Origin of the sequence: Salegentibacter sp. T436 (assembly GCF_001932675.1) — a bacterium.
In the GTDB taxonomy this organism is placed as follows: Bacteria; Bacteroidota; Bacteroidia; order Flavobacteriales; family Flavobacteriaceae; genus Salegentibacter; species Salegentibacter agarivorans.
In genome coordinates this window covers 3,861,175-3,976,517 of the sequence record NZ_CP012872.1, presented here as the reverse complement: position 1 = coordinate 3,976,517, position 115,343 = coordinate 3,861,175, and the positions used below count along the sequence as shown (strand labels likewise).

Genomic DNA, 115,343 nt, shown 5'->3' with positions numbered 1-115,343 from the left:
TTAAAAGCCCAATGTTATTATGGTTTTTACTGATGATATGGGTTGGTCTGGCCTTTCCAGTTTTGGAAATACGGATACATATCTAATGTCGATTTAGCCTTATAAGGTATAGGTTTTAAGGTAAGAATTTTGAAAATTACGTAAAAATTTAACGGGAGCTGTTCCCTGTAATAATTATCTAATTATAGTATTGTGGTTACGGTCTGGCCATTACAAAATCCATATATAATAGATGTTTGGAAACAAAAAATATGATTAAATATGATTTTCTTTTTCAATAAAATCGGAGGCTGTCATTTTAAATTGTTTCTGGAAACTCCTTCCAAAACTACTTTGAGATTTGAATCCTACTTTTTCAGAAACTTCATAAATTTTTAAATTTGAAGTTTTAAGCAGGTAGGCTGCTTTCTTTAATCTGCTTTCATTAATTAATTCATTAGGTGATAAGTTTGAAATATCTTTGATTTTACGGTAAAGTGTCGAACGGCTCATATTCATATGCCTGGCAAGCATTTCAACGTTTAAATTCGGATCTTTTAAATTCTCATCAATCTTTTGATCCAACTTGGAGATAAAAGTTTTGTCCCCTGTAGCCAGTGAAAGGGATTTAAGATGGGCAAGTGGTGAACTATTATAATGGCCAATTATAGATTTCCTGTTCTGCAGTAAATTAGAAATTTGTACCTGGAGATGATTTAACGAAAATGGCTTAGAGATATAAGCGTCCGCCCCTGATTCTAATCCTTCTATTTTTGCATTCAGGGCACTTTTTGCTGTTAGAAGGATGACTGGAATATGACTTTTATCTATATCTTCTTTGATCTCTTTACATAATTCAATTCCACTTTTAAAAGGCATCATAACATCGGAAAGTACTATATCGACTTCATAGGTACATATAGCTTTCCAGGCTTCCTTGCCATTGGAAGCAACGATCACATTATAATTTTCCGATAACTCGTTAAAGATGAAATCCGCCAATTCAGCATTATCTTCAGCTACAAGTATTAATGAAGAATCCTTATCAAATTTTCTAACGATTTCTTCCGATTCTATAACTTCCTTAGGTTTATTTTTAAAAGCTTTAAATTCATTATCCTGGTGTAGTGGGATTTGTAAAACAAATTCATTTAAAGAAATGTTATTGCTATTGATGAACAATTTACCATGGTGAAGTTCAGCAAGTGAATGTGCCAGTGAAAGACCTATTCCTGTCCCAGATTTTTTAGTTTCCCCGGGAACCCTGAAGAATGGCTCAAAAATACGTTGCTTTAATTCCAATGGAATTTTATCTCCATCATTTTTTACAATGATTTTAAAGTGATCTTCTGTTTTCTCCAGGTGGACCTGTACTTGATATTCACAATACTTTATGGCATTACTAAAAAGGTTACTGAGGATTTTTCTTGTGGCCTCTTCATCTACGAAGGCATAAATATCTTCCTGTTTTGTAATACTAAATTGTATGTTTTTTTCCTTAATTAATTGGCTAAAACGTATAAACGTTTCCTCAATGAGCTGGGATATATTCACTTCCACAAAACTCAATTTCACATGTTTCATTTCTGTCTTTCTGAAATCTAAGAGCTCGTTTACAAGGTCCAAAAGCCTTGAAGTATTTCTTTCCATGATCCCAAGGTTTTTTGGTACCTCCAAGGATTTATATTTTAAATTCAGCAGCTTTTCAAGCGGGCTTTTGATTAGGGTTAAAGGGGTCCTGATTTCATGGGCTATATTGGTGAAAAACTCTATTTTTGCCTGATATATTTCTTTTTCCTTATCGTTTTCAAGTTGTTGTATTCTACTGTTATTCTTATCACGGTTATACCGGTGATAGTACCGTAGAAGGTAGAATATGATCAAAATTAGGAGAAGAATGTAAATAGCATATGCAAAGTTGCTGGTTAAGAAAGGAGGAAGGATCTCAATCTCTAAACTACTATTCTCACTACTCCAAACACCATGACTATTTAGCGCCTTAACTTTAAAGGTGTAATCACCTGCCGGTAGTTCATTAAAGCTGACCTGGTGATTTTTTCCAATTGGAATCCAATCATCATTAAGGCCTTCAAGCTTATACCAGTATGTTGTCATCTCCGGAGCCGTATAGCTTAAGGAAGCGAATTCCAGGGTAAACGTGGACTGTTGGTTATTCAGTTTGATATTATCAGAAAAGGTAATTGAAGTTTTTAAAGGAGAATTTTCTTTTTTCACGGAAACATCCTGGTTATTTATTTGAATGTTTGTAATGTAAATAGGAGGCTGATAATAATTCTGAATAAACTTGTCAGGATTAAAACTAATTAAGCCATTTACACTTCCGAAATACATCTTTCCGTTTTTATCTTTGAATGCAGAACTGTAATTAAACTGATCACTTAATAAACCATTGGATTTTGTGAATATATCAAACTCCTGTTTGTTTGGGTTGAACTCGACCAAACCATTGGAAGTACTAATCCAAAGATTTGAATCATAGTCTTCCAAAATAGAGTAGGTTACATTACTTGGTAACCCGTTCTCTGTGGTGTATCGTTGGAAATTATTTTCGTTTTGGTTAAATAGATTTAATCCATTTTCAGTCGTAACCCAAAGATTATTTTTAGAATCTTCAAATAAACCGTTTATCACATTAGAACTTAAACTTGACTTTTTGTTTCTGTCAAAGCGGTAAAATCCTTTATCATTTGTTTTGGGATTATAATAGAACAATCCATCCCAATAGGTCCCTGCCCATAACACTCCTTGGTGATCTTCAATGAAAGTAGTATAATGGTAAATTTCTGGAAAGCCCTCAAAAGGTTCAAAGCTTTTAGTTTCCTCTTTATACCGGTGTATTCCGGATGAAGTCAACACATAAACATCTTTATTCCGGGTTTCATAGATATAGAGAATGAAATCACTTCTTAATCCACCATCTTCGGGTCCGGTACCAAAATGGTATTTAATTTCCCCCGTCTGGATATCCATTATATCCAGCCCATGTTCAAAGGTACCTATCCATAATTCATCTTGTCTAGGTAGTAAGCCATGGATATTATAATGAGAAAGTATGCCGTCATTACGAACAGACGAATAGTTTTGAAACTTACCCGTTTCAGGATCCAATTTATTTAAACCGGCATCCTCAGTTCCAATCCAGATATTTCCGAAGCTATCCTTTTTTATTTCCCTAATGGCATTGCCACTAATTGAATTTTCTCCCACACGCGGAAAATAGCGCTCTATGGGCGTATATTGTTTCGGGTAGTAATTAACCCCACCAAAATAGGTTCCAATCCAAACTCCATCTTCCCTGTCCAGTACTAATGAATAGATTGCATTATCGGAAAGGGAATATGGGTTATTGTAATTTTTTTTATAGTTCTGGTAAGTGCCGTTCCCTAAATTATATATGAAGATTCCCGATTCACTGGCTATCCATAGTTCTTTACTGTTTTTCATTAAAAATTCCCTTACGAAAAGAGGATTTTCATTTTCATTTAAAAGTGGTGTAATTGTACTTGTTTTTCTATTATATAGAAGGGCTCCCTTATTTTTAGTGCCTATGAAAATGGAATCTTTACTATGGGCATTAATAGTGGTAATTATCAAATCTTTTATCCCTTTTTCATTTTCTTCCAGCTCAATTTTTTTAAATGAATTATTCTGGGGAATATATTGGTAGAAAAGATCTGAAGAAGATACGAAAACCTCCCCCTCCTTATTGGTTGTGATAAAAGAGGTGTAGAACTGGTCAAAAACCTCCTCTTTGGGGTTCTTTTGCGATAGAGCTATTTTATGAAGTTTTCCCGAAGCTATAAACCATAAATTACCATTTGCATCCCCTTTAATATCTAATACCGGCTGATCCTTTGTACTCCCTATTAATTTAAAGGATTCCGTTTTGTCGTTGTATCGAAATAGACCTGTATCGGTGCCAACCCATAGATGATCGTCAAATTGATAAAGACATCGTATAAAGTTACTGCCAAGGCTGTTCTCATTATCCGGTTCATTTCGGAAAACCTTAAAATTATACCCGTCATATCGATTTAAACCATCTTTGGTGCCGAACCATAGAAAACCGTTATCATCCTGTAACATACTTATCACTGAATTGTGGGATAATCCATCTTCAACCTTAAGCTGTTTAAAAGAACGGTTTTGCGCCCCGCATATCGCAAACGAGAGGATAAAAATCAGAAATATTAGATAGGTCCGCATATATATACAAATGAAGTCAAATTCCTTAAAACCAGTTGAACATATTGTTTCAAAATTATACGATATAGATCAAAAAACGTTTTATGTTAAATTAAAATTAAATATGATCAGAAATGTTGAAATATTGGAACAGCCTTTTTGCAAATTTTAAAATTAAATTAACCTACTTTGAAAAAGCGTTATTCATAATAAATGTATTTCGTAATTATACTTTTAGTAAATATTAAGGAGTAAAAATACATTATTAATAAATGAGTTAACAATGAGGTTGAATTGAATTTTTCTTTTATATCTAAAACTTTGTTAATGAAATGTATAATTATCTTCAATTTGTTTCAAATGAATTAAAACTAACTAAATGAAATTCTATGAGAACTATTTTACCCTTTAAACTAATGTTCATTTTGGGTTTCCTGATTTTTCCATTGCTCTGTTTAGAAGCGCAAAACGCTTCACAGGTTACGGGGAAAGTGACTGACCAAAATGGCGAAGCTATTCCATTTGTTAATGTCATTGTCAAGGGAACTTCAGTAGGGACTTCAGCTGACATTGATGGAAATTACACTATTGAAGCTAGCCCGGATCAAACCCTTGTATTCAGTTATATTGGTTTTGATTCCAGAGAGGTAGCTGTGGGTGATCAATCTGTTATTAATATCCAATTACAAGAAGATGTTGCGGCACTTGACGAAATCGTTGTCGTGGGATATGGCACACAGGAAAGAAAAGACCTGACCAGTGCTATTTCGGTAGTCAGCTCCGATCAAATACAAAAAAGACAAACTACGACAGTCGCGGAAAGCTTACAAGGTCTTGCTGCGGGGGTGAATGTAAGGGGAGGAGGACAACCTGGACAGGAAGCCAGAATCGAGATTCGAGGGCTGAAGAACCTTCAAAATGCTAACCCCTTATATGTAATTGATGGTATGGTGACCACCGCAAATAGGGATTTCAACCCCAATGATATAGCATCAATTCAAATCCTTAAGGATGCCGCTGCAGCTGCCATCTATGGATCTAGAGCTGCAAATGGTGTGGTTATTATTACTACTAAAAAAGGAAAAAAGGGACCTTTACAGGTTAATGTAAGCTCCAAATTAAGCATTACAGAAGTACCTCGCTATGACCTGGCGGGCCAGGAAGAATTTGTTAGGTTGAATAATATGGCATATGATAATGCCGGAATTCCCAGACAGGATCTTAACCTGGATGTTAATACCGACTGGCAGGAGGAAGTATTCCGTACCGGCATGATACAGGATCAGAACGTGAGTTTCTCCGGTGGTAGTGAGAATACTTCTTATTTTATGTCCGGAAATTATTTCGGTAATAAAGGTACCGTGATCGATACCAAATTTGATCGCGTATCTTTTCGAGTAAATAGTAGCGGTAGCAAAGGAATTTTTAGCGTAGGAGAAAATCTGGCCATCTCAAATTCCAAGAACAATGAAATTGGTGGTCCGGAAGCCTTACGGGGAAATCCTTTTATTGATGTTGTTAGAATGTTCCCGACTATACCCGTACGTGATGAAAGTAATCCTGGGGGGTATGGTTACGGTAAATCCGGGGTGGCAAACACCTTTGGGGCAAATCCGATTGCCATTTCCAACCTTATAGATCAGACTATAGAAAACTTGCGAATTAGGGGAAATGTATGGGCTGAAATTGATCCATTTCCATGGTTGAAATACCGGGTTAGTTACGGTTATGAAACCAGCTTTGACAATTTTAAATATTTACGTAGGGAAGGAAGTTGGACTTTAAATCAACCCCAGGACCCCTCTTTTACAGATCAAAATAGGGCCCAATCACAAACGCATCTTTTGGAAAACACATTAACTTTTGATAAGGAGTTTGGTAAGCACGATGTTTCCCTTGTTGTTGGTACAACTTATCAGAAGGATTCTTACGAACAAATCAATGGTTTAAAGCGGAATCTCCTTGTAAATCCTAACACTGGCGAATATTTTGATGTTTTGGATCTAGGAGATCAGGCACAGGTGGGAGGATTTAGGAATGAAGCTACGCTTCTTTCTTACCTAGGTCGACTTGAATATAATTTTGATGATCGGTATATCTTGAACGCCGTATTTAGAAGGGATGGCTCATCCAGATTTAGTGATGAGAATAAATGGTCTAATTTTCCTTCATTATCAGCAGCCTGGAGATTGAGCAATGAATCATTTTTCGATGTTGATAATATAAGTGACCTTAAACTAAGAGCGAGTTATGGGGAGCTGGGTAGTGGAAACATCGGAAATTACGAATATCAGGGTTTTATAAATACATTCGGAGCAATTGTATTGGGCAATGGACAAAATTTATATCCATCTGCAACCCAGGTTAGACTTGCAAATTCGCGATTAAGATGGGAAACCCTCAAACAGACTAATATTGGTTTGGATCTTAGCATGTTTAAAAATAAGTTACAGCTTACTGCAGATTATTTTGTAGCAAGAACCGAAGATGTATTGTTTGGTTTCCCTATTCTTCTGACTACTGGTAATGATGGAGGAAACCCTATTTCCAATGCTGCAACTGTTGAAAATAAAGGTTTTGAGTTTAATTTATCCTATAATAAAGTTGTCAATAATGATTTAAGTTTTAATGCCTCTGTCAACTTCACAAAGCTCAACAACGAACTTATAAAATTAGGTAACGGCCTAAATGAAAGTATCCAGGGGAATACGATTACCCGTTCTGGAGGTCCGGTTGGGATGTGGTATGTTCTTCAAACGGATGGATTATTCCAAAGCCAGGAAGAAATTGATAACTATACAAATTCAGAAGGTAATGTGATCCAACCCGGAGCGCTCCCAGGCGATATCCGTTTTAAGGATATTAATGACGATGGCGAGATTACCAATGAAGATAAGGAAGTAGTAGGAAGTCCTTGGCCTGATTTTGAAATGGGCCTTAATGCAGGACTTAACTATAGGAATTTTGATTTCTCAATGAACTGGATAGGATCCTTTGGTGCTACAGTATATAACGGTTATAGAAGTACCGTAGATCGATTTGATGACGATACTAATTATAGATCAGGAATCCAACCCTGGACCCCGGAAAATCCCAATACGGATTTTCCAAGAGTGGTTAAAGGCACTACCCTTAACTCAAGAGGGGATAGTGACAGATGGTTGGAAGATGGCAGTTTTGCTCGGTTAAAATATATTGGGCTTGGTTATAACATTCCAGCCAATGCCCTGGAAAAAATAGGGTTTTCCAGAGCGCGTGTAAGCCTCTCCGCACAAAATATAATTACCATCACCGACTACCAGGGGCTTGATCCGGAATTTAGCAATAGCAATATTTTCCAAAGAGGAGTGGATTTGGGATCATTCCCAAATGTTCAAACGTATTCATTAGGCGTAGAATTTGGTTTCTAAAAAAAATATCAACGATGAAGAAATTACTATTAATATTTACAGTTATCTGTTCTCTTTTGGCGGTAGTGTCCTGCCAGGAAGAAGAACTTGATCTTAAGAACCCCAATGCTTTAACAACCGATCAATTCTGGGTGACACCGAATGATGCCGAGTTAGGGGTTAATTCAATTTATGCCATGTTTTATAAAGATGGGTTATGGGCGCGTTGGATGTATTTCAGGTTGGATTTAACTTCAGATGAAGGGTTTAGTACCAGTCCCTGGATAGAACTTGCCGATTGGACCCGCTTCAATTATATAAACTATAATTTTTGGGAAGGTAATGCTGTTACCTGGAGGGATTCCTATAAAGCAATTTTTAGGGCTAACCAGGTTCTGGCAAATGTACCGGAAATTGAATTTGAGGATGAAGCTCGAAAACAATCAATCATTGCTGAAGCTAAATTTTTAAGGGCATTACATTATTACTATGCCGGCTTACTTTGGGAAAATATTCCAATGGTTCTGGAACCTTCCACTCCGGATGCGCTTCCACAACAAGTTTCCCAAGAAGAAGTTTTTGCTCAGGTGGAACAGGATTTAAATGATGCATTTACAGATTTGCCTATGCAATGGGATGCTGAAAATGTTGGAAGGCCTACTAAAGGAGCTGTAAAGGCTATGCTGGCAAAGGTTTATATGCAACAACACAGATGGTCTGAAGCAAAGACGGCCCTTGATTTTCTTGTAATAGGTGAGGGTGCAAATTATTCGCTTGTCGATAATTATAAAGACAATTTTACTGATATCAATGAGAATAATTCCGAGTCTGTATTCGAAATTCAATTTGGCGATCAGCGCCGTGGAGGTACAGGAGAAGGTCAGGATGCTTCTGTATCCAATACAAGGGCACAATTTTTTGCTCCTAGAGGTATTGGATGGTCTGATGGACAGGCGAGATTCTGGCTTGTTAATGCCTTTAAACAAGAGGAAACCGTGACGGGGGGTATTGATCCACGTTTACAACACTCATTATTCTACCCAAGCCTTTTTGAAGATTTTGGAGATAGAACTTACGGAAGAGAATGGGAATGGGGTGAAGATGAAGCCTGGTTTAGAAAAGGTGCCAGGGATTATAAACGTGATAATGAAGATTATTTTTCTGGTGTAAATTGGAGACTTATTCGTTATGCAGATATTTTACTTCGTTATGCTGAAGTTTTAAACGAATTGGATATGACCTCTGAAGCTTATCAATATGTAGATATGGTAAGAGAAAGAGCAAATATGCCCCCCTTAGCAGAAGCTTATCCGGAAATTGGCAATGACCAGGATAGATTCCTTGACCGGCTTAAAATAGAGAGGGTTCTGGAACTATCGGGAGAGAGTGTAAGATGGGAAGACTTGAAACGATGGGGTGATCTTGATGACCAGGCTTCTGTAGATGAAATCGCAGAAAGAGATCCTGATTTTAATAACTTTGAGATAGGTAAGAATATTAGAATGCCTATCCCCCAGGTTGAAGTTGAAAACAATCCCAATTTAGAACAAAATCCCCAATATTAATTAATAATTAATCCCTGGAGCTTTGAATTAGCTGCTTCAGGGATTTTTCTTTAAAATAAATTTATGAAGAAGATATATTTCCTGTTGCTATTATTAATATCCAGTGTACTTTTTTCATGTAAAGAAACGCAGAAAAAGGAAGAAACTTTAGCGGTCAGTAATTCGGAAGAAAGTGCCTTAGAACCCCGGTCAATTTGGAGTAAGGAAAAAGCAAATGAATGGTATGATGAAAACCCCTGGTTGGTAGGTGCAAATTTTAATCCCAGCACTGCTATCAATCAGCTTGAAATGTGGCAGCAGGAAACTTTTGATCCTGAAACCATCGATAAGGAATTGGGGTGGGCCGAGGCTATAGGAATGAACACTATGCGTGTGTACCTTCATGATCTTTTGCACAAAAATGATCCGGAAGGATTGTATGAGAGAATGGACGAATTCCTAAAAATTGCAGATGGCCATGGAATGAAAATATTGTTTGTTTTATTTGATTCCTGTTGGGACCCATTTCCTAAAGCCGGGGAACAAAGAGCGCCAAAACCTCATGTCCATAATTCTGGTTGGGTACAAAGCCCGGGCCAGGAAGTATTGCAGGATAGTTCACAATATGATAGGCTTGAAAAGTATGTAAAGGAAACAATTGGCGAGTTCAAAAATGATGAACGAATTCTTGGATGGGATATATGGAATGAACCTGATAATATGACGGGGCCTTCCTATGAAGATGTGGAAATACCTAATAAAGTGGATCTGGTTTTACCACTTTTAAAGGATGCCTTTGAATGGGCGCGTTCAGTAAACCCTTCCCAACCCTTAACTTCCGGAGTGTGGATTGGTGATTGGAGTGATCCGGAAAACATGAAACCAATGCATAAAATGCAGTTGGAACAATCAGATATAATAACCTTTCATAATTATGATTCGCCCGCTGATTTTGAAAAAAAGATCAAAGATCTACAAAGGTATGAAAAACCAATTCTTTGTACGGAATATATGGCTCGTCCCAATGGAAGTACCTTCCAGGGATTTCTTCCCATAGCCAAAGAATATAACGTAGGAATGTATAACTGGGGCTTTGTAGATGGTAAAACCCAAACTAAGTATCCCTGGGATAGCTGGACCAAAACGTATACTTCAGAACCGGATGTGTGGTTTCATGAAGTTTTCAGGAATAATGGAGAGCCTTATGATGAAGAAGAAACACAGTTGATTAAAGAACTTACCGCAGAGGTGAATACTCCATAGAATACTGAGCTTAAAGTTAACACTCAACCCTCAACTTATGAAACATTTTAAATTTATTTTCATCTTACTGGGACTTTCCAGTGTACTTGCTCAGCAACCGGATCCGCCCGGCCAAGTAGATTCAGGGGAAAAAGCGGTAAATGAAGCTTATCTATTTGCCCATATGACTCATAAGGATTACGGAAGGTTGTACTATTCTGTGAGTAAAGATGGTTTGCATTGGCAAAATTTGAATGATGGTGAGCGGGTTTTTGATAACTATCAGGGACATCCGGATATTGTAAAGGGACCAAAAGGGAATTATTATATCGCGGGGAATACAAGCGATTCATCTCCAGATATTAATATCTGGAGTTCTGATGATTTGATAACCTGGGAAAAACATGCCGTATATACTCCTGATTTAACTGCTACTCCCGGTTATGAAAATGCTTTGCAGAGAATTGGTGCTCCAAAACTCTTTTATGATAAGGCTTCATCCCAATTTATTATGACTTGGCATACTCCACATAAGGAAGGAACCAAAGAGGATCCCGAAAGATACTGGGCAAGCCAGCGTACCTTATATGTGCTCTCTGATGATCTTAAAGAGTTTAAAGGTCCGCCTAAGAAGCTGTTTGATTGGAACATTGGAACTATAGATGTTATAATCAGGAAGGTTGATCACAACTATTATGCAATCATAAAGGATGAGACTTATCCAACCCTTTATTGGCCAACTGGAAAAACCATTAGAATAGCAAAATCAAATTCCCTTCTTGGTCCGTACTCCCTACCACAGGATCCAATTAGCCCCAATTTCAGGGAAGCCCCAAGTTTGATCCCCTCCCCAAATGGAGAAGCTTGGTACCTCTATTATGAACAGTATCCAGGTGTTTCATACGGGCTTTCAATTTCGGACAATCTCAATGGGCCATGGTACCAGGCATCGGGTTATACTTTTTTTAGCGATTGGGATAAATATAGCCTACCTGAGAAAGTAAGACATGGCTCAATGATTACTATTTCGGATAAAGAATATGATGAGTTGATTCGTGAATTTGGAATTTCCACCAAAGAAAACAAAGAAGAATAAGATATGATATTATTTAAAAAATTATTCCTGGCGGTTTCCTTAATGGGGGTATTAAGTTGTTCTGGTGATGATCCCCAACCTCAAAAGGATGAGATTGAAGATGAGCCCGTTGCCGACATAGAGGCCAGAGAGCCGATCACAGGCTCCAGGATTGCCTGGGATTTTAACACAAAAACTTTAATATCCGAAGAAAATGACCCGGGCTATAATGGGTACCCCAGGTTAATACAGCTCGAAGATGAATCCCTTTTGGTTGTATATGAATCCAAAGGAAATGTTTTAGTAAAAAAGAGTAATTCCGGGGAGGACTGGTCTGATCCAATAACTGTGGTCGAAGGTAGCAATGGAGTTAATATGGCTACACCTGATGTTATACAACTGCAAAACGGAACTATTTTATTAATGTATAATCCACGTCCCGGAGAAACCGCTGACCCTTCTAATAAATTTTTAATCAAAACGATCTTAAGTTATGATAATGGGGAGAGTTGGAAAAATGACCAAATAGTTTATGAAGGAGATACAGAGTTTGAAAATGGGGTGTGGGAACCTACTGCATTGCAACTTTCAGGTGGTGAAATTCAATTGTTTTTTTCAAATGAAAGTATATACCCGAATTCCAATGAACAAAATATCTCGTTACTGCGCTCAGTAGACGATGGATTGACATGGACTGATGAACCGGAGATTGTGAGCTTTAGGGCAGGTAGCAGGGATGGAATGCCATCTCCCTTGTATTTAGAAAATCAAAATGAAATTATTATTTCTATTGAAGATAATGGTGAAAATAATCAATTCAAGCCCTATATAATCAGAAATGCTGTTTCTGAAAACTGGGAGCAAACTATTGGTGGTAGTAGTGAGAAAAGAAATTATGCACTGTATGAGGAATTGGAAAATTCTGAATATGCCGGAGCACCATATTTAAGTCAACTGGAAACGGGAGAAATATTACTTTCTTACCAGGGAACTGATGCTCGGAGCGGTAATGATTTGAATAATGCCGATATGAAATTAGCAATAGGAGATGAGAAAGGAAAAGACTTCAATAGGATTTCTACACCCTTCCTGATCCCTGAAGGAAAATCAGCCTTATGGAACAGTATTGAGGTATTAAATGACAATTCTGTGATCGCACTTACTACCACAAATGCTTTTTCCCCGATTAACGCTTCAGAAGTTTGGATGATTAAAGGTCGGGTAATTCCTGATTTGAAAGCAGGAAATACTTCCCTGCAAATTGATGGAGAAACTACAGAAGGAGTTTGGCAACAGGATTTTCCGGTTTTTATTGGTCATAAAAGTTCCACGCAACTTCAGGCTAATGTCTTTTTTGATAACGAGAATCTTTATATAGCCTCAAAGGTATCGGATGCAAAAACCTCAACCGGAAATCAAAATGTTGCCAATAATGACGGAATGGTCATTTATTTAGACCCTTCCAATAAAAGCCTTGAAGCACCCGGCCCGCAGATTTATAAGATAATTATTTCTGCTTCTAACCAGCTAAAGGCTTATGAAGGAAAAGATTCCCAATGGAAGGAGATTGAGTTGTCGAAAATAACTACTGAGTCCATGAGTAATGAAGAAGGTTATAATCTGGAAATTGCCCTACCCTGGACTGCCATCGGCGGAAAACCTGCTTCCAATACCCGAATTGGTTTCAATATTGAACTCATTGAAAGAGGTGATTCGAATTATGTGGAAACAATCTCAGCTACTAAAACAGATGCTCCTTATACCTGGTTAAGTTTAAAGTTATAATCCATGAAAATAGACCATAAGTATTTAATAAGCTTTCTTTTAATGCTAATGATTGCAAACGGGTTTTCTCAATCCGGAACCTTTACAAATCCTATTTTATCATCGGGTGCAGATCCTTATAGTACTTATCATAATGGATACTACTATTATACCCACACCCTTCAGAACAAGCTAGTATTATGGAAGACTAAAAGCCTTGCAAATATTGCGGAGGCGGAAAGTAAAACTATTTGGATGCCTCCCGAAGGAACCATGTATTCTAAGGATATCTGGGCTCCGGAATTTCATATCATAGATGGTAAATGGTATGTATATTTTGCTGCAGACGATGGAAACAATGAAAACCATCGAATGTATGTACTTGAAAATGATAATGAAGATCCTTTTCAAGGAGAGTGGGAATTTAAAGGTAAAGTAGCTGCCTGGCCGGATCGCTGGGCTATTGACGGCAATGTGTTTACTTATGAAGATGAACGCTACATGATTTGGTCAGGTTGGGAAGGACATACCAACGGCCAGCAGAACATCTATATTGCAAAAATGAAAAATCCCTGGACGATCGATGGCAAACGTGTGCTGATTTCTGAACCTACCTATGTTTGGGAAAAACAAGGTGATTTGGATGACGAGGAGAACCCACCACACGTTAATGTCAATGAAGGACCTCAAAACTTAGAACATAACGATGAAATTTTCATTGTTTATTCAGCAAATGGGTGCTGGACCGATTACTATTCTTTGGGTTTGATAAGTTTTAAGGGCGAGGATATTCTCGATCCGGCTTCCTGGATAAAACATGATAAGCCGATTTTTAAAAAATCCGAAGAAAATTCTGTTTATGCGCCCGGGCATAATTCCTTTTTTAAATCACCCGACGGTTCTGAAGATTGGATTCTTTATCACGCTAATTCACACCCAGGGGAAGGTTGTGGTACAAAAAGGTCTCCCAGGATGCAAAAAATAGAATGGAATGAAGACGGTACACCAAATCTAGGAACACCGGTTTCAGCAGAAACTATATTAGAAATACCAACGCAAAAATAATTTAATTATGAAAAAAAATATCCTTACAACAATTTTAGTAGTCATTGCTTTAGGTAGTTTAAACGCTCAGGAAAGATGGAGCCGAGAAAAGGCCCAGGAATGGTATAGTCAACATGATTGGATAACGGGCGCAAATTTTAACCCAAGTACAGCCATTAATCAGTTGGAAATGTGGCAGGAAGAAACCTTTGATCCGGAAACCATCGACAGGGAGTTGGGTTATGCTGCCCAAATAGGATTTAATACGATGAGGGTTTATTTGCACAGCCTTGCCTATAAAGCCGATAAAGAAGGTTTTAAATCCAGAATGGAAGAATATCTGAAAATTGCAGACTCCCACGATATCAAAACCATGTTTGTGATATTTGATGATGTTTGGGATGCTAATCCTAAAATAGGAAAGCAGCCAGAGCCTAAACCCGGCACACATAATTCCGGATGGGTACAGGATCCCGGCTATCCTGAATCTGTAGAGATGGCGGATTCAGAAGCTTTACAAGCATACGTCAAGGATATCCTGAGCACCTTTGGAGATGATAAACGGGTGTTGCTTTGGGATCTTTACAATGAACCAGGGAACAATGATAAAGGGAATGAATCTATGCCTTTATTAAAAAATGTTTTCAAATGGGCTCGAGAGGCAAATCCCTCACAACCTTTATCTGTGGGACTATGGAAATGGGACTTAAAAGATCTCAACACCTTTCAGGCTTTAAATTCCGATATCATAACTTATCACAGCTACGATGAACCCGAAAAACATAGTCGTATTATTGAATTACTAAAAACCCATGGACGTCCTATGATATGTACGGAGTATATGGCACGAACCAGAAACAATACATTTAATAATACCCTACCGATGCTCAACGAAGAAAATATCGGTGCTATTAATTGGGGTTTGGTTAACGGAAAATCCAATACCATTTATGCCTGGAATACACCCATAGAAAGTGGGGAGGAACCTGTGGAATGGTTCCATGATGTCTTTAGAAAAGACGGTACACCTTACCGCCAGGATGAAGTAGACCTGATTAAAAAATTAAATGCAGAGACGAAATAGTGATCGTACATAATTCATTAAAATGTCCTGACAATATTTTCAGAAAAAATTAGAAGAAAGAGATTTCACCTTATAAAGTAATATGAAAAAATACTTTTTAAAAATGCTCATGTTTATTATTGGTATGCTAAGCATCTCATGTACCGATGGAAAAGGTAATTCCAGTTCGGAAAATACTATTCCACAGAATACTGAAAATGAAGCGAACGCTAAACAAATTGAACTTGCTGATCCTACAATTTTCTACCATAATGACACCTATTATTTATACGGAACCTCACAGGGAAGCCTTACTGAGAAAGGTTTAGGTTTTTTAGTGTTTACTTCGGATGATATGCAAAATTGGGAGGGTCCGGTAGGGAAGTCAAATGGCTTTGCGTTAGCCGAAACCGAAGCTTACGGAAATCAAGGTTTTTGGGCACCTCAGGTTTTTGAATATAAGAATACCTTTTATATGGCATACACTGCCAATGAGAATATAGCTATTGCAACAAGCGATAGCCCCTTGGGGCCATTTGTCAATACAGGGGAAGCCTTATATGCTGAAACTAAACAAATTGATCCATTCGTTTTTTTTGACAACGGAAAAGCTTATTTATATCATGTGAGGCTTGAAGATGGAAACAGAATATTTGTAGCCGAAATGGAAGAAGACCTTGAAAGTATCAAACCTGAAACTCTTCAAGAGTGCCTATCGGCTACAAAACCATGGGAAAATACAGCTTCCGCGGCATGGCCGGTGGCCGAGGGGCCAACTGTTTTAAAACATAATGAACTTTACTATTTGATTTACTCCGCCAATGATTTTAGAAACCCTGACTATGCGGTGGGATACGCAACGGCGGATAGTCCTTTGGGACCCTGGGAAAAGTCTGGTGATAATCCGATTATTAACAGGGAAATGGTAGGGGAGAATGGCTCGGGACACGGTGATATTGTAATAGGAGAAAATGATGAGATGCACTATGTGCTACACACCCATTTTTCCAATGCGTCGGTACATCCAAGAAAAACAGCCATAATTAAGCTTAATTTCAATGAAGATGCGGACGGGGATTTGTCCTTAACTGCAGAGGAAGAGAGCTTTAATTTTTTAAAATCAAATTAGAATTTATGAATTACAAACCTTTATTACTTCTTTTTGTTTTCTACGTGACCTTAGGGTGTAATCAATCAGATAATGAACCATCTTCGAATGATGATGACGATGATTCAGTAGTAGAGGAGGAAAACACGTTTAAAAATCCATTATTATCGTCTGGGGCCGATCCCTGGGTGATAAAAAGAAATGATACTTATTATTATACCCATACCACAGGAAACAAGCTGCAAATATGGGAGACCAAGAATATGGAAGACCTTAGCAGTGAAAGCCCTAAAACTATTTGGACTCCACCTTTGGGCGAGGAATATTCTACTCAAATCTGGGCCCCTGAATTACATTATGTAAACGACGCATGGTATATGTATTTTGCCGCTACTTCCAATAATAGCGACAAAGACAGGAGAATGTTTGTGTTGGAAAACACTGCTGAATCTCCCATGGAAGGAACTTGGGAATTTAAGGGCAAAATAACCGACGAAACTGATCAGTGGGCTATCGACGGTACTGTTATAAAAATAGACAATGAAAATTATTTTGTATGGTCGGGTTGGAGAACGGAAAATCCGGAAATTAATTCAGGCAGACAGCAACTTTATATCGCCAGGATGGAGAACCCATGGAGTCTGGAGGGGGTCAGAGTCATGATTTCTGAACCTGATTATGAATGGGAAAAAAACGGCTTGGTAAATGAGGGACCGGTAGCCTGGGAAAATCCGGATGGTGAATTGTTTATATTTTATTCAGGCTCCGGTTGCTGGACCGATGACTATAAAATAGGGGTACTTTCTTTTGAAGGAGAAGATCCTCTCGACCCTGATTCTTGGAAGAAGCATCCGGAACCTGTGTTTGAAAAAAGTGAAATCAACAATGTGTATGGTCCAGGTCATAACAGCTTTTTTAAATCTCCGGACGGATCGGAGGACTGGATTTTATACCATGCTAATGATCATTCAGGGGATGGATGTACTGACAAAAGAAAACCACGCGTGCAACAAGTTAATTGGGATGAGCATGGGTTTCCTGATTTCGGAACACCGGCTGGCAGGAATGACCAATTAACACCACCATCTTCCTAATAATAAAACCAGATTCAAATGCAAAAATATTTTAAATTCCAATATCTTCTTTTTATAAGTCTATCACTTTTCTCTTTATCCTGCAAACAGGGAGGTGATAAAAATGACAACAATAAAGAAGATCCTTCCCAGGTCAAAACATATTCTAATCCCCTGGATGTGGAATTCGGAGATCCCTATATCTTAAATGATGGTGATGGGAAGTTTTATATGTATGGCACTGGCGGCGGGGCTAAGGACGGTTTTGCTACCTATTCTTCTAATGATTTGGTGAACTGGGAGTTTGAAGGCCAGGTTTACAAAGGAAATGAAGAAGATTCCTGGGCAATAGGCAGTTTCTGGGCTCCTGAAGTTTATAAATTCAACAATAAATATTATATGTTTTTTAGTGCTCAATGGAGAAAGAATCCCAGTGATGAACTGGAAAACTTTAAAATAGGGGTGGCGGTTGCTGATCAACCAACTGGTCCATTTAAGGAAGTAAGTGATGAGCCGCTTTTTGATCCCGGTTACCCGGTGATAGATGCGAATGTATTCCAGGATGACGATGGGAAGTTTTACCTCTATTATTCAAGGGTAGCCTATAAGCACCCGGTAGAAACAGAAATTTCTGAATGGGCCAGGGAGAAAGGTTGGTTTGATGAGATTGAAGAAAGTTGGGTGTATGGTATAGAATTGAAACCAGACTTTAGCGGAGTAATAGGAGAACCTCAATTATTGCTTCGTCCGCCAGAGAAGATGGATGAAGATAATGCAGAATGGGAAAGTCGTTCTGTTACCTCTAAGGAAGTTAATCGTAGATGGACAGAGGGATCTTTTACCTTTAAACATAACGGGATTTACTATATGATGTATTCTGCTAATTTTTATGGAGGTCCAAATTATGCCGTTGGATATGCCACTGCATCATCACCTTTGGGCCCTTACCAAAAAGCGGATAATAATCCTATTCTTGAGAAAAATATTGAAAAGGGAGGTGATGTTACCGGAACGGGTCATAATAGCCTGGTGTTTTCAAAGGATAGCACTAAAATCTATACGGTGTATCACGGGAGAACGAAACCTACGGGAGATGAGCGTGTAGTTTTTATTGACAGATTAAGAATTCTTGAAAATGGAAAGCTTCAGGCAGAAGGGCCTACAACCACAGATCAACCACTTCCATTTCTAACTAACGAAACTGAATAACCTAATAACATACCTATGAAACAAATATATTTCTTAATGATTATAAGTTGTCTGAGTACAGTTTTCTATTCCTGTAAAGAGGAAACTAAATCAACAAAAGGATTAGCTTCAAAAGAATCACAAGCAGTGAAAAATAACCCGGAAAAGTTTCTTAAAGCCGAAAATTTCGATACTATAATTGATAATAAAAAGGTCAGGTTATACTGGTTAGAGAATGACAGGATTAAAGCGGCTTTTACAAATTATGGAGGAAGGCTTATTGGTTTATGGGTTCCAAATCGCAAAGGTGAAATGACCGATGTAGTGGTAGGAATGAACAGTGTAAAAGGATTTGTAGACTCTACAGAACCCTATTTTGGAGCAACCATAGGGCGGGTGGGTAATAGAATCGCTGATGGTAAATTTCAGTTAGAAGATAAAGAATATAACATTCCCAAAAACAATGGTGAGAATAGTTTACACGGTGGGAATAAGGGATTTCAATATGTGGTTTGGGATGCTACCCAGCCTGAAAAAAATAAACTGGTACTGGAATACCAATCTCCTGATATGGAAGAAGGTTTTCCAGGTAATCTTGATGTTAAAGTAACCTATTCCCTCACCGATGACCAGGAAATTGTAATGGAATACGAAGCTACCACCGATAAAGCTACGCCTGTAAACCTAACCAATCACGCATTTTTTAATTTGAATGGAGAGGGCAGTGGAGAAATTTTGGATCATCAACTTCAACTTCATGCGCATAAATTTACTCCGGTGGATAGCGGATTAATACCCACAGGGGAATTACGCGAAGTGCAAGGAACGCCTTTTGACTTCAGAGAATTTCATAGAATAGGAGAACGTATAGAAGAGAATAATAAGCAATTAACTTATGGGAAAGGTTATGATCATAATTTTGTGCTCCATCAAGGGGAATCGAAATTTCAGGATCTGAACCACGCAGCAAGTGTTATTGGTGATCAATCCGGTATTAAGATGGATGTGTTCACTGAAGAACCCGGAATTCAATTTTATAGCGGTAATTTTATGGCGGGGAAGAATAAATTCAAATCCGGAGCAGCTGATGAATTCAGGACAGCTTTTGCCTTGGAAACGCAGCATTTCCCTGATGCTCCTAACCAGGATGATTTTCCCTCGATTATACTGGAGCCTGGAGAGAAATATCAGACTCTTTCAAAATATAAATTTTCGGTAAAAGAGTAACAAAATCATGAGACAGGTTTTTTATGTAATCATCTTTTTATTTACCTACGGTTCATATGCCCAGGTCAAAAATTATAAGAATCCAGTAGTAGATTTTAATTTCCCCGATCCCACTGTAATCCACGCAGCAGACGATAATTATTATGCCTATGCTACAAATACCGAAAGGAATGGGGAGGTAATAAATATCCAGGTATTGAAATCTGACAATTTAGTATTATGGGAGGAACTGGGTGATGCGTTGCCGGAGAACCCAAATTGGGCATCTTCTGATTTTTGGGCACCCCATGTGGTTTATAATCAAAAAGACACAAAATATTACCTGTATTATTCCGGAGAATCAAATGATAAAACAATAGGTAAATGCCTCGGCATTGCAATTTCTGATTCACCGGAGGGACCTTATATAGATAAAGGAGAACCATTATTATGTGGAGATAATTTTGTTAATATTGATCCAATGATTTATCAGGATGAGAAGTCAGGGAGGAATTATCTGTATTGGGGTTCGGCTCATGAAAGTATCAAAATGTGCGAACTATCTGAAGACCTTTTAAATTTCAAAAAAGGTTCAGAAGTTAAAGAAATAATTCACCCAGTAGAAAATTCAGAAATTGAGAATTATGAAAATTTAATTGAAGGGGTATGGTTATCTAAGCATAAAGATTTCTTTTATCTGTATTACTCCGGTGATAATTGTTGTGGTGATGAGGCCCATTATGCTGTAATGGTTGCCCGCTCTAAAAGTCCTGAGGGTCCTTTTGAAAAATACAAGAACCGTGATGGAACACCGGTTATTTTAAGTAAGAATAAAGACTGGTTAGCTCCGGGGCATAATTCTATAATTACGGACAAAAATGAGAATGATTGGTTAATGTATCACGCGATTGATCCTAAAGATAAACAAAAAGGGAGAGTTTTGTTAATGGATAGAATAAATTATAAAAATGACTGGCCGGTCATTAAGAAAGGATCACCTTCGAGGAAAAATCTACAGGCACCTCAAACCAATTAGTAATTAGACCTGGAATGTCAAAAAACTTTAATTTTAAGCGTGAAAAACTTAAAATGATAATATAGAACCTTACATCTTATGAGTTTCTACCATTACAACGAAGAGAGTGTATTTTTCGGGTAAACTTTCTTATATTCCAGTTTGCAAAAAAAATAATATTTTTCAGTAGTAGTTTTTTTTATTCATTAAGAGTGTTAGTTAGTTTGAACGCCGTCTTCGATTTATCGGGGCGGTGTTCTTTTGAGAACTTCCTGATGGAGTTTCCCACCCATATCTGCAATCTTTAGAGGAATATATAAATTTCCTTAAAATAACTTTGTCCTCTTTAAATATAATATATCGTATATTTGAACATGACGATTGTTAAACGATTAAAATGAAAAAAAAAGTATCACTTAAAGATATTGCTAAAAAAGTTGGTGTTTCTGCAGCTACAGTATCCTATGTGCTATCAAAGGATAAAGAGAGCAAAGTTAGCGTTGAAGTAGCAGAAAAGGTAAAGAAAGCAGCTAAGGAATTGAACTACCAACCTAACCAAATCGCAAAAAGTTTAAAAATGGGAAAAACTTTTACAATTGGTTTAATAGTTGCCGACATTTCAAACCCATTTTTTTCCCATATTGCTCGAATAATTGAGGATGAAGCCACCAAATTAAATTATACCGTAATATTTGGAAGCTCAGATGAAAGACCTGATAAATCGTGGGACTTACTAAATTTTTTGGCTAATCGGCAAGTAGATGGATTTATATTAGCACCTACAGAGGGCTCTGAACATCAAATTAAATACCTTAAAGAACAGAATATCCCTTTTGTACTAATTGATCGTTACTTTCCTGATCTCGATACCAATTATGTTGTTATCGATAATTATCAAGCAGCCTTCGATGCAGTAATTCGTTTAATTGATACAGGACATAAGAGAATTGGAATGTTAGCTTATTTAAACTCTCTACATCATATGGGCGATAGGGTAAAAGGGTATGAAAAAGCGATGAAAAAGCATAAACTTAGGCTTGATTCAAATTGGCTTCAAGAAATAAATTTTTTTGATATGGAATTAGAAGTAAAATCAGCAATTGATAAAATGCTTGGAGGGGATACTCCAATCGATGCTTTATTTTTTGCAACCAATACACTTGCAATTATTGGTTTGAAATACTTAAACTCTTTGAATTACAGGATTCCAAGTGATTTAGCAATAATAAGTTTTGACCAAGGAGAGGCATTCGATTTTTATTATTGTCCCTTAACTTATATTAAACAGCCTTTAGATGAATTAGCCAGGAATGCTGTAAAAATCCTAACGCAGCAAATAGAAAGCCCAGCAAAAGCTACAAAAAAAGTTTGTTTACCTGCTCAATTGGTTATTAGAAATTCATGTTCGAAATAAGTCACTGAATCTTTTCGTTTTTTAGCCTTTTCAGTTCTAATTCCCCATTTACTTATAATTTTATTTTTTTATTTAATCGATTAAATATATATTTGAAAATCTTATTTAACTTTTTATTTAATCGATTAATCTAATTATTATGAAAAATTTATTTGCTCTTCTCTTTTCAGTATTGTTAGCCTCTACGTTAACCTCCCAAGAGGAGTTTAATGGTTTGGAGCTAAATCTGGGAAATATTTATAGGGTTTCAGATGCCGAAACGCGATCAATAAGTCCGGAAAATTTTACCGGTGAACCAGGGAAAGCTGGAATGGCAACAGAAGGCACAGGAAGTGAACCGGCGCGAGAATTAGGTCAGGGATGGAAAGTAAGCCCTTCTGTAAAAATTGGTCCAGGTGAAACTTTTACTATGGCCGAGGTTAATGATCAGGGTGTCATCCAACATATGTGGATGACTCCAACAGGAAATTGGCGTCATACTATAATGAGGATTTACTGGGATGGGGAAGAAGAACCCTCTGTGGAAGTTCCTGTTGGTGATTTCTTTGGAATGGGCTGGGGAGAATATGCGCCTTTGAATTCACAACCAATCACTGTTAATCCAGGTAGTGCTTTTAACTCTTTTTGGCCAATGCCATTCAGAAAGAAATTTAAGATCACTATGGAAAATATGAGTGAACAAGAAATGTATTTATATTATCAAATTGACTATGCTTTAACAAATGTTCCTGAGGACGCCGCATATTTTCATGCTCAATTTAGAAGGAGTAACCCTACAGAAGGGGCAATTCATACTTTAGTTGATGGAATTAAAGGTAAAGGTCATTATGTTGGTACATATATGGCTTGGCAGGTAAATAACCGCGGCTGGTGGGGAGAGGGAGAAATTAAATTTTATATGGATGGCGATAAAAAATTTCCGACTATTGCCGGTACCGGTACCGAGGATTATTTTTTAGGTTCTTATAATTTCGAAAATAAAAAAACCAACGAGTATGAAAGATATTCAACTCCTTATGCAGGCCTTCATCAAATAATAAGGCCTGATGGATTATATAACTCCCAACAACGTTTTGGATTATATCGTTGGCATATTCAGGATCCTATTAGATTTCAAAAAGATCTTAAAATCACTATTCAAGATTTGGGTTGGAGAAGTGGACATCGGTATTTACAGCAGAAATCAGATATAAGTTCAGTCGTATATTGGTATCAATTGGAGCCTCACGCCTCATTTCCGGATCTTCCTTCCAAAGATAATCTTGAAGTGAATTAACACCAAATTTATGAAAACACCAATTTTAGCAATGATAATTCTTGTCTTTCTAAGCTCTTGTACCGATAAAAAGAAAGATAAAAGACAAAAAGAAATGGAAGAAAAAACTTTTCAGGAAGGAAGCTTCGGTTTTGATGCCGAATTTTTAAAAGAAAGAGATACAAGCCTTTTAACACTTACCGCGAATAATAGTCGCATATTAATTTCTCCAAAATATCAGGCCAAGGTATTTACCTCTTCTTCTTCAGGTGATAACGGCAGAAGTTATGGTTGGATTAATTACGATGCCTTTGATAAAGAAGATGAACATATGAATGCCTATGGTGGGGAAAACCGTTTTTGGTTAGGCCCAGAGGGGAGTAAATTTTCGCTTTTTTTTAAACCGAATTCTGAAATGATCTTTGAGAACTGGAAAACTCCGCCTTCAATAGATATTGAAAGTTGGGAAGTAGAGGATTACTCAGATAAAAAGGTAACGCTGGTCAAGGAAATGACATTACTAAATTATGCTGACAGTCGTTTGGAAATTGATGTAAAAAGGGAAATTGAGATTTTAGAAAAAACCGAGATTGAAGCGCTCTTAAATATTGAACTGGATAGTATCGAATCCGTTGGTTTTAGTACTAATAATACAATTAAAAATGTTGGTGATTTTGCCTGGACAGAAGAAACCGGAGCACCCTGTATATGGATTTTAGATATGTTTACCCCATCTGATGAAACAGTGATTTTCATTCCTTATAAAGATGATCTAGAAGGGCGAATCGCAACTACCGACTATTTTGGTGAAATTTCGGAGGACCGGATTAATTATGAAGATGGAGAACTTTTTTTTAAGGCTGATGGAAAATCCCGGGGAAAATTGGGAATTGCTCCGGAAAGAGCAACAACAGTAGCAGGGAGTTATGATGCGAAAAATAAAGTTTTAACTATTACCACATTTGATGTGGATAATGATGCCATTTATCTGAATCAGGAATGGACATCGAAGAAGGATCCCTTAAAAGGAGATGCAGTAAATGCTTATAATGATGGTCCTTTGGAGGATGGCTCGCAAATGGGGCCGTTTTATGAAATAGAAAGTGTATCTCCTGCTGCATTTTTAGAACCTTCAGAGAAAATAAATCATAACCATAATGTTTTTCATTTTACTGGAGACGAAAAAGTATTAGACGAGATATCACAACAAGTTTTAGGAGTTTCTCTGAATAAAATAAGCTCCGCTTTTAAAAATAATTAATAACTGAAAATATTATCATGTTGAAAATCACTAAATATCCTAAAATAGGAATTCGCCCCATTATAGATGGCCGTTTAGGCGGTGTAAGAGAATCTTTGGAAGAGAAAACCATGGAAATGGCTAAAACAGTGGCATCTTTATATGAAAAGCAGTTGCGATATCCCGATGGCGAGCCAGTAAAATGCGTTATTGCCAATACCTGTATCGGCGGGATAAAAGAAGCCGTTAGCTGCGATGAAAACTTTAAATCTGAAAACGTCGGAGTTTCCCTTTCGGTTACTCCTTGTTGGGCTTACGGAATCGAAACAATGGATTTTGATCCTCATATCCCAAAAGCCATTTGGGGGTATAATGGTACCGAAAGACCCGGGGGTGTATATCTTGCTGCTACCCTTGCTGCACATAACCAAAAGGGTTTACCTGCGTTCGGAATTTACGGAAACGATGTACAGGATTTATCCGATAACGGTATTCCAGAAGATGTAGAGGCTAAATTACTCACCTTTGCCAAAGCTGGTTTAGCAGTCTCCCTTATGCGCAATAAATCCTATCTAGCAATTGGAAGTGTCTCTATGGGAATAGCCGCTTCGGCTGTAGATCCTGATTTTTTTCAGGAATTTCTGGGGATGCGTAATGAATATGTGGATTCTTCTGAAGTTTTGCGAAGGATAGAACAAGAGATTTATGATAAAGAAGAATTCAAAAAGGCGCTTGCCTGGACTAAAGAACATTGCAAAGAGGGGGAAGATTATAACGAAAAAGAAAAGCAGCGTTCTCGTGACCAAAAGGATGATGATTGGGAATTCGTTGTAAAAATGACCTTGATTATTCGTGATTTGATGCAAGGTAATCCTAAGCTTAAGGATCTTGGTTACGGGGAAGAAGCCCAGGGGCATGAAGCAATTGTTTCTGGTTTTCAGGGTCAACGGCAATGGACTGATTTTCTTCCCAATGGTGATTTTGCCGAAGCGATATTGAATTCATCTTTCGACTGGAATGGAATCCGTTCACCTTATATGGTGGCCACCGAAAATGATGCCTTAAATGGGGTTTCCATGTTATTCAATTATCTTCTTACCAACCGGGCGCAAATTTTTGCTGATGTTCGTACCTATTGGAGTCCTGATGCTGTAGAGCGGGTTACGGGCTGGAAACCGGAAGGTACCGCTGAAAATGGGTTTATTCATCTAATCAATTCCGGTTCGGCTACTCTGGATGGTTCCGGCCGACAAACAGAAAACGGGAAGCCGGTAATGAAACCTTATTGGGAGATTTCAGAAAAAGAAATGCAGGATTGTTTGGAGGCTACGATCTGGTACCCGGCAAGTTTGGGTTATTTTAGAGGTGGTGGTTTTTCTTCAAATTTTCTTACAAAAGGGAAAATGCCGGTTACCATGTCGCGTATTAATTTAATCAAAGGAATTGGTCCTGCCTTGCAAATTGCAGAAGGTTACACTATAGATCTACCGGAAAATGTTCATCAAAAGCTTGATGAACGCACAGACCGTACATGGCCTACTACCTGGTTCGTACCAAAACTTACTGATAAAGTTGCATTTTCCAAGGTATATGAAGTAATGAATAATTGGGGTTCTAACCACGGAGCGATTTCTTATGGGCATATAGGGAAGGATTTGATAGCATTAGCATCAATGCTTCGCATTCCGGTGTGTATGCATAACGTGGAAGATAATAAGATATTCAGGCCGACTGCCTGGAACTCTTTCGGTATGGATAAGGAAGGCGCCGATTATAGAGCCTGCAAAAATTATGGACCACTTTATAAATAGTCAGAAATGGGAGGCAAAGATTCGAAAATATCATTAATCAGGCCTGGGAATGCATGGCCATTTATCTTGGTGACGAGCCTCTTCTTTTTATGGGGGCTGGCCAATAATATGACAGACACACTTTTGGCTGCATTCAAAAGGATTATGAGCATGTCTGATTTTCAGACTTCCTGGATTCAAATGGCTTTTTACGGTTCTTATTTTTTGCTCGCCTTACCAGCCGCGATTCTGATTAAAAAATATACTTATAAATCGGGAGTACTGGTAGGGCTCGGATTTTTTATTATTGGAGCCTTACTCTTCTATCCGGCCAGTATTACTATGGTTTATGGGCACTTTCTGGCAGCACTTTTTATTCTGGCCGGAGGTCTGTCAATATTAGAGACTGCAGCCAATCCTTATATTATCGCTATGGGGCCGGAGGAAACAGGAACAAGAAGATTAAACCTTGCTCAGTCATTTAACCCTATCGGGTCGATTACGGGAGTTTTATTGAGTAAATTCTTTATCCTTTCCCATCTTAATTTATCCAGTGCTGAAGAACGCTCCGGAATGGAAGCAGCAGAATTACAGGCTATCCAGTCGGCGGAACTAACTTCGGTGATGGGCACATACGTTGGTGTAGCCTTTTTTCTACTGTTAGTTTGGATATTGGTAAAATTCACTAAAATGCCCAAGGCTTCAGATGAAGACAATAACCTACAAATAAAAGCAAGTTTGAAGCGGTTATGGCAAAATAAAAATTACCGATGGTCGGTTATCACCCAATTCTTTTATATGGGTGCTCAAATTGGCGTATGGTCTTATACCATTAGATATGTAATGCAGGAACTTGGTCTAAACGAAGATGATTCCTCTACCTATTATCTTGGCTCGCTCATATTATTTTCCGGGTCCCGATTTATTTTCACAGGATTAATGAAATATTTTAGCCCCCGGGTATTGTTACTCGCCAGTGCTATTGGAGGTGGAATTAGCACCCTGTTAGTAATTTCCACCGGCGGAATAACCGGAGTAATTGCTTTAGTGGCTATTTCTGGGTTTATGTCTTTAATGTTTCCCACAATTTACGGTTTGGGAATGACCAAATTGGGAAAGGATACGAAAATTGGAGGTTCCGGCCTTATTATGGCCATTCTTGGTGGTGCTGTACTTACTGCAGTGCAAGGACAGATTTCGGATATGACGGGAAGTATTCACCTTTCTTTTTATATGCCTCTTTTCTGTTTTGCAGTGGTTGCTTTATATGCAATTATTCAAAATAAAATTCAACCTTCCGGTCTCAAACCTGGAAAAACCTTTGAAGAATAATAAAATGAATACTGAGGAAAAATATGTTATAGGCGTAGATTTTGGAACAAGTTCCGTACGTGCTTTATTGATTAATGCCGATAACGGAGAGGAAAAATCGGTTTCGGAATTTTTCTATCCCCGGTGGAACCAGGGGTTATTTTGTGACCCTTCCCGAAACCAATTTCGTCAGCATCCGTTGGATTATATCGAGGGGATCGAATTTGTAATTAAGGATTTAATAGAAAAAGCTGGAGAAAACGTTAGGGAAAACGTGAAAGCGATTTCTATAGACACTACCGGTTCTACGCCTGTAGCCGTTGATGAAAAAGGTGTTCCGCTTGCCTTGAATCCGGAATTTAAAGAAAATCCAAATGCCATGTTTTTTCTTTGGAAAGACCATACTGCAGTGCAGGAAGCAGAGGAAATCAATAATTATGCGAGTGAATTTGAGACAAATTATTTAAAATATGTGGGTGGAATTTATTCTTCGGAATGGTTTTGGGCCAAGTTGCTCTATGCTTTACGAAAAGATGCTGCTGTTAAAAAAGCCTGTTTTTCCTGGGTTGAACATTGCGATTGGATGCCATTTTTACTTACTGGTGGCAAAAATGCATTAGCTATTAAAAGGGGAACTTGTGCAGCGGGACATAAGGGATTATGGGCAGAAGAATTTGTAGGTTTCCCTCCTGAAGAATTCTTTTCCGGACTGGATACGTCACTGAAAAATATTAGAAAAAATCTTCCTGATAAAACTTATTCTGCTGATAAAGTCGCTGGAACCTTATCGGCCGAATGGGCAAACAAATTTGGACTTTCTACCAATGTTTTGATAGGAGTTGGAGCCCTTGATGCGCACATGGGGGCTGTAGGCGGACAGATTGAGCCTTATTTTCTGAGCAAAGTAATGGGGACTTCAACTTGTGATATGATGGTTGCCCCGGGAGAAGAGATGAAAGAAACCCTGGTTCGTGGTATTTGTGGACAGGTACAGAGTTCAGTGGTTCCCGGGATGCAGGGGATGGAAGCTGGCCAGTCTGCTTTTGGAGATATTTATGCCTGGTTCCGAGAACTGTTGTTTTGGCCGGTAAAGAATATGCTTTCTGAATCTGAATTAATCAATAAGGAAACGGCTGAAAAACTTCAGCAGGAAATAAAAAACAATATTTTAAAGAAATTAAATTCTGAAGCGTCAAAAATTCCACTTTCCAAAGACCTTGAATTAGCTGTTGATTGGTTAAACGGGCGGAGAACGCCCGATGCCAATCAATTATTGAAAGGAGCCATTACAAATCTAAGCTTGGGTAGCGATGCTCCTAAAATATACAGAAGCTTTGTTGAAGCTACCTGTTTTGGTTCCCGTAAAATTGTAGAGCGATTTAAAGAAGAAGGAATTCCGGTAAAGGGAATAATCGGAGTGGGCGGGGTTGCCAAAAAATCACCATTTATTATGCAAATGATGGCCGATGTATTGGGAATGCCTATTAAAGTCCATAAATCGGAACAAACCTGTGCCTCGGGCGCTGCGATGTTTGCTGCAACGATAGCGGGAATTTATCCAAATGTTGAAGTTGCCATGCATAAATTAGGACAAGGTTTCGAGGAAGAATATCAACCTGATTTAGACAAGCATGAAATTTATATCCTTAGGTATGAAGAGTATAAATCGGTTTGTGGATTTCTAGAAAAATAATATGATGAAAAAGAATTGTGTAACGATTTTAATAGTTCTGATTTTCGGATCAAACCTTTACGCTCAAAAGAAAACTGTAACGGTAGCTTCAGAATTAAAAAAACTTCATCAGGTGGAGGAGCTGCCAGGTTATATAGAACAAACGAAACTTTTGCAGGTTTCTTCTTATGACACCACAGGTGGGAATGATGATGGCTTTAGTGGTGATTATTCATTTATTAGGAAAAACCCTGATAGCAGTTTAGTGATATTTGAGGCAGAAGGAAATGGGGTCATTAACCGGATTTGGACCCCAACGCCTACTGAAGACACACTTGATTTTTATTTCGGAAATGAGAAATCTCCTTCATATTCTGTTAAATTTTCTGATTTGTTTTCCGGAGAAGTAGCTCCTTTTGAAGAGCCGCTGGCAGGAAACGAAATAGGAGGATTTTATAATTATTTTCCTATTCCCTTTAAAGATGGTTGTAAGATTGTTATTCGGGGTAAGAAACTTGAGTTTTATCAAATTCAGTACAGGACTTATCCTGAAGAATATGAGATGGAAATTTTTTCAGGAGAAATATCAACAGAGGCTAAAAATGAATTGGAAAGACTTAAGAGAGCTTGGAATAACATAGCAGATATAGAATCAGAAATAGATAAGACAACAGATACAATCCTGAAACCGGGCGAAAACCTTACTCTAGCCCAATTTTTTGATAAAGGTGGTCGAATTTTGGGCATAACACTGGAAAATGCGAAAGCTTTCGAAGGGGTAAATAAACAGGTAGATATTAAAATTACATGGGATAATGAAGATAAGCCTGCAGTATATATGCCGGTAGCCGATTTCTTTGGGTATGCTTTTGGCGAAGTTTCCATGCAAAGCCTTTTGCTGGGGTCTAGAAATAATATAAATTATTGTTACTATCCAATGCCTTTTGATAATAGTGCAAAAATAGAATTGATTTATCGTCCTTCCGAAAAACCTAAAAATGACGATCCTATTCAAATAAAATCAGAAGTATGGGCTTCAAAAAAAATGAGAAATCCTGAGGAAGAAGGTAAATTCTATACGTATTGGAATAAAAATATAAATGCCCCGTTAGGGGAGCCTCACACTTTTCTGAAGGGTGAAGGGAAGGGCCATTATGTAGGTACTATTTTGCAAACGCAAGGCTTGGAACCCGGAATGACCTTGTTTTTTGAAGGTGATGACGTGACGACTATAGATGGGGAGATGCGAGTGCATGGTACCGGTTCTGAAGATTATTTTAATGGAGGTTGGTATGCACTTTTGAATCGATGGGATCGTAAGATTAGTCTTCCGCTTCACGGAGCACTAGATTATTCTTTGCCATATTCCCGAACCGGGGGTTATCGATTATTTATATCAGATAAAATGCCCTTTGATGAAAGTATTGAACACACCATTGAACACGGTCCCGAAGAAAACAATAAACCGGTAGATTATACATCGGCCGCATTTTATTACGCGGGGTCACCAGTGCATAAAGACCAGCCTGAACCAGCTAATGAACTCACTGGAACTTATATTCCCGATACTTTTGTCTTATACCCACAACTTTTAAAATATAGTATAGCCGGAAAAGTAAGCGTAGAAGGAGAAATACTTTCTTCCCCAACCGGAGGACAGGTAAGGATAATTTTAAGTGAAGTGCCAAAAGGTGATTATAAATTGTACGCCGATATTGAAAAATGGTATGAAGGTGCTGAAATAAGTGTTTGGCAACGTCAAAAGGAAGTTGCGGAATCGGTTTCTTTTTATTCCGAAGAAAACCGTGATGAAAACGAGGTGTATTTTAGTGATATTGAATTAGATGATTTTAGGAAAACTATAACCATTAAATTTAAAGAAGATGAAGAACGATCGAAAATCATGGTAAAACGTTGGATTTTAAAACGTCAGCAATAAATTAAGTCAGAACCAATAACTAAAATTAATTTTATGAAAAAAGCATTCTATTTACCGATTTTTCTGTTGCTAACAGGGGGGCTGTTTGCTCAAAACCCTACAGAAAAAGAAATTTGGGAATTACGAGATTATTCGTCTGAACGTATTTCCAGTTATGACCGAAGTGGTGCCAATGACGACGGCAATTGGGCCAATAAAATTGAACCGGGAGAAACCCGAACTATTGGTGATATTGAAGGCCCTGGGATTATAAAACATTTTTGGACCACTATCGCTACCGGAGAGCCCAATCATTTAAAGAAAATTGTTTTGCGAATGTATTGGGATGGAGAAGAATCCCCCAGCGTAGAGGCGCCGATTGGTGATTTCTTTGGCCTCGGACTTGGAAGGTATTTTATGTATGAATCCAAGTTTCTTTCAGTGGGTTCTCAAAAGGCCTTAAATGCCAACTTTCCAATGCCATTTAAAGAATCGGCAAAAATTACCGTGTCCAATGAGGGGGATAATCCTATTGATGCTTATTATTATAATATTGATTGGGAAAAACATGAATCACTTCCTGAAGATATCGGGTATTTTCACGCCCAATACCGTCAGGCCGAGCCTACCGATGGATGGACTGAAGATTGGGAGGCAAACGGACAACCAAAAATCAACAATCATAAAAATGCTGATGGAGAAGGAAATTATGTGATTATGGAAGCTGAGGGCAAAGGCCATTTCATTGGAGTAACCCATAGTCTTATTCAAAACCAGGGCGACTGGTGGGGCGAAGGTGACGAAATGATCTATATCGATGGCGAGGAAGAACCTACTATTCAAGGGACCGGCGCAGAAGATTATTATCTTGGTGCATGGTGTTACGGAGGTTGTGGTATTAATCCTTTTGGCCACGAGAAACCCACTTTTGCTTATTCGGAATATGGCAACCCTTTAAATGGAGGCGATGATCGTGGGGCAGAATGGATGGTCTATCGGTTTCATTCAGAATCACCGGTCGTTTTTAATGAATCGATTAAAATGACCATTGAACACGGGCATGCTAATCACCGGTCTGACAATTATTACACAGTTGGATATTGGTACCAAAACGAACCTCACGCAGAATTCCCGGAATTACCCCCGGTAGAAGACAGAATTCCTGAAATGCAGGATACCGACGGACCTAAAAGAGGAAAAAATTAATTTATGAAAATCATTCTGAAGCATTTCATTATAATCATCGCTCTCATAGTTTTTAATGGCAGCAACTTTTTTGCTCAGAAGCAGGGGAGTGACATTAAATGGATTAGACCAAATGATAATTTTGATGAAGCGGTTTGGGGAATTGAAGGTGGTATCGTTATAGGTCTCTGGCCTTCACCAATTGAAATAGGCAAAAATTCCACCGGTGGTCCACGAGGACTTTTTAGAATAGGCTACCAGGCGGGAGGTAAGGTACATCATATTAATTATATAGCGGTAGAACCTGTGGTGGATGGGGAAATGGAGTTTAGTGAGATTTCCCCATCACGGGTGGATGAAACATGGGGAAAAATGATGTGGGCTTCTGAAAATGAAAATCCTGGAAGTTTTTCGCCGGCAGCAAGAACCCGTGGTGAAATATCTAATCCGGATTCGGAAAATCCTGAAGTTGAAGAATTGTCTTTCTATGTGTTTATGGAGAAATTTAAAAATGGCGCCCACCCATACTTTAGAGTAAGTATAAGGAGTGATAAACCTGAAGAAATTGGTTTTGAAATTTTTCACCAGGATAATAGCGCTGAAATGGAGCGATGTGTGCTTACTGCAACTATGGGGAACTATGCCAGGGCCCGTAATCTTTATTTAAAAGATGAAATAGTAAATTCCAAAGAGTTATATACGGGATATGAAGAAATCGATTTTATTGAGAAAGAAGAATATGGAAAGGATCGGATTATTAAAAATAAAGGGGGCGAATTCATCGCCATTATAGAAAGTGATGAAGATTTTGCAGAACTAGCCGCTTGGCCACAAGAAAAAAAATATTTTCAAAATCAGAACTGGCGATACCGTCCATTTTTTAAAGTGGTGCAGTACTGGAAAAAGGATTCACAGGAAGCCGATAATTCCTTACGGATAAGGGTTAATGGCAGGGCGACATATTGGGCCGGGGGCAGCAGCGATGAGTCGAATTATATCGCAATCCCCCGTGGTCCGGCTTTTGAAAATTTTGAACTAAGAGAAGATTATGAAGAAGGGCAACAGTTTTATTTCGGGATTTCTAGAAAGAATGTGGAAGAGCTTATTGCCAGGTAATTTTTATCAATTAACGAAAACGTTTGAACTTAAATATAAAGGATGATGAGGAAATTAAAGGAATACAATATTATCGGATTATTTTTGATTTTAAGTGTGTCTTTTTTTAGTTGTTCCAATGATGATGATGAAGTACCACCGGATGAAAAGGTAGAAAATGTTTCCCCAGAAACTCTTGAAGTAATCCCGGCCGATGTTGCTATTACGCAAAAAGCAATAAAAATAGAACAATTGGTGGGCCAGACTGATAGAGAAAGGGATGAGCCAACCCGAAACCGTACTTATTCGCGATATGGACTACAGGCAACCGATTTAGGAGTTCCTTTTCAGAAAGGAGATACCACTTTTGTTTTGTTTGGTGACACTTGGGGAGATCGCGGGGGTTTGCCTAACACTGTGGCTTATACTCTTGATAAAAATCCTGAGAATGGACTAGAACTTGATTTTGTGGTTGACGAGAGTGGAAGCTATTATCCCTTAACGGTTTCTCAAATTAGCCAGAATGAGTTTGAGGTTCCTACGGAAGGAATTATGATAGGCGACCAGATGTATATTTATCACACCACAGATCATAGCGCACAAGTAACTATGGGGCGATCCATACTGGCTAAATCTAATAATGATGGGGCACGTACTTTTGAATACTTGTATGATTTTTCAACCACGAAGTTTATTAATGTCTCGGTAGTTCAGGCGGCGTCTTCCTCTTGGGAGGGTTTGCCATCCGAAGAAAATGAAGAAAGTTTAATAACATTTGGATCCGGGGCATACAGGCAAAGCGAAGTATTTTTAGGTTATCAGCCAGCCCTGGAAATTGAGAATCCTCAAGCACGAAGTTATTTCGCCGGGGTAAATGAAAATGAAGAACCGGTATGGGAAGATAGTGAAATAGATGCCCTACCTATTTTTGATATGGATGTTGATTGTGTAGGTGAGTTTTCGGTTTCTTATAATGAATTTATTAAAAAATGGATATTGCTTTATAATTGTGAGAACCCACGGGGAATCAACTTGCGTACGGCAGATAATCCCTGGGGTCCCTGGACTGAGCCGCAAGTTGTTTTTGAACCCTGGGAAGATGAAGGTTATTGTAATTTTATCCACGTGAACTGGCTGGATCAAAATTGCGACGAGCTTCACGATCCCGGAAGAGAGAATGAGTGGGGGGGTGAGTATGGACCTTATCAGTTTGAGCATTTTGCCACAGGTGATGAGCAATCCACTACGATATATTTTACTATGTCTACGTGGAATCCTTATACGGTGGTCTTAATGAAAACAGAAATTTCACTGTAGGTGAAATAAATAGGCTTCAAGAGGAATGAGTATGCGAATACTGGAGGTAAATATTATTTAGTTAAGTCTAGCTCCCTGGGGAGCTAGACTATAAATCCGCCATATTAAATTTTATTTACTATTTTGAGGCCTACAGTTAGATAATGAATAAAATAATGTAAAAATAAAATTAACTTAGTATTTTTAATCGATTAAATTTGTGGATATTTAAAACTTAATTATATTAGTAAATGTTAATAATCAGTTAATAGCGAAATTAATTTAATCGATTAATTATTAAAATTTGGTTAATCGATTAACAAACTTTATTATGATGAAAAACAACCATTACAAATTAAATTGTCGCTTAGTAAATCGGGCTTTTGCAATTTTGCTTTTTGTATTAATTTCTCAAGCAGGATTTGCAAAAATACAGCAAACCGTTAATGGAACAGTAGTAGATGATTCGGGAATACCATTGCCGGGAGTAACTGTCCAAGTAGAAGGGACTGCAAGAGGAGTCACTACTAATATGGATGGTAATTTCTCAATTGAGGCATCTTCGGGTGAAGTTTTACTACTTTCTTTTTTGGGTTATAACTCTCAGGAAATCGTAGTGGATGGAGAGGAAGATTTGGAAATTATTCTTACTGAGAATATTGGTGAATTAAATGAGGTTGTTGTAGTTGGCTATGGTCAACAGCAAAAGGTAGATTTGATTGCGCCCATTCAAGTAGTAGATGATGAAGAGCTAAAAAGAATTCCCACTGCTTCTCCTACTGAGGCTTTACAGGGGCTAGTTTCTGGAGTAACAGTTTCGAACAATGGTGCTCCTGGTGCAACACCTAGTATACAGATAAGAGGGTTAGGCTCAGTTAGAGGGGACTTTTCACCACTATATGTGGTAGATGGAGTCGTTACAAAGGATATAGGTTTTTTGGATATGAACAGCATAGAAAGTATGTCTGTCTTAAAGGATGCTTCCTCTGCTGCTATATATGGAGTTCGAGCAGCTAATGGGGTGATAATAATAGAAACTAAAAGAGGAAAAAAAGGAAAACCAAGTATATCCTACGAAGGCTATGCAGGAATCCAAAAGGTCACTCCTGGGAACTTTTCCTTATTAAATAATGAAGATTATATCGATTTCACTAATAATAAGCTTGAAGCAAATGCAGCCAGGAATAATTCAACTTTCACACCATTTGATCCTAATGATTATCCTGACAATACGAACTGGTTCGATGAGATCCTAAGAACTGCGTTTACTCAAAAACATAGTTTAAATATCTCCGGGGGTTCAGAAAACAACAGGTACTTTGTCGGATTAAACTACTTTGAACAGGAAGGTGTAGTGAAGAAGAATAGTTATGAGAGGGTTAATGTCAGAATCACAGACGATATTGATTTTAGTGATTATTTCAGAGCCGGAATAAGTACCGATATGTCGATAACAAAAATTGATCATCTTGCTGGTGGCTTATTAGGACAGGCCTATCGTAATCCTCCAGTATATTCACCCAGAAATGAAGATGGGGAGTTTACAAATCCGGACAATTTAGGACTTGGACAATATGCTAACCCGGCTGCAACCTTAGATCGATGGAATAATGTTGAACCTTTTACCACTCGAAATATATCCAATATATATTTTGAACTTATGCCTATCGAAGGTTTAACCTTAAAAACCAGTTTTTCTGCGGATATAAGTAATTATAGCACCAGGAATTATGCAAGGGCCTGGAATGTATCTATTATCCAAACAGATGATTCGAATGCTTTGACCCGACAATATGGAAGACAATTCAATTATGTTTGGGATAACACTATTACATACAAACAGGAAATAGATAAGCACCGGTTTACGGTGTTAGCAGGATCTGCCTATACCTCATATTTCAGTCAGTTTTTAAATGGTTTTAATACTGGTGTAGAATATTTTTCAGATGCTTCATTGTATTTGGTGAATGGGGATGAAACTACAGAACAACAAGCTTCTGACGGTGGATCAAAAAGGGTGAATCAATCTTATTTTGGTAGGTTATCCTATACTTTCGATGACAAATACATGCTAAATGCTACTTTACGAACTGATGGTTCATCCTCATTTCCTGAAAATAATCGTTGGGGGACTTTCCCCTCCCTTGGTTTGGGTTGGGTAGCTTCTGAAGAAAGTTTCTTTAATGAATCTGAGATACTTGACTATTTAAAAATAAGAGCTAGTTATGGAATGTTGGGAAACAGCGATATTCCTCAGGGAACTTATATTTTGCCGGTTGATAATCGTCCTTACCTTTCAGCAGTTTTTGGTCCTTATGATAGTACTAATATTAGTCAAGGCGCAACAATAACTACTGCGGTACAACCCGATTTAACTTGGGAGGTAGTTGAGGAATATAATTTTGGTTTCGATTCAAACTGGTTTGACAATCAATTATCTATAGAGATGGATTATTTTTATAGAACTACTCGCGATGCTATTTTTCCGGTTATTCTCAGCGCCACATCAGGAGTGTCTACTCCCAGTGGCGGAAATGATAGGGCATATTTAGATAACAATGCTAACATATTAAATAGTGGATTAGAATTTTTGACGAGCTGGAACAAACAGGTTAATGAAGATTTTACCTATAATATAAGCGCAAATGCAACTTTTCAAAAGAATGAAATATCAGAATTGCAGACAGGCACAATTGCTTTATATAATGGCTACAGGAGTTCTTCTATCAGTCAGGTAGGTCGTCCAGTTGGTGAATTTTATGTGTATGAAGTGGAAGGCATTTTTCAGGACCAAGCAGAGGTAAACAATTATGTAGATGAAGATGGCGATTTAATTATGCCAAATGCGGTTCCGGGAGATTTCAAATATGCTGATAACAATGGAGACGGTCGTCTTGATGACCAAGATAAAATTTCAGCCGGGAATTATCTACCTTCTTTTCTTTATGGAATAAATTTCAATATGGAGTATAAAAATATTGACTTTTCTATCCAAGGTCAGGGAGTTGAAGGTGTTAGTGTATTTAATGTGAAACGAATTGATAGAAGTGGTAACCAGAACATTGATCAGGATTTTTATGATAATATGTGGCGGGGGCCAGGCACTTCAAATACCTATCCTGCTGGAGACGTATTAGGTGGTAGAAATCCAGACCCCAATTCCTTTAATGTGGAATCCGGTGATTATTTTAGGATAAGAAATATAACCTTAGGTTATACCTTTAGTGAGAATTCTTTTTTCGGAAATGCTTTATCCCGGTTCAGGATTTATGCTTCCGCTACTAACCCTGTGACTTTCCATAGGTATAACGGCTTTACGCCAGAAATATCAGGAGGTAACCCTACCAATAGAGGATACGATAATGGGGTTTATCCAATATCGGCTACTTACCTGGTAGGACTAAATATCAATTTATAATCTTTAAAACCTTTAGTTATGAAAAAAAATATTTTAGTAATTTTTCTTTCTGTTATAATTCTTGGCTGCAGCGAGGATATGGATTTCCCTACAGAAGCCTCAATGCCGGCAGAAGAGTTTTTTGAAACTGCAGAGGATGCAGTGCAAGCTTCTACAGCTATTTATGCAGAGATGCGTGTATGGGTCCATGTGGAGTCACCATTGATCGCTACCGGAGAGTTAGCATCCGATAATCTTGAAAAAGGCTCGTGTGTAGGGTGCTTTACAGAATGGTTTAATTATAAAAATTTCACTGTTTCTCCTGATGATGGCCTTTTGGATGCTCACTGGAGGGCTTGTTATTGGGCAATAAATATGTGCAATCAGGTAACCACAAATGTACCTGATATCGATATGGATCCTACACTTAGGAATAGGGTAATAGGAGAGGCCAAAGTCTGGCGAGCCTGGAATTATTTTGATTTATATCGAATTTGGGGAGGGGTTCCCATCGTAAACCAAATTCCTGTAGGGCCGGAAGCTAATATTAGAACTACAAAAGAAGAAACACTGGAGTTTGTAATCCAGGATTTGAGGGAAGCTGCAGATTTATTACCTGATTTTCACGACACAGCAAATTTAGGACGTGTAACGAAGTGGAGTGCAATGGGATTATTAGCTAAAGCGCTAATGTACCAGGAAAATTGGGAGGAAGCCAAAGCTGTGACTGATGAAATAATAAATAAGGGTGTGAGTATGAAGGGGGTGCCTCTTGATCTACATCCGAATTTTTATGAACAATTCAAGGAAGAACAGGAATATAATGAAGAATCATTACTGGAAGTACCTGCTTCTGCAATCCCAAATAACCCAGATATCTCTAATAATTTTTCCTCTAACCTGCAAGGAGTGTTAGACCAATGGGGGCAGGGAGCAATGGTGCCTTCAGATAATTTGGCAAATGCTTTTGATGAAGCGGGTGATTCCATTCGAAAAGCGGTTACTATTATTTACAGGGGGGAGGTAACCCCAGATGGGGATACAGTACAAGGAGCTGAAAGGCTAGATGGTATTGATGGTACACCACGATATAATGGAAAAGCTTATGTGCCAACTCCTAACAGGTTTGACGGATTAGGAAATTTTGGTCCTCAACGAAATATAAGGTTGCTGAGATTTGCAGAAATTTTACTTATAAATGCCGAAGCTGCTTTACACGTGGGTGGAGACGCTGCTACACCCTTAAATAGAGTTAGGGAAAGGGTAGATCTTCCACCAATAGAAAATCCCACTTTTGAGGATATTTGGTTTGAAAGACGTTTGGAACTTGCAGGAGAGCAAGATAGGTTCTATGATTTGGTGAGAACTGGTCGAGCCAATGAAGTGCTTGCTCCCCAAGGTTTTGAAGCTGGTAAAAATGAATTATATCCAATTCCGGCTGAACAAATCCGGCAAACCGATTATGAAATGGAACAAAATCCAGGCTACTAAGTTTGTTTGAAGAAAGGGTTTTGCTTTTTATGGCAAGGCCCTTTTATATTATTCATAAAAAAATTAGCAATAGTGAAAATTTTAAAAACATATTTTATTTTTCTTTCCCTTCTTTTTGCCTTTGGCTGTAACAAGAATGAGACTGACCAAGAGAAAGATGAAAAAGATACCACAACACCACCAGACCCGATAGCGGAAAATTCACCTATAGAAAGCAGTTTTTTTGCAACTGCCTATATTGAACAAAAGGCTACTTATGATCCTGCGAGTGATGGAGATCTATGGCCTTCTGCCTGGGCAAATGATGATATTTTATATTCGGCCAATGGTGATGGTAAAGGATTTAATTTAAATGCAGAGTGGTCTGATATTGTTTTTAACAAAATTAGCGGTAATCCTGAAAATGAAAATATTATAGGAGAAAGAATAGCAAGTGGTAATCAATTAGGACAGGTATGGAGCGATCCTGCTTTTTTTAACCGAAAACCTACAGGTCTTACCGCTGTGGATGGAACCCTTTATATGGCTGTTCAGGATTTAGTGAGTGAAGGCCCTAATATATTTAATGAAGTTCCATCTGCGACAATTCTAAAGTCAGATGATAAAGGTGAAACCTGGGAATGGGACCAAAATAGACCAATGTTTACTAATCATAATTTTACCACCATTTTCTTCTTAGATTATGGAAAAGGAGGGGGTGACAATATTTTTGATGAATATGTTTATGCCTATGGAATGGATAATAACTGGCGCGATTCATTTAGCGATGTAGTTCCAGATCCTACTGAACTTTATTTAGCACGTATTCCAAATGATGAAGTGTTGGATATATCCAAATGGGAATTTTATACGGGTAATTTAGATGGTTCAGATTCGTGGTCAGCGCCAGGAATGCTGGAAGAACGTCAACCTGTACTGGTAGATGAGGAAAGACGCTATAGCAATTCGAATAACTTTAGTGTAATTTCACAGGGTAGTGTTGTTTATAATAAGGCAGTAGATAGGTATATTTATACTTCCTGGACTGAATATACTTTCGAATTTTATGAAGCTCCAAAACCATGGGGCCCATGGAAATTATTTTTATCTAAAGATTTCGGACCTTACCCCTGGACGGATACCAATTTTGGGGGGTATGCAACCACAATTCCCTCTAAATTTATTTCAAACGATGGAAAAAAAATGTGGGTTTCTTCAAGTACATTCACCGGAGGAGTAGAGTATTATAATATGTCATTTAGAAAATTATGGGTGAGTCTACATGATGAAAACCAATCTCCTGAAAATAATAAAAACAATCAGAATCTGGCTTTCTCTCCAGATCTAACAGAGGTTGCTCCTATTACTGCTGGGGGAGTAGAAAATTCCGATCTGACAATCATTAACGATAATGAACTGGACCAAGAAATCTGCAGTAAAAGAGCAGATAATCGGGTTAATAATTTTTGGGGTTACACTTTTGCAAAGCCATATAAATTTAACGAGGTAACTTACCATACCGGAGAAATTTCATCTAATGGCGGGTGGTTTAAAAATTTAAGGGTTCAGGTAAGGCAGGATTTTGAATGGGTTGATGTGGAAAACACACAAATCTCTCCCGACTATTCATATGATATGGAAGTTGAAAGCGATGCAGAATATCAATTAAAGTTTGATGAAATTTGGGGCGATGGAATAAGAATTATTGGTATTCCAGGAGGATCTACATCGTTTACTTCAATTAGAGAATTAGAAGTATTTTATAAATAAAGTCAGTATGAAAAAGTATTTCAAATTAACTTTAATAAGCACCTTCATAGCTGTTTTAAGCTTCTTTGATTACTTGTATTCCAAGCAAGGGAATCCACCTAACGTAATAATCATTTTTACTGATGATTTAGGATATGGGGATTTAGGTATTCAAGGGCATCCAAGTATAAAAACACCAAATATCGATCAAATGGCCAGGGAGGGGCAAAGATGGACCAACTTTTATGTAGCGGCAAATGTATGCACACCATCCCGGGCTGCTTTGTTGACAGGAAGATTACCTATTAGAAGTGGTACTGATACTAATGAGGGAGCCCGTGTATTTTTCCCAAATTCAGCTGGAGGCTTACCTCCTGAAGAAATTACCATTGCAGAAATGTTAAAAAAGAAAGGATATAAAACTACCGTAATTGGAAAATGGCACCTTGGACATTTACCAGAGTTTTTACCTACAAATCAGGGCTTTGACTCTTATTTTGGAATACCGTATAGCAATGATATGGATCCTACCACAGATCTTACCCACGCGGAGGCCAATAAAAATCCCAAAATAGAATATTTTAATGTTCCGCTTATGAGAGATGAAAAAATTATTGAAAGGCCAGCTCAACAACATACCATTACAAGACGATATACTGGAGAAGCTCAGAAATTTATAACTAAAAATAGAGACGAACCTTTCTTCCTGTACCTTGCCCACAGCATGCCACACGTTCCCTTATTCGCTTCAGATGATTTTTCAGGAACCAGTAAACGTGGGTTATATGGGGATGTGATTGAAGAATTGGATTGGAGCACTGGAGAAATTTTAAATACCCTGAAAGAGGAGGAAATAGATGACAATACCCTGGTTGTATTCACTTCGGATAATGGACCCTGGACAGTGTTGAATATAAATGCAGGAAGTGCTGGACCATTATATGGAGCAAAAGCTACTTCTTACGAAGGTGGAATGCGCGTGCCTGCTATTTTTTGGTGGCCCGGAAAAATAGCGCCGAATGTAATTATGGATATTGGAAGTACTTTAGATTTATTTCCTACAATTTCAAAAATTTCAGGAACATCTTTATCGCAGGATAGAAAATATGATGGCTATGATTTATCAATGACTTTAATTGATAATAAAAAGAGTTCCAGGGAGGAAATTTTTTATTACCACGGCACAGACATTTTTGCAGCAAGGAAGGGGGATTATAAATTATATTATTATGAAAATAACCCCAAGGGATATCCTGAAAAACTTAGAAAACTTGATGAGTGGAAATTGTTTAATATTCAGATGGATCCATCTGAGAGGTTCAATATTCTTGAAGAATATCCTGAAAAGGTAAAAGAAATCCAAAATTTGGTTGACCAGCATAAGGAAAGTGTAGACCCGGGTAAAAATCAAATGGTTAAAAAAATATAATTTCATTTTGTTTAAGTGAAAATATGTATGGAAGATTGACCTCAATTTTAACTGCTGGCTATCCAGGATCAAACGAATATCTTTAGAAATGAAAAATAGAGGGGGTTTAATTATTTGTTTAAAATTTGCCAAATTCATCGTATGTTTTTTATTGATTTTTAGCTGTAAAAAAATAAAGATGACTACCCTGACCAGCTAAATGCATATAAAGACCATTAAATTAATCGTGTAACTATAATTTATGACTAGTAAAAAAATAATTATTTCTTTGGCTCTCATATTATCTGCAAATAGCTTTGCTCAAATCCCATTCTATGAATTTCCAAAACAAAAAACACAAACTACCTGGACAAGTTTTGAAAACCACGGGGGTGAAAAGAGCCTTGGGGGTCAGGAAAACCAGGGAGCCAAAGGCCATGCCTTTAACCAGTTACCTGCAGGAGAAAGTGTTGATCTGGTAGCTATTGAAGGGAGTGGTGTCATTCAGCGTATATGGCTTACCGTGAGTGACCGAAGCCCGAAAATGCTACGCTCCCTAAAAATTGAAATGTTCTGGGATGGAGAAGAAAAGCCAGCGGTTTCAGTACCGCTGGGTGATTTCTTTGGAGTAGGTTTAGGAAAAAAAGTTCCTTTTGAAAGTGAATTGTTTAGCGATCCGGAAGGGAGGTCATTTAATAGCTTCATTCCTATGGCTTTTAAAGAAGAGGCTATAATTAGAATTACCAATGAAGCAGATAAAGATCTCAAGGCGCTCTTCTATGAAGTAAATTTAGTCCAAAAAGAACATCCCGATGAGTTACTGTATTTTCATACCTATTGGAGCAGGGATGAGGCCACAGAATTAAAAAAAGATTTTAAAATTCTCCCTAAAATCCAGGGAAAGGGTCGCTTTTTAGGAACCAACATAGGATTAATAACCAATGAAAAATATGAAGAAACCTGGTGGGGGGAAGGTGAGGTTAAAATCTATTTAGATAAGGATACGGAATTCCCCAGTTTGGTAGGATCGGGAACTGAAGATTACGTGGGTACTGCCTACGGACAGGGAACCTATGATCACCAAACCCAGGGTTCGCTTATTGCTAATCCTGAAAAAGGAGAATTTGCCTTTTATAGGTATCATATTCCCGACCCGGTTTATTTTTATGAGGAGATTCAGGTGGATATTCAGCAAATCGGTGGTGCTCCCCGGGATAAAGTAAGAAAAATAGTGGGTAAGGGTGCTGATTTGGTACCAATTACCATAGATCATGCTCCAGAGTTTACAAAATTGCTGGAACTTAAAAATCCTCCCGGATTAAACGACGAGGATTTTCCGGATGGCTGGACAAATTTTTATCGTAGTGATGATGTGTCGGCAACGGCCTATTTTTATCTGAATAGACCCAGTAGTAGTTTACCTTTATTACAGCAGGTAGACATAAGGACCAAAAACCTGTCAGAAAATAATTAAATTAAATACTATGAGATCAAGTAAAGGAACCCCATTGTTTTTGCTGCTTTCATTTTTCTTTTTTAGCATAAATAATTTTGCTCAAAATTCTGAAAAGCCAAATGTAATTATTATAAATGCAGATGATTTGGGTTATGGCGATACTGGGGTTTACGGGGCTACTAAAGTGCAAACCCCCAATATAGACAAGTTGGCTGCAGAGGGAAAACGTTTTACAGATGCCCATTCGGCTTCTGCAGTATGTACACCTTCTCGTTATGCTTTAATTACTGGTGAATATGCATTTAGAATAAATAATGCTCTCCCGGTCTTCTCTCGTGACTCATTGATTGTTGATCCTGAAAAACTGACCATTGCCGATGTGATGAAAGAACAGGATTATAAAACGGGAATCATCGGGAAATGGCACCTTGGTTTTGGGGATAAAAAACCAACAAACTGGAATGAAGAATTAAAACCGGGACCTTTGGAACTCGGTTTTGATTATTATTTTGGAGTGCCGGTACTTAATAGTCATCCTCCCTTTGTGTATTTGGAAAACCATAAAGTATTAGGCCTTGAAGAAGATGATCCTATGGAATATGGAAAAGAAGCAAATACGGCACCTTACCCGGAGAAATGGAATCGGGGATTTCATAAACTTGGAGGGGCTGATGCAGCTCACGAATTGTATATAGATAGTTTGGTGGGAACTACCCTTAAAAATAAAGCAGTGGAATACATCCGGAAAAATAAGGAAAATCCGTTTTTCCTTTACCTTGCAACAACCAATATTCACCATCCTTTTACTCCTGCCGAACGGTTTATCGGTTCCAGTGATGCTGGTAGATATGGAGATTTTATCCACGAACTTGACTGGATTGTTGGTGAGGTAATGACTAGCCTTGAAAAAGAAAATCTTGCCCATAATACCCTGGTGATTTTTACCAGCGATAATGGCGGGATGTTAAACCAGGGTGGCCAGGATGCATATAGCTTTGCCCATCGAAATAATGGTGATCTTCTTGGTTTTAAATTTGGTGCCTGGGAAGGCGGGCATCGTGTTCCGTTTATAGCTTGGTGGCCAGGAAAAATCGATGGAGGGGCAGTTTCCGACCAATTAATAAGCAATGTTGATTTAACAGCAAGTCTTGCAGCACTTTTTGAAAGAGATTTACAAGATGGTGAGGCCATAGATAGTTTTAATTTACTTCCTGCGCTTCTTGATAATCCCAAAGATCAAATTAGACGTCATTTAATTGTAAGCCCTGGTGACATGAGTAATATTTCTTTAAGGAAGGGTAAATGGATGTATATTTCCGATCAAAATAGCGGAGGTTTTCCTGGGGAAGTTGTGGGGATGCACAATTTTGGAGGAGCAGCTACCCTACCTTTTACGGGGCAAAAAAATAGTGATATTGAAAATGGTAAGATTAAAAAAGATGCTCCGCCAGCACAGTTATATAATCTGGAAGAAGATCCTTACCAATATACGAATGTCTATAATGAGCACCCTGAGGTAGTGAAAGAGATGAAGTCAGAATTAAATAAATTGCTGGAATCTAAAAAAACGAGACCTTAAATCTTTAACTTAAAAATATATGTTTTCCAAACGCTTAGCAATAGGAATCGTTCTTTTATTATTATTTGTTTCCTGTGGGAAACAAGAAAAAGAACTTACATATCCTGAAATCGTAAACCGTTTAACAGATTTAGAAGCATTGGCCAAACTTCCTGAAAAAGGAGAGCAAAGTGCAATGTGGTCCAGTTATGATCGACAAAGCAAAGTGGATTCAGCAACAGGAGAATTTATTAATTGGCAAGCTAATGATGATGGATTAAACCCGCAGTTTATTCGTAAGGAAGGCGAAAATGAAGTTCTCGCTGAAATGGAAGGCCCGGGTGCAATTGTGCGAATTTGGTCGGCTAGTCCTGCCGACGGAAAAGTGAAAATTTATATGGACGGAGAGGAAGAACCGGTATTAGATTTAAGTTTTATCGATTATTTTAAGCCCAGTGTGGCAGCCTTCGAATTTCCAGAGCTTGTGTACGAAACTAATGCCCGTGGGTTTAACAATTATATTCCGATAACTTATCAGGAATCATGTAAAATCGTGGCTGAACCGGGGTGGGGACAGTACTATCATTTCAATTATATAACTTTTCCTGAAAACACAAATGTTCCAAAATTCAGTCCAGATTTAGATGATAACGGAGTAGATGCCCTTGCTGAGGTGAATGATTTTTTTGCTGAAAAAATGGGCGAACATCCTCAGGAACTTTCCGAAGAAAATTCAGAAATAAAAGAGACCCTTGAAGCCGGCGAAAAGAAACAGGTTTTAAAACTTGAAGATGCCGGGGCAATTACTTCCTTAAAAGCATCTATTGCAGAGAAGGACAGTGCAAAAGTAGCTGAGATTTTACGCAAAACCACTTTACAAATTAAGTGGGATGGGGAAGAAGAGGCTTCCGTTTGGTCGCCTTTAGGGGATTTCTTCGGCACTTCTCCCGGATGGAACGAATATAAGACCTTCACTATGGGAATGACTGAAGACTGGATGTACAGTCATTGGTTTATGCCTTTTTCTGAAGGAGCTGAAATCATTATTCACAATGAGTATGAGGAGCCTATTCAATTAGCAATGGAAATAGATCATAAAACTATGAAAAATGCAGATGGATATGCCCGCTTCCACGCTAAATGGCACCGTGATCTCGAACCGCTGGAAAAAGAACGCTGGCCCGATTGGACGCTGCTGGAAACCGAAGGTAAAGGCCGGTTTGTGGGTACACATTTGAATGTTTGGAGTCCTAAAGGCGGTAGTTGTAGCCTGGGAGGTCCTGGCCATCATTGGTGGGGAGAGGGCGATGAAAAATTCTTTATAGATGATGAGTTATTTCCTTCTACTTTCGGAACGGGAACCGAAGATTATTTTGGCTATGCCTGGTGCGATCCTTCGAAATTTGAACATCCTTTTCATAGTCAGTCGCTGGACCAGGACAATATGGGGTATCAGCCTATGAACCGTTGGCATATAATTGATAATATTCCTTTTCAGGAATCTTTTGACGGTTATGTAGAAAAATATTTCCCTAATGAATGGCCTACGCAATACTCTACGGTTGTTTACTGGTATTTGGAACCCGGTGGTAATGATCCCTTAGGGCCGGTAGGGGTGGAGGATCGATACGGTTACGAAACCGAATTTGATGTGTATAGGGAAGATGGCGTAGTTGAAGGTGAAAATGTGAAAATTGAAGAAAATACCGGTGGTTGGGCTTCAACTGAAGTCTGGGCTCACGAAGATTTATTTGAAGAAGTGAGTGGGCATAAAATTCTTATCTGGAATGCGAATCCCGAGAATGAAAATGAACTTACAACAACTTTCGAATGGCCCAAAGATGGAACTTATGAAGCTGAAGCCAATATTATAAAATCCGGAAATGGCGGGAAATTTGGGTTTCAGCTAAATGAAATAGATTTGCAAAGTCTAAACTTCCATACAGATTCCGAAAAGCTGCATACCGAAAAAGTAACTTTAGGTACCGTTACTCTTGCCCCTGGAATGCAAACCCTAAAAATAAGTTGGGAAGGAGAAAAAGAAGGTGGTAAAAATCTAAGTTTGGATTATTTGAAGTTGAAGAAAATAGAATGAATATATTAAGTTTTTAAGCATGAGAGAAAATCCATAAGTACCTGTAAAAGGGAGAATATTGACTTTGTTTTTTTGTTAATGAAACCTTGAATCTATAAATTGATAATTCGAACGGGTTGCAAATTTAGGCTTAGAGGAGAAAGGTTGATGTTTAGGTTCAGAGAACTATCCATAGCTATTCAAACAAAAATTAATTGTGTAAAAAAGCATAAGGTAATGAATGTTAAAATATTCTTTTTAAGAAATTAAAACTAAACTTGACATGAAATTTTTTATTGATACAGCAAATTTAGATCAGATTAAAGAAGCACAGGATCTGGGCGTTTTAGATGGAGTAACAACTAATCCGTCTTTAATGGCAAAAGAAGGTATTACCGGTAAAGATAATATTCTTCAGCATTACCTGGATATTTGCGAAATTGTAGATGGTGATGTTTCTGCCGAAGTGGTAGCAACAGATTTTGACGGAATAGTACGCGAAGGGGAAGAACTTGCGAAATTGCACAAACAGATTATTGTAAAAGTTCCTATGATTAAGGAAGGGGTAAAAGCCATAAAATACTTTTCAGATAAAGGAATAAAAACCAATTGTACGTTAGTATTTTCAGCCGGGCAGGCTTTACTTGCAGCAAAAGCTGGAGCAACTTATGTTTCACCTTTCCTGGGAAGATTGGACGATATTTCTACCGATGGATTAGACCTGATAGCAGATATCCGACTTATCTATGATAATTACGGATTTGAAACTGAAATTCTTGCAGCGTCTATTCGCCACACTATGCACGTAATTAACTGTGCTAAACTTGGTGCCGATGTTATGACAGGACCACTATCTTCTATAGATGGCTTATTGAAACACCCACTTACTGATAGCGGACTTGCGAAATTTTTAGAAGACGCTAAATCATTTAATGTATAGATTATGGAAATTAAAAAATTAGAAGATTTTGCGACCCAGGTTCGCCGGGATATTTTAAGACAGGTTCACAAAGTGAATTCGGGACATCCGGGAGGTTCGCTTGGTTGCACAGAATTTTTCACCGCTTTGTACCAGGGCGGAATTATGGAACACAACCCAGAATTTAATATGGATGGAAAAGACGAAGATTTATTCTTCCTTTCTAACGGCCATATTTCACCGGTTTTCTACAGCGTTTTAGCTCGTAGTGGTTATTTTCCTGTAGATGAATTAAATACTTTCCGACTTATAGATTCCAGGTTACAGGGTCACCCTACAACGCACGAAGGCCTGCCGGGTATTCGTGTTGCCTCAGGATCACTGGGCCAGGGAATGTCGGTTGCTCTTGGAGCTGCTCAGGCTAAAAAACTGAATAAGGATAGCCATTTAGTATTTTCGCTTCACGGAGATGGTGAATTACAGGAAGGGCAAAACTGGGAAGCCATTATGTATGCTGCCGGAAATAAAGTTGATAATATTATTTCAACGGTAGACGTAAATGGCCAGCAAATAGACGGAAGTACAGAAACCGTTTTACCAATGGGTAACCTGAAAGCTAAATTTGAAGCTTTTGGTTGGGATGTAATGGAGATTGAAGATGGTAACGATATGCAACAGGTAATTGATGGATTAACTGAAGCCAAATCCCGTACCGGAAAAGGAAAACCGGTTTGAGTACTAATGACAACGGAAATGGGTAATGGTGTAGATTTTATGATGCACACCCACGCCTGGCACGGAAAAGCGCCTGATGACGAACAGTTAGAGAAAGCGCTTTCTCAAAACCCGGAAACTTTAGGAGATTATTAAAATAGATTTCTAAAAAAGTAGAAATTAAAACAATATAGATTTCCGTCTCCACGGAAATGACAAAGAAATTTAGAATGAAAACATATACAGATACAGGAAAAAAAGATACCCGTTCAGGTTTTGGCGCGGGTCTTACAGAGCTTGGCCGAACGAACCCTAACGTAGTGGCCCTTTGTGCCGACCTTGTAGGATCGCTTAAGATGCAAGATTTTATTGATGAAAATCCGGAGCGTTTCTTCCAGGTAGGAATTGCAGAGGCCAATATGATGGGAATGGCCGCCGGACTTACCATTGGCGGAAAAATTCCATTTGCAGGAACTTTCGCCAATTTTGCTACAGGAAGGGTTTACGACCAAATTCGTCAATCTATCGCCTATTCAGGAAAAAACGTAAAGATTTGTGCTTCTCACTCGGGAGTGACTTTAGGGGAAGACGGAGCAACCCACCAAATTCTTGAAGACATTGGTCTTATGAAAATGTTACCGGGAATGACGGTAATTAATACCTGCGATTTTAACCAAACCAAAGCTGCAACTTTAGCTATTGCCGAACACGACGGCCCGGTTTATCTTCGTTTTGGAAGACCTAAAGTGGCTAATTTCACTGCGGAAGACCAGAAATTCGAGATTGGGAAAGCGGTTCAACTTTATGAAGGGGAAGATGTAACTATCATCGCTACCGGTCATTTGGTGTGGGAAGCTATTCAGGCAGCTCAAAAACTTTCAGAAAAAGGAATCAGTGCTGATGTGATCAATATCCACACCATAAAGCCATTAGACGCAAAAGCCATTATCAAATCGGTTAAGAAAACCGGATGTGTGGTAACGGCAGAAGAACACAACTTCCTTGGCGGACTTGGAGAAAGCGTTGCCCGTACTTTAGCCGAAAATAATCCTGCCCCACAAGAATTTGTGGCTACCCAGGATACTTTTGGAGAAAGCGGCACCCCGGAACAATTATTTGAAAAATACGGTTTAAATTCAGAGGTTATTTTAAAAGCAGCTGAAAAGATAATTAAAAGGAAGTATAGAGAAAAGGGTGAAAATCAAAGTTAGATATTAAAACATGAAAGAATCGATAATTTTCATTCATTTAGTAGTTAATCCTTTCTTTGAATAATTATATGTTGAAGAATAAATAAGAGAGAACGTTGTAATATAAATAAGGTTTAACTAGATTTCCTTTAAGTTAACCAAAAAAATGATTAAAATGATAAATTTTAATCGATTAACTTGGCCATTCTGAAATATTATCCTAAATTAGTCTCAAACAAAAGTTAAAATATTTTTTTGAGTGATTGTTTAATCGATTAAATGACTTAATAAATCTTCAATTTTATGCTAACCACCTAATTTAAAACTTGAATGGAAATGAATAAATCAACACAGCTTTGTTTTAATTGGAAACAAAGGAATAGAAAAAGGATAAGTTTGTTAATTTGTCTAGTCGCAGTGTATACTACTTTACCGGCTTTCGCTTCTCCTATTTCAAAGTCTGTTAATGAAAAGAATATTATCGAAAACCAACAAACAATATATGGTATTGTTATAGATGAGAATGAAATGCCTATTCCCGGAATTACAGTAAAAATAAAAGGTACTAATACAGGGGTAGTTACTGATTTTGACGGGGAATTTTCTATAGAAGCATCTGAAAATGATGTTCTGGTGATTTCTTTTATGGGATATAGGACGCAAGAAGTAGAGGTAGGAGAGAACACTAACTTACGAATTATCATGGAAGAGGATGTTGCTGCTTTAGATGAAGTCTTAGTGACAGGGTATATGCGACAGAGAAAAGCCGACCTTACAGGTGCTGTGGCTACTGTTTCAACAGATGAAATTGAAAAAAATGTTTATTCGAATGTTATGCAAGGACTTCAAGGAAGGTTGCCTGGTGTGACTGTAACCGGGGATGGTAGTCCTGCAGGTGGTACAAATATTCAAATACGTGGTTTAACATCATTAAGGTCAGCTCCTCCTCTGATTGTCATAGATGGTCTGCCTACAAATGTGAATCTAAATGATATCAATCCTAATGATATTGCGTCAATACAAGTTTTAAAGGATGCCGCTTCTGCAAGCATTTATGGGTCAAGGGCTGCTAGCGGTGTGATTTTAATAGAAACCAAAAAAGGAAAAGCCGGAGAAGTAAAAATCGAATATAGAGGTTCTATGGGTATTTCGAGTTTTATGAATCGAGTTGAAATGTTAAATACACAGCAGTATGGAGAGGCTTTTTGGCAAGCTGCTGTGAATGATGGCAGTGATCCCAATGCAATGACTCAAATTTATAATTATGATTGGCATGTAAATGAAAATGGTAATCCCGTTTTGGATAATGCATCCCCTATTGAATGGCTTAATGATGAGCAAACTATGCCTTCCGCTGATACAGATTGGTTCGAGGAAGGAACTCGATTAGGTTTACAGAATAATCATAATCTTACCATGACCGGGGGGTCAGAGAAATCGAAAAGTATGTTATCTCTTAATTATTATGAAAATCAGGGGACCCAAATTCATTCCTGGTTTCGGAGATATACTCTTCGGTTTAATTCGGAATACCAAGTTTTTAATGATCGTTTAACTATAGGTGAGAATGTTTCATTATCTCATATGAATGTTAATAATCAAAGTCGTACAAATGAACTTGTTCGGATGCCATCAATTATTCCGGTTCATACTACCGACGGTGGGTGGGGTGGGACCGCAATGCCTCTAGGTATGGATGATTACTGGAATCCAATTAGACAATTAACAATGGATAAAGATAATGATAACAAACATTATACTATTGTAGGAAACATCTTTGCCGATTTGAAATTATTAAATAATCTTAATTTCAGAACTTCATTGGGTGTAGAGTATAGTACTGGTAATTTTCGACACATAGATTTTACTTGGGAAGAAGGTGGTGGTAGACAGGATATCAATAATGGGGTTAACACTGGTTGGAACCAGAACATAACCACAACCTTTACTAATACTTTAAATTACCAGTTAGAGAAGGGTAAACATCATCTGAATGCAGTTGCAGGCATGGAGGCGGTAAAATATAATTTTAGCGATTTAAGAGGATTCAGACGTGATATTGAAGTTGAAAACTATGACTATGGTTATTTAGACGCCGCCACAGGGACACAAGAAGTTTATGGCGGTGGAGATGAATGGACTTTACTCTCTTATTTTTCAAAATTTAATTATGTTTTTGATGAAAAGTATTTATTGTCGGCCACTATAAGGTATGATGGATCATCTAAATTCGGAGAAAAGCATCAATATGGATTTTTTCCAGCAGCTTCTGCAGGATGGAGGATAAGTGAAGAAAATTTCCTTAAGGACAGCGACCTTATTCAAAATTTGAAATTAAGGGCAAGTTGGGGGATGAATGGAAATTCTAATATTCCTACTAATGCACTAGTAAATAATTATGATGCTGCATACCATTCGGGACTGCATGGGACAAGTTATGGACTAGCAGGGAACGAAACAGGTCGCTTGTATTCTGGGTATCGCCGAATACGTACGGGAAACCCTAATCTTAAATGGGAGGCGACTAGTCAGACAAATATAGGGGTTGATTTCGGATTTTTGGATGGTGCTTTGGCTGGTTCTTTTGATTATTTTCATAAATATACTGATGGTATGCTATATGAGCCCCCATACATTGCAGCAATTGGAGAGGGTGGACAACAATGGATAAATGCGGCAAATATGACCAATAAAGGTGCTGAACTTATCGTCTCCTATTTTGGAAATGGAGGAGATGATTTTTCTTATTCAATAACCGGAAATATTAGTACCTATAGAAATAAAATCGATGATTTGCCAGAGTCTGTAAAATATACCTTCGGAGGAAATGGTTTAGATGACGATATTCTTGGTAGACCCAGGAATTCACATTATGGTTTTATAGCAGATGGGCTATTTACCACTCAGGATCAAGTGGATAATTCTCCCTTTCAACCTGGAAAAGGTTTAGGAAGAATTAGATATCGGGATTTGAATAATGATGGGCGTATTACATGGGAACATGATCGTACCTGGTTAGGGGTAAGTGATCCCGATTTTGAGTATGGAATCAATTTCGAAGCAAAATATAAAAATTTCGATTTTTCAATGTTTTGGCAGGGAATAGCAGGGAATACAGTGTGGAATGATTGGAAAACTTACAGCGATTTTTGGAATGTACATGTTCAGAAAGGTCTGAACCATCCAACTCGAATTTTAAATGCCTGGTCCCCGGCCAATCCGGACTCTGATATTCCTGCATTATCATTAATTAATCCTAACGATGAACTAAGAAGTTCTACCTATTTTTTGGAATCTGGCTCATATCTAAAAATGCGGCAAATAGAAGTAGGATATTCTCTTCCAGAAAATGTTTTGTCAACTATTGGGTTCCAAAATGCCCGGTTCTATGTTAATGCTCAAAATATTATAAACATCAGCAAATGGTGGGGAGATGACGCTTATACAGGAATTGATCCGGAGAGTCCTTCTTCTGGGGCTTATGTTCGACCCCAAATTTTTATAGCAGGTATTAATGTATCATTTAATTAAATTTTGAAAACAATGAATAATTTAAAAATTAATATATTTTTGGTTTTTCTGGTGATTTCTTTGACCAGTTGTGAAAAGGATTTTTTAGAGGTAAATCCTAAGGCTGTTCTTACAGAGGATCAACTTCAGAAACCGGAACAGCTCGATGGGTTTGTAACTGCAGCTTATGCTTTTATGCCTCGATCTCATGCTTTTGAAACTTATAATCCTTTTATTGCCAGTTTGAGATCAGATGATGCTTATAAAGGTGGAGGGGGGTTAAATGACCAAACACCCTGGTATCAAATGGAAGTTTTTACTCTTGTCAATGCTAGTGTGGGGAATAATGATAATGCTTGGTATCGAGCATATCAGGGGATTTCCCGAACTAATACTGCAATTAGGGCGATTCAAAATGTTGATGAAGAACAATACCCCCAAAAACAAGAGCGGCTGGCTGAAATGCGGTTTATAAGGGGTTGGATCCATTTCAAGATGAAACGACGTTGGAAATGGATACCTTATATTGATGAATCTGCTACCGCAGAAGAAATTCCTCAAATTTCTAATCGCTCAGAGAATATGCCAAACGATTTACCGCTTTGGGAAAAAATTGCTGAGGACTTTCAATTTGCTGCAGAAAATCTACCTCCTACACAGGAGGAGGTAGGGAGAGCTAATCAATTTGCAGCAAAAGCATATTTAGCCAAAACCTTGCTATGGATGGCTTATCCTCAAGATGAAAACCATCAGGTGACAGGGGTTGATACTGAAAAACTTTCTGAGGCATTAATTCATATTAATGATATAATTGAAAGTGGAATTTATAACCTATCCTCCGATTTTGCTCATAATTTCATGTTAGAGTATGACAACGCTTCCCCTGAATCAATTTGGGAATTGCAGTTTACTATTGACGATGGTACTCCTCGGGGGAACCTCAATGAAGGGAATGGCCTCACTGCTCCTTGGTGGAATCCATATTTTAGTTGTTGTGATTTTCATAAAGCTTCTTATAATATAGTGAATGCTTTTCAGGTGGATGAAAATGGAATCCCTAGGTTTGAAGACTTTAACGAATCAGAATTAGAGGGGAATTATGAAGAGTATTTCGATAATAATTCTTTTGATCCCAGACTAGGGCATACAGTAGCTATTCCTGGGTTTCCCTGGAAATATCAGGAAATACCCTTTGATAGTACTGCATCGAGAGATCCTGGAATTTATGGCTATATGAATTCTATGAAAGAAAATGTTCGCACAGATAGCCCAGGATTATGGGATGAGTTCTGGATGTTTAATTCCAAAAATCAAATTGAAATACGCTATGCTGAAGTTCTTCTGTGGAAATCTGAAATACTTATTCAGCTCGGGCAACATCAAGATGCCCTGCCCATTATAAATGAACTTAGGGAAAGAGCTTCAAATAGTGTAGAAAAATTGAAATTGCCTGATGGAAGTTTTCCGGCCCATTATCGCGTAGAGCCCTATGTGGATGGTGTTAATATTAATTGGAATGCTGAAACGGCCTGGGATGCATTGGTTTGGGAAAATAGACTGGAATTGGCCATGGAAGGTCGTCGATTTTTCGACTTGGTACGTTGGGGAATTGCAGAGGAAGTCATGAATGAATATTTTGAAGAAGAAAGTCAACGACGTCCATGGCTTGAAGTAGGTCGATTCACCTCTGGAAGAGATGAATATTTGCCTATTCCTCAAGAACAAATGAATTGGTCACAGGGTGTATACGTACAAAACCCTGGTTATTAATTTAAACATTAAATATTATGAAAAAAATAGTTTTCTATATTACCGTTTGCTCTCTTATATTTTTTTGTGGTTGCTACGATGATTCTCCAATAGAATCTAAACCTGGAGAGTCCATTAATCCCGTAACTAATCTGCAAGCAAATATTAGAGATGGTGAGGAAGAAATTATTGTTCTTAATTGGGACCTTCCTTCAGATTATCCTGAAGATGTCATTGAACCCGTTTCGGTTCATATCCAGGTAAAAATAGATGGAAGAAGAGAGGGAGGCGACATCGTTATAGATAGTGCGCCAGAAACTTATACCTACACACCGTATGATGAATCTAGAAATTACAGCTTCACTGTTAAAGTATTAGCAAGTGTAGAGACCTCTGAACCATACGAATCTGACTTGCGTTATTCTCTCGGAGAGACAGTGAACCTTTAGAATATGTACGAAATTCATCTGGATGAATTTTTTCAAAATACAAAGAAAAGGTCTACAAAGAATGGAGGAGTTAAATCAGTAGAATTTCTAAAAATGAAGTGATAATGATTAAAAATGTGTCGAAATTTCCTTAACGATTTTATAAAAAGGATGGAAATCAATAAGTGTAATGAAATGAAGTGAATTATGCCAATAGTGCTTAGAATGTTTGACAGCTTGTTAGGGTTACTCTCTAGGATCAAACTAAAGCGATTTTATTAAACCGATAATTAAGTCTATTGAATCTAATATTTTATGGATGAATCTGGGCTCATTGATTTAAACAAGGTCCTTTTCATTTAGATAATTCTACATTTATTAAAATGGCAATTTTTTAAAAAAAGGATACTTGTAAATGAAAGAAGCACTATAATATCTAAATACTTAAAGGTCAACGATAATCATTAAGGACTTTATTATGAAAAAAAAAAGATTAAATAAAAGCAATTCAGGAAATCCAATGGGCAGACGAGAAGCTATCTTAGCCACTGGCTCCTTAGCAGCTTTAGCAATACCTAATTACAACTCAAATAACTTTGCTGGAATTATGAACAAAAATGAGTTCAACACTAATTCAGAGTTATATACATTAAAAGACCAAATATCCGGCCAGTTTAATACTTTTGATCTTGATACTAAGGTGAAAGCGCCCACAATTGAACCAGGAGAAAGGCTTACTTTAGTCAATTATGATAAACCCGGTATATTAACTAGGTTATGGATAACCTTTCCAGGTTGGTTTTTTCCTAGCTGGGATCCACAGAGTAAGGTTGATCCAACTATACTTAAGAAATTGATTCTGAGAATATACTGGGATGGTGAGAATTTTCCGTCAGTGGAGGCTCCAATGGGAGACTTTTTTGGAATTGGCCATTGTGAGTATAAACACTACTTGTCTAAATACCTTGGAATGTCAAGCGGTGGCTTTTATAGTTATTTTTCAATGCCTTTTGAGAAAATACGGATAGAGGTTGAGAATTGTCATGAAGATTTAAAGACTGATGTGTTTCTGGCTGCAAATTATACCGCATTAAAAAAATTGCCAAAGGATGCCGGTAGATTTCATTGCCAGTATAATTCAGGGACTAACCCTGGCCAAGAGCCTATGACAATTCTTAAAACTTCAGGCTATGGCCATTTTGTTGGTTGCTGTATCTCAATGCAGGCAAAACAGATGAATTATTTAGGCTTTCTGGAATCACCAGAATATTTCTACATTGATACTCTTGATAGAAGTTCTCCGACTTTTACAGGAACAGGTTTAGAAGATTACTTTAATGGAGGGTGGTATTTTAGGGATGGAGAATTTAATGGTCCATTACATGGAGTTCCTCTGAAGGACCCTTTAAGATCAATGATTTCGATGTACCGTTTTCATGAGAGTGATGCGGTATATTTTAAGAAGAATCTTGAAATGACTTTTATTAATCCTCGTGATTATGCAAGTGAGTTTAAATTTTCCTCAACAGCTTATTGGTATCAAAGAGAGCCTACCAAACTAAGTTTTAATCTACCCATAAAGGACAAGATGGTAGATTGGTATAGAATACGTGATATGGACCATCAGTCTATACCTTAAAACGATATAATAGTAGTTTATACCAATAACCTTAACTATTTTTCAATTTGTGGTAACCTACTTAATTAATACTCTGAATTCTATAGAGGTGATATTCGTTTTTACCAAATAATAAAGATAAGATTAGAAAAGCAGTTTTAAGTTTGCTGGAATAAGAATAAAAGTTGTCGGAAGTAAAAGTTACGGGTTTGTAACCAGTATTAACCGAGATTATTTAAATATGAGAAATAGTTTAAATCTAGAATGTATTCTATTCATAGTATGTTTTTTATTCATTTTTAGCTGTAAAGAGGATAAATATGACTATCCTGAGCAGGTAAATGAGTTTATAGAGGCAATTGAATATGAGTCTTTGGGAAAAGTAGAGCCAAATGTTGAATATCAAACCGTAGATGAAAATATAACCCGGGTGACTCTATCTTGGAATATAGAAGATACGATTTTTCAAGATGATTGGCGACTAAAGATCAAGCCTGAATTCGAACCTAATTTTCACTGGTCTCCGCATTTAACTCCAACAGGTGATCACATAATTCCACAACACGTTTTTAGGTCACCTGCTTTAGTTGTAGCTTCAGATACTAAACAACTTAGCATTGTGCCAGATATAGATTTATTAGATAAAGAATTTCCAGGGGAATGGTATATGGACTTGAATGCACCTGAAAATGAACTTATATTAGGATTAAGCCAGTCAAGAATAAAGGAGCACGTTTTATATACCCGGGAATCCGGAGCTTTTTACACTCCGGGTAAATTGGTATTTGGATTTTATATAATGACTCAGGAAAAGCAAGAAGGAATTGATAATCCATGGAGGGGTCTAAACAAGTTCTTCTGGGAAAACTGGGGAAACAAACTTTATGAGAAAGGAGAACCTTTGTCTCAGGACGATATGGAACCCTATGTAAAACATACTTATAACTGGGCGTTTCATAACTGGAAAGATGAAGTTTGGCAATATTTTGAAAATGACAAGGGAAAAGAAGTGGGTGCTCCTATTTTCATCGTTAATGTGACAAAAAGTCCCAATTTTCCAGGAGAGTCTTCAGAAAGGGAATTTGTTTCTATCTGGAATCAAGCCTGGTTTAGCTCATTAAGGTCAGCTTCTGGCCTTTATAGATATGCTCGACGAACTGGAGATGACGAGCTTCTACAGTATGCTTTGAAAACTAAAGAACTTGCGCTTTCATTCCCTCAAAAAGAAGGATTCTTTTACAGTGTCGTAGGGCCAGTAGGTAAATTTGAAACTGGGGAACCTTGGAGAAAAGTTTATTTTGGAAATTCTAACCGTAACCCTTACACTGGATCTCCCGAGGAATCACCATTTCATATTTTGGATATGAGTTTCACAGCCTACCTAATGCTTTGTTGGTTTGAGGAATTAGAAAAAGACCAGCGTTTACTCAATTACGCTAAAAAATATGCCGAAGGTTTATTAAAGAAGCAGGATGATAAAGGCTTTTTTCCTGGATGGCTTGATGTAAATTCCTTGAAACCTATGCAGCATCTTAACCAATCTCCTGAAACTTCTATGTCAGTTACATTTCTATTAAAATTATTTGAGATTACGGGAGAGGAAAAATACAAGAAATCCGCCTTGAAAGCCATGGAGGCAATTATAGAAGAGATTATTCCCTCGGGAAGATGGGAGGATTTCGAAACTTATTGGTCTTGCAGTCGTTACGGGTCTGAAGATCTCGTTAACCAAAAAGTTGAAAGAAATAATATGTATAAGCAGAATAATTTTTCTATTTATTGGACTGCCCAAGCACTTCTAAAAAGTTATAAAGTTACAGTAGATCGGAAATATTTAGAATATGGGCAGCGTACACTTGATGAACTCCTTATGACACAAGCCACCTGGCAACCTCCTTTTATGTATGTTCCTGTATTAGGTGGATTTGGAGTAATGAATGCAGATGCTGAATGGAATGATTCCCGACAAAGTTTATTTTCTGAATTAATTTTGGAATATGGGGATATTTTAAATGAAGAGGAATATACAGAAAGAGGTATAGCAGCCTTAAAAGCTTCATTTTCCATGATGTATTGCCCGGAAAATGAGATCACTCAAAACCAATGGGAAGCACGATATCATTTTTTCGGAAAAGAAGACTACGGTTTTATGATGGAAAACTACGGTCATAATGGAACAACTAGCAAAGATGGTATAGGAATAGGAGAATTTACAATTTATGACTGGGGAAATGGGGCAGCTTCCGAAGCATATAACCGTATTATAGACCACTATGGGAAAGAACTTTTGATGGGATCCAAGAATAAAACCTAAAATAATTATACCGTCAAGTAAGTTTGACTGTCATTTTGTAGAATAATAATAATTTTAGGTTAATTGATAGAAGTGGGTATTGGAATAGCAAACTATTCTTATTAATACGCTAAGGCTTTATAAGGAGATTGTAGGATATATGAATTCTTTTCAATTAGATGGGAAGATGTTTAAAAATTTAAAAGGTTAACATAGAATTCTGAATGTTGTACTAGCCGCGGATGCTAGAACTGTTGTTAATTAGGAGGAAACTCTTTTAGATTTACCTGTATGGATTTTTTAAGCATTCATGCCATATTTTGTTTTCTTAAAGCTAGGGTATGAACTAATGCTAACTGTTTGAACAATTACAGTTCATGTGTCAATATACTTTTATGACAACAAAATTCAGAATCGATCTAAAGGAAGTGGTAGCAAAAATTTTCCATAATAATACAGGTACATATACTTTTTGATTAATTCAAATCAAAGGAGAAAAATAATAATTTATAATATAAACTTTAATGATGAGAAAAGTAATATCCTTAATTTTTCTCTTGGCTGTATTCACTTCGTGTGAAGAAAAATCTTATGAAGAATACGCTACTACTGAAAATTCTGAATCTGATTATCCTATCATTCCAAAGCCTGCTTTCATGGAAATAGCGAACGGAAGGTTCTTTGTCGACGAAAATACCCGCATTTTTGCTTCTGAGGAATTAAGACAAGAAGCTTCTTTTCTTTCGGATATGCTGAGAACCGGCACGGGAGAAGAAATTTCTATTGAAAAAAATTCGAAAGAAAATCAAAGAGGAATTTATCTCTCCCTGGATGATGATGCTAAAAATGATGAGTATTACTATTTAAGGGTAGAATATGATAAAATTGAAATTTCAGCTAAAACTGCAAAGGGAATTTTCTATGGTATTCAAAGTCTGAGGCAATTAATGCCTGCAGAAATTGAAGATTCCTCGGTTGCTGAATTGGCCATTCCCGCTGTACGAATTCAGGATGAGCCACGCTATGCGTACCGTGGAATGATGCTGGATGTTAGCAGGTATTTCTTTCCTGTAGAGTTTGTAAAAAAGTTTATCGATCTTATTGCTTTACACAAAATGAACACATTCCATTGGCATTTAACTAATGACCACGGTTGGAGAATAGAAATCATGAAGTATCCGAAATTAACTGAAATAGGGTCTGTTCGTAAAGAAACTGTCTTGGAGAAAAACTTAGATCCTTATATAGGAGATGGAGAGGAACACGGTGGATTTTACACACAGGAAGAAGTAAAAGAGGTCGTCACGTATGCTGAGAAAAGACATATTGTGGTTATTCCGGAAATAGGAATGCCCGGTCATTCAACAGCTGCCTTGGCTGCATACCCTGAATTAGGAAATGATACAGGTCCCTACGAAGTATCAACTGCATGGGGAATCAAAGACCAGATCCTCGCTCCAAAAGAAGAAACTTTCCAGTTCCTTGAGAATGTGCTAACTGAGGTGATGGAACTGTTTCCAAGTAAGTATATCCATATTGGAGGGGATGAAGTTCCCAAGAAAGAATGGGAAGAAAGCACACAGGCACAAGCGGTTATCAAAAGGGAAGGACTGGAAGATGAAGATGAATTACAAAGTTATTTCATTCAACGTATCGAAAAATTCCTTAACGACAACGGAAGACATTTAATTGGCTTTGATGAAATTCTGGAAGGAGGTCTCGCTACTAATGCCACTGTAATGTCCTGGCGTGGAATACAAGGTGGAATTGCGGCAGCCAAACAAGGCAATGATGTAATCATGACACCTAATACTCACCTTTATTTTGATTATTATCAAGCTGATCCCCAAGATGAACCGTTGGCCATTTGGGGGGATATTTCGGTAGAAAAGGTATATTCTTATGACCCTACACCTAAAGAACTTTCCCAGGAGGAAGCACAACATGTAATAGGAGCTCAGGGTAACCTATGGACAGAGTACATCAGTACACCGCAATATGCAGAATATATGATCCTTCCCCGTATGAGTGCTCTAGCTGAAGTTGTCTGGACTCCTAAAGATAAAAAAGATTGGGATGATTTTAAAAGAAGAGTTTTTATTCTAAAAAAAAGGTATGATGCTCTTGAATTACAATATGCAAATCACATTTTTGAAAACCCTGGATCTTCAGAACCATTAGTAGAGAAAGAAAAAAAATGAAGTGAAGGTGAAGAAAGTCTATCAGCACGTCGATGTGATATTTTTGAAATTTAAAACTTTAGGCAAATTTAAGGGTATGAAAATCTTAATTGGAAAGAAAAAAGGACAATAATTAAAAGCCAATATTATGATTTCAAAATTCATAGATGCACATGTACATTTAAACACACATTCCTCCGAAAAGATGGAAAAAATGATGGAATACAATGCTGGCTTTCTTTCCATAAATACCAATATTCCTTTTTTTGATGAGATTGTAGAACAGGAAAAAATAATTTTGGAATATCAAAAAAAATATCCTGGGAGAATTAAATATTTTACGACTTTCAATTTTAAAAAATGGGGATCATCACATTTTGTTGATGATGCGATTTGCCAAATAAAACGTGGGTTGGAGAATGGTGCCTTAGGGGTGAAGATATGGAAAGATGTAGGTTTCGATTACCATCAAAAAGACAAGGATTTTGTGATGATAGACGCCCCTATATTCGATCCTATTTTTGAATATATACAGGAAAATAATTTAATTCTGTTAGGGCATCAGGGTGAACCGAGAAATTGTTGGTTACCTCTTGAGAAAATGACTGTAAATTCTGATAGAGACTATTTTAAAGAACATCCAGAATACCATATGTTTCTTAAAGAAAAACATCCGTCTTACGAAGATCATATGCGAGCTAGGGACCAAATGCTTGATAAATTCCCCGATATAACTTATGTTGGACTTCATCTTTTTAGTATGGAATGGAGTATAGACGAAGTGGCTTATCGTTTGGATAGGTATCCTAAAACATTAACCGATGTAGCCGGTCGGGTTTCTCATCTGCAACTTCAAGCCAAGGTAAATTGGAAGGGTATAAGGGATTTCTTTATAAAGTACCAGGATAGGATTATATATGGAACCGATGTAATAGACGACGGGATCATACCGGCTGAGGAAATAGCAGCAAGGTTTGAACATTTATGGAATTTTCACTACGATTTCTTTGCCACAAGAAAAACTTTGAGTACTCCTGAATTTCAAGGGGAATTTGTAGGTCTTAACCTTCCAAAATCAGTAGTAAAAAAGATATTTTATACTAATGCGAAGGAAACTTATGGATTTTATAATTTTTAAAATTTCGATAAAAGAGAGATTTTAAAAATAAATTACGCGCTTTAAATTTAATAATATCTTTTAGCTTACTCTATTCCCAGAAATAGGGAACTTAGGGATGGATATAATATTAAATTGTTTTCTGAATAATTTGGATTTGTATTAAGTTTCAAATTTTCTTGTATTTTTATATAATTGAAGTCAAAATATCAGAAATAAGTTCAAAATTAAGGATACCTAAAAGGTTACCTTGAAATTTTAAATCGCCGGAACTACTTCCAGACCTTAGATGCGCAAGTTAGGTTTGAATCCTGGCAAGGTCACTTTCAGAGAATTCAAATGATATCAAAACCCTGTAAATGCTATGATTTACAGGGTTTTATGTTTTTTAGGGGTTTTGTTAGAAAGACTTTTATTATATTTAATATCTAACAAATCGTCAACATAAAAATTTATCCTGTCAACATGTTGACAGTTTGATTACCAGTAGCTTAAATTTTTTTGTGGATTTGACTTTCGTCTTTTAACTGAATATTAATTTAAAGACGATACCTATGCGTACTTCTAAAACATTTTCCATCTTATTCTGGGTGTATGCTTCCAGAGTGAAAAACAATCAAGCCAATCTCTACGTTCGAATTTCTCTAGATAGCCGTAGAGTAAACATTAGTTTAAAATCTAAAGTTCCATTCGATCTTTGGGATCCTTCGACACAACGTGTCGATGGTAATTCTAAACAAGCTAGGGAGGCTAATAATCTCATTTCGGAGACCAGAACAAAGATTTTCCAGAATTACCAGGACTTAAGGTTCCAGAATAAAAAAGTAACCGCAGACCTTCTTAAATCAAATTTTTTAGGGGAAGGGCCTAGAGATAAAACCTTGTTAGATATTTTAGAGTATCACAAACAAAAGATTGAGAAAACGCTTACCAAAGGAACCATCCGTAATTTCGGTGTTACAGAGAAATATGTTCTTAAATTCTTAAACGAAGAACTTAAGACGACCACTATTTATCTGAACGAACTTAATTATAAGTTTATCAATGACTTTGCGAATTTCCTTTTTAACTACTGGCCAAAAGGCCATGTGAACGCCATGAGTCATAACACGGTAATGAAGCATTTACAGAGACTTCGTAAAATAGTAACTCTTGCTTTTCATTTGGAATGGGTTGAAAAGGATCCGTTTATACGCTGGAAACCTACTTTTCAAAAAAAGGAACGAGACTTTCTAAATCTTAGTGAGTTAAAACAAATCGAGGATTTTAATTTTCATAATGACCGTTTGGATAGGGTGAGGGATTTATTTGTTTTTAGCTGTTATACAGGAATCAGTTTTACAGATATGAATGATTTAACCAAGGATAATGTTAGGAATGGTCTGGACGGCCAGAAATGGCTTTTCACTTCAAGAAATAAGACTAAAGCCAAAGTTAAGATACCTTTACTGGATAAAGCTCTAGAGATACTCGAAAAGTATGAGGATCATCCAATGACAGAAATAAGCCAAAGTCTTTTGCCAGTTATAACCAATGTTAAGGTTAATCTTTATTTAAAAGAAGTCGCTGATCTCTGTGATATCAAGAAGAATTTAACCTTCCATATGGCCAGACATACTTTTGCTACTACTGTTACGCTTTCCAATGGAGTACCTATAGAAACTGTCTCTAAACTTTTGGGGCATACGAAAATAGCAACAACCCAAATATATGCGCGAGTTCTTGAAGATAAATTAAGTCAAGATATGTCTGAACTCAGCAGAAAGCTTAGGAATTGGAAACCTAATGTTTAATTATAGATTAAACGAAATCTGATAGTAGGTATTAAACCAATCCTGTTCTTAAGGCTTTTGTACATTGAAAAATGGGCGTAATGAAAGTTATGGTGTTTTTAAAATTCCATGAACAGATATGGTTTAAATGGCCACAGTGCAAGATCAAATACTTAAAAGCCTTGTTAATCGGAGGATTTTCAAGGTTTTTTGTTTATAATATTCTTTGTTTCTCCGTATTTTAATATCCTTTTAAAATTATGGAATAATTTATTTCTAGTTTATTTCGTGATTTAATTGACAAATTTTTTTGAATTCAGGTTTTGTAGGCAAAAAGGTTTGTTTCCAGTTTAAAGGTAGATTTGAAAGACAAATTTTTTTGAATTCAACTTCTGTAAACAAAGTTATTTGTTTACAGGTTTTTGAAGAATCTGATTAACAAATTTTATCACTCTAAATTTACTTTTTGTAAACAGATAGGGTAATTTGTAAGCTTCCCCTAATTAGAACTGCTTGATTGTCCAAAAATATCATTTTATTGTAAGAAATAGTATTGATGAACTATTTTAATGTTTAAACGCATTTTTCATTAATTCCATTTCATTTCTTGGAATACTTAAATCCGTCGCTAGTTGTTCCCATTGGGCTACATTCTGCTGAATTTTATTGATAATAGCATTGGCTTCTTTTTCTTTTAACCGAAAATAAGGAGCGACTTCCCTTACCAAGTCTAAATCCAAAGCATTGTCATTTTCTGAAATATTAAGTTTTAAACCGGTGCCGTTCAGAGTTGGATTGATATCATAAGCCGGCGAAAGTATCCAACCGGAATCCGTTAAGAGGAATCCGTGATTGCGAAGGTGATCATCCGTATTCGAAATACAAACATTAAACGCAATACGTCTCCATAACTTCCGGAGGTCATTTTCAACATCAGCCCCATTCTGCATTAAAAATTCCAGCAGCTCTAAATAACTAACCCCATCTTGATAATCCGTTCCATCAGTATATCCTAATAAAGTCATTGCAGAAGCAAAGTGAATGCGGGTACCGTCATTTTTACGATCAAATCGTTGTGTTAGAAATGTATGTTGGTGGTGTGAAAATTTTTGTACTCTTGACGGTGCCATTTCAATACCGGATCGAATGGCAAGTCGATACGCTAGCATTTCCCAGGCGCCCATATCCTGGCGATCATTTTGACTTGGAAATTTAGCAATCCATAAATCGCCATCAATATCTTTAATATTGGCTTTAGGTCTTGCACCTCCTAAAGAAGACCCCGGAGCCATTAGCATATTGAGCCATTTTAGATATTCTGGGTTATCTAAGGCATCTTCTTTCTCTAGTTGTAAGCTGGCAAATTCAAGATCTCGAAGTGCAGCAAAAGGTGGGGCGGCCATAGTTTCATCATCATCTAAAAAAGCACCATCCTGTGCGGTTTTAAAACGAAGTCCTCCCATTCGGTTATTGTCGTAAACTCCGAGTAGATAATCTGATTCCATTAAAGTTTTAGGTCGGCGTTCTTCTTTCCTGGCTTTAGCAGCCTCTTTACGCATCATCAGCACCCGTCCCCATCTGTCAGGTGAAGAATCTAAAAAAATTCCGAAATTGGATTCTTCATCATTCAGGTACTGAGCACCTTCGAACAATTGCAAGTCTGGATCTATGATCTGTGCATAATCCGATCGTAACCATCCTTTATCGTACTCAAAGGAAAATATTTCTTTGCCCCTAGATGGCGTAGCATATAAACTTCCCATTAAGAATGGAGATTCAATTCCATCCCAATGCGCATATACCAATATTTCTTTTCGTTCCAGTGCCATTATTTCTTAGTGTTTTTTGGGGCGCGTTCCTTTACGGTTAGATCGGCGTCCTGTATTTTTCTACCTAATACATCATCGTCGGCCAAAAGCAATATATCTTTCTCCAGACCTAATACTAATAAAACTTGCAAAACAATACCTAAAGAAACCGCAGGATTTCCTTTCTCTAAAGATGAAAGCGTTGGACGGGAAATCCCTGCTCGTTCTGAAACCTGATCCATCGTCAGTTTCCTCCGTAAGCGTGCTAACTTAATATTTTCACCCACTGCTTGTAAAAGCTTTTTGTTTTTAGGCAATAATACAATCTTGTTTCTAGACATAACGTTAAATATATTTTACAAATATAGGTAAAAAAGTAAATAGTATTTTACGTTATTGAAGAGTACTTCTATGAATATATTGTACTAAATTGTTCCCAAGCATAAATAAAGTAAGATGTATTGTCTTGGATTTCACTCAGCACAAATTGACCTCCTCCCGATTTACGAACTGGTTAAAAGCATAAAATCTGAGCCTAAATGGTTCCCAAGATATTATACATATACAAAATGAAGACAATCGGATTTTAGCTAATACAAAACCTAGAGCAATCACCACAAATCAAGTGCCTAATGAAACTAATCTAAAAGTGATTATTAATGGAAAATGCGTAGCAAAGTAAAGTACTTTCATAAATAGTCTTTTGTTTTATTTGCACATTCTTTGCCATCACCCTTCTCTCCATTTAGTACATAAAACCAAAAAGCCAAACAGGAATGATATTTCCAAAACCTATCTCTATACCATCTTTTGCAATGTAGGCACTATTTGTACCGGCTATTTGTTTTTTACTTTTGTTCTTTCCGCCTATCTCAAACGTATAGGTTTTATCAATTAAAAAATCAGCAGTTTCTGATCGGTTGATTTCGTGTAAGCCTTTAAACTGATTCAAAAAAAACGTCTCCCTAACATTCCCAATGTTGGTGTTTTCTTTTGCTAAAGCATACATTAAATTCGTGTTGTTCAAGTATAGTTTTTCAGGTTTGGTTAATATACCAATTCCGGAAGTATCTTTATACAACTCATTCACCAGACCGGCACGTTCCAGGATTTTTATGCTTTGTACTAACATATTGCGAGAAACTCCTATTTTCTCACTCAGTTTTGTAATGTTTGGAGTAAAGGGTGCACTGGAAGCTACACTGATCAATAGTTTTTTAAGTTTTACCAAGGTTTCATAATGTAAATCTTCTACCGCATTGATATCGATTTCTATAATAAGATTGATGGTATTTTGTAATTTTTGAAGATAAAGCGTTTCATTCTCTTTGTAATAAGGGTACACCCCGGTTTTTAAATACTTGTCAAATAGTGGTAAAGGTTTTATTTCATTTAAAAGTTCATCAGCAATTTCGTTATGCCTCGCTAAAATTTCTGAAAATGTATAGCGTTGAATTTTTTGTTTGGTTTCAAAAGCAATAAACTCCCTGAAAGAGAGTTCTTTTAGATCATATGCAACAGCTCTTCGGCTTAAATCCGATTCAGCTTTATAGATTTCGAGCATCGAAGATGATGTAAAAATAATATGAAGCTCTGGAAAGTTATCATAAATCAGTTTTATTTCTCTTGACCAATTAGGGTATTTATGAACTTCATCAAGCAATAAATGCGTTCCTCCAAATTGGTTGAATTGTTTCGCTAAATCATACAGTTTATTTTCAAAGAAATAGAGGTGATCTAAACTCACATAAAGACTGGATGATATTGGCAAATGTAATTTTGCTAGCTGTAAAAGCAATGTTGTTTTTCCCGCACCTCTTGCTCCTTTTATAGCAATAAGCCTGTTGTTTAAATCAATTTGATCAATAAGATAACGCTGTATTGCTAAGGGTATCCGTGCAATTTTTGACTGAAATTCTAATAATAAATTTTCCATATTTGCTTTCTGTAAAAAGCAAATATACTTGTTTTATGCTTTTTGTAGAAAGCAATTTGTTGTTTTTTTACTTTTTGGTTAAAGCAAAAATTACCTGCTAACATAAATTTCAGCGTCGGGAAATTCTTTACATGCTTTCAGATAATTTTCAACGAATGGCACAAAGTTCTCATATAAACCCCATCCGTTACTCGAGTTGAATTGTTCAAAATATTCAGGTCTTGATTTTAGATCCTTCAATCCTTTTTCAAGTAATTTAATAATATTTTTTGCTTTGGTCGAATTAATTTCTTCAGGTCGCCATAATGCTTGATAAATGTCAGCTTCCGCTGCCATTTTATTTAAGTTGTGAGTGATATTGGCCCAATACAATTCTTCTTCCTTCTCAATATGCGTTTTACCTTCATCGTAACTTAAATATACTTTTCTAATTAACTGAACATCTAAACTCATAATTAATTTTAATTAGTACTGTTCACCTTTACAAACATTAAATAACTGTGCGAAAGCAGTATTGCACTTACAACTGTCCCAAGTTGTTTTCGTTAACTAAGTAAAATAAAAAAGAGGATAAACGTAAAAATAAATTGGATTAAATTTTGAATTTAATCCAATTTTAAATCTATAAAGGCTCTCCATAGTTTTTATAGGTGCCAGTATGCAAGTTGTCTCGGTTCTGGGACGGTGAATTAGACTTTGGATCATTTTTTATTTCATCAGCTTTCAGCATCCAACTTCGGGCAAAGGCCTGCCAATTTGTGATCGGATTTTTACCATTCAATTTCCAGCCTATGGATTCGTAAAAATTATAGAATTTTTTTGCCTATAAGTAGCTTCTATTTTTTGCTTTAAAATAATCAATAACCTCTTGCTCATTTTCTGAACAAGTATTTATAAAAGAGTTTATAATATGTTTACTCTTAGGTTTATTAAAAGATACCAATTTTTGGACAGGTATTTCTTAATATTTGAGCAAAAAATTCAATATTTTTTCTATTTTTAAGATCTCATTAACAAAATGGCAATCGCTCCCTACACGCTTTTTTCAATAATTAATAACTAAAAAATAAAATATGAGCTTTTTTTCTTTTTTTCCGATTATAATTATGATTGTTTATTTCGCAATAATATTTGGAATACTTTATTTGATCTTTAAGTGGGTTAACAAATTTATCAGTTTACGAGAAGAACAAAATGGGCTCTTAAGAGAGATTATTAATAGAATGGGGGATAATAAATAAGTCATTATAGGATCTATATTTCCAATCTATTAAAGTTTATTTTAAATGGATGTAGGTTTTGAATTTTTAAAATAGATAGAAAGGAATGCTTGTAAAAATTATATGGATCTGTTGGCCATTTGAACAAACCGAATGAAAAAATCACTTTTAATAATATCTACCCTATTTGCTCTGCTAAGTTGCAAATCTGATAGAAAAAATACTGAAAAACAATCATATTCACGCTGGGTTGGTGACATAGCGCAAAATGAAAAGATTGATGATGTAACCTTTAAAGTTTGCAATGGTGATAGTCAGATTCTTCAGTATTTCAATTTAGGCCAGGGTCCTGTTTATACCGGAGAAAAATCGTCTATTCTAAACACTTTTAAGTCAAAATACGAAACCTTGTCAGATAGTGATCAAAACGGCTTTATCAGGTTGCGTTTTATAGTAAACTGTGAAGGTAAAACAGGCCGATTTAGAGTATTGCAATCTGATGAAAATTTCGAGGAAATTGAGTTTGATAATAAAATAGTTAATCAACTTGTAACTATAACCAAAGGTATTGAAAAATGGGGAATTTTTTACCGCCAGGATGATCCTATTGACTATTATATGTATCTCATTTTTAAAATTAAAGATGGCCAACTAACCGAAATTTTGCCTTAATGAAAAAGCTAAGTTTAATATTATTGGTGTTTTCATTTTCCGGATTATTTGCACAACCCAATTGCGAAGCATACAAATATCAGGGAGACACATTAAAATACGAAGCCTGTATAAAAGCGATGGAGGCTGGAAAGCATTACCAGTTTAGTAAAGAATACCAAACTATTCTGGACGAATCCTTAGCCATAGATCCCACATTCGATTATGCTTACTGGGCAAAATCTATTGCTTATCTTAAAAGTGGAGATTTTGTAACCTGGAAAAAACTTATAGATAAAGCTGTAGAGCTCAACCCAAAAGAACATCTTGGATATAGGGGCTGGTGTCGCTACCAATTTTTTAGAGATTATAAAGGAGCGATTAAGGATATTGAAAAGTTAGATAGTTTGGTAGATTACGACATTGGTCAGGGCCAAAATGGAACTTATCATTTAAACATAGCAAAAGGCTTGTGTTATAAAGGAATTGGGGAAAAAGAAAAAGCAATAGCAATTATTGAAAACCAAATAAAACTAAATGAGGCTGAAGATTTTGTAGGTGCCTATGATTATTTACATCTCGGGGTACTTTATTTAGAAACCGAGAGATTTGAGCAGGCAATTGAATTATTTAAAAAACAATCTCAAAATAATGATTTAGCTGAAAATCAATATTATTCGGCATTAGCTTTTTTGAATTTAGATAAACCCACTGAATATAAATCGTCTTTGGAAAAAGCCAGGAAACTTTACAAGGAAGGAAAGCAAATTTCTGATCCCTATTCAAATCCAATGGATAAAATATACCTTGAAGATATTGAGAATCAATTAAAAAAAGTTTCAAAAAATATAAATGATGAATAAAGCAAGATTTGAAAACTTGATGATCGTAATAATTGCGGCAATTCTTTTAATTGTAAGTTTTCTGAACAAAGAAGAATATAGTCCAATCTCCTTAATCCCTTTGGTATTCCTATTCTTAAGTGGAAAGCTATTTTATAAGGAAAAGCGCAGCAAAGCCTGATTAGAAGTAGAAAAATTAAAATCTATAAATAGGCAGGATATTCTACTGCTACACTACTGGAAATTATTTTCTATGTATTATTCCTCCTCATTTTCCAGTCTATAAATTATTTTCTTCATTTGAGCAATTTCTCTTTTTTGAGCGGCAATAATTTCTTTAGCAAGTTCTTTGGTTTCGGGATCTTCTAAATCGGCTTCCTGGCTGGTTAAAATTGCCGAAGCATGGTGGGGAATCATCCCTTTCATATATTGAACGTCTGAAATCCCGGTTTGTGTACGCATCATATAATAAACAGAACCAAAACCAACTATAGAAACCACTAATATAATTGCGTTAAGGGTTTTGTTCTTATACATCCCCAGCATAAATAATAGCATAATAACCGCCATAGCTGTTATCATTAAAAGTGTCATATACGTTCGCATCGTGCTTAACATCACATATTCAAACTTATCAGCATTTAAGAACATGATGCCGTACATTACTATGAATGAGACTAACATCATTAATCCAAATTTTGCATAATTTCCCTTTTGCATAATTTATTTTTTTGGTTTGATTGTTTCTTTTATACTGCCACATTTCGGCATTTCTTCACCTTTATAAGGATTTTTAATTTCCTCAACTTCTGCAAACCAGAATGCTCCTTTGTTATTAAAAGCCATTGGGCAGTGTTGTTTGTAAATTGTTCCTTCAGAAAGGTTTTGCTTAAATAGGGATTCAACTTCAACAGAAAAATCAGAAAAAGTACTTCTTAACTTTTCAATATCTTCAGCTTTCGCCATTTCTTCCGAAAGAGATTTTAATTCGGCAAAATCATCATCAAAACTGTTTGCAATATTTTGGGAAGCATCTTTAGCAGCTTCCAGGTCATCGTTAAATAAAGCGGTTCGTACTTTTAAATAATAATGATAAACGGTACCTGTCATCCCATCTTTAAAACTGCTGTCGGCAATATCAGGTATTTCTTCTTTCTTTTCTTTAACTTCTTCCTCGGTTTTTACTTCTACGCTTTGCTCTTGTTTATTATCATTACAGGATGTAAAAACAAAAAACAGTAAGGGAAGCAACCAGTACTTTCTTGTATATTTCATAACTATGCTCATAGATTATACATGAGTATCTAAGGTATAGCTTATTAAGCGGGTCTTTTTTAAAATTTTCATAAAAATATAGCCCAGACACTAATCAATGCCAGGCGCTGCTACCAATTTGAATTTATACGAAAGATTAATCAAATTGTTTTTACCTTTAGAAGTCTGAAGAAAAATTTTAAAAAATAATAAATGTCTGGAATATTACTATTTATCGGAATTGTCTTATTACTTATAGCAATTCACGACTTTTTTTTCACCACGCTTTCGGGAAGTGGTACCGGGTTCGTCTCGAGGAATATTTCTATTTTATCTGATAAGATCATTCAGTTTGGGGTAAAGATTTTTGGTAGAAAAACCTACAATTATAATGGTTTGTTCGTGAATCTTATGATCCTGTTTTTCTGGCTTCTCCTAATTTGGGGTGGTCTGTTTTTGGTTTTCTCTTCAAATCCCGAAGCTATCACCAATAGCAGTGGTAAAATAGCAAACTTTTGGGAGCGCCTTTATTTTACAAGTTATACGCTATCCACCCTGGGAATGGGAAATTTCACACCAACAACCGCAATATTTGAAATGCTAACCGGTGCATTTTCCTTCTTTGGTTTTATTTTCTTTACCAGTTCAATGACCTATTTTCTCTCGGTTGCATCGGCACTGGTAAATAAAAGAACCCTGTCTAAGAGTATTTATCACCTGGGAAAAACGCCACGGCAAATAGCAACGAATATTTTAAGTTTTGATTCATCTTTCACCTACCAGCAAATCTCAGAGCTACAAAATTTAATAGATAAACATGCGGTGAATCATCACGCATATCCGGTAGTTCATTTTTACAGGCAAAGTAAGAAAAGGGACAGTTTTAGTATTAATATTGCAAGATTAGATGAGGCAATTAGTATTCTTCTTTATGCTGAAGAAGAAAATAAATACCGCGAGGAATTAAAGGTATTGCGATCTTCTTTATCTGATTTTTTAGAAGATATGGAAAAGAATTTCGCTTCAAATTTACTAATACGAAAGAACGCGGAGAATTCTTATAGCTTTCCAACTTTAAATTCTAAAGATGACGAAAAAGAGCTACAGAAACGCAGGAATATAGTTCAAGGTCTTTTTGGAAGTGAAAACTATACCTGGGATGATATTTTTAATAAAAGTTGAGGTATTTTAAATACCAGGTACAGCAAAAAGTAGAGATTTATTTTTAATTTGAAGCAGCCAAAACCTGTTTTTCACTTCGTTGGGGTGCTTTAGCTTTCACTCTTTTTCCATACCATAAAAGGAAACCGGTTACGGGCAGCGAGCTACATAATAAACTAATTAAAAAGGCTAAAATTTTACCCGGCAACCCGGCAATGGCACCAACGTGAATATCGTAGTTCATTCTTAATATTTTTTCGGCTACACCAGCTTCTTCGTAGACCCCGTAAATAGTTTTTGAAGGAATTTCAGTAAGGTCATTCTGGTCGTAAAATCTATAATCTGAATCGTAATAAATGTCATCACTATTGCTAACTTCTACATAAATGCTATGGTTTTCATCATGGGGATAATGAATTTCAAAGTCTTTTGCCTCTGGAAATTTTTCCTTCAAAAAGGGCATTAGTTCTCTAATGGGTTCATCTTTTCCTGGTACATTTTTAAAGCTTCCATTTGTATTTTCAGGAACCGCGAAAACCACTTCTTTTTCTCCTCCAATACCTTTATAAAATATTTTAGCAAAAGTTTCAAAAGTCATTACAAGCCCGGTAAAGATGAAAATAACCGCTATAAAACTGGCATAGAAACCAACAATTTGGTGCAAATCGTAATTTTTACGTTTCCACCTGGTGGTTGGTTTCCATTGAAACCAGGTGCGTTGTTTTCTAACTTTTTTGTTTTTAGGCCACCAAAGTATAATGCCAGAAACCAGCATAAGAAAGAAAATAAAAGTACTCCAGGCTACAATTTCGCTTCCTATTTCTTTAGGCAACCATAAATGCATATGACCATCTAAAACAAAATGAAAAAATCCTGATAAATGATCTTCTGTATGAAGAATTTCTCCGGTCCAGGGATGAAGAAATACCGATTGGTAAAATTCCGGTTTTTCTTCATAAAAAATAACTTCTATAGGCTTTTTTCCTCCTCCGTATAATGTGCCGTGAATATATTTTCCAGGAAAAACACTTTGCGCAATATTTTTAGCTTCTAATGGATCTATCTCCGGGTTGGTTTGCGGAACAACTTCTGGCACTTTAGAAGTTAATGCGGTAATTTCTTCCTGAAACGCCCAAAGACAACCGGTAATAGAAACTATAAAAACAACTAAACCTGTGGCCAGCCCAAGGTATAAATGAAGGGTTCTAATATATTTTCTGAACTTTTTTCCCGGTTTATTTTTATCCATTACCCAAATTTTAACCCGGCCAGTACCGGATAATCATTGTTGATTTTATATCTAATTAGAATAGGTCTAAATAAATATTAAAGCGAAAGTAAAATGTTCTCTTTTAAAGCACAAATTTTATTTAGAATATTTTTAAATAGAGATCTTCATTGCAGTTAATTCCATAGGGCATTCAATTTGAAAGAATTATTACAATAATATTTAGATTTCAATTTATTAAATACACTTACCTTTCGGCATTAAAGTAAATAATTATGGCGTCAGGAATTTTTGCCCTTTTAGATGATATCGCAGCTTTAATGGACGATGTAGCGGTGATGGGAAAAGTGGCCGGAAAAAAAACAGCAGGACTTTTAGGTGACGATCTTGCGGTTAATGCAGAGAAAGCTTCAGGTTTTATGTCTGCCCGGGAATTACCGGTTTTATGGGCAATTACTAAAGGTTCTTTTTTAAACAAGCTTATTATTTTGCCAGCGGCATTTTTGTTAAGTGCTTTTCTGCCATCGGCAATTACGGTTATTCTTATAATTGGCGGGCTCTACTTGGCTTATGAAGGCGCCGAAAAAGTTCACGAGTACTTATTTCCTCATTCTCATAAAAAGGAAAAACCGAAACTCGAAAAACTATCAGAAGAAGAAGTTTTAAGCCGGGAAAAAGAGAAGATAAAATCTGCAATTTTAACCGATTTTATACTTTCGGTAGAAATTGTAATTATTGCCCTGGGTACGGTAGGGCAGGAGCCTTTACTTACGCAAATTATTGTGGTTACCCTAATTGCGATTATTGCCACCGTAGGGGTTTATGGTATTGTAGCCCTAATTGTAAGAATGGATGAGTTTGGTGCGAAACTTATAAATTTAAACGAGGAAGAAAATAGTTTTTCTGATAAAATTGGTCGATTTCTGGTAAGTGCGCTTCCTAAAGTTATTAAAAGTTTATCGGTGATTGGTACCATAGCTTTGCTTTTGGTTTCGGGAGGAATTTTTGTACACAATCTCGATTTCTTCCACGGTTTATTTGAAAATCTTCCTGGAATTATCGTAGAATTTCTAACCGGCCTGGTAGTTGGTTTTGTAGTTTTTGTTATTATAAAACTCGGTATTAAAATCTGGAAGAAATTTAAAAACTAGGTTTTATCTAAACTGAAAATTCTTTAAGAGAAACTTTAAAAAAAGAGGCTGGCTTAAAAGTTTTCAATTCATCATTCTGAACTGGTTTCAGAATCTAAGATGTTTTATAGCAAAAACACTTTAGAATCTAAGGCCAATTGATTTGATACTTTACTTTAAGCCAGCCTATTTCTATTTTGAAAATAAATTTTATACAACTTCTTCAGTATCTTCAGCCGTTTCTGCTTCTGAAGACTCATCGGCATCAAGCACATTAAATTTTTCCAGTTGTTCTTCCTCACCGCTAAAATATGGAAATACATCTAAAATTGGAGATTCCGTAATAGAAGGGATGGAGTAATCTCCCATAGTTTCTTCCATTGCTTTGGTAGTATTTTCAAAAGCCTCTTTCACATCATTCGCCTGGACTAACAGGTAAATATTGGTCTTTTTTTCCTTTCCACTTTCTTCATCTAAAGCCACGAGGGAAACCTTGGATTTAAACCACCTATCAGAATTTTCAAAAGGATGCACTTCAGAAAAATTAGCGACTTTTATATTCATAATTCTAAAATCCTCACTGGTGTAGGCAGTCATCTCTTCGCTAATTCTTGCTTCAGCTTCGGTATAAGATACGGCATCTAAAAGATAGGTATCTGTGGTCATTTTCTGTTCTCCGGTTTCGTGTGTTTTTTTGTATTTCACCTTACATTCAAACCAAATTACGCTCATAATCTATATTTTTTTAGGGCTTCAAAAATAGGATTTAAAAAGCGTCAGCCATTAAATATGCTTAATAGATATTCACAATTTTAAACATATAAGCTGATGAAATTTTTATGTTATATAAAGCCGGCGATAATGATTTGACAATAAATCTTTTAAGACCTTTTTAGATAATTTGAACAGAATTCATTCAGAAATTAATCAGTTAATCGTCTTTTTTAAAACAGTAGACCTATAAACCTATTTTTCATTGTGGGCCTGTACATTAGCATAAGATAGGCCCAGTTTTGCGTTCCAGCCGGGTTCTGTACATTTTGCAAATTTACAAGATTGTTGTCTTGAAAAAACTGGCTGTAACCCGCCTGCAGGGAAACCGATCTATTCAGAATAAATCCAAGGGCGAGATCTGTTTCATAACCAAGATGAAAATCGTCATATCCAGAATAAGGCGTAAAACTGTTGAAAGCATGATTGGTTAGAGACACAAATAACTTCTGATTCAAATTGTACCTCGTCCTAAGAAATATATCCCGTAAACCCACAGAATTTTCGTGCCGGCCGCCAACATAAAAGGTATCCATGTATCCGTTATGGGCGTGGTTAGTACCATACAGCGGAGAGAAAGAATTGTTCTCTCCGTTATTACCGCCAGGGTCTGTGCCGCTAAGCAATTCTATTCCCAGGGTAAATTTTAGATTTTTTCCGTTTTCTGAATCCAGGGGAATGCTTTGAGAAATCTGGGCACTGGCATCAAAAGCATTCACTTTTCTGCCCTGCAAATCTTTACCGAATTGATGATAATAAAAACCTGCTAAGGTTGTATTTCCTAACTGATATTTTAAAGTCGGAAAACCCAGACTTTGCCGGTAATAGATGCCGGTATTAATTACTTCTTCGTTAGTGTCTAATTTAGAATATTGTAATCCATTATTCCAGAAGAGGACCGAAAAATTAAACTTTCCACTAAAATTCTCATACCTCAAAAAATGAGCGACTTTATATTGGTTGGGTGTACTAAAGAAATTCCCGCTTAGGCTTTGGTTATCCTGGTTATAACCTGCCCCGGCGTGTAACTTTGTTGTGCCTTTTTCATATTTTAAGAGTGCGAAATCGTGAGCTCTTCCCTGTAATGCCCAATCTAAATTGCCAAGGAACCTAAAATTATCATAGTTGAGTTCCTGCCGGCCTAATTTGATGCTAAAATTATCAGATAAAAAAGTTTCGGCCCAGGCTTCGTGCAGGGAAAGAAAATTATCGTTGGCTTTTACCTGCGGGGTGTTTCCCCAGGTACGAACATCCTGAATACTCACATAGAATTTAAATTTTTCCAGTTCATATTGTACATTTATACGGGCGCGTTGCGCAATAAAAGCAGCTGCATCCTGGTTCTCTTCAATAAGTTTACCGTAACCGTGGCGGTATTCGCCTCTTTGAACAATTTGCCCGTCAACATTAAACTGGGCATATACACTATTTGTAAATACAAAAAATAACGTAAGTATCAGGTTTACAAGCCTAAAAATTTTCATCAATAAATCTTTTATTTATTTGATAATCGTGATTAAAATACTCCGAAGCTTGCCGCGAAAATTAAACAATTGTTTGCCATATACGCCTCGTGCGTTTGCTGGGATGTGGTTCTAAATAATTGAGATTTTATCCTGGCTGAGTGGGAGCTTTGGCTCTCGGGTCCAGTTCTGGTCTTAGAATAAGTGGAGTAAAATTTCTTCAAATTAATTTTATTAATTTTTCGGGTTTCCCCTGCATATTATAAGTTTAATTAAATGCGGTGGTTTGCTTAATCAAGTGAATTAATAGGCTTAAAATTATTAAAAAATTACAAATTATTTAGCTTTAACCTACTCTCTTTGGCGTCCATTAACTTCATCAATATTAATACGGTAAACTACAGGTGATTCTGAGTTACTTTTACTGGAAAAATTTTCAATAAAATCTGGGCAGGGATTTCCTGTATTTTTTATTACTTTCTTTACGCCTTCAGAAAATAAACGCAGCATATATTTAGCATCTGCTCCTTCTAATTCTTCAAATTTGCCGTACAATAAAACCGATTTCCATTCTTCTAATGATGAAATCTCATCTACCTGAAAAGTGACCAAAGGATTTTTGCGCATGGCTTCAATTTTACCTCCCTGCCCCGAATAGGTTAAAATACTGTGCTGTTCAGGATTATAATAATAGGTAATCGGAATTATTTCTCCTCTTGCCCTGGAAATATAGCCGAGCCTGCCTATATAATTATGGGCGAGTAGCTTAATACTTTCCTCTGTGGTCATAGCTCTCATAATATTTAATTTAGAAGGTGAATAATAACGATAAGAAATAATTCTGCTTTAAAATTCGGTCTAATTTATTGCGGAATCTCGAAATTAAATATGACGGATATCATTAAAAATAATCTTCCTTCTCAGGAATTTCTTACTTTTGAAAATATGAAAATCCTGGCAACTTTTTTAGGCATATTTTGCTTGCTTGTTTCAGCATATCCTTGCTGTATAGGCGATGATTGTGAATCAGCTTCTGAGATAAAAATTTCTGAAAATCAGGATCAGCAAAACGATGATTGCGCCTTATGCTCTCCTTTTATAAGCTGCGGAAGTTGTACGGGTTTTATTCCAAATACAGATGAAATTGTGACGGTCCCTGACCTTCACCCCATACCATTTTCAAATTTATTCGGACTCACTTTTAAAAGTGTTGAAGCCGATTATGCCGAAAGAGTTTGGCAACCGCCAAAACAGGTTATTATTTCTTGAAAACAGAATTAATAATAACCTAAATTTTCATAATGATTAAAATCTTATTTAAACTGGCGATCTTCCTGGTCGCTTTTAACGCTGTGGGACAAAATTCCCTGGAAGCCATAATTAAAAATGCTGAAGATAAAATGCCTTTACTTGGGGCTAATGCGGTAGTTTCGGGAACAGATATTGGAGCCACTGCAAATATAGACGGCGAAGTTACTTTAACCAAAATCCCAAATGGTAAACAAACAATTGTATTTAGTTTTGTGGGTTTTGCTTCAGAAGAAATCACGTTGGATTTTCCCAGAGCCACCCAGGATACGTTGGAAATTTTTCTTGAACCCGGCGGGGAAGAAATGGAAGAAGTTATTATTCAATCTACCCGTTCCCGGCGTAGTATGGCCGATTTACCTACGCGGGTAGAAGTAATTTCTGGCGAAGAACTCACCGAAAAAGGAAATATGAAACCCGGTGACATTAGGATGTTGCTCAACGAAACTACGGGAATTCAAACTCAGCAAACTTCAGCAATTTCCGGTAATTCAAGTATTAGAATCCAGGGGCTGGATGGAAAATATACACAGCTATTAAAAGACGGATATCCGCTTTATTCCGGTTTTTCCGGTGGTCTCAGCTTGCTTCAAATTGTACCTTTAGACCTGCAACAGGTTGAGGTAATTAAAGGTTCTTCGTCTACTCTGTACGGCGGTGGAGCCATAGCCGGACTGGTAAATCTTATTTCCAAAACTCCGGGAGAGGAAAGAGAACTTAATTTTATGCTGAATGCAACCTCAGCATTGGGCCTGGATCTTAGCGGATTTTATGCTGATACCTATGGGAAATTGGGGACTACCGTTTTTGCTTCTTACAACCTTGGATCTCCTTACGACCCTGCAGATATTGGTTTAACCGCTATTCCTGAATTTAATCGTTATACTATAAATCCCAGGGTGTTTTACGAGTTTTCAGAAAATACGAAGTTAGATGTGGGAGTGAATACTACGGTGGAAGAACGCACCGGTGGGAATATAGCTTACCTGGAAGGTGAAGACGTGGAAGACCCATTTTTTGAGAGAAATAATACGGCTAGAACCACTTTACAGTCTGGTTTTGAGCATTCGTGGAATGATGATAATCGCTTTAACCTAAAAAATAGTTTCAGTTTTTTTGACCGGGAAATTCAAACCGGTGACTATATTTTTGCAGGGAACCAGTTTGCCTCTTATAATGAAGCTTCTGTAGTTTTGGGTGGTGATAAAATGGAATGGATTGGTGGCCTCAATTTATGGGTAGATAGCTTTGAACAGGATATTTTAACTGATGCTCCCGTGGTAGATTATGAGCATCTAACGTATGGAGCTTTTGTTCAGAATAATTGGCGGGCTACTGACTGGTTTCAACTGGAAAGCGGACTTAGAACAGATTATCAAAATGAATATGGATGGTTTGTTTTACCAAGAATCTCGGCAATGTTCACAATTTCTGATGCCATTACCACTAGGATTGGAGGAGGAATGGGCTACAAAACACCTTCGGTTTTTACCGAAGATGCAGAACGACTTCAATTTAGAAATGTGATGCCTATTGATGTGAGCACTACCCAAGCCGAAAATTCCATTGGGGGAAATTTTGATATTAATTACCGAACCGAACTTTTTGAAACTATAGAATTTACAAGCAATACACTTTTCTTTTATACTAAAATTGATAAGCCCATAATTCTTGAAAATACTGCAGAAGGCGTTTTTGAATATTTACAACCAAACGGGTTTGTGGAAAGCAGGGGAATAGAAGCAAATTTAAAGTTTGGCTATAAAGATTTTAAATTATTTACCGGTTATACTTATGCAGATGTAGACCGCACTGAGAACGGAAATACCTTTGAAATGCCGCTGGTTTCCAAACACCGTTTAAATAATGTTTTGATGTATGAGCAGCATGAAAAACTTAAAATTGGTTTGGAGGGTTATTATTTTAGTCCGCAGCAGTTAAGCGACGGCGCAACCGGACAGGAATACTGGATTTTTGGTTTAATGATGGAAAAGTTATGGGAAGATTTCTCGATTTTCCTGAATTTCGAAAACTTTACCGATACCCGTCAAACCCGGTTTGATTCTATATATACCGGTTCTATTTCCAATCCTCAATTTAGGGATATTTATGCCCCGGTTGATGGTTTTGTAGTAAATGGAGGGATAAAATTATTTTTATAAATAAAAACCTGTTTTAAAGCGGAAGTTTCTTGCTTCCGCTTTAAAAAACAGGTAAAAAGTCGTCTTTCTAAATTTATTTTAGAATCTAAGTTGAAATCGCTCTTGAAACTTTCGGTTCTAAATTTATTCCGGTTAGAGAATCTTTTAGTTCTTCCAATTCCCCCAGCAGTTGATTTTTACTTTGTTGAAAAAGATTGGTTTTATTCGTAAATAATTCCTGATAATAGGAGATTCCGTCTAAAAGGTTAAGCTTGAATTTTTCTAATTTTTTCTTCTGTTTCGTAGAAGGTTCATCCATAAATTCTTCAATTTCATTCTTGAAATAGTCCAGGTAAATTTTTAATTCTTTTACAAACATATTAGGCCGGTTAGGCATCTCCATCACAGAAATTTTTCCGTAGATATGTTGTATCATTTTTGAGAGCGATACAACTTTTGAGAAATACGCCATATTTGGCCCGGGACAAATGGCAACGCCCTGTGCCTGGCCTTTTATTCTAATATCGTTTTCAAGAAAAGAGGCATTTCCCAACCCAACACATAAACAGGCTTTTTCGGTAATTTTGTTCTTCTTTTTTTCTAATACCTCCTGGGAGAAATTATCTTTCTTATCTTCCAGTTCTTTAAGCTTTATATCCTGAAATTTTTTAGAAGCAGAACAAATTCCTTTCTCATCGTATTCTTTACTTAGGGCCAGAAATTTTTTAGGGCAGGAACTACCGCTTTTATTTTCAGCAATTCGTTTTTCTTTTAGTTGTTCATTGGTGGTTCCCCTCACGGTGTTGAATGGTATGCCCAAAGGTGAAATATGACTTAGATAAAGATCTTTTTCTTTTGCTTTTACCAGTAATTTACGCGTTTCAATATCAACTGATGTAGCTTCAGGTACCAGTAAGAATGGCGTTCCCCAACCTACAGAAGATACCTTGTAATGCTCCAGCAAGAAGTTATGTTCTTCAGCCGTACCAACCCCGCCCTGAACTGTTATTTTAAGGTCAAGAGGTTTCTGAGGAACCGGAATTTCTTTCTGCTCTAAAGCTTTGCTCATTAATTGATGAGCCGATTGAACAAGTTCATCCTTTTTCTGATTAAATTCTTCCAGAATTGGCCCCAACAGGTGACCATCGGTAGCAAAGGCGTGGCCGCCGCAGTTTAAGCCCGATTCAATTCTATATTCTGAAACCCATAAACCTTTTTTGGCCAGGTAATTTCCCTGGATTGAAGCCGATCTAAAATCGCTTACTTTCAGGATAATTTTCTTTTTAAGCTTGCCACTTGCATCAGGAAAGAAATCTTTGAAATTTTCAAAATAGCTATAAAGCCTGGGGTTTAATCCTGCCGAAAGTACAATAGAAGAGGAAAGTTTCGAATTGGCAAATCCGCGTAGCGCAGCATGGGCATCATTGAATTCTACCGGCAACTGCTCGTTTTTAGCGAAATTATCCTTATCAATTTTCGCCATAATATTTACATCTATACTGCCGGGGCTAAGATGGTTTTCAATATATGTACTCAATTTTTCTTTCGCATCGGCGCCGTTATCCAGCAAATTTTGAAAACCTTGCTTGATTTCAGAATGATTAGGCAATATGGAAAGGTAATTTTCTAAAGCTGTTTTGCTTTCTGTCAATTCCTTTTTAAAACTCTCAAACTTATCCTGAACGATATTGTTTACCAGGTCTAAATAAGAGGTAATACGTGCTGCGCGGGAATCGGGATTTTTCTTCGGAATTTCTTTATAAGGCAAATTAAATTTCTTGCTGTAAAAGGCGTTCATTTTTTCAATAAGCTCGTCGTCTATAATTGAAATTACCGAAGATATTCCATATTTAGCGACCCGTAGCGGACTGTCAATTGTAAAAGCTGTTCCCATTACCGGGATATGAAAACTGTGCATTTGGTTTGTTTTGGTCATATTCTAATAATTATTTGCGGCGTAGGCTAAATTAAGCCTGGCCGATCCTATTTAAAATAAGGAGTTAAGATTGCAATTTGTAAAGGAAAGAAGTTGAAAACTGCTAAAATATGACCCGCATCATATTTAGAATATTAAGTGAAGGGTGAGCTGTTGTTGTGAGAGTTTCCTGATTAAGGCGTGAGGATTTTAAAAGAATTTACGGAAAAATATTCTAAAAAAAAGCGCCCATAGGTCTATAACCAATGGGCGCTTTTACATTAATAATCTATTAAAAAACTCGAATAACTTAGTCTACTTTTCTAAAGTTACCTTCGCCATCAAATTCAAGTTCGGTACCGTCAGCCAGTTCTATTTCCTGCTCTTTTTTCTGTTTTTCCCATCCAATTACCTGTGCATCAGCATAATTTTCTTGCAAATAAGAAGCCATTTTAGATGGCAGGGCAGAAGTAGGTATTACTACATCGGTTTGGCTTTCAATTTCAGAAATATTTCCATTTTCGTCAAAATCCAGTTCAAGGCCGTTAGAAAGAACTACTTCAAATTTTTCATCTTCCCAAATTTTCCATTTACTATTTTCTTTAACCTCTTTTACATCAGCAGAAGAAAAATTCTGTTGAATATATTCCTGGGCTGTAGAGGGTAAATTATTTGTATTTGTTTGTGCAAAAATTCCCATTGTACACAATGCGAAAATTCCTGATAAAATTACTCTTTTCATAATATTTGTTTCTTTATTCGATGCGAAGTAAGCCTTCAAATCTGGAAAGAATTTGGAATTTGACAGTTATAAATCCTAAAATTCTGCCAAATTTTCTATTTTAAAGTTTGGTATACCTTCCCATTTTTTTCCAGTTTTGAGATTCATATTTGTATTTTTTGGGAGAATTGTAAAAAAAGTGTCAGATTTGAAACTTATATATTATTCTTGCAAATTATAAGGTTTCAAGCAGATAAACATATTCCATGAAGATTCAACATTTACTTATTCTAAGCTCAATTTTATTCTTTAGTAATGCGCAAGCCCAGGATATTACCGAAAACAGTTTTGGGAATGGGATAATAAATACGGTGGCAAGAGATAGTTCTTTCAGCCTAAGGTTTGGAGCAAGATTTCAATCTCTATTTGTGAATGAATGGCGCGACTCTGAATTTGAAGGATTTGAATCAGAAAGCTCTAATATTCTAATTAGGCGTGCCAGATTAAAATTTGATGGTTTTGCTTATTCTCCCAAATTAAAATATAAAATTGAGTTAGGGCTATCTAACCGGGATATTTCGGGAGGTTCAGAATTTACAAATAATACGCCCCGGTACATACTTGATGCGGTTTTAAAGTGGAATTTCTATGAGAATTTTGTGTTATGGGCCGGCCAAGCTAAATTGCCGGGCAACAGGGAACGTGTAGTATCTTCTGGAGACCTGCAGTTTGTAGACAGGTCTTTATTAAATAGCAGGTTTAATATAGACAGGGATATTGGGGTACAATTACACCATAAAATCTATTTGGGGAACCAATTTGTAGTAAAAGAAATTTTTGCTTTTTCACAGGGGGAAGGAAGAAATGTAGTGACCGGCAATCTTGGCGGTTTTCAATATACGGGACGCCTGGAAGCTTTACCTTTTGGAGAATTTCAGGATTATAGAGAGGCTTCTTTAGAAAGGTATGAAACGCCTAAATTAGCAATGGGCGTTACTTATGATCATAATAACGATGCGGTAAAAACCCGCTCTAATATGGGGGCATATATGTTTACCGAAAACGGTTTACATTCGACCGATATTTCTACCTTCTTTGCAGACTTTATGTTTAAATATAAAGGAATATCAGTTTTAGGTGAATTTGCTCACCGGGATGCCGAGAATCCTATAGCGATAGAAGAAGATGGAACGCGCACCGGTGCCGTTGTAAATGTGGGGAATTCCATTAACCTGCAAGGTGGATATTTATTTGATAATAATATAGAAGTTGTAGGTAGGTTCACCCAGGTGAAAGAAGATATTATAGGCTCCCTGTTTCCTAACGAAAAACAGTATACTTTGGGACTTTCTAAATATTTAGCTAAGCATAAATTAAAAATACAAACCGATTTAAGTTTTAGAGATAGCCCAGATCCAGAATGGAATAATCTAATGTACAGGCTTCAGATAGATTTCCATTTATAATCTTTATAGGTGCGAAGACAAACTAACTGAAGTTTTAAAAATATAGCCATGAAAATTCTAATTGTAGAAGACGAACAGGATATGTTGCAGAACATGAAAGATTTTCTATTAAAAGAGAATTTTGTGGTAGAAACAGCAGAAAGTATCGCCGAGGCTCGTAATAAAATTGGGGTTTATACCTACGATTGTATTTTGCTGGATATTAATTTAAAAGACGGTAGTGGCTTTCAGCTTTTGGAAGAATTGAAGCGAAAGAATATAGAAGACGGGGTAATTATTGTTTCTGCCAGGAATTCTTTAGACGACAGGCTTGAAGGTCTAAACCTCGGTGCCGACGATTATCTCGCCAAGCCTTTTCATATGGCAGAGTTAAATGCCCGCGTAAAAGCTGTATTAAGAAGACGCCAGTTTAACGGGAATAATAAAATAAAGATTGGCAACCTTAGTATAGACCTGGACGAGCACGAAGCAAGTATAGATGATAATCCCTTAAATTTAAACCGAAAAGAATACGAAATTCTATTATTCTTTACATCAAACCAAAACAGGCTGGTAAATAAATCGGCTTTGGCAGAACACGTTTGGGGCGATCATATAGACCAGGCCGATAGTTTTGAATTTATATATTCCCAGATTAAAAATCTTCGGAAAAAACTAAAAACCGCCGGTGCCGATATAGAAATTAAAGCGGTTTATGGAATTGGCTATAAATTAATTACCCAATGAAATTATTAAATTATACCACCAGTTATTTTTCGGCAATACTGCTGGTTCTGTTGGGGATATGGGCGGTAATTTTCTACCTGGAAATGCTGGATGAAATTTATGACAGCCTGGACGATGGCCTGGATAATCAAAAAATGCTGGTGATTAAACGGGCAAAACAAGATGCTGAGTTACTTCAACGTTCACAATTTAAAGATGGCAATTATACCATACGGCCTATAGATAAAAATAGCGCGATAAGTTTTAAAGATTTTTATCGTGATACGCTTATGTATATGCAAAACGAAGATGAATATGAACCGGTAAGGCTGCTGGAAACCGTTTTTAAAAAAGATGACGAATTTTATAAGCTGAAAATTATAACTTCTATGGTCGAGGAAGACGACCTTATTGAAGATTTACTGTTTTCCCTTATTCTTCTTTATGTAGGCTTGATTTTGAGTATAGTTTTACTCAATAATTTAATCCTGAAGAAAATTTGGAACCCGTTTTATACTTTGTTGCAACAGCTCAAAGACTTCAGGCTTGGGAAAGATCAAAAAATTGAAACTGTTCCTTCAAATATTGATGAATTTAACCTGCTAAATACACGCGTAGAGCAAATGCTGGGAAAATCTATTTCCAGTTATAACAGCCAGAAACAATTTATAGAAAATGCCGCACACGAATTACAAACTCCTTTGGCTATTAGCATCAATAAACTGGAGTTGCTAGTAGAAAAGGAAGAATTAAACGAGGAGCAAATTGAGTTAATAGCTTCAGTTTTAAATAACTTAGAGGGTTTAACCCGAATGAACAAGTCTTTGCTTTTGCTTTCTAAAATTGAAAATCAGCAATTTCCGGAGGAAGAAATAGTAGATTTCAATGCGGTAATTACCGACTTAAAAAGTGATTTTGAAGACCTTGCCGGTCATAAAGAAATGAAGATTAATTTAAAAAGTACGACTTCATTAAAATATAAAATGAATAAAGGCCTGGCGAGAATTTTGCTTTCAAATTTGTTGAAAAATGCTATTATTCACGGCCAAAGAAATAGTGAGATTGAAATAGAAATTTCTGCAAAAAACTTTATTATACGTAATACTGCCAATAACGGTGCTTTAGATCCAGAAAAAGTATTTTCACGCTTTCAAAAAGATTCTTCTTCCAAAACTTCCACGGGAATAGGATTGGCCATTGCCCAAACCATTGCTAAAAAGTATGAGTTTCAGTTAACCTATTACTACGAACAAAAACACACTTTTCAACTAAGATTTCCGCGCTAAACTGGTATTTATTTCCTAAATAAAATCCTGCACCTCAATAATTCCAGATTTCTTCCAGTATTGTAGTTCAACTTTGTTTAAAATTAAAAATTATAAAGATGAAAAAGTCAATTTTTTTAATCCTGGCTATCGCCATGGGATTTACCGCTTGCGAAGATGATGATATGCGAAATTCTGAGATCCCTTCAGTAGTATTAAATGGGTTTACCGAACAATTTCCTGATGCAAAAGGTGTAGAATGGGAGAAGAAAGCCGATATCTATGAAGCCGAATTTGATATTGATAATGTAGATCATGAAGCAATTCTAAATACTGAAGGAAGTCTTTTGAAGTATAAATACGACATTGTGTACGAGGAACTTCCTGAAGCAATAAAAACTACAATCACTACCGATTATGATAAAACCAAAGTAGATGAGGTAGAGTTGCTTAAAATTTCTGAAAACACTTATTACCAGGTAGAGTTTGATGAAGAGCCAACCGATACTAAGATTATTTTTGAAGAAACGGGAGCGGTGAATACGGAAGTTACCACCTGGTAATTATTAAAGAAATGAAAATGGTGAATAAAATAGCAACGCTAATTGTAGTGGGAGTATTAAGCCTTGCCGGCTTAATACTCTTTGGATATAATGAATTTATAACCAAAGATACCCTGCAGGATCAACCTGTAGCTTACGAGATAATTAATGAATGGCAGCTGCCTAAAGAGCTTGATGAGGTTTCGGGAATAGACTGGGTAGGTGATAATAAGTTGGCTTGCATTCAGGATGAAGATGGCATCATTTTTATTTTTAATCTTGAAACTTCAAAAGTAGAGAAAAGTATAGAATTCGCGGGCGCGGGTGATTACGAAGATATTCGTATTGTAGGTAAAACTGCCTATGTTTTGAGAAGCGATGGTGAAATTTTTGAAGTCAGCGATTTTTTATCGGGTAATTCAAAAACAAAAACCTACAGTAATTTTTTAACCGAAAAACAAAACCTGGAAAGCTTAGCCTGGGACAAAAATAATAAACGTTTGCTGCTGGCCATAAAAGATAGAGAACTAAAAGACGATAACTATAAAGGAGTTTATCAATTCTCTTTAACCAATAAAGAATTGGAGAGAAATCCGCTTTATCGTTTAAATATGCAAGACAGCTTATTAAGGGAAAGAGAAACAAAACTCAATAAAAAGCTCCAACCTTCTGCACTTTCCATACATCCCAAAAATAAAGATTTTTACATTCTGGATGGTCGGGCTCCCCAGTTGGTTATTGCGAATAGTGATATGAAACTAAAAAAGCGTTACGCTTTACATGAAGATGATTTTGAGCAGGCCGAAGGACTTACTTTTAGTGAAAACGGTAGGTTATTTATCTCTAACGAAGGAAAAGGCGGAAAAGCAAATATCCTTGAAGTAATATTCAAATAGATTGTATGAAGGAAACGGAAGAGAATACGAACGTAAAGAAAAGTAAAGCCCCCTTAATATTTTCATTAATCGTAATTCTAGTTCTTGTTGGCGGTTACTTTTTTATCCCTGGTATGCATCAATTTTTTAATGAAGCCTGGGAGGTTTTAACCAGTAACGATAACCAAAGAATAAAAGCCTGGGTTTCCAATTTTGGATGGATAGGTCCTTTGGTGCTTATTATAGCTATGATAGCCCAAATGTTTCTTTTAGTAATTCCATCGGTAGCTTTAATGATCGTTTCAATTTTAGCTTATGGGCCCGTATGGGGAAGCTTAATAGTTTTTACGGCCATTTTTTGCGCTTCTTCGGTAGGCTATTTTATAGGTCGCTATTTTGGGCCGGTAATCGTTCAAAAACTGTTGGGGCCAAAGACTGAAAATAAGATAAGTGACTTTTTAGACGATTATGGGTTTTGGGCGGTGATTGTCACCAGGATCAATCCGTTTCTAAGCAATGATGCAATTAGTTTTGTAGGCGGAATTTTAAAAATAGGTTACTGGAAATTTATTGGTGCCACCTTGTTGGGAATTACGCCACTTACAATTTTTATCGCCTTAATAGGAGATAGCACTCAGCAATTAAAAAGTGGTTTGTTGTGGGGCTCTTTGGTAAGTTTAGTGCTTTTTATCCTCTATGTGTATTGGGATAAAAAGAAGCGGTGAAAATTATAGAAATTAAAAGCTTAAAATTGTACAGAATTTCCATGAGGTGAGCTATAGCTCAATGCCGACTTATATTTTAAGATACTTAAATTTTAAAAGTACAGCTTCAAAAAAATTAAAAGATGTATTTTTAACCTATGGAAAACCAAATTGAAGAGCAGGTTTTTAACAATAAAAATCTGCTAAATTATAGCTTCGCTAATAGTTATGAATCCTGCCAATTTACTAACTGTAATTTTTCTACCGGAAATTTAAAAGGAATTCTTTTTATAGATTGTGAATTTGAAGAATGCGACCTGAGTAACGTAAATCTTGATCATACCTCATTCCAAAATTGCAATTTTAAAGCCTGTAAAATGATGGGCTTATTGTTTAATAATTGTGAACCTTTTGCCTTCTCTATTTCGGTTAATCAGTGTATTCTAAACCACTCTTCCTTTTTTGGAATGAAGCTGAATAAAACTCTTTTTCAGCATTCAAAACTTATGGAAGTAGATTTTTCATCGGCCTATTTATCGCATTCAAAGTTCCTGAATTCTGATCTTTTCGGGGCTGTATTTCAGAATACAAATCTTACCAAAGCCGACTTCAGCAGTGCGCAGAATTATATTATAGATCCGGAAAATAATAAATTAAAAGGGGCTAAATTCAGCCTTGATCAGGTAAGCGGATTATTGAATAAATATCAAATTATAATTGATTAAAAAGAATTACTAAGTTAGTAGTACTTAAATTTATAAGAAAAAGTCATGAGTTTATTGAACAAATTAATGGGCAATGCGGCCAGTATTTCTAAAGAAGAATTAGATAAAAAATATGGCCGATTATTAACTGAAACCGAAGAAATTGAATTGGGTTTTTCCTTGTTACGGGATATATTTATGTTTACAAACAAACGACTTATTTTAATAGATATCCAGGGGCTAACCGGGAAAAAACAAGAATATTTATCGCTACCCTATAGGCACATTTCCAGGTTTTCTCTTGAAACTGCAGGCACCTTTGATTTAGACGCCGAATTAAAAATCTGGATTTCCAGTGAAAATGTACCAAGCGTATGTAAACGCTTTAATAAAAGCATAGATATTTATGCCGTACAAAGATATCTTGCCGGGAAAGTAATTTAGAAGTAAGCGGAAGTAAGAAGCAAATAACTGCAAACTTCAAGGGCTGTGTTTAGGACTGAGAATCATTAAATTTTCACCCCTTATAGTGCGGAGTATTTTAATATTTCTTTAGAAAGATTAACTAAAGTTTATTAGAGATTTCATCGCAATGCATATTTCTATTGATACTTTTATAGTAATCAAACACAAGAGATTATGATTTCTATCTGGTATATTCTGTTTTTTATTGTACTCTTTTTTCTTATATTTTTTTGGAGAAAAAGACACGCTAATCGTGATTCTAAGACTGATAACATAAAAGCCAAAAAAGAAGAATTTAACCCGGAGTTTTCATCAAAACCTGAAACTGATGAAGAGGATAAAAACAGTAATACAAAATAAATTTCTACTTAATTTTTTTACTAAAGTTTGGATCAAAAACTTGAAATTCAATTAGCCCTTCTTCTTATTGTAGATTCGTTTTCCGTCCCAAAATTTAACCATCCCAGTTCGTAATTTCCCTATAGTTTCAAATAGTAAGTCTGTTGCTTATATTAGATAAATACTAAAGTCTTTTTGTCTGGAAATTTACGATGCAGAACGTAATCTTCAGAAATAATCATCCTTCCAGCATTTTCTTCAATAGGAAAAAATTAATAAGAAAATTTAGAAATCTGGTTTTCGTTTAACATTTATTCGGAAGAAAAAAATTACTTCAGCGTAGATATTACTGGTACTGAAGCTTGTTTTAAGACCTATTTCTTTCCCGTGCATTATTAACAAAGGTTTTGCCAGAAATTAGTATAAATTATTCCATCTCCTTTCTAATTTTATAATGTAGCCTTGCTTAATCCCTATTTACAAGGTGTTTACAGTGTGGTAATTCAATTTCTGAAAACTGATTACCTGCCTGGAATTTAATTTTAAAACATATAAACTATGATTTCAAATACCATCTGGAATTCTTTTGAAACAGCGCATGAATTTCCGGTTCTAAAAGATAATCTTCAAGTAGATGTAAGTATAATTGGAGGGGGAATTACCGGGATATCTACGGCTTATTTTCTCAAAAAAGCTGGTTTAAAAGTTGCGGTTCTCGATGCAGGAAAGATTGGAATGGGCACCACCGGGCATAGTACGGGAAACCTTTATCATACAGTAGCCGAATTACTTTCTTCGCTAGATTCTAAATATGATGAAACGACTATTAAAAAGGTATTAAAAGCCCGAACTTCAGCTATAGAAATTATAGAAAAAATTATTCACGAGGAAGCGCTAGACTGTGATTTCAAACGGCAACCCATGTATCTTTTCTCTACGGATAATGCCAATAAAATTGAGAAAGAAATTTCGGTTTCGTCCAAACTGGGAGTTTCTCTTGAAGACGTTTCTCCTGAGAAATTTTCTTTTGAAGCCACTAAAATCCTTAAATATCCCAATCAGGCACAGTTTAATCCTTTTTTATATGTAAACCAACTGGCCCATAAGATTAACTCAAAAGAGTGCCAGATTTTTCAGGATTCAAAAGTAGAGGAAGTTGAAAAGTTGGAGCATGGTCATTACAATTTAAATACTGCGAAAGGCGATGTTTCAAGTAAATACTTGGTACATGCCGCGCATAGTTCTAAAGGCATTGATATAAAGTTTGATACTACTTTAGGGCCTTACCGCGAATATGCCGTAGCCGCAAGTTTGAAAACAGAGAATTATCCGCAGGGAATTTTCTGGGAATATAAAGGCAAAGAAAAATACTCTTTCCGTTCTTATAAACGGAATGGAAAGTCTTACGTGATGGCGGTTGGAAAATCTTATAAAGTAGGCCAGTCTGATAATAATTCCGAATTAATGGATTCCCTGGTAAAGTATTTACATGGAAAATTTCCGGTAGAGAAACTCACACATTTTTGGGGTGGTCAAAATTATAAACCTGCAGACCTTTTACCATCTATCGGGAGAAAAGGTACGCATAAAGATGAATTTATAGCCACCGGTTTTTCTACAGACGGATTGATCTATGGAAGCCTTGCCGGAAAAATCATTACCGATTTAATTACCGGAAAGGAAAATGAGTATAAAGAATTATTTAATCCGTTGCGGGTTAATCCGGTAAAATCGTCAAAATCTTTTATCAAGGAAAACCTGAATGTTGCGAAAGAATTTTTCAAAGATCATATCCTGGGAAGTTCTACTGAAGAAATAGAAAAACTAGGCGCGGGAGAAGGTAGAGTAGTGGAGATTGAAGGTAAGAAGTTTGGAGTTTCCCGGGACGTAAATAACCGGTACGAAATAGTATCGGCAAGTTGCACGCATTTGGGATGTGTAATTCATTGGAACGATTTAGAAAAATCCTGGGATTGCCCCTGTCATGGGAGCAGGTTTACACCATCGGGCGAAGTAATTGAAGGTCCAGCAATGGATGCACTGCCGAGAATAAGTGATCACGAGTAAAAAATAATATCCCTATAATTTTAAATTAATAGAAAGTATATAATAACCACCAAAAACAGAAAAATTATGAAAGCATTAGTTTGGCACGGAAGAAACGACGTTAGAATAGACACTGTTCCCGATCCTAAAATCAAAGAACCTACAGATGTTATTCTTAAAATAACTTCTACTGCAATTTGTGGGTCAGATCTTCATATTGTAGATGGAATGGTCCCTACCATGGAAAAAGGAGATATTTTAGGTCACGAATTTATGGGCGAAGTAGTGGAAGCCGGCCGGGAAGTAAAAAAGTTTAAAGTTGGAGACAGGGTAGTGGTTCCTTTTACCATTGCCTGTGGAAATTGTGAGTATTGTGACGATACCCTTTACAGTTTATGTGATAATTCCAATCCTAACCCCGAAAAAGCCAAAGCGAATTTAGGACATTCCATTTCAGGAATTTTTGGATATTCCCATATGCTCGGCGGTTTCGATGGTGGACAGGCAGAATATGTAAGAGTTCCTTATGCTGATGTTGGCCCTATAAAAGTTCCTTCAACTTTAAGCGATGACCAGTCACTTTTTCTATCAGATATTTTCCCTACAGGCTATATGGCAGCTGAAAATGCTGATATTAAAAGAGGAGATACCGTGGCTATTTGGGGCTGTGGTCCTGTTGGACAGTTTGCGATTCAAAGTGCATTTATGTTGGGAGCCGAAAGGGTAATCGCCATAGATTCAGTAAAAGAAAGACTTGATATGGCAAAAAAACATTCCAGGGTAGAGCTTATTAGAACAACCGATAGGGATGATGTTTATGAAAAACTTATGGAAATGACCAATGGCAAAGGCCCCGATTCCTGTATTGATGCAGTAGGAGCAGAAGCTCACGGAGATACGCTTTTCGGAAAGGCTGTAGATAAAACCAAGGAAGTTCTTCAATTACCAATGTCCAGACCTTATGTACTACAACAAATTATGATGAGTTGTAAAAAAGCGGGGACGGTTTCTATTCCGGGGGTTTATATTGGTATGGTTAACGAGATTCCGTTTGGGGCTGCAATGAATAAAGCGCTGACTTTTAAAATGGGACAAACTCATGTTCAGCGTTATTTAAAACCTTTGCTGGATAAAGTAGATGAAGGACTTATTGACCCAAGTTTTATAATTACTCATAGAATGAAGCTGGACGAGGCACCAAAGGCCTATGACCTATTTAAGAAGAAAGAAGATAAATGTGTAAAGGTTGTACTTACACCCTAATTATTCAAATTTTTTATCAGGCCTTTTTCTGGTTTTTTGCAGCCGTAAGGCCTGATTTTTTTTCTTTAATATTTGAGAATTGAATTTATGACCTTTATAAAAGTAATTAACTGGGGGTTTGCCTTTTTTGGATTTTGTATAATGGCTTTTTTCTTATTCAAACTGGAACAGGTGTTCTCAGCAAGTCCTACTGCGGAAACTTCAAAACAAGCGATTCAGAATTTTCAAATTAGTATATGGTGTGGATGGCTTTTAATCACCGGCCCTGCTATTTATTTTAGATGGAAATATGCTAATCATATACTTTTTATAATAGATTATCTTATTGCTATTAGCGCTTTTATCATTTTAGGCATTTATGTAAATAAGGGGACAGAACTTGAATTATGGTCTCTGGGAGATTCTTTTAGAGGAAATATAAGCTTTATGGTAATGAGGAATATTCTGCTTATTTGCGGAATGACGGCCTTTATTCACGCTGCAATCTGGTGGTTTTCTAAAAGATGGCATCGCAGGTAATTTAAAATGAACAATTAATACAAAGAATTTTAATGAAATCCCTGTATTAATTGTTTCACTCTATTATGCACATTGAAATGCTTTGGAGCAGCTTATTTTTTCAAAAATCAGGAATTTTTTGCCACATCCTCAACCCGTTGGGTAGTATCTGCTTTTGTAAGGCTAAGTCTTACAATACTGTTTTCCCTGGCTTTTAGATCGTGGGGTACATTGCCATCCAGAGCAACTAAATCTCCTTTTTCTAAGTCATGTTTTTCTCCATTTACTCCAAAATCAATAGTTCCTTCATATATTTCTACCACGATGGGAAATGGAGTTTTATGTTCTTTAAGGCCCTGTCCTGATTTAAAGGCGATTCTTATTTCTTTACTGACTTCAGTTTCGAATAATACTTTTACCGCCGGCGATTTCTCGCTATATTCCAGATTTTCGGTTAGGGATGCTTTCTTCATTTTATTATTTTTTAAAATTATTTTCTTCAATTTATTTGATTAATCGAGCTTAAAATCTTCCGATGTGGTTTAGGATTATTTATGAGGCTTCAATTTCATCGTTGCCATATACCAGTTCTAAAAAATCTGCTTTGGGTAGGGCGCCAAAGTAATCTTCAATTATTACCGGTTCCAGTAATTTATTGATTTCCTGCCGGTCATACCGCGCGCCCAGCAAAAGATTCTCCAGCTGTGTTACAGGTTCTTTTCCGAAGAAATCTCCATAGATTTTAAAATTTATTATTTCCCCTTTTTCTACAAAAATCCTAAGATCAATTTCGCCTACAGGAAAACGTTTACTGCGCTGAATATTGAATTTAGGAGACTTACCATAGTTCCATTCCCAGGTTCCATATTTTTCATCTTTTAGGGCGTAAACTGCTTTCCATTCTTCGGCAGAGAGATGATAGGTTTCAAAATCTTCACTTTCGTTATATAACCCTTTAAGAATTAACGCCCTAAACTCTTCAATTTCTATTTTTTCTGAGAGGAATTCACTAATGTTTGCTACCCGGCTACGGCTGGATTTGTGTCCTTTAGATTGAATTTTTGTCATTTTTACATTCAGGGCTTTTACAACTTCTTCCAGATCACTATCCAGCAGTAGAGTGCCGTGATGTAACATTCTTTTTCCCGTAGAAAACTGTGCATTTCCTGAAATTTTCTTATCGTTTGCCAACACATCATTCCGGCCTTTTAATTCGGCTGGAATTCCCATTTTTCTAAGAATTTTTATTACCGGCGCGGTAAATTTCGCAAAGTTATTTAAGCTTTTTACATCGTGATTTGTGATAAAACTGAAGTTTAAATTGCCAAAATCGTGATATACGGCACCTCCGCCAGAAACTCTTCTCACCACGTGAAGATCGTTTTCTTCTACATAATCAAAATTAATTTCTTCCAGAGTATTTTGGTTTCGACCAATTATAATAGAAGGTTCATTTATATAAAATAATAAGTAATCATTTTCAGGATTAAAATTACGCAACGCATATTCCTCTAATGCCAGGTTTATCGTGGGATCATTAATTCCTTCGTTATCTATAAAAATCATTTTTCAATTTTTTATTACCAAAAGTGTGATTCTTCAATTTAGAAATTTTTTCGGGTTTTATTTCAATTTTAATTCGGTAACAAAGTAACAGCTATAATAAAGGAAGGTTAATGATTGAAATCATATTAAAACTAAAGTTTTTCGAAAATCGAGATTTTAAAAGTCTTGAAGTTGGTAGAATCTTTCAAATTTGATGAAAAAATGAAGTTTTTTTAGATGTTAGCTTCGTTTTCAAACTTCTAAGCTTAACCATGTAGTAAAAATTAATTATCTTACCGGTTTTTGGTAACAGAACGAAAATATTTACTATTTTATATTTAAAAATTGACTATGGGCAGACCTTCCACAAAAGCTAAAGATTTGAGAGATGGATATTATATTGAAGTCCGGAATAAGAACCAACGAAGCGGTATCAAGATTAGAAGAGATACCAAAGAACAACTGCTGCTTGCTATAGAGGAGTACAAGGAGAGCAAGGAGGTAATTGTTTTAGGAAAATCTGAGAACGGAAAAATGAAAGAGATTCCAGATATTAAAGTTGATTAATCGCTTTTTTTAATTTGAAAGAAAGGAATTGATAAGTGGAATATCTTTTCAGGATTTTTCCCAATTATCGTCTTAAAAACAAAAACCCCGTAAATCTTAGGATTTCGGGGTTTTTTGTTTCAATTTTTTTTAGATAATGAATGCTTAATTAGTTTCTAAAACCAGTTTTCTTCTTTTCTTTTCGCCCTGCAGTAAATTAAGTTCGCGGTTTGTTTGCCCTTCAACAGAAGAATTTTCTTCGGCCCTTCGCAATAAATAAGGAACTACTTCTTTAACGGGGCCAAAAGGTACTAACTTGGCCGTATTATAATCCTTGCTTGCCAGATTATAGCTAATTTGGTCACTCATACCATAAAGCTGGCTAAACCATACCCTGGGATCATCTTTGGCTATTCCCTGGTCTTCCATAGCCTGTAAAGCCAAATAGTTACTCATTTCATTATGTGTTCCAATAAAAACAGCTATATCATCAATATTGTCTAAACAATACGTCATCACATTATTAAAGTTAAGATCGGTAGCTTTTTTGTTTTCGCAAATGGGAGATTTCTTCCCGTATTTTTTTGCACGTTTATTTTCCTTCTCCATATAAGCACCTCGTACAATCTTGGCACCAATTTTAAAACCTTTTTCATTTGCTTTTTTATGCAATGCTTTAAGGTAATCCAGCCGATCCCAGCGGTAGCATTGAAAAGTATTAAAAATAAGAGCTTTATCTTTATTGTACTTTTCCATCATCTCTTCCATAAGATCATCAGCGGCATCCTGCATCCAACTTTCTTCGGCATCAGCATATAAACGTACATTTAGCTTGTAAGCCTCTTCACAAAGGTCTTCCACCCGGGCTTTTGTTTTCTGCCATTCTACTTTTTCTTCCTCGTTAAGGTTAATATGCGAACTAAGCTTATGCCAAATTTCGAAACTTCCCAGGGCGGTAGGTTTAAAAATCGCGAAAGGTATTTCGGTTTCTTCCTGTGCAAATTTGATGAGGTCTTTTTTTACCCGGAAGGCGGCATCAAATTCTTCTTCTGTCTTTTTACCTTCCACAGAATAGTCAAGAATGCTGGAGAGGTTTACCTGGTGCATTTCTTTAATTACCGGTTTGCAATCATCTTTGCTGGTGCCAGCACAAAACTGGTCAAAAATGGTACTTTTTATTAATGGTTGTATAGGAAGTCTTGCCTTTAAAGAGAATTTGGTCAATAAAATTCCAGGTTTAATTAATGAAGGAATTCCCATTACATTAAAGAGAAGCAGCGCTCTATTAAGTTCTAAATCTGTTTTTAATCTAAATGCGGTTTCGGTATCGTTAAATATTTTTTTCTCAATCATAGCCTAAAACTAACTCTTAAACCAGATAGCTAAAAGCGCTTTAGATTAATTTTAACCCACTTTCCCGGTAATACTCAAAAGGGTTCAGATTCGTGCGAATAAAGGTATTAAAACAGTTAATGTTCTTTTTAAATTGTTAAGAAATTTATGACTGAATATATAAAATTAGTAGTTAAGCAAGGTAAGACTTTCTAAGACCTGAAACCAAAATTAAGAGATTGGGTGAACCAGAAGACTTTGCGGGAGCGGTGTTGTATTTTACAGCTCCTATTTCAAACTGGACCAGCGGTCAGGTCTTATTTGTTAATGGAGGTAGTGATAAAACTTTAGACTAAAATTCAGGGTAGAATAAAAAAGTAGCCTTTAACTACTTCTATAATCTTCTAAGTTTCGTAATTAAAACTATGAAAAAGACGAAGATAAGAAGTAGGAATAAAATAGTAATCTGATTATCTAGCCAAATCGAATAATAGAAATTCTTGTGCAAGTATAAAGATGAGGCCAGAGCAAAGAGTATGCATAGCCCCAGAATTTTATATATTTTTAATTGCATAATAACTCTTAAGGAAATCGTATTGTGCTAAATCCAAATTCTATACCTGTATTTAAGATACTTACTAAGAATGAATATATATTACTGATATGTAATGTTTTATGTGATTGTGTGATGATTTCAAATCATTTTGAAGTGGGGTGAATTGTGCCGGGTGGAGAGAAATTAGCCAGACATTGGAAATGCAAAGAATTTTTCTAATTACCTATATAGAGTAGATTGAACTGGTTTAAATTTGACCGTGTTCTTTTGATGTATTTGTAATTACTAATTCTATCAGTATTAGTTGCTATGTGAAATTTTGGCTAATAGAGAAGGCATTGTTAAAGCTTTTTATTTGACACAATTTTCATATCTTTAAAAAGAACATTAAAAACCAATTATTACTATGGGTAAATTTGAGATTAAAAAAGATAAAGCAGGAGAATTCCGTTTTAACCTAAAGGCCAGAAATGGTCAAGTGATATTAAGCAGTGAAGGCTACAAAGCAAAGCCTTCTTGTATGAATGGGATAGAGTCTGTTCGGAAAAATTCTCAATCTGATGAACTTTTTGAACGTAAAGAAACGGCTGCTGGTCATAGATTCAATCTGAAGTCAACCAACGGTCAGGTTATCGGCACAAGCGAAGTTTACACTACCCTAAATGCTATGGAAAATGGAATTACTTCAGTGAAAAAGAATGCACCCGATGCAGGAATAGAGGATAATTCTTAAGTTTTAGATTTTGGATTAATTATAGGTAGTGCTGCTTAAATTATCTTGGTAGAATATTTTTTTGATTTCAAATAAAAGGTTGGATGAGAGCTTCTAGAATGTTATGCTAATGCATTTCAATTTTTGAAGCAAGGTGTTACAGCCGTTAATCACTGTTATTATGATTTTTACCGCCTAAGCCAATAATTTTTGTTTTTTATAAAATTGAGGTCAATTTATCCAAAATTAGTTCGAAATTAAGCATACTTATAAGATACCTTGAATTTTTAAATCCACGAAACTCTTTCCAATATTAATATATGTAAATTAAGTTTGAATCCGGCCGGTCTTAAGAAGAAATTCTGGAGTATATAAAAGTAGTATCCTTTAGCAGAAGAAACATCTCAGCGGATATTTTTCCCGATTTGAATTCGAACTTCCGTTCACTTATAATTTAAGAGAAAAATTCATAGTAATGGTACTAGGATTAGTAGATAAATTTATACCAATTTTTTTGATCTAAAACATTTGCTTTTTAAGTAGAAAAAAGAGGTAAAATAAAGAGAACCTAGAGAAATATAATTGTTTTTTGATTCTTTCATTTACCTCTTCAAGCGCCGTCACATAACCTTTTTCGATGCATTTATTTTAATATCCTAGCTTGATAATACCTATTTAAAAAGTAGGCAAAGCCGAATCAGCTTTATGTTGCTGTCCAGGAAAGGATGTTGTTATTTGAATCTTAAAAAGGAAAGGGGCGAAAGGATGATTTCGAATATGGATCAGGAAACACCACCACTTTGTTGGGAAAAAAACTATGATCTGAATTCCAATCTGGCTTATTTCATCGAAAAATTTTGATCTGTAATGGAGCGATCCGATTTTTTATCTGTTTAGTGTAATGGAAGTCGCAATTTCTTCGATGGTGTCCAAGAACTTTATAGAGAAGCGCTTTTCCCGGAATGGAGCCTTTGCAAATTTACAGGGGTGTAAAAAAAACAGAGGTTGGATTAAGATAGTTCAATTCCCTCTATTAGGAAAGGCAAGGCTGCATAGAGATGTGGAGCCTTTTTATTTTAGGAGGGTAAATACCTCGAGGCTCGCCTCTTTAATAAATGCTATAAAGTTTGAAAACGTGTTCTAATAAAATGCATTGTGGGCTTGCCCCGATGAAATTTATTGTAGTCGCTTTTTCGTTTTATTTCTGCATATTGCAAATATTTTCAGAAGTTTACACTTAATCAAAACTCTAAAATCTTCTACTAAAATCATATTCTTGGTTAAATAATTTTATATTTACGAAATACTAAGGTGTTTTGTTTAAAATATTCCACTATTGGCTCACGGTATAGTAAATAACTCTTTTTTTATCAATCGTCTTAAAAAGGGCGAGAATACTGCCTATGAGACTTTGTTCCGTCTCTATTTCGACAGGCTGTTCTATTTTGCTAAAAGTTACCTGGAAGATGAGGATGAAGCAAAAGAGATTACCCAAAATGTATTTTTCAAATTCTGGAAAAAAAGGGCCTCACTAAATATAGATTCCAATCTGAATGCTTACTTATTCAGAATGACAAAAAATGAATGTTTGGATTATTTTAAGCATCAGAAGGTAAAAGCCAATTACCATGATGTAATTCAAAGAGAAAGAGCTTCCCTTAATCAAACATCCTTACAGGATCACCCAGATCTTCTTCTCATCGAATCAGAATTAGAAGAAAAAGTGAATCAAATTCTGAATGAACTTCCTCCTCGTTGTAAGCAGATCTTTATTAAAAGTCGTTTTGAAGGCTTAAAATATAAGGAGATTTCCAGCGAAATGAATATTTCCATCAAAACTGTAGAACATCAAATCGCTAAAGCTTTGCGCTTATTTCGAAGAGAACTGCAAGAGTATATGGGGCTTTTCTAATAATCTATCAAAAAAAATACTAAAAAAACAAAAACTGAATAGGGGTAACCTTGTTCTGTATCGTCATATCTATATAAGAATTATGAGAAAAGAAGATTTAATACAATTTATAAAAGGTTCAGGAGACAGAAGTTTTCAGGAATCAGTAATAGATTGGGTGAAGGCCTCACCTGAGAACCGTAGGTATTATAATAGAGTAAAAGCTGAGTATGTAAGTAAGTTTCAGATTGATCAAAACGTGGATATAGATAAAGAATTTGATCGATTCCTTTTAAGAAAAAAGCAAGGAATCAATCGGAGCTTAATCCTTAAGATTGCATCGGTAATCTTTATCGCTCTTTTAGCCGGTGGTGGTTGGTATTTAACGGACAGAGAATTATCATCTAGACCCCTGGCTGTGTATGAAGCTAAACCCAGTATTATGGAGGAATACATTCTGCCCGATGGAAGTAAGGTTTTATTAAATTCAGGTAGCATTATAGAAATAGCCTCAGACTTTAACGACTCAGATCGTAACGTTTATCTGGAAGGGGAAGCCTTTTTTGAAATTGAACGGGACACGGCCAGACCTTTTATTGTAAATACTGAGAGCAATTTACAGGTTAAAGTATTAGGAACCAGCTTTAATATTAAGTCGTATAAATCGGATCAAACTATTGAAACTACCTTAGTAAGTGGAAAAGTAGAACTACTTCAAAACACTAAAAACCTGCCTGGTATAGCTCTTTCTCCAGATCAGAAAGCCATCTTTAATAAGGCAGAGGATAAAATAAATATAGAGCAAGTTTCCACTGCTGAAATCATATCTTGGAAGGAAGGGATTCTCATATTTGATAATGAGCCTATACAAAATGTACTTACTAGTCTGGAACGCTGGTACGATGTGAAAATTGAAATTAAAGATAGTGTGATTAACACTTATACATTTTCGGGTAAAGTACAGCGTAAAACAAATATAGAGGAAGTCCTTGAGTTAATTGAGGCTTCTTCTCCTATAAAATACCAGTTAGATAAAAAACAAAAGATATTTATATTAAGTGAAAACAATTAAAAAGGTAAGGGAAGTGCGGCAACACTCCCCTTACTGTTTAGCATTGTTTCTTTTTGAATGAACCAGAATAATAACTAAACCTTCAAAACTATGAAAAAAAAGTTGAATGGCCCTCTGCCTATTCGTGACACCGATGATTTTTCTAAAAAGTTAATCAGAATTATGAAGATCTATTCCTTAATATTATGTCTCACGATTGTAAAAATATCAGCTTCTAGCTTAACGGTATACGGTCAAAACATTGAATTAAATTATCAGGATACAGAATTGAGAGCTATCCTGTATGATCTTGAAGAACAAACCGATTATAATTTTTTCTATAACAATAAGTTAGTAAATGAGAAAGTGAAAATTAATATCAGTTTTTCCAGTGAGAATGTTCAGGAAGTAATGTCCCAAATTTTAAAATCAACGAATATTAATTTTAGGATAATTAATAATAATATCGTCCTATATAAAGATGATTTTTCAGAGGCTTCAGAATATATAACAGACCATCCCTCAGATCGGTCATTAACCTCGCAGAGTATTTTAGATCCTGATGATTTTCAGCAGGTAGTGGAAGGAAAGGTTCTGGATGACAATGGGCTTCCTTTGCCGGGCGTAAATGTAATAATTCAAAATACCAATACAGGAACGCAAACTGATTTTGATGGCGTTTTTAGCATCGAAGCCGAGGAAGGGGATGTGTTGGAATTTAGTTATGTGGGAATGGAATCACTCACCTACCGAATCACTGATCTGGACTCCCCGATAGAAGTAGTAATGTTGCAAGATGCTGATCAGTTAAGTGAGGTATTAGTAGTTGCATATGGAAAGCAAAGTCGGGCATCATTTACAGGAGCTGCAGTTGATGTAGATGTTAGTAAAATTGACGAATCTCCATTGGCTTCATTTCAAGAAAGCCTTCAAGGTAATGTAGCCGGTTTGCAAATGTCAACCGAGAGCGGTCAACCAGGTGCGGCTCCAAATATTAGGATTAGGGGAATTGGCTCTATTAACGCAAGTTCTGATCCCTTATATGTTATAGATGGGATTCCTGTGATTTCAGGTAATATCTCTCAAATTGCTACCAGTTCCAATACTATTGCTGGAATTAACCCCAAAGATATTGAAAACATAACGGTCTTAAAAGATGCGTCTGCCACCTCCATCTATGGATCAAGAGGTGCAAACGGGGTTATTCTTATTACTACAAAGCAGGGAAAGGAAGGAAAAACAACCTTTGATGTTAGTGCTCAGCGCGGAGTTAGTCAAATGCTCCTACCGGATCGTAATAAACCGCTCAATACCGATCAGCATCTTGAATTACTCATTGAAAGTAGGGTAAATGCTGGTGATACGCCACAAGAGGCAGAAGATTATATATATAGTAATGTTGATCGAACAATTGATACAGACTGGGTAGATGTAATTACCCGAACCGGAAATTATGAGCAGTATAATATTAGCGCGAATGGCGGTTCAGATAAAACACAATTTTTCGCATCCTTAGGCCTTTATGAGCAGGAAGGAGTGATTATAGGAATTGGCTATAATAAACTGAATGCTAGATTAAATGTAAATCATCAGGCAACCGATAAGCTTAAAATTGATTTTGGGGTTGCTGCAAATAATCAGAAATTAAATACCAATAGCGATGCTGGAAGTGCTCATAATCCAGTAAGGGCATTGGCTAGGGTGGTGCCTTGGGAACCGGTCTATAATGAGGATGGAAGTTATAATACTGATATTCTCCTTACTTATAATCCAGTGGGACTCGTAGAAGAAAATATCCGTGAAACCAAAATTTATGGAATCCTGGGTAATCTTAGTTTAACTTATGATTTTACAGAAAACTTTAGTTTTCAAACAAAAGGAAATGTTGATTTCAATTTAGCGGATGAATTTCGTTTTGATAATCCTGTTTTTGGAGAGGGTAGAAATGACGGTGGTAGGGGGCGAGCCTATAACAATAAAATAATTAATTATAATATCACTAACCTATTAAAGTACAACTGGAGAATTAACGATGATAATAATCTGGATTTTACTTTAGGACAAGAGGCTCAGAAAATTGAAAGAAGTTCTGTTTATGCCTACGTTAGTAATTATGGAGCACCTGGCTTGACAACTTTAGACAATGCGTCTGTTTTTCTCAATGCTACAAATAGTAGAACAGCATCTTCGATTTCCTCTTATTTTATTAATGCCAGTTATGCATTTGGAAATAAATATTATTTGAATGCTACCGGCCGTAGAGATGGTTCTTCGCGTTTTGGTTCTGATGTTAGGTATGCTAATTTTTGGTCTGTGGGAGGGGCCTGGAATATTGCTGCCGAAGATTTCTTGGAGAATGCAGAAGTTGTAAAAGAATTAAAATTGCGCTCCAGTTATGGAGTCAATGGTAACCAGGAAATTGGGGATTTTGCCTCGAGGGGTTTATATTCCACAGGAGCCGATTATAATGGTCAACCAGGATATGTATATAGTCAACAATCAAATCCTGGTTTAACCTGGGAAAAGAATAAACCCTTCAATGTGGGAGTGGACTTTAATTTTAATCATCGTATAAAAGGAACTATTGAATATTATAATAGGACAACCACAGATCTTTTATTTCGAGTTCCTATATCTGCTACAAACGGGATAACAAATTTTTTAGCAAACATTGGTGAAATGAAAAACTCGGGTTGGGAGTTTGCACTTAATACTGTAAATATTGATAATCCTGATGGGTTTACGTGGACTAGTAATTTCAATTTTACTTCTAACGAAAATGAAATCACAAAATTGCAGGATGACGAAGCAATAGTTGATGGATATTACAAAAGAGAAGTAGGAGAAGACTTTTATACTTTCTTTATGCCGGGCTTTGCAGGAGCAGATCCTGAAAATGGGGATGCTTTATGGTATACCGATGGCAGTGAAACTAATACTACCAATCAGTATAGCGAAGCGGAACCTTATAAACAAGGTAGCGCATTGCCTGATTTTTATTCTGGATTAACGAATACGTTAACTTATAAGAACTTAAGCTTTTCTTTCATGCTTTACCTAAACTATGGAAATAAAGTTTATGATTATTGGGGTAGGTATACAAACAGTGACGGGAGTGCAAGGCTTAATGACAGAGGCAATATGACACAAAACATCTATGAGAACAGATGGCAAAACCCTGGTGATATCACTGATGTACCTAAAGTGGTTTGGGGTAATTCTCAATCAGGACTTTCAAGCCAACACTCCACAAGATTTCTGTATGATGGTACTTATTTAAGATTACGGGATGTCACCCTATCTTATAATCTGCCTGAAAATTTTATAGAACGTATAAGAGTAAATAATCTGCGGTTATATCTGAAAGGGAATAATCTTTTGACCTGGGTGAAAGACGATAAAATAGAAATGGATCCAGAAGTTGGAATTACAGGTCAATCTGATCTCAGAATTCCTATTTCAAGACAGCTTTTAGTTGGATTAGATCTTTCATTTTAAAAATAAGCACAATGAAAAAAATTATAAAATTTATATTAGTTAGTTTCTGGACTTTTTTATCTATCTCTTGTAGCGAGGATTTCCTTGAAATAGATCCGGAACAAAATGTAGCTGCAGAAAATGCAGTAATAGACATTAATACGCTTCAAACTGCGGTAAATGGGGTATATAGTAATTTACAAAGCAATGGGTATTATGGAAGGAATGTATATGTTATGCCTGAACTTATGGCTGATAATCTTTACCTAAGTTTGAGAAATACGGGGAGATATCTTGATTTCAATAATTTCGTTGTAAGTGAAGAGGATTCTTATGTAGAAAGTGCCTGGAATTCAATATATGAAGTGGCGGTAAATGCTACACGGGTAATTGAGGGAGGCGAAAATTTACTGGAGCAATTTCCCGGTCAGGAAGCTCAAATAAAACAATTACTTGGAGAAGCTTACGCTTTAAGAAGTTTGGCTCATTTTGACCTCGTACGTTTATTTGCACAACCTTATAATTTTACTGCAGATGCTAGCCACCCTGGTATACCCCTAATCACCGAAATTAATGAAAATGAAGTTTCCCCATCTAGAAATTCGGTAAATGAAGTTTATCAACATATAAACTCAGATCTCAGTACAGCGGTTTCATTAATGACAGAAGCCAATCAGGACGGCAGGTTTTCCGTGAATGCGGCATACGCCTTAGCGGCAAGAGTGGCCTTATATGAAGAAGAAAACGAGCAGGCCATAACTTATAGTACAAATGTTATTGAAAGTAGTGTTTTTTCACTTATTCCAAATGAAAGGTATATGGATCTATGGTCGGTGGATTTCAATGAAGAAACCCTTATGGAAGTTATCAATACTATAGCAGATAATGCTGGGACCAATGGTTTGGGACACTTTTTTGACGTGACTGGATATGCAGATGCCTTGGTAACAGAGGATCTTGTTGCTACTTATGATGAAAGTGATGTTCGCTTGCTTGCCATTTTAGAAGGTTCTAAACCGGGAGCAGAAGAGGAAGCTTATTTCGTGAATAAGTTCCCTAATGGGACTTTGCATGATGATAATATTAAAATTTTAAGACTAGCAGAGCAGTATTTAATAAGAGCTGAAGCTTATGCGAAGACCGGACAAAACGAGCTTGCTCAACAAGATTTACAGGAAGTGATAAACAGAGCAAATCCTGGTGCTGAGGAGGTCTCAGAAGTCGGGAATGAATTAGTTGATAGAATCCTATTAGAAAGAAGAAAGGAACTGGCCTTTGAAGGTCATAGACTATTTGATTTAAACAGGAATAAAAAAGGAGTGAGTATAGATCAGGGGGAAGGACAGGTAATTGAAGCTTCATATCCCAATGAGAAATTCATATTACCAATTCCATTAAGCGAATTAAATGCCAATCCACAGATAGGGCCACAAAATCCCGGTTTCTAATGAATTAGCCATAATTCAATAGGTATTTTAATCTAAATCGCGGGAGGGCATCATGTTTTTCCGCATTTAGATTTTTAATTATTAATCAAGGATTTCAATAATGACTAGAAACCTATTATCTTTCATCCTTCTTTTAGGCTTGTTAGGGAATCTCTCGTGTGGAACCAAACCAGAGTCCGTTTCACAGAATTCAAATGAAATTACTACTGACAAGACGTTGGATGGATTTTTTCGGGAACTTGAGGAAAAAGACATGTTTAGTGGTGCTGTGGCTGTAAAGAAGAATGGCAAAATTCTGTTGAAAAAAGGATACGGTAAAGCAAATTTCCAGTTTGATAAGGATTTTAAAGCTAATACTCCTATGGAGGTAGCCTCCGTTTCCAAACAATTTACAGCAGCAGCTATAGTTTTATTAGAACAACAGAGTAAATTAAATATTGAAGATAATGTTCAGACTTATTTAGATGATTTTCCCTACTCTGAAATTACCATAAAACATCTTTTAACTCATACTTCAGGCCTGGTAAATTATGCCAGCCATTTTAGAAAAAATTGGGACACTACTAAGGTTGCATACAATAAAGACATAATTTCCTATTTTAAAACTGAAAAGCCAGATCTGGAAAGCGTTCCAGGGGAGAAATATAGCTATTCCAATTCGGGATATGTTGTATTGGCAGAAATAATTGCGAGAGTTAGTGGAGAACAACTAGATGAATTTCTACATAAAAACATCTTTCAACCTGCAGATATGAGATCGAGTGCCTTTTATGAACGAGACACGATCTGGAAAATGAAAAATTATGCTCCCGCGTATATGCTGGACCTTAAAACCTGTGCATATACCAAGCCGGAGAATCTTCCGGGGAAATATTACTATACCTTTTTAAGCGGCAGATTAGGCCCGGGCAGATTATCTTCAAGTATAAATGATCTTGTTAAATGGGATAGTATATTAAATACCAATGCAATATTCAGCGAAAAAAGTAAGCAGAAAATCTTCCAGGTTTATAAGCCAGAAAAAGACAGCTCCGATTACGGATTTGGATGGCATATTTATAATGATGATAGTCTGGGGAAGGTAGTTTATCACACCGGGAGTTGGGCAGGAAACCTCACTTCTATTAAAAGATATATCGATGATAAGAGTTTGATCGTTGTATTAAATAACAGGTATAATACCGCTTACCTAAAAGATATCCGGAAGCAGGTTGAAGGTTATTTAAAGGGTCAAACTCTGGAGGTGCCTAAACAGAAAATAGAACATCTTTTACAAAAAGAAATCTGTAATTTAAATAAAGAAAACCTGTATTCCTGGTATGAAAGTATTGCAGACGAAGCCGAGATCTCTCTTGAGGCTTTAGCAGATCTGGAAAAGGAATACCTGGAAATAGATGAGCCCCGAAAGGCAAATCTGGCAAAGGACCTAAGTTCTTTTATTACAAACTCAAACTAACATATAGAACTGAGCAATATGAAATTCAAATTAATGATTCCACTCAGCTTCCTGCTCCTCCTTGGACAGTATATTAATGCGCAGGATTATGACCTTATTATAAGGAATGCCACTATTTATAATGGATTAGGAGATGAACCAAGGGTACAGGATATCGCAATAAACCAGGATGAAATTGTAAAGTTGGGAGACCTCAAAGATAAAACAGCGAGTAAAAATATTGAGGCAAAATATAAGGCTGTGGCTCCAGGTTTTATTGATACCCATGCTCATATAGAAAACATTAGAGAGCTACCTACTGCAGAAAGTGCCATGCGCCAGGGAGTAAGTCTTCTCATTGGCGGGGCAGACGGAGGCGGCCCCGATGATTTCCCCGGCTATCTTGACAAAGTAAGCGAGCTGAAGTTAGGGGTTAATGTGGGTTACCAGGTAGGTCATAATTCGGTTCGCGAGAGGGTTTTGGGCACAGAGAACCGTAACCCAAGCGAAGAAGAATTATTGCTAATGCAGGAACTGGTAGCTCAAGCCATGAATCACGGCGCCTTTGGTCTAAGTACCGGGCTAACCTATGTGCCAGGGACATATTCTGAAACCGAAGAGGTAATTGCCCTGGCCAAAGTTGCAGCAAAACATGGAGGTTTTTATTCCTCCCATATTCGCGATGAAAGCCTAGGCTTGATCGAAGCTGTCTCAGAAACTATTGAAATAGCTGAAAAGGCCAATATCACGGTAGTACTCAGTCACCATAAAGCCCTGGGGGCCGGGATGTGGGGCGCAAGTGAAAAAACGCTGAAAATGGTGGATTCTGCCAATGCAGCCGGTTTAGATGTGAGATTAGATCAATATCCATATACAGCCAGTTCTACAGGAATATCGGCTTTAATCCCTTCCTGGGCACGCGCAGGGGGAAGTGAAAAATTTAAGGAACGACTTCAGGATAAGAAATTAAGAGACAGTATAGAGAAAGGAATTCTTTATAATATAATCCACGTGAGGGTTGGAGACGAATTAGAACGTCTACAATTCAGAAAGTTCGGCTGGAAACCGGAATTGCAGGGAAAAACCATGGTAGATTGGCTGGAAATGGAAAAGCTCGAGCCTACTCCCGCCAATGCTGTAAACCTAATCATTGAGGCCCAAAAAAACGGTGGAGCGCAAATGATCTATCATGTTATGCACGAAGATGATGTAAACCGGATCATGAAACACTCTACAACCATGATAGCTTCAGACGGGAAATTATCCGAACCGGGCGTAAATCATCCACATCCCCGTTCTTACGGGACCTTTCCCAGGGTTCTCGGTGTATATGCAAGAGAGAAAAAAGTGCTAGGTCTTTCCGAAGCTATAAAAAAAATGACTTCGATGCCGGCTGATCTCCTTGGACTCAATGACCGGGGCAGAATAATGGAAGGCTGTATAGCTGATCTGGTAATCTTTGATCCTAAAAAAATTAAAGATATGGCCACTTTTGAAGAACCTCATCAATATCCCCAGGGAATTGAAACCGTCATCATAAACGGACAGATAAGCCTGGAAGATAATAAACTCACAGGAGCTGCTGCCGGAAAACTTATCACCCCACAAACCACAAAACCTTAGAATCATGAGATCATACAAATCATTATTCATAATATTTCTATTCCTGCCCAGCCTCCTTTGGGCCCAAGAAGCCATCACAAAGAGCATCTTAAATGATAAGGATAGCTTTTATTACATCAATACCAAGGATTATCCTGAAGGGGAAAAAAGCCTTCCAATAGGCGTATTTGATTCCGGAATTGGTGGGTTAACGGTGCTTGATGCCATTGTTAATTTTGATGGCTTCAACAATGAATCTCTTGCTGCAGGTGCCGATGGTGAAATCGACTTTAAAAAAGAAGAATTCATTTACCTGGCCGATCAGGCCAATATGCCTTATGGAAATTATTCTGCAGAAAATAAAGATGCGCTATTACTAGAGCATATTCTTAAAGATGTACAGTTCATCCTTGGAAACAAATATTATACCTCACCGGAATCCCAAACATTCAGCACCGACAAATCTCCTATTAAGGCGCTAGTTATTGCCTGCAATACGGCTACGGCCTATGGAAAAGAGAATATTGAAGCTTTTATGAAATTGGCGGAGTTAGATATAAAAGTAATTGGAGTTATTGATGCCGGGGTAAGAGGATCTCTGGAAAAACTGGAGCACGATGAAGACGCTACCATAGCTGTAATGGCCACGGCTGGAACAGTTTCCTCCAAGGGCTATGTAAACACCCTTTACGAACAAAAAGACAAACTGGGCTACACCGGAAATATTGAAGTCTTTCAGCAAGGAGGAGTTGGAATCGCAGAGGCAGTAGATGAAGATTCCGATTATTTCGATAAAGAACTAACCGAGCCACGTGAAAGCTATAAAGGGCCCGATCTTAAGGGGAATTTAAAAATAGATAAGGCTCTTATGGATATTTATAATTTTGACTATGACGATTTCAAGATGCTTTGTGATACCCAGGCCAGCGATGATTGTAATATTCTGCAAATTAACGATGCTGAAAATTATGTGCGCTATCACCTTGTTTCTTTAATGGAAAAGATTAGAAAGGCAAATGTTCAACAACCTTTAAAATCTATTATTCTGGGCTGTACTCATTATCCTTATTTAACAAGGGAAATCGATCGTGTACTAAACGAATTATATAACTACCGTGAAGATGATGGGAGTCTCCGTTACCGTCGGTTTATGACTAAAGATATCGATCTTATTGATCCTGCAGTAAATACTGCCCTAGAATTATTTCAGCATTTGAAGGAGGAAAAGCTTTTCAATGAAAACGGTAATATAAACAACAGTGAATTTTACATTAGTGTCCCCAACCAGGATAATCCAAATATTATAACTAATGAAAAAGGAGATTTTCCTTATGAGTATAAATACGGCCGGTCTGAAGGAGAAATTCAGGAGTATGTAAAAGTCGTACCCTTTAGCAGAAGAAGCATTTCGGCGGATATTTTTTCACGATTGGAATTCCAGCTTCCGTTCACGTATAATTTAATAGAAAAATTTATTGATAATGGTACCAAAATTGGCAGATAGTTTCATATTGTCAATTTACTTATTATATCCAGAGCATTTTATTTTTTATTTTAAACTCAAACTCGATCTAACTCTTAGGTTTTGGGATTGACACTATATTTTACTTGTAGATTTACTCCCTATAGCGTCGTTACATTAACTTTTTTGATGCATTTATTTTATAACATCCTGGCCTGGTAAAGCGTATAAAAAGAGTGGGCGAAGCCGCAGCGGCTTTATGCCGCTGTCCGGGAAAGGATGTTGTTATTTACATCTTAAAAAGGGGAGGGGCGTAAGGATAATGTTTGCATATGGATCAGGAAACACCACCACTTTATTGAGAAAGAAAGAGTATGATCTGAATTCGAATCTGGCGTACTTCATCGAAAAATTGTAATGGAGCGTTCCGATTTTTCATCGGGTTAGCGTAATGGAAGTCGCAATTTCTTCGATGGGGTCCAAGACTTGTGTAGAGAAGCGCTTTTCACGAAATGAAGCTTTTGCGAAATGGAGGGTAATTGGCAGAACGGGTATTAAATTACTCGCGACAGTTTACCTAAATTTCTTTTTATTTGAATTCCCTATTTTTAGAAAAACTGTAGGATATGACGATAATACAATTCAAAGGGCAGCCTTAGAAAGAAAATAACTAAATTAGTTTGCCTGAGAAGTAACATTGTTAATCGCAAAAAACCGCCTACCTAATCCCATAACTTGTCTACAATCATATGCCTTGTGGCTAATTTTTAACAGGTGCTGAAATACTATGAAAATGAAAACAAGGACTTTGATAATTAGAGTAATATTGTTCGCTGCAACAATCGTTTTCCTGTACTTTGTGCCCTGGCCTATATTACAAGCCTGGATAGTTCCATTACCGGATTCAATTCAAAAACAGGTAAATAAAGCAGAGGATTACGGATTTGATGGGATAATTGTATGTGTAAACAAGAAAGGGAATCAATCAGAATTTTATACTTCGGGCTATAAAAACAGAGAAAATAAAACCCCCGCAGACCCGAATTCATTATTTAAAATTGCTAGCGTAAGTAAGTTGTATAATGCCTTAGCTGTGGCAAAGCTGGTTAATGATGGAAAATTATCATTGGAGAAAACACTCGAAGATTATTTACCAGAATTGAAAGGTAGAATAGAATATGCCGATAAAATTACTTTACGGATGTTAGTACAGCATAGAAGTGGTATTCCAAACTTTACAGACACTTATATGTATTGGGTTGCTCCTAAGGAAACCACTGACGAACAACTTGCTTTGGTTTTGGATAAACCTGCCAATTTTAAACCCAATGAAGATTATGAATATTCCAATACCAATTACTTATTACTAGGAAGAATTATGAACCGGGTGCTTGGATATGATAAATTCGAATACATTCAAAAAGAAATTTTAGATCCTTTGAACCTAAAAAATACTTTTAGTTCTATCCAGGAGGTAAACATAGATGATGTAATGAGCGGTTACTATGTGGGATATGATAAGGATTTAAAAACGGATAATGTAGGTTCCATGTTGGCGACGGCAGAAGATTTGAGCAAATTTATTCGAGCCTTAAATGATGGTTCCGTATTTAGAAATGAAAAAGAACAAGAGATATATTCTTCCATTTATGGATATGAGCACACTGGTTTAATACCAGGCTATCAAACTATTGCCAAGTATCATAAAGATATAGATGTGGTAGTAATTCAATTTACAAACACGGTGAATTTTGATGGTTATAATTGGAATATGTCAGAAATAATGTTCAATCGTATTGTGAAAATAGTTAAGGAAAAAGAATAAGCGACAATTTAAAAAAAATAAAAATGTAAGTTTTCTAAAAGATTATTGAGTATTTTTCAATGGGCGTTTATACGATTTGTGGGAACTCACGCCGAGTATGAAAAAGTAAATGCGGCCACGATTTAAAACAAAAGACTATGAAAATAAAACCTATAAAGACAGAAAAAGATTACAAACAAGCTTTAGAGAGAGTAGAAGTAATTTTTGATGCTGACTCAAATTCAAAAGAAGGAGACGAAGCGGAAATCCTATCACTTTTAGTCGAGAATTACGAAAATCAACATTATCCAATAGAAGCTCCAGATCCAATAGAAGCAATTAAAATAAGAATGGAAGAAATGAATCTCAAACAAAAAGATTTAGTTG

The 115,343-nt window shown here is 36.6% G+C and carries 84 protein-coding genes and 1 pseudogene (1 of these 85 running past the window's edge); 69 read left to right on the top strand and 16 right to left on the bottom strand.

What is annotated here, in order from left to right:
- Nucleotides 1-255: 255 nt before the first annotated feature.
- Nucleotides 256-4,086, bottom strand: coding sequence for a hybrid sensor histidine kinase/response regulator (locus tag AO058_RS17705; protein ID WP_232228868.1), 3,831 nt, complete (start codon nucleotides 4,084-4,086; stop codon nucleotides 256-258).
- A 488-nt stretch (nucleotides 4,087-4,574) separates the two neighbouring features.
- On the opposite strand from AO058_RS17705, the gene AO058_RS17700 reads away from it, so the two are divergent.
- From AO058_RS17700 to AO058_RS17505, 40 genes and pseudogenes are all read left to right on the top strand, one after another.
- Nucleotides 4,575-7,595 (top strand): SusC/RagA family TonB-linked outer membrane protein, encoded by a 3,021-nt coding sequence (locus tag AO058_RS17700; RefSeq protein ID WP_075327742.1) that lies wholly within the window; start codon nucleotides 4,575-4,577, stop codon nucleotides 7,593-7,595.
- 14 nt (nucleotides 7,596-7,609) lie between these two features.
- Nucleotides 7,610-9,139 (top strand): RagB/SusD family nutrient uptake outer membrane protein, encoded by a 1,530-nt coding sequence (locus tag AO058_RS17695; RefSeq protein WP_075327741.1) that lies wholly within the window; start codon nucleotides 7,610-7,612, stop codon nucleotides 9,137-9,139.
- A gap of 63 nt (nucleotides 9,140-9,202) precedes the next feature.
- Nucleotides 9,203-10,381, top strand: a complete 1,179-nt coding sequence (locus AO058_RS17690) for a cellulase family glycosylhydrolase (RefSeq protein ID WP_075327740.1) — start codon at nucleotides 9,203-9,205, stop codon at nucleotides 10,379-10,381.
- Nucleotides 10,382-10,418: 37 nt separating this feature from the next.
- Nucleotides 10,419-11,456, top strand: coding sequence for a glycoside hydrolase family 43 protein (locus AO058_RS17685; protein WP_075327739.1), 1,038 nt, complete (start codon nucleotides 10,419-10,421; stop codon nucleotides 11,454-11,456).
- A gap of 3 nt (nucleotides 11,457-11,459) precedes the next feature.
- Nucleotides 11,460-13,220: a sugar-binding protein gene (locus tag AO058_RS17680; RefSeq protein ID WP_075327738.1), complete on the top strand. Its 1,761-nt coding sequence runs from the start codon at nucleotides 11,460-11,462 to the stop codon at nucleotides 13,218-13,220.
- Nucleotides 13,221-13,223: 3 nt separating this feature from the next.
- Nucleotides 13,224-14,264, top strand: a complete 1,041-nt coding sequence (locus tag AO058_RS17675) for a glycoside hydrolase family 43 protein (RefSeq protein ID WP_075327737.1) — start codon at nucleotides 13,224-13,226, stop codon at nucleotides 14,262-14,264.
- A gap of 7 nt (nucleotides 14,265-14,271) precedes the next feature.
- Entirely contained in the window at nucleotides 14,272-15,327 is a 1,056-nt protein-coding gene (locus AO058_RS17670) for a cellulase family glycosylhydrolase (protein WP_075327736.1), read from the top strand.
- 82 nt (nucleotides 15,328-15,409) lie between these two features.
- Nucleotides 15,410-16,435 (top strand): glycoside hydrolase family 43 protein, encoded by a 1,026-nt coding sequence (locus AO058_RS17665; protein WP_083634215.1) that lies wholly within the window; start codon nucleotides 15,410-15,412, stop codon nucleotides 16,433-16,435.
- 5 nt (nucleotides 16,436-16,440) lie between these two features.
- Entirely contained in the window at nucleotides 16,441-17,508 is a 1,068-nt protein-coding gene (locus tag AO058_RS17660; protein ID WP_083634214.1) for a glycoside hydrolase family 43 protein, read from the top strand.
- Between the two features lie 18 nt (nucleotides 17,509-17,526).
- The gene (locus AO058_RS17655) at nucleotides 17,527-18,696 is read left to right on the top strand and encodes a glycoside hydrolase family 43 protein (RefSeq protein ID WP_075327735.1); all 1,170 of its coding nucleotides are present in this window, start codon (nucleotides 17,527-17,529) and stop codon (nucleotides 18,694-18,696) included.
- A gap of 15 nt (nucleotides 18,697-18,711) precedes the next feature.
- Nucleotides 18,712-19,902, top strand: a complete 1,191-nt coding sequence (locus AO058_RS17650) for an aldose epimerase family protein (protein ID WP_075327734.1) — start codon at nucleotides 18,712-18,714, stop codon at nucleotides 19,900-19,902.
- A 7-nt stretch (nucleotides 19,903-19,909) separates the two neighbouring features.
- On the top strand, nucleotides 19,910-20,917 hold the full coding sequence (locus AO058_RS17645) for a glycoside hydrolase family 43 protein (RefSeq protein WP_075327733.1): 1,008 nt from the start codon (nucleotides 19,910-19,912) through the stop codon (nucleotides 20,915-20,917).
- Nucleotides 20,918-21,293: 376 nt separating this feature from the next.
- Nucleotides 21,294-22,310, top strand: coding sequence for a LacI family DNA-binding transcriptional regulator (locus AO058_RS17640; protein WP_075327732.1), 1,017 nt, complete (start codon nucleotides 21,294-21,296; stop codon nucleotides 22,308-22,310).
- A 139-nt stretch (nucleotides 22,311-22,449) separates the two neighbouring features.
- The gene (locus tag AO058_RS17635; RefSeq protein WP_075327731.1) at nucleotides 22,450-23,586 is read left to right on the top strand and encodes a glycoside hydrolase family 172 protein; all 1,137 of its coding nucleotides are present in this window, start codon (nucleotides 22,450-22,452) and stop codon (nucleotides 23,584-23,586) included.
- A 10-nt stretch (nucleotides 23,587-23,596) separates the two neighbouring features.
- Nucleotides 23,597-24,826 (top strand): DUF6786 family protein, encoded by a 1,230-nt coding sequence (locus AO058_RS17630; RefSeq protein WP_075327730.1) that lies wholly within the window; start codon nucleotides 23,597-23,599, stop codon nucleotides 24,824-24,826.
- Nucleotides 24,827-24,843: 17 nt separating this feature from the next.
- Nucleotides 24,844-26,616 carry an L-fucose isomerase gene (locus AO058_RS17625; RefSeq protein ID WP_156858160.1) on the top strand — a complete coding sequence of 591 codons (1,773 nt, stop codon included), beginning with the start codon at nucleotides 24,844-24,846 and terminating at the stop codon, nucleotides 26,614-26,616.
- 108 nt (nucleotides 26,617-26,724) lie between these two features.
- Nucleotides 26,725-27,927, top strand: a complete 1,203-nt coding sequence (gene fucP / locus AO058_RS17620) for an L-fucose:H+ symporter permease (protein WP_232228867.1) — start codon at nucleotides 26,725-26,727, stop codon at nucleotides 27,925-27,927.
- Entirely contained in the window at nucleotides 27,917-29,599 is a 1,683-nt protein-coding gene (locus AO058_RS17615) for a ribulokinase (protein WP_232228866.1), read from the top strand. The genes fucP and AO058_RS17615 overlap by 11 nt, the downstream gene beginning before the upstream one ends.
- A 1-nt stretch (nucleotide 29,600) precedes the next feature.
- Nucleotides 29,601-31,517 (top strand): glycoside hydrolase family 172 protein, encoded by a 1,917-nt coding sequence (locus AO058_RS17610; protein ID WP_075327728.1) that lies wholly within the window; start codon nucleotides 29,601-29,603, stop codon nucleotides 31,515-31,517.
- Nucleotides 31,518-31,550: 33 nt separating this feature from the next.
- Complete coding sequence (locus AO058_RS17605; RefSeq protein ID WP_075327727.1) at nucleotides 31,551-32,702, top strand: glycoside hydrolase family 172 protein; 1,152 nt, start codon at nucleotides 31,551-31,553, stop codon at nucleotides 32,700-32,702.
- A 3-nt stretch (nucleotides 32,703-32,705) separates the two neighbouring features.
- The gene (locus tag AO058_RS17600) at nucleotides 32,706-33,797 is read left to right on the top strand and encodes a hypothetical protein (protein ID WP_075327726.1); all 1,092 of its coding nucleotides are present in this window, start codon (nucleotides 32,706-32,708) and stop codon (nucleotides 33,795-33,797) included.
- A gap of 42 nt (nucleotides 33,798-33,839) precedes the next feature.
- The gene (locus tag AO058_RS17595) at nucleotides 33,840-35,093 is read left to right on the top strand and encodes a DUF4185 domain-containing protein (RefSeq protein WP_083634213.1); all 1,254 of its coding nucleotides are present in this window, start codon (nucleotides 33,840-33,842) and stop codon (nucleotides 35,091-35,093) included.
- A 370-nt stretch (nucleotides 35,094-35,463) separates the two neighbouring features.
- A complete protein-coding gene (locus AO058_RS17590; RefSeq protein WP_198036123.1) occupies nucleotides 35,464-38,490 on the top strand; it encodes a SusC/RagA family TonB-linked outer membrane protein in 3,027 nt (1,008 codons plus the stop codon).
- 18 nt (nucleotides 38,491-38,508) lie between these two features.
- On the top strand, nucleotides 38,509-39,960 hold the full coding sequence (locus AO058_RS17585; RefSeq protein ID WP_075327723.1) for a RagB/SusD family nutrient uptake outer membrane protein: 1,452 nt from the start codon (nucleotides 38,509-38,511) through the stop codon (nucleotides 39,958-39,960).
- 72 nt (nucleotides 39,961-40,032) lie between these two features.
- Entirely contained in the window at nucleotides 40,033-41,709 is a 1,677-nt protein-coding gene (locus AO058_RS17580; protein WP_075327722.1) for a DUF4185 domain-containing protein, read from the top strand.
- Nucleotides 41,710-41,716: 7 nt separating this feature from the next.
- Complete coding sequence (locus tag AO058_RS17575; protein ID WP_075327721.1) at nucleotides 41,717-43,117, top strand: sulfatase family protein; 1,401 nt, start codon at nucleotides 41,717-41,719, stop codon at nucleotides 43,115-43,117.
- A 241-nt stretch (nucleotides 43,118-43,358) separates the two neighbouring features.
- A complete protein-coding gene (locus AO058_RS17570) occupies nucleotides 43,359-44,570 on the top strand; it encodes a glycoside hydrolase family 172 protein (RefSeq protein ID WP_075327720.1) in 1,212 nt (403 codons plus the stop codon).
- A 10-nt stretch (nucleotides 44,571-44,580) separates the two neighbouring features.
- Nucleotides 44,581-46,131 carry a sulfatase-like hydrolase/transferase gene (locus AO058_RS17565; RefSeq protein ID WP_083634211.1) on the top strand — a complete coding sequence of 517 codons (1,551 nt, stop codon included), beginning with the start codon at nucleotides 44,581-44,583 and terminating at the stop codon, nucleotides 46,129-46,131.
- Nucleotides 46,132-46,150: 19 nt separating this feature from the next.
- Nucleotides 46,151-48,205: a glycoside hydrolase family 172 protein gene (locus AO058_RS17560; RefSeq protein ID WP_075327719.1), complete on the top strand. Its 2,055-nt coding sequence runs from the start codon at nucleotides 46,151-46,153 to the stop codon at nucleotides 48,203-48,205.
- A 262-nt stretch (nucleotides 48,206-48,467) separates the two neighbouring features.
- Entirely contained in the window at nucleotides 48,468-49,124 is a 657-nt protein-coding gene (fsa, locus tag AO058_RS17555; RefSeq protein WP_075325786.1) for a fructose-6-phosphate aldolase, read from the top strand.
- Nucleotides 49,125-49,127: 3 nt separating this feature from the next.
- Nucleotides 49,128-49,973 (top strand): annotated as a pseudogene (locus AO058_RS17550) (transketolase).
- 74 nt (nucleotides 49,974-50,047) lie between these two features.
- On the top strand, nucleotides 50,048-51,028 hold the full coding sequence (locus AO058_RS17545; RefSeq protein WP_075327718.1) for a transketolase family protein: 981 nt from the start codon (nucleotides 50,048-50,050) through the stop codon (nucleotides 51,026-51,028).
- Between the two features lie 315 nt (nucleotides 51,029-51,343).
- Nucleotides 51,344-54,538 carry a SusC/RagA family TonB-linked outer membrane protein gene (locus tag AO058_RS17540; protein WP_198036122.1) on the top strand — a complete coding sequence of 1,065 codons (3,195 nt, stop codon included), beginning with the start codon at nucleotides 51,344-51,346 and terminating at the stop codon, nucleotides 54,536-54,538.
- A gap of 12 nt (nucleotides 54,539-54,550) precedes the next feature.
- The gene (locus AO058_RS17535) at nucleotides 54,551-56,287 is read left to right on the top strand and encodes a RagB/SusD family nutrient uptake outer membrane protein (RefSeq protein ID WP_198036121.1); all 1,737 of its coding nucleotides are present in this window, start codon (nucleotides 54,551-54,553) and stop codon (nucleotides 56,285-56,287) included.
- A gap of 17 nt (nucleotides 56,288-56,304) precedes the next feature.
- The gene (locus tag AO058_RS17530; protein ID WP_075327715.1) at nucleotides 56,305-56,715 is read left to right on the top strand and encodes a DUF4945 domain-containing protein; all 411 of its coding nucleotides are present in this window, start codon (nucleotides 56,305-56,307) and stop codon (nucleotides 56,713-56,715) included.
- A 457-nt stretch (nucleotides 56,716-57,172) separates the two neighbouring features.
- Nucleotides 57,173-58,333, top strand: coding sequence for a glycoside hydrolase family 172 protein (locus tag AO058_RS17525; protein ID WP_198036120.1), 1,161 nt, complete (start codon nucleotides 57,173-57,175; stop codon nucleotides 58,331-58,333).
- A gap of 220 nt (nucleotides 58,334-58,553) precedes the next feature.
- Complete coding sequence (locus AO058_RS17520) at nucleotides 58,554-60,626, top strand: hypothetical protein (protein WP_075327713.1); 2,073 nt, start codon at nucleotides 58,554-58,556, stop codon at nucleotides 60,624-60,626.
- Between the two features lie 503 nt (nucleotides 60,627-61,129).
- Nucleotides 61,130-62,806, top strand: a complete 1,677-nt coding sequence (locus tag AO058_RS17515; RefSeq protein ID WP_156858158.1) for a beta-N-acetylhexosaminidase — start codon at nucleotides 61,130-61,132, stop codon at nucleotides 62,804-62,806.
- 127 nt (nucleotides 62,807-62,933) lie between these two features.
- On the top strand, nucleotides 62,934-63,923 hold the full coding sequence (locus AO058_RS17510) for an amidohydrolase family protein (protein WP_075327711.1): 990 nt from the start codon (nucleotides 62,934-62,936) through the stop codon (nucleotides 63,921-63,923).
- Between the two features lie 533 nt (nucleotides 63,924-64,456).
- The gene (locus tag AO058_RS17505; RefSeq protein WP_075327710.1) at nucleotides 64,457-65,695 is read left to right on the top strand and encodes a site-specific integrase; all 1,239 of its coding nucleotides are present in this window, start codon (nucleotides 64,457-64,459) and stop codon (nucleotides 65,693-65,695) included.
- Nucleotides 65,696-66,240: 545 nt separating this feature from the next.
- Here the strand turns inward: AO058_RS17505 and AO058_RS17500 are convergent.
- The 4 genes from AO058_RS17500 to AO058_RS17485 form a co-directional block, all read right to left on the bottom strand.
- A complete protein-coding gene (locus AO058_RS17500) occupies nucleotides 66,241-67,503 on the bottom strand; it encodes a type II toxin-antitoxin system HipA family toxin (RefSeq protein ID WP_075327709.1) in 1,263 nt (420 codons plus the stop codon).
- Nucleotides 67,503-67,823, bottom strand: a complete 321-nt coding sequence (locus tag AO058_RS17495; RefSeq protein ID WP_075327708.1) for a helix-turn-helix domain-containing protein — start codon at nucleotides 67,821-67,823, stop codon at nucleotides 67,503-67,505. Before AO058_RS17495 ends, AO058_RS17500 begins: the two co-directional genes overlap by 1 nt.
- A gap of 404 nt (nucleotides 67,824-68,227) precedes the next feature.
- Nucleotides 68,228-69,418 (bottom strand): ATP-binding protein, encoded by a 1,191-nt coding sequence (locus AO058_RS17490; protein ID WP_075327707.1) that lies wholly within the window; start codon nucleotides 69,416-69,418, stop codon nucleotides 68,228-68,230.
- A gap of 90 nt (nucleotides 69,419-69,508) precedes the next feature.
- Nucleotides 69,509-69,871: a hypothetical protein gene (locus AO058_RS17485; RefSeq protein ID WP_075327706.1), complete on the bottom strand. Its 363-nt coding sequence runs from the start codon at nucleotides 69,869-69,871 to the stop codon at nucleotides 69,509-69,511.
- Between the two features lie 920 nt (nucleotides 69,872-70,791).
- Here AO058_RS17485 and AO058_RS17480 point away from each other — a divergent pair.
- Nucleotides 70,792-71,310 carry a hypothetical protein gene (locus tag AO058_RS17480; protein ID WP_075327705.1) on the top strand — a complete coding sequence of 173 codons (519 nt, stop codon included), beginning with the start codon at nucleotides 70,792-70,794 and terminating at the stop codon, nucleotides 71,308-71,310.
- Nucleotides 71,310-72,152, top strand: coding sequence for a tetratricopeptide repeat protein (locus tag AO058_RS17475; protein WP_075327704.1), 843 nt, complete (start codon nucleotides 71,310-71,312; stop codon nucleotides 72,150-72,152). Before AO058_RS17480 ends, AO058_RS17475 begins: the two co-directional genes overlap by 1 nt.
- Before the next feature lie 237 nt (nucleotides 72,153-72,389).
- Here the strand turns inward: AO058_RS17475 and AO058_RS17470 are convergent, their stop codons facing one another.
- A complete protein-coding gene (locus AO058_RS17470) occupies nucleotides 72,390-72,851 on the bottom strand; it encodes a DUF305 domain-containing protein (protein ID WP_075327703.1) in 462 nt (153 codons plus the stop codon).
- 3 nt (nucleotides 72,852-72,854) lie between these two features.
- Complete coding sequence (locus AO058_RS17465) at nucleotides 72,855-73,406, bottom strand: DUF3347 domain-containing protein (RefSeq protein WP_075327702.1); 552 nt, start codon at nucleotides 73,404-73,406, stop codon at nucleotides 72,855-72,857.
- A 192-nt stretch (nucleotides 73,407-73,598) separates the two neighbouring features.
- On the opposite strand from AO058_RS17465, the gene AO058_RS17460 reads away from it, so the two are divergent.
- Complete coding sequence (locus AO058_RS17460) at nucleotides 73,599-74,567, top strand: ion channel (RefSeq protein ID WP_075327701.1); 969 nt, start codon at nucleotides 73,599-73,601, stop codon at nucleotides 74,565-74,567.
- 43 nt (nucleotides 74,568-74,610) lie between these two features.
- Here the strand turns inward: AO058_RS17460 and AO058_RS17455 are convergent, their stop codons facing one another.
- A complete protein-coding gene (locus AO058_RS17455; RefSeq protein ID WP_075327700.1) occupies nucleotides 74,611-75,795 on the bottom strand; it encodes a PepSY-associated TM helix domain-containing protein in 1,185 nt (394 codons plus the stop codon).
- A 254-nt stretch (nucleotides 75,796-76,049) separates the two neighbouring features.
- On the opposite strand from AO058_RS17455, the gene AO058_RS17450 reads away from it, so the two are divergent.
- Entirely contained in the window at nucleotides 76,050-76,925 is an 876-nt protein-coding gene (locus AO058_RS17450) for a DUF808 domain-containing protein (RefSeq protein WP_075327699.1), read from the top strand.
- A 189-nt stretch (nucleotides 76,926-77,114) separates the two neighbouring features.
- Here the strand turns inward: AO058_RS17450 and AO058_RS17445 are convergent, their stop codons facing one another.
- From AO058_RS17445 to AO058_RS17435, 3 genes are all read right to left on the bottom strand, one after another.
- Complete coding sequence (locus tag AO058_RS17445) at nucleotides 77,115-77,636, bottom strand: DUF4494 domain-containing protein (RefSeq protein ID WP_075327698.1); 522 nt, start codon at nucleotides 77,634-77,636, stop codon at nucleotides 77,115-77,117.
- 212 nt (nucleotides 77,637-77,848) lie between these two features.
- Nucleotides 77,849-79,159 (bottom strand): alginate export family protein, encoded by a 1,311-nt coding sequence (locus AO058_RS17440; protein WP_075327697.1) that lies wholly within the window; start codon nucleotides 79,157-79,159, stop codon nucleotides 77,849-77,851.
- Nucleotides 79,160-79,489: 330 nt separating this feature from the next.
- Nucleotides 79,490-79,936, bottom strand: coding sequence for a pyridoxamine 5'-phosphate oxidase family protein (locus AO058_RS17435; RefSeq protein ID WP_083634210.1), 447 nt, complete (start codon nucleotides 79,934-79,936; stop codon nucleotides 79,490-79,492).
- A gap of 90 nt (nucleotides 79,937-80,026) precedes the next feature.
- Between AO058_RS17435 and AO058_RS17430 the strand changes: the two genes are divergently transcribed.
- Nucleotides 80,027-80,407, top strand: a complete 381-nt coding sequence (locus tag AO058_RS17430; protein ID WP_075327695.1) for a DUF6660 family protein — start codon at nucleotides 80,027-80,029, stop codon at nucleotides 80,405-80,407.
- A gap of 32 nt (nucleotides 80,408-80,439) precedes the next feature.
- The gene (locus tag AO058_RS17425) at nucleotides 80,440-82,608 is read left to right on the top strand and encodes a TonB-dependent receptor (RefSeq protein WP_075327694.1); all 2,169 of its coding nucleotides are present in this window, start codon (nucleotides 80,440-80,442) and stop codon (nucleotides 82,606-82,608) included.
- Between the two features lie 85 nt (nucleotides 82,609-82,693).
- Here the strand turns inward: AO058_RS17425 and AO058_RS17420 are convergent, their stop codons facing one another.
- Nucleotides 82,694-84,523 (bottom strand): hypothetical protein, encoded by a 1,830-nt coding sequence (locus AO058_RS17420; protein WP_075327693.1) that lies wholly within the window; start codon nucleotides 84,521-84,523, stop codon nucleotides 82,694-82,696.
- Nucleotides 84,524-84,812: 289 nt separating this feature from the next.
- Nucleotides 84,813-85,244 carry a PepSY-like domain-containing protein gene (locus AO058_RS17415; RefSeq protein WP_083634209.1) on the bottom strand — a complete coding sequence of 144 codons (432 nt, stop codon included), beginning with the start codon at nucleotides 85,242-85,244 and terminating at the stop codon, nucleotides 84,813-84,815.
- Between the two features lie 245 nt (nucleotides 85,245-85,489).
- On the opposite strand from AO058_RS17415, the gene AO058_RS17410 reads away from it, so the two are divergent.
- The 12 genes from AO058_RS17410 to AO058_RS17355 all read left to right on the top strand — a co-directional run bounded on the left by AO058_RS17410 (nucleotide 85,490) and on the right by AO058_RS17355 (nucleotide 96,116).
- On the top strand, nucleotides 85,490-86,689 hold the full coding sequence (locus AO058_RS17410; RefSeq protein WP_075327691.1) for a porin: 1,200 nt from the start codon (nucleotides 85,490-85,492) through the stop codon (nucleotides 86,687-86,689).
- A 48-nt stretch (nucleotides 86,690-86,737) separates the two neighbouring features.
- On the top strand, nucleotides 86,738-87,415 hold the full coding sequence (locus AO058_RS17405; protein WP_075327690.1) for a response regulator transcription factor: 678 nt from the start codon (nucleotides 86,738-86,740) through the stop codon (nucleotides 87,413-87,415).
- Complete coding sequence (locus tag AO058_RS17400) at nucleotides 87,412-88,680, top strand: sensor histidine kinase (protein WP_075327689.1); 1,269 nt, start codon at nucleotides 87,412-87,414, stop codon at nucleotides 88,678-88,680. The genes AO058_RS17405 and AO058_RS17400 overlap by 4 nt, the downstream gene beginning before the upstream one ends.
- 98 nt (nucleotides 88,681-88,778) lie before the next feature.
- Nucleotides 88,779-89,222: a PepSY-like domain-containing protein gene (locus tag AO058_RS17395; RefSeq protein WP_083634208.1), complete on the top strand. Its 444-nt coding sequence runs from the start codon at nucleotides 88,779-88,781 to the stop codon at nucleotides 89,220-89,222.
- A 17-nt stretch (nucleotides 89,223-89,239) separates the two neighbouring features.
- Complete coding sequence (locus AO058_RS17390; protein ID WP_075328021.1) at nucleotides 89,240-90,097, top strand: SdiA-regulated domain-containing protein; 858 nt, start codon at nucleotides 89,240-89,242, stop codon at nucleotides 90,095-90,097.
- 5 nt (nucleotides 90,098-90,102) lie between these two features.
- Nucleotides 90,103-90,801 carry a TVP38/TMEM64 family protein gene (locus AO058_RS17385; RefSeq protein ID WP_075327688.1) on the top strand — a complete coding sequence of 233 codons (699 nt, stop codon included), beginning with the start codon at nucleotides 90,103-90,105 and terminating at the stop codon, nucleotides 90,799-90,801.
- 137 nt (nucleotides 90,802-90,938) lie between these two features.
- A complete protein-coding gene (locus AO058_RS17380; protein WP_075327687.1) occupies nucleotides 90,939-91,505 on the top strand; it encodes a pentapeptide repeat-containing protein in 567 nt (188 codons plus the stop codon).
- Between the two features lie 45 nt (nucleotides 91,506-91,550).
- Nucleotides 91,551-91,928: a PH domain-containing protein gene (locus AO058_RS17375; protein ID WP_075327686.1), complete on the top strand. Its 378-nt coding sequence runs from the start codon at nucleotides 91,551-91,553 to the stop codon at nucleotides 91,926-91,928.
- 195 nt (nucleotides 91,929-92,123) lie between these two features.
- Complete coding sequence (locus tag AO058_RS17370) at nucleotides 92,124-92,309, top strand: hypothetical protein (protein ID WP_075327685.1); 186 nt, start codon at nucleotides 92,124-92,126, stop codon at nucleotides 92,307-92,309.
- Nucleotides 92,310-92,846: 537 nt separating this feature from the next.
- Nucleotides 92,847-94,355, top strand: coding sequence for an FAD-dependent oxidoreductase (locus AO058_RS17365; RefSeq protein WP_075327684.1), 1,509 nt, complete (start codon nucleotides 92,847-92,849; stop codon nucleotides 94,353-94,355).
- Between the two features lie 66 nt (nucleotides 94,356-94,421).
- Nucleotides 94,422-95,597, top strand: coding sequence for a zinc-dependent alcohol dehydrogenase (locus AO058_RS17360; RefSeq protein ID WP_075327683.1), 1,176 nt, complete (start codon nucleotides 94,422-94,424; stop codon nucleotides 95,595-95,597).
- 171 nt (nucleotides 95,598-95,768) lie between these two features.
- Complete coding sequence (locus AO058_RS17355; protein ID WP_156858157.1) at nucleotides 95,769-96,116, top strand: hypothetical protein; 348 nt, start codon at nucleotides 95,769-95,771, stop codon at nucleotides 96,114-96,116.
- A 107-nt stretch (nucleotides 96,117-96,223) separates the two neighbouring features.
- On the opposite strand, the gene AO058_RS17350 is transcribed toward AO058_RS17355, so the two are convergent.
- Together AO058_RS17350 and AO058_RS17345 are read right to left on the bottom strand one after the other, a co-directional pair.
- Nucleotides 96,224-96,568 carry a cupin domain-containing protein gene (locus AO058_RS17350; protein WP_075328020.1) on the bottom strand — a complete coding sequence of 115 codons (345 nt, stop codon included), beginning with the start codon at nucleotides 96,566-96,568 and terminating at the stop codon, nucleotides 96,224-96,226.
- A 79-nt stretch (nucleotides 96,569-96,647) separates the two neighbouring features.
- Nucleotides 96,648-97,661: a lipoate--protein ligase gene (locus AO058_RS17345; protein ID WP_075327681.1), complete on the bottom strand. Its 1,014-nt coding sequence runs from the start codon at nucleotides 97,659-97,661 to the stop codon at nucleotides 96,648-96,650.
- 330 nt (nucleotides 97,662-97,991) lie between these two features.
- On the opposite strand from AO058_RS17345, the gene AO058_RS17340 reads away from it, so the two are divergent.
- Nucleotides 97,992-98,207, top strand: coding sequence for a hypothetical protein (locus AO058_RS17340; RefSeq protein WP_075327680.1), 216 nt, complete (start codon nucleotides 97,992-97,994; stop codon nucleotides 98,205-98,207).
- Nucleotides 98,208-98,351: 144 nt separating this feature from the next.
- On the opposite strand, the gene AO058_RS17335 is transcribed toward AO058_RS17340, so the two are convergent.
- A complete protein-coding gene (locus AO058_RS17335; protein ID WP_075327679.1) occupies nucleotides 98,352-99,539 on the bottom strand; it encodes a proline dehydrogenase family protein in 1,188 nt (395 codons plus the stop codon).
- A 941-nt stretch (nucleotides 99,540-100,480) separates the two neighbouring features.
- On the opposite strand from AO058_RS17335, the gene AO058_RS17330 reads away from it, so the two are divergent.
- The 10 genes from AO058_RS17330 to AO058_RS17275 all read left to right on the top strand — a co-directional run.
- On the top strand, nucleotides 100,481-100,807 hold the full coding sequence (locus tag AO058_RS17330; RefSeq protein ID WP_075327678.1) for a YegP family protein: 327 nt from the start codon (nucleotides 100,481-100,483) through the stop codon (nucleotides 100,805-100,807).
- 1,315 nt (nucleotides 100,808-102,122) lie between these two features.
- On the top strand, nucleotides 102,123-102,698 hold the full coding sequence (locus AO058_RS17320) for an RNA polymerase sigma-70 factor (RefSeq protein WP_177195719.1): 576 nt from the start codon (nucleotides 102,123-102,125) through the stop codon (nucleotides 102,696-102,698).
- A gap of 82 nt (nucleotides 102,699-102,780) precedes the next feature.
- A complete protein-coding gene (locus AO058_RS17315) occupies nucleotides 102,781-103,749 on the top strand; it encodes a FecR family protein (protein WP_075327676.1) in 969 nt (322 codons plus the stop codon).
- Between the two features lie 90 nt (nucleotides 103,750-103,839).
- Entirely contained in the window at nucleotides 103,840-107,226 is a 3,387-nt protein-coding gene (locus AO058_RS17310) for a SusC/RagA family TonB-linked outer membrane protein (RefSeq protein ID WP_075327675.1), read from the top strand.
- 11 nt (nucleotides 107,227-107,237) lie between these two features.
- Nucleotides 107,238-108,653: a RagB/SusD family nutrient uptake outer membrane protein gene (locus tag AO058_RS17305; RefSeq protein WP_075327674.1), complete on the top strand. Its 1,416-nt coding sequence runs from the start codon at nucleotides 107,238-107,240 to the stop codon at nucleotides 108,651-108,653.
- Nucleotides 108,654-108,753: 100 nt separating this feature from the next.
- The gene (locus tag AO058_RS17300) at nucleotides 108,754-110,109 is read left to right on the top strand and encodes a serine hydrolase domain-containing protein (protein ID WP_075327673.1); all 1,356 of its coding nucleotides are present in this window, start codon (nucleotides 108,754-108,756) and stop codon (nucleotides 110,107-110,109) included.
- 33 nt (nucleotides 110,110-110,142) lie between these two features.
- Nucleotides 110,143-111,711, top strand: coding sequence for an N-acyl-D-amino-acid deacylase family protein (locus AO058_RS17295; protein ID WP_198036119.1), 1,569 nt, complete (start codon nucleotides 110,143-110,145; stop codon nucleotides 111,709-111,711).
- Between the two features lie 4 nt (nucleotides 111,712-111,715).
- Nucleotides 111,716-113,194 carry a glutamate racemase gene (locus AO058_RS17290; protein WP_075327671.1) on the top strand — a complete coding sequence of 493 codons (1,479 nt, stop codon included), beginning with the start codon at nucleotides 111,716-111,718 and terminating at the stop codon, nucleotides 113,192-113,194.
- A 745-nt stretch (nucleotides 113,195-113,939) separates the two neighbouring features.
- Entirely contained in the window at nucleotides 113,940-114,977 is a 1,038-nt protein-coding gene (locus AO058_RS17280) for a serine hydrolase domain-containing protein (protein WP_075327669.1), read from the top strand.
- A gap of 137 nt (nucleotides 114,978-115,114) precedes the next feature.
- A protein-coding gene (locus tag AO058_RS17275) for a helix-turn-helix domain-containing protein (protein ID WP_075327668.1) crosses the window boundary here: on the top strand, nucleotides 115,115-115,343 show its 5' portion. The gene runs 140 nt beyond the window's last position; 229 of the gene's 369 nt are visible here — the first part of the coding sequence; the start codon lies at nucleotides 115,115-115,117; the stop codon falls past the right edge of the window.

Excerpts from the sequence above, each read along its gene's own strand:
- AO058_RS17705 (WP_232228868.1), bottom strand. The coding sequence starts at position 4,086 with ATGTTACAGGATGATAACGGTTTTCTATGGTTCGGCACCAAAGATGGT.
- AO058_RS17700 (WP_075327742.1), top strand. The coding sequence starts at position 4,575 with ATGAGAACTATTTTACCCTTTAAACTAATGTTCATTTTGGGTTTCCTG.
- AO058_RS17695 (WP_075327741.1), top strand. The coding sequence starts at position 7,610 with ATGAAGAAATTACTATTAATATTTACAGTTATCTGTTCTCTTTTGGCG.
- AO058_RS17690 (WP_075327740.1), top strand. The coding sequence starts at position 9,203 with ATGAAGAAGATATATTTCCTGTTGCTATTATTAATATCCAGTGTACTT.
- AO058_RS17685 (WP_075327739.1), top strand. The coding sequence starts at position 10,419 with ATGAAACATTTTAAATTTATTTTCATCTTACTGGGACTTTCCAGTGTA.
- AO058_RS17680 (WP_075327738.1), top strand. The coding sequence starts at position 11,460 with ATGATATTATTTAAAAAATTATTCCTGGCGGTTTCCTTAATGGGGGTA.
- AO058_RS17675 (WP_075327737.1), top strand. The coding sequence starts at position 13,224 with ATGAAAATAGACCATAAGTATTTAATAAGCTTTCTTTTAATGCTAATG.
- AO058_RS17670 (WP_075327736.1), top strand. The coding sequence starts at position 14,272 with ATGAAAAAAAATATCCTTACAACAATTTTAGTAGTCATTGCTTTAGGT.
- AO058_RS17665 (WP_083634215.1), top strand. The coding sequence starts at position 15,410 with ATGAAAAAATACTTTTTAAAAATGCTCATGTTTATTATTGGTATGCTA.
- AO058_RS17660 (WP_083634214.1), top strand. The coding sequence starts at position 16,441 with ATGAATTACAAACCTTTATTACTTCTTTTTGTTTTCTACGTGACCTTA.
- AO058_RS17655 (WP_075327735.1), top strand. The coding sequence starts at position 17,527 with ATGCAAAAATATTTTAAATTCCAATATCTTCTTTTTATAAGTCTATCA.
- AO058_RS17650 (WP_075327734.1), top strand. The coding sequence starts at position 18,712 with ATGAAACAAATATATTTCTTAATGATTATAAGTTGTCTGAGTACAGTT.
- AO058_RS17645 (WP_075327733.1), top strand. The coding sequence starts at position 19,910 with ATGAGACAGGTTTTTTATGTAATCATCTTTTTATTTACCTACGGTTCA.
- AO058_RS17640 (WP_075327732.1), top strand. The coding sequence starts at position 21,294 with ATGAAAAAAAAAGTATCACTTAAAGATATTGCTAAAAAAGTTGGTGTT.
- AO058_RS17635 (WP_075327731.1), top strand. The coding sequence starts at position 22,450 with ATGAAAAATTTATTTGCTCTTCTCTTTTCAGTATTGTTAGCCTCTACG.
- AO058_RS17630 (WP_075327730.1), top strand. The coding sequence starts at position 23,597 with ATGAAAACACCAATTTTAGCAATGATAATTCTTGTCTTTCTAAGCTCT.
- AO058_RS17625 (WP_156858160.1), top strand. The coding sequence starts at position 24,844 with ATGTTGAAAATCACTAAATATCCTAAAATAGGAATTCGCCCCATTATA.
- fucP (WP_232228867.1), top strand. The coding sequence starts at position 26,725 with ATGACAGACACACTTTTGGCTGCATTCAAAAGGATTATGAGCATGTCT.
- AO058_RS17610 (WP_075327728.1), top strand. The coding sequence starts at position 29,601 with ATGATGAAAAAGAATTGTGTAACGATTTTAATAGTTCTGATTTTCGGA.
- AO058_RS17605 (WP_075327727.1), top strand. The coding sequence starts at position 31,551 with ATGAAAAAAGCATTCTATTTACCGATTTTTCTGTTGCTAACAGGGGGG.
- AO058_RS17600 (WP_075327726.1), top strand. The coding sequence starts at position 32,706 with ATGAAAATCATTCTGAAGCATTTCATTATAATCATCGCTCTCATAGTT.
- AO058_RS17595 (WP_083634213.1), top strand. The coding sequence starts at position 33,840 with ATGATGAGGAAATTAAAGGAATACAATATTATCGGATTATTTTTGATT.
- AO058_RS17585 (WP_075327723.1), top strand. The coding sequence starts at position 38,509 with ATGAAAAAAAATATTTTAGTAATTTTTCTTTCTGTTATAATTCTTGGC.
- AO058_RS17575 (WP_075327721.1), top strand. The coding sequence starts at position 41,717 with ATGAAAAAGTATTTCAAATTAACTTTAATAAGCACCTTCATAGCTGTT.
- AO058_RS17570 (WP_075327720.1), top strand. The coding sequence starts at position 43,359 with ATGACTAGTAAAAAAATAATTATTTCTTTGGCTCTCATATTATCTGCA.
- AO058_RS17565 (WP_083634211.1), top strand. The coding sequence starts at position 44,581 with ATGAGATCAAGTAAAGGAACCCCATTGTTTTTGCTGCTTTCATTTTTC.
- AO058_RS17560 (WP_075327719.1), top strand. The coding sequence starts at position 46,151 with ATGTTTTCCAAACGCTTAGCAATAGGAATCGTTCTTTTATTATTATTT.
- fsa (WP_075325786.1), top strand. The coding sequence starts at position 48,468 with ATGAAATTTTTTATTGATACAGCAAATTTAGATCAGATTAAAGAAGCA.
- AO058_RS17545 (WP_075327718.1), top strand. The coding sequence starts at position 50,048 with ATGAAAACATATACAGATACAGGAAAAAAAGATACCCGTTCAGGTTTT.
- AO058_RS17540 (WP_198036122.1), top strand. The coding sequence starts at position 51,344 with ATGAATAAATCAACACAGCTTTGTTTTAATTGGAAACAAAGGAATAGA.
- AO058_RS17535 (WP_198036121.1), top strand. The coding sequence starts at position 54,551 with ATGAATAATTTAAAAATTAATATATTTTTGGTTTTTCTGGTGATTTCT.
- AO058_RS17530 (WP_075327715.1), top strand. The coding sequence starts at position 56,305 with ATGAAAAAAATAGTTTTCTATATTACCGTTTGCTCTCTTATATTTTTT.
- AO058_RS17525 (WP_198036120.1), top strand. The coding sequence starts at position 57,173 with ATGAAAAAAAAAAGATTAAATAAAAGCAATTCAGGAAATCCAATGGGC.
- AO058_RS17520 (WP_075327713.1), top strand. The coding sequence starts at position 58,554 with ATGAGAAATAGTTTAAATCTAGAATGTATTCTATTCATAGTATGTTTT.
- AO058_RS17515 (WP_156858158.1), top strand. The coding sequence starts at position 61,130 with ATGATGAGAAAAGTAATATCCTTAATTTTTCTCTTGGCTGTATTCACT.
- AO058_RS17510 (WP_075327711.1), top strand. The coding sequence starts at position 62,934 with ATGATTTCAAAATTCATAGATGCACATGTACATTTAAACACACATTCC.
- AO058_RS17505 (WP_075327710.1), top strand. The coding sequence starts at position 64,457 with ATGCGTACTTCTAAAACATTTTCCATCTTATTCTGGGTGTATGCTTCC.
- AO058_RS17500 (WP_075327709.1), bottom strand. The coding sequence starts at position 67,503 with ATGGCACTGGAACGAAAAGAAATATTGGTATATGCGCATTGGGATGGA.
- AO058_RS17495 (WP_075327708.1), bottom strand. The coding sequence starts at position 67,823 with ATGTCTAGAAACAAGATTGTATTATTGCCTAAAAACAAAAAGCTTTTA.
- AO058_RS17490 (WP_075327707.1), bottom strand. The coding sequence starts at position 69,418 with ATGGAAAATTTATTATTAGAATTTCAGTCAAAAATTGCACGGATACCC.
- AO058_RS17485 (WP_075327706.1), bottom strand. The coding sequence starts at position 69,871 with ATGAGTTTAGATGTTCAGTTAATTAGAAAAGTATATTTAAGTTACGAT.
- AO058_RS17480 (WP_075327705.1), top strand. The coding sequence starts at position 70,792 with ATGAAAAAATCACTTTTAATAATATCTACCCTATTTGCTCTGCTAAGT.
- AO058_RS17475 (WP_075327704.1), top strand. The coding sequence starts at position 71,310 with ATGAAAAAGCTAAGTTTAATATTATTGGTGTTTTCATTTTCCGGATTA.
- AO058_RS17470 (WP_075327703.1), bottom strand. The coding sequence starts at position 72,851 with ATGCAAAAGGGAAATTATGCAAAATTTGGATTAATGATGTTAGTCTCA.
- AO058_RS17465 (WP_075327702.1), bottom strand. The coding sequence starts at position 73,406 with ATGAAATATACAAGAAAGTACTGGTTGCTTCCCTTACTGTTTTTTGTT.
- AO058_RS17460 (WP_075327701.1), top strand. The coding sequence starts at position 73,599 with ATGTCTGGAATATTACTATTTATCGGAATTGTCTTATTACTTATAGCA.
- AO058_RS17455 (WP_075327700.1), bottom strand. The coding sequence starts at position 75,795 with ATGGATAAAAATAAACCGGGAAAAAAGTTCAGAAAATATATTAGAACC.
- AO058_RS17450 (WP_075327699.1), top strand. The coding sequence starts at position 76,050 with ATGGCGTCAGGAATTTTTGCCCTTTTAGATGATATCGCAGCTTTAATG.
- AO058_RS17445 (WP_075327698.1), bottom strand. The coding sequence starts at position 77,636 with ATGAGCGTAATTTGGTTTGAATGTAAGGTGAAATACAAAAAAACACAC.
- AO058_RS17440 (WP_075327697.1), bottom strand. The coding sequence starts at position 79,159 with ATGAAAATTTTTAGGCTTGTAAACCTGATACTTACGTTATTTTTTGTA.
- AO058_RS17435 (WP_083634210.1), bottom strand. The coding sequence starts at position 79,936 with ATGAGAGCTATGACCACAGAGGAAAGTATTAAGCTACTCGCCCATAAT.
- AO058_RS17430 (WP_075327695.1), top strand. The coding sequence starts at position 80,027 with ATGACGGATATCATTAAAAATAATCTTCCTTCTCAGGAATTTCTTACT.
- AO058_RS17425 (WP_075327694.1), top strand. The coding sequence starts at position 80,440 with ATGATTAAAATCTTATTTAAACTGGCGATCTTCCTGGTCGCTTTTAAC.
- AO058_RS17420 (WP_075327693.1), bottom strand. The coding sequence starts at position 84,523 with ATGACCAAAACAAACCAAATGCACAGTTTTCATATCCCGGTAATGGGA.
- AO058_RS17415 (WP_083634209.1), bottom strand. The coding sequence starts at position 85,244 with ATGAAAAGAGTAATTTTATCAGGAATTTTCGCATTGTGTACAATGGGA.
- AO058_RS17410 (WP_075327691.1), top strand. The coding sequence starts at position 85,490 with ATGAAGATTCAACATTTACTTATTCTAAGCTCAATTTTATTCTTTAGT.
- AO058_RS17405 (WP_075327690.1), top strand. The coding sequence starts at position 86,738 with ATGAAAATTCTAATTGTAGAAGACGAACAGGATATGTTGCAGAACATG.
- AO058_RS17400 (WP_075327689.1), top strand. The coding sequence starts at position 87,412 with ATGAAATTATTAAATTATACCACCAGTTATTTTTCGGCAATACTGCTG.
- AO058_RS17395 (WP_083634208.1), top strand. The coding sequence starts at position 88,779 with ATGAAAAAGTCAATTTTTTTAATCCTGGCTATCGCCATGGGATTTACC.
- AO058_RS17390 (WP_075328021.1), top strand. The coding sequence starts at position 89,240 with ATGGTGAATAAAATAGCAACGCTAATTGTAGTGGGAGTATTAAGCCTT.
- AO058_RS17385 (WP_075327688.1), top strand. The coding sequence starts at position 90,103 with ATGAAGGAAACGGAAGAGAATACGAACGTAAAGAAAAGTAAAGCCCCC.
- AO058_RS17380 (WP_075327687.1), top strand. The coding sequence starts at position 90,939 with ATGGAAAACCAAATTGAAGAGCAGGTTTTTAACAATAAAAATCTGCTA.
- AO058_RS17375 (WP_075327686.1), top strand. The coding sequence starts at position 91,551 with ATGAGTTTATTGAACAAATTAATGGGCAATGCGGCCAGTATTTCTAAA.
- AO058_RS17370 (WP_075327685.1), top strand. The coding sequence starts at position 92,124 with ATGATTTCTATCTGGTATATTCTGTTTTTTATTGTACTCTTTTTTCTT.
- AO058_RS17365 (WP_075327684.1), top strand. The coding sequence starts at position 92,847 with ATGATTTCAAATACCATCTGGAATTCTTTTGAAACAGCGCATGAATTT.
- AO058_RS17360 (WP_075327683.1), top strand. The coding sequence starts at position 94,422 with ATGAAAGCATTAGTTTGGCACGGAAGAAACGACGTTAGAATAGACACT.
- AO058_RS17350 (WP_075328020.1), bottom strand. The coding sequence starts at position 96,568 with ATGAAGAAAGCATCCCTAACCGAAAATCTGGAATATAGCGAGAAATCG.
- AO058_RS17345 (WP_075327681.1), bottom strand. The coding sequence starts at position 97,661 with ATGATTTTTATAGATAACGAAGGAATTAATGATCCCACGATAAACCTG.
- AO058_RS17340 (WP_075327680.1), top strand. The coding sequence starts at position 97,992 with ATGGGCAGACCTTCCACAAAAGCTAAAGATTTGAGAGATGGATATTAT.
- AO058_RS17335 (WP_075327679.1), bottom strand. The coding sequence starts at position 99,539 with ATGATTGAGAAAAAAATATTTAACGATACCGAAACCGCATTTAGATTA.
- AO058_RS17330 (WP_075327678.1), top strand. The coding sequence starts at position 100,481 with ATGGGTAAATTTGAGATTAAAAAAGATAAAGCAGGAGAATTCCGTTTT.
- AO058_RS17315 (WP_075327676.1), top strand. The coding sequence starts at position 102,781 with ATGAGAAAAGAAGATTTAATACAATTTATAAAAGGTTCAGGAGACAGA.
- AO058_RS17310 (WP_075327675.1), top strand. The coding sequence starts at position 103,840 with ATGAAAAAAAAGTTGAATGGCCCTCTGCCTATTCGTGACACCGATGAT.
- AO058_RS17305 (WP_075327674.1), top strand. The coding sequence starts at position 107,238 with ATGAAAAAAATTATAAAATTTATATTAGTTAGTTTCTGGACTTTTTTA.
- AO058_RS17300 (WP_075327673.1), top strand. The coding sequence starts at position 108,754 with ATGACTAGAAACCTATTATCTTTCATCCTTCTTTTAGGCTTGTTAGGG.
- AO058_RS17295 (WP_198036119.1), top strand. The coding sequence starts at position 110,143 with ATGATTCCACTCAGCTTCCTGCTCCTCCTTGGACAGTATATTAATGCG.
- AO058_RS17290 (WP_075327671.1), top strand. The coding sequence starts at position 111,716 with ATGAGATCATACAAATCATTATTCATAATATTTCTATTCCTGCCCAGC.
- AO058_RS17280 (WP_075327669.1), top strand. The coding sequence starts at position 113,940 with ATGAAAATGAAAACAAGGACTTTGATAATTAGAGTAATATTGTTCGCT.